The sequence below is a fragment of the Dysgonomonas sp. UBA7630 genome, assembly GCF_002483985.1.
In the GTDB taxonomy this organism is placed as follows: Bacteria; Bacteroidota; Bacteroidia; order Bacteroidales; family Dysgonomonadaceae; genus Dysgonomonas.
Genome location: NZ_DLIY01000020.1, coordinates 127,781 through 211,210, shown reverse-complemented (window position 1 = coordinate 211,210; position 83,430 = coordinate 127,781). Strand labels below are relative to the sequence as shown.

Here is an 83,430-nt window from a genome sequence, read left to right as displayed (position 1 = left end):
CAGGTTTTGAGTGTTAAGCGTATAAGTGCCGGGAGTAAAAGTATCAGCGATTTCGCCCTCATTTACAAATACGGCTATCTGTCCTTCGCGAACAATCAGTTTCGCATTGTTTTTTATTTCGTTGTTGTACCTCTCAAAACGATATACAATAGTATCTTGCGTATTATCTAAAAATTCGATAATATCTATTAATTCATTTCTTAGCTTATCAAAAAGTCCCATACCTGATATTTTTTGAGTTAATATTCTTTCTTCAAAAATATATTATTTTTATCATTAAAAAGCAGTTTTACAGCTTTTTATTTTTTTTCTTCAAGTTCGTATTACGATCTCATATTCAGCAACCAAAGTAATTTTCTCAACACAAAAAGTAACAAAAGTAACAGGTATCAGCATATTATTTATTGTCACTTTTTCCCTCAGATGAAGTTACTCTTAAAGGTGACTGCTTCTATATTAGACAATTTTTATATATAAAAATCACAAAGGAAAGATTGCTTTAGGGATATAAGCGATAAAAAGAGATTACTGTCGTGTTTCTTGTCATCCTTAACTCGAAGAATCGACGGAGTCAACACATAGTGAAGCATCTCTTGATGATAAGTCGAGACCCTTCGTTACAGCCAGAAACAACGATCGGTAGAGCCAATGACATGCAACCGTAAAGGTTTTATATTACACTCAGTATATTTTCTCACATCAAATCGCAGCTAGGTTTTTTAATAATGGGAGTGTAACCTTTTTTATATATGCTGTGTCCTATCATTATAAAGAATAAAAATATAACTAAAAAACACAGAAGATATGATTAATAAAAATACTATAATAAATTACTTTAAAAACATTGAAGGATTAAGCTATATACTATTTCTTAATCGAAGAGTTTTCATTCTGCTATCACTTTTAACCTCATTAAATCACATAAAAGCTCAATCGCAGGAAGTTACCACTGAGAACATCAGATTTGAGAGCGAGGGAATAACTCTAGCCGGCACGATCTACACACCTCAACATTCAGATGCTGCGGTAGTTTTAGTACATGGTTCGGGGCAGGAGCATAGAATGAATGAATTTGCATCCCTTTTAGCACAAAATGGAATTTCAGTATTAACCTACGATAAGCGAGGAGTAGGTGAATCGGGTGGAACTTATATGGGTCCGGAGGTGGGCACGAATAATGTTGACTCCTGCAATCTTACACTATTAGCTAAAGATGCAAATGCTGCCATAAATACACTTCTTGAGCGAAACAAGAACATACCAATTGGTTTAGTTGGCTTTAGTCAGGCAGGATGGATCATTCCTATTGCTGCAAGCAATAATTCATCTGTCGATTTGATGGTGCTGTTTAGTGGCCCTATAATTTCAACACTTGAGCAACTACGATTTCAGTTTTTCACAAATGGTAACCCTGATTTTTGGAATTTCCATACCGAAGCTGAGGCTCGTGAAAGTTTGCATCACAATAGTCGCTTTGATGAGCAGTATAAAATAGAATCTTACAAGTTTATCGACACAGACTCTTACGAAACTCTAAGCAGACTTTCAACTCCGGGGCTTTGGCTTTTCGGGGAGAAGGATATACAAATCCCTGCAAGATTATCAATAGAACGTCTAAATACACTCAAGGTTGAAGGCAAACCTTACGAGTACTGCCTATTTTCAAAATTGGGACATAATCTTACATTCTCGGACTCCAGCGAGTCTGTTCGCATCGCTATCCACTGGATTAAAAACAGAAAGTATTATATAAAAAATAAATGACAGACACTGTATAAAAACAAAAAAAGGTTGTCCATATCAGACAACCTTTCTTCTCTATGTATTTTCAATAAATTCTACTTTTCCAATTCGTTCAGGTTCTCATCAAGAGCCTCTATTTTCTTAACAAGCAATTCCATTTCTTCTTTCAGCTTTTCAATCTTATTATTTACATCCTTCAACAGTCCGCTTGCCCCTTTAGACGAAATAGACAGGAAGTTCATGTTGTTTTCATAAGTCTGAAGATCTGATTTTACTTTATTGTACTGATGCATCAAATGATCACGCTCTCTGTACAAAGCTCTCTTAGGGTTATCCTGTTTTGATATGTCTTTTATATTCGATTTGAAAGATTCGAAACGACGTTCTGTCTTATCCACTTTCAGACGATCATAATGAGCATCAACAGCCTGATGGAATTCTTTATAAATTTTATCCTTTTCTTTGAATGGAACAAAACCGATTTTATGCCATTCGTCAGCTAACTCACGCACCTTAGCGATAAGCTCGGATGGATCCAAAGACTGATCAACATTTTTGATCTTCTCTATTATTTCTTTTTTAGCAGCCAGATTATCCAATTCTTCGCTCTTCTGAGAAGACTCATTCTTCTTCTTTTGTTCGAAGAAATAATCGCAAGCCGTTACAAATTCTTTCCATATAGCATCCGAATATTTGCGAGGCACAGGCCCTATAGTCTTCCACTCTTTCTGTATAGCAATCAACTTATCTGTTGTGGATTTCCAGTCTGTACTGTCTTTTAGGGCTTTTGCTTGTTCTGTCAATGCACGTTTCTTGTCCAGATTTTCGTCCATTTCGCCTCTCACACCCTTAAAGAATTCACTCTTCTTTTCGAAAAATGCATCGCACAACGAACGGAACTCTTCAAATATCTGATTATTTACTTTTTTAGGAACAAAACCGATTGTCTTCCATTTAGCTTGAAGCTCTATCACTTCCTTGCTCTTTTCATCCCATTCTTTGAAAGAAGTCAAAGTAGAATAATCTATGTTTTTCAAGGCATCACAAATTGCAGTCTTTTCAACCAGATTTTCTTCTTCTCTACCTTTCAGTGACTCGAAATGAGTCTGATATTTTTTATTTATAGCTGTAGAAGCATTCTTAAATCGAGTCCAGATTTCTTCTCTTAGTTCTCTGGCAACAGGACCTATCTCGCGCCATTGCTGATGGAAATTCTGCAACTGATGAAAGGCTGAAACCGAATCAGTATCATCTATCAGTTTTTCTACCGACTCGCAAATCGCATTCTTAAGTTCAAGATTCTTCTTGAAGTCATAATCACGAAATTCATTGTTGATCTTTATCAGATCATAAAACTTCTCTGTATATATTTGGTAAGATTTCCACAAATCTTTCTCTTTCGACTGAGGAACCAAGGTTATATCATTCCATCCCTGCTGCAAGTCTTTAAACTCTTTATAAAGCTTATTGAAGTCATCAGAACTTTCAGTCAAGTTCTTAATTGACTCTATTATCTGAAGTTTTTTATTATAATTTTCTTCTTTAAGATTTTCTTCGGCTGCTGCCTGGCTTGCACGCTTTTCTTTCAATTCACTCAAGAAAGTTTTCAGCACATCTTCACTCGGATCAGGTGCAGGAACAAATGCTTCGGCATCGTTTCCGGCTTCAATAAATTCGGCCTTTTGCTCTTCTATAGCAGCAGAACGCAACTTATAAAAAGCTTGCTTAAGCGACTCTACTTCAGCTCTTGAAGGAATTTCAGTTTGTGCGGTCAAGTTTTTTAATTTTTCAATTATTTCATCTTTGGTCAAAGATACTTGCTTTGCCACCGAAGTCTCTGTAGATGTTTCCGATTGCTCTTTCGCTTCCTCTTCAACAGATTGGTTTGTAACTTCCTCTGGTAGATTATTTTCTGGCAATTCAGGATTTAGGTTCTCGTTCATATAGTTAGTTTTTAGGATGAAAGGCATAGCCTCTAGTAATTCATAAGGCAAATTAATGATTTTTTTTTGTTATTTCAACTATCAGAGCACACCTTTTTTAGTTTTTGATGCCAAAAGGTCATTTTTCACCTTTTTTCTTTCAAACGCTGCTTTCTTCTTTCTTCCGCTTCGCGCTCTTTTTGTTTGCGTTCCTGTTCTTTAACCTTCTCTTTTTCCTTCCGTTCTTTTTCGCGCTGGCGCAGGCGTTCTTTTTGTTCACGTTCCTTTTGCTTACGGTCTGCCTCTTTCTGTTTACGGGCATCTTCACGAGCCTTCACTGCAGCTTTGGCTGCATCTTCTTTTTGCTTCTCTTCCAGTCGTTTTTGTTCCTCAGCTTGCTTATTCGCAGACTTAATGGAATCTTCGAGTGCTTTTTCTACATTCGCTATCGAGTCTGTTCGGGCTTTCTCTACGTTGTTGATAGAATCTAAGCGGATTTTTTCTATTGCTTTTTGTTGTTTTTCTTGTTCTTTACGCAACATCTCTTCTTCCTTAAGTGCTTGTTTTTCCTCTTTTGTCAGTTTTTCCCGATTCTTGTATCGGTCAAACAAACTCTTAATACCATCAACAGGATTGCTGACAACATTAGATATATCATCTATAACGTTATTTATTTCTTCGGCTTTTTGTAATTGATCTTTCGACAACAAGTCATCCCCTGTTATCTGTTTATCATTTACTTTCGTTTCAGGTTGTTTTTGTGCAGGCTTTTCAGGCACGACAGGTCTTTGGGGTATAATAACTGGTTCTTTTGCTAGTTCTTCAAGCTCTTTAGCTTTACTCTCCTCTTTAGCCTCAACAGCTTCTGCTATTTCTACAGGCTGGGTAGATTCCATATATTCCTCACCTCTCCATGAAGCTATCAACTGAGGGAATTGTTCTGAATAATGCTCTCTAAAGTATGCCATGTATTGCTCTAAGCCAAGCCGAGGAAGCACATTGATATAATTATCTGTTGATATCGGCACTACAAGAATTGCCGTATCGAGATGCTGTATGAGCCCTTCTTTACTATATGCTTTTGAGAGATATGACCTTATAGCAGCAAAAGAATTAAACCCTTTCATCTGCAATACCTCATACGGCGGATCTGTATCGAAGCTCAGGTCGAATGTCTGAATAACATAATTGGTAAAGTTATAGTCGGCCACCTGATAGAGTAATTCGTTTCGGTCTATCGTCTTTGGTTTAAACATGAGCATCAACACATAAGGGACATCCAATGTATCGGAATATTGTAATATCTTCCCTTTAGAAGCCAATAAAGAATCTGCACCCTGATAAGCCTTGCTCCAGTCGAATCCGGTGACAGGAGAGCCATCCGACAGTAATATTTTTCCACTTTTCAGGCGTTCGAGAATATCACTCGCTAAAGGAGTAATATCAGACTTCGGATACTTCTTCACTAAACCCGTTAAGCTCGCTTCCAAGTTGCCTGCATCACGTACCTGAGCATAAGTCAATGCATTCAGTAAAGTAAAATTAGGCATCAGGTCAGTGAACGGATATTTGGTATTCATTGCCGCATAGTTGCGCCTTACAGTTTCCACATCTGCCTGTTGGTATGCTTTATAAGCTTCGTTGTAGAGCGAATCCTGCAAGCTAGCCATATGACGGAAATTCCATTCATAGTCGGGTTGAGAAACAGGACCTGCGTACTTACCCGATGCAAACTCATTCATCAGTCTAGATCGGTATGTAGCCATCATATTATTATCTCCCAAACGCATATAAATAAGGAACAGTTGATAGTAAATTTCTTCCAGATTAGGAGTATTGGGGAAGCGGTGTATATTTGTATTAAAGGCATCGATAGCCAAATCCATATCTCCCAGCTTATCTTTATATATCAGCCCCATCTTATATAAGGCATCCTCGATAAGAACATTCGATTCTTTTATTGCCTCAGGAGTAAGAGGTAATTGTTGCAGATAATACTCAACAGAATATTCATCATCAACGGCATTCTTTGGTTTGTTGAGTTCTTCATTCTGAGCTTGAAGCTCCTTTATCCGATGTGTTTCTGTATTCAGAGAATCGGTTTCTTGCGCTGTATCTACCTCATCAAAGATTCCTGTAGATCGCTTATTACGTCTGCGCCAATCATCTTCCAGCTTACGATTTCCCCATTGTTGTTGAAATGCTATCTTACCCTGATTTACTGCTTGTTCGTTATAGAAATAGAATGTAGCTGCACCTTGCTGTGTAATAACAGGGGGGGCTACTGGCGTCTTGTTAGATTGGTCAAACAGTTGTTCATTTATATCATCCCACGACGATATACGCTCCTGCCGTTCTTCGATCCGCCTTTGGGTATCCTCTTCTTTTTGTCTTTTTGCTTCTTCTTTTTTAAGATCTTCTATTTTTTCATTGATAATGCGAAAACGTTCCTCTTCGGGAAGTTGAGCTATATATTGCAAACTATCTTGTTCTTCTACTACTTTAACATGTACAACCAGCTCATCTAGCACACTCGACCTTAAAGCTACCTTCGGATAATCGTGATGAGATTTATTCAATTGAGGCAAAGCTTCTGAGTAACAAGGTTGAGCCAAGACAAATTTGCGCTTAAGAAAATATAGGTCTCCGAGTTTTATCTGGGCCATTGCCTTATCGTATCCGTTACGAACACTCTCTTTTACTCCTTTTTTATAGTTTTCAAGAGCCTTCAAGGTATCTGTTTTCTCAAGATATATATCTCCCAAAGTAGTATATATCTGATCGAGATATTCTTTGTTTCGCGTCTTCTTAGACATACCCGACAATATGGATAATGCCTTTGTCTTTGCCGGAGAGTCATCCAGCTCTATTTGTCTGAGTTGTGCATTGAATGTATACTTATAAGGTGTACTCATACCCTTAACAGACGCGAACGCCTTATCTGCTTTGGCTTTGTCTCCCTGCTGAGCATAAAGCTGCCCCAAAAGATATTTCATGCGGGTCTTTTGATGCTTGTTCTTTTCGCTCTTTATGGCTATCTCCAATTGAGATATGGCAGCATCATACTCATTATTATAAACCAGATAATTGGCTTTCACCAATGCATAAAAACCTTTATGCTTTTCGGGGGCTCCTCCCGCTATCTCTATTTTATGTAAGATATCTCCGGCTTCATACATCCATCCCATTTCGGTATATGCACGGGCTATCCACAACTGACATTCAGCTACAATCTCGGGATTGGTACTGTATATCTTAGTTATATACAGGAAGGTACTGACAGCTTGCAAATAGTCTCCATCCTGAAATTCAGCTTTCGCCAGCAACAGCCATACCTGATCCATAAATGGAGTATATTCTTTTTGACGAATCCACGCCTGATATTCGGCATCGTTGCGCCTATCGGGATCACGCTTAGGTTTTGCAGTTATCGAATGCAGCTTGATTGCTTTGGTTGTTTTGTCTATCGTGGTTGTAAAATTTCCGGATGACGTAGTAAGGGAGTCTGTACTTTTAGGGAAAATATAGACCAATTGCGAAAGATTGTCTTCCCTCCCCTTCTCTTTTGCTTCGAGGGCTTCTTTGTACGCAATATCAGCATTGTAGTGTATATTATAGCGTGTATTCACCGAATGGTAAAAACGTGTCAAGGCGGTGTTCTTCTTGTTAGAACATGACGATGTGATAAGGAGGATAAACAATACACCAAATCCTATGTATAGTGTACGTACTAGATTATTTTGTGACACGTATAAACCAACAGCTGATTAATCATATATAAAACACAAAAATAAGCATTTTATTGTTTTATATCCTATCATCACTTTTGAGCAAGTCTTCAATCGTCAAAATCTAGATTTAATCTTTTTCATTATACCCAAAAGTATATATACTATCCATATACGAATACAGAGATAGTGAAGCCCAAAAGAATGGTTACCAAGAGCTAAAAAATAGGCTTTCAACTATACAAACTTAACGTGTACAGATATAAACCAGTACGAGCACAAGGAAAAGTACAGCAGATACAATTAACATCGCTTTTCTCATATTCATTTATGGTATTAGGATTTCTACGAAGATATAAGATTTTAGATAAATAGAAACAAAAAGAGCCAAAATTTAACTTTCGGCTCTTTCTATATTAGAATAAAGGATATCTCCTTATTTTATCTTTTCTATTATTTCGTTCAAAGCCTTTGTCAAACCTTCGGTATTTTTACCACCGGCTGTAGCAAAGTGAGGTTGACCTCCACCTCCACCTTGGATCTGCTTAGCGGCATCACGTACCAGTTGGGATGCATTTAACCCATGATCCTTTACTAGGTCGTCACTTAGCATAACAGTAAGTAAAGGTTTTCCTTCGTATTCGGTAGCTCCTACAAAAGCTGTATTTTCAACAAATTGTCCTTTTATCTGGAAAGCTATATCTTTCACAACTTCAGCCGGAAAAGGACCATTTAATACATAGAAGTCAATGCCATTTATAACCTGCTTTTTCTTTATCAGAGCATCTTTAATCTGAACGGTCTTTTCCTTTACATATTCTTCAACGGTCTTCTTCATTTCGGCATTTTCCTCAAAGAATTTACGAAGAGCCTGAGTCAGGTTTGGTGTATTGTTAAACAGGGATTTCACCTCTGTCAATATATCTTGTTGAGCATAAAAGTAGTCTTCGCAAGCCTCAGCCGTAATTGCTTCTATACGGCGAATACCGGCAGCGATCGAGCTCTCGTTGATAATACGGAACGAACCGATACGTCCTGTAGAAGAGATATGAGTTCCCCCACAAAGTTCTACTGAATCGCCAAAGCGGATTACACGAACATCTTCCCCATACTTTTCGCCAAAGAGAGCCATCGCACCCATTTCTTTCGCTTCGGCAATAGGTACATGACGCATTTCCTCACGAATGATGTTCTCTCTGATCTTACCTGTCACATAACGTTCTACTTCACGAATCTCCTTGTCTGTCAACTTTTGGAAATGAGAGAAGTCGAAGCGAAGAACAGACGGAGAAACATACGACCCCTTTTGTTCTACGTGACTACCCAGTATTTCACGCAGGCCTTCGTGCAACAAGTGCGTTGCAGTATGGTTGCACTCTGTTGCAGTACGGTTCTTCAGATTGATACGGGCTATAAATGTAGCTGTCAGATCTTGAGGAAGCTTATTCGACAAATGTACTGCCAGATTGTTTTCACGCTTTGTATCCGATATTTCGATTGTTTCGTCATCGGTTGCCAGCCAGCCACTATCACCTACCTGCCCTCCCATTTCTGCATAGAATGGAGTGCGGCTCAATACAATCTGATAGAACTCGCTATTCTTTTGTTTTACCTTGCGGTAACGTAATATTTCGGTTTCACATTCAGTGAAATCATAACCTACAAAATCAGTATCTCCATCTTTCAATGTCACCCAGTCTTCTGTTTCTACTGCTGCGGCATTGCGGGCACGGTCTTTTTGTTTTTGCATCTCTGCCTTGAAGCCGGCTTCATCTACAGACAGACCATTCTCTTTCAGAATCAGCTCTGTAAGGTCGAGAGGAAATCCGTATGTATCATACAAGGTAAAGGCTTCAATACCGCTTAGTACTGTCAATCCTTTTGCTTTTGTATCAGCTATTTGCTTGTCGAGCAGCTTTATACCTGTCTCTAATGTACGCAAGAAAGACTCTTCTTCTTCCTTCATTACTTTTTCAATCAGCGTCTGCTGTTGGATAAGCTCAGGATAAGCATCTCCCATTGTTTCGATCAATGCAGGAAGCAGCTTATACATAAACGACTTGTGCTGATCAAGGAACGTATATCCATAACGAACGGCACGACGAAGGATACGACGAATCACATACCCCGCTTTGGCATTCGATGGCAACTGCCCGTCTGTTATAGAAAATGCGATAGTACGCACATGATCGGCTATCACACGCATCGCAATGTCATTCTTCGTATCGTCACCGTATGTAGTGTTAGCCAACTCGCCAAGAGCCTTTATTATAGTCTGGAATACATCCGTATCATAGTTCGATATCTTACCTTGAACAGCCATACACAAACGTTCGAATCCCATCCCTGTGTCAATCACTTTGGCAGGAAGCGGATCAAGCGACTTGTCGGCTTTACGGTTGTATTGCATAAACACGAGGTTCCAGATTTCCACAACCTGAGGGTCACTCTGATTCACCAAAGTAAGCCCATCTACTTTCGCACGTTCTTCATCCGAACGCAAATCTATATGTATTTCAGAGCAGGGACCACAAGGACCTGTGTCACCCATTTCCCAAAAGTTATCTTTCTTGTTGCCATTGATAATCCGGTCTACCGGTAAATACTTTTCCCAATAGGCTGCTGCTTCATCGTCACGAGACAAGCCTTCGGAAGGGCTGCCTTCGAAAACAGTAACATAGAGACGGTTTTTATCTAATGCCAAAACTTCTGTCAGATATTCCCACGCCCATTCGATCGCCTCTTTTTTGAAATAGTCTCCAAAAGACCAGTTTCCAAGCATTTCGAACATCGTGTGATGGTAAGTATCGTGTCCTACCTCTTCCAAATCGTTATGCTTCCCACTCACTCGAAGGCATTTTTGAGAATCGGCTACACGTGCATACTTGATTGGCGCATTACCCAGAATAACATCTTTAAACTGGTTCATACCCGCATTAGTAAACATCAGTGTAGGGTCACCCTTGATCACCATCGGTGCCGATGGTACAATTTTGTGCTCTTTAGATGCAAAGAAGGATTTAAACGATTCACGAATTTCTTTAGAAGTCATCATATTTTTAAAATTAGTAAATTAGCGAATTAGCAGACATCGGATACACTCCTAACTGTTTGCTAATTTTCACATTTTCATGTTGCCACATTAATTTCTGTTTCTTTATTATAATCAATTTGCAAAAATAGCGCAAAAACTTTACTTTTGTCGAACTCGCGAAAATAAAAATGACAGGAACCATAAAATGAAGCGAAAAGTATATTATAGATACAATCCGCAAACACTCACATATGACAGAATTTATCCTAGCCGCAAAGATAGGATAATTGTGGTTTTCCGTCACCTGATATCGGGTATTGTAGTTGGTATAGTCGGTCTGATAGCAGTTACCTATTTCTTCGATACGCCTTGGGATAAAGCTCAGAAGAAAGAAGATGAACTGATCCGTGCACAGTACGAAGTCTTGTCTAAGCGGATGGACGAAGTTATAAACGTGATCGGAGATATACAACAACGAGACGACAATCTCTACAGGGCAATATTCCATGCAGACCCTATCCCCTCCTCCATCCGAAGTTCGGGAGTCGGAGGTATCGGAAGGTACGATTACCTGATGGAGTTGAAAAGCCCCGATCTGATTATACAAACTACAAAGAAGATGGACTTCATCGAAAAGCAAATCTATATACAGTCTAACTCGTTTGATGAAGTGCTCAGCCTTGCCAAAAGCCAAAAAGATCGTCTGAAACATATACCAAGCATACAACCTGTACCCGACAGATACCTGAAACAAGTAGCCTCGGGATACGGCACGCGCATCGACCCTATTTATGGTACAGCCCGCTTCCACGCAGGAATGGACTTTGCCGCAAACATAGGAACACCCGTGTATGCTACCGGCGATGGTACAATAATAGAGGTAGGTTGGAAGCAGGGATATGGTAAATGTATTATGATCAGTCATGGCTATGGCTATGAAACGTTATATGCTCACCTCAACGAATACAAAGTACGCCCGGGACAAAAGGTTACCCGTGGCGAGCTGATCGGAGAAGTGGGCAACACCGGAAAATCGACAGGCCCGCACTTACACTACGAGGTACATGTAAAAGGTCAGCCCGACAATCCGGCCAAATACTACTTTATGGATCTCTCTCCTGCTGAGTATGATAAGATGTTACAAATTGCCGCTAACCACGGACAGGTAATGGACTGATGCTGCTATGAAAATCGATTTCGAAAATAGTAACCGCCTGTACTACTCCCTGCGAGAAGTTGCTTCGCACTTTAAAGTGAACGAATCGCTGCTCCGTTTTTGGGAAGGTGAGTTTGACATCATCAGACCAAGGAAAACAGAAGGAGGTACACGCCAGTACACAAAATCCGATATCGAAAACATTGCCATCGTTTATCATTTAGTAAGAGAAAAAGGTCTTACCCTCGAAGGTGCACGCCAGACCCTAAGACAGAAAAAAGACGAAGAAGCCCGCAAAATTCAGGTTATTCAAAAACTGGAACAAATAAAAAAAGAGTTGATAGATATGGAACGGGAGTTTGACGACTCTATCGATTGAAGTAATCTATATTTTCACCTCACTTTATCTTATTCCTCAAACTATTTCTATAAAAAGTAACAAAAGTAACACATATCCCCTTTTTTCAGTTGTCACCCTCTGTAACGGTATCCGGGAGGCAAGGGTCCTGTGTTCTGGTTGGGAATGGTAACGTGTTTTGGTTTTTTCTTTGGCTGAGGCTCTACCTCCGTATCAGCTTCCTTTATTGCTAAGGGTTTATCTGACGGCTTCATTGGCTGATTGTCTACAACCGCTTCCTCTTTTTTCTTTTGTTCTACCGATTGACTATTTCTAAGATTTTCACGCAAGAGATTTAAACTCTCTGCTGTGGTCGGATCGCGCACCACGATTGTTAAAGCAGGTTCATGCTTATACTCTGCCTCTTTCTCTTCTTTGGCTTCATTTTGCAGCAATACTAGTTTTATAGCATGGGTATCCGGAGCATATTCCTTTTGCCTGACAGTGCGGGATTTCAATACTAACTTTTCAGGATTACTCTTATCGGGAACATACACTGTCCGGGTTTCGGTGAGGGTATAGCCTTCCAGCCTCTTCTTCAACGAATTGCGTGCCAACATCAAGAGTTTGTCGTCTCGAGATTCCATCGCTCTTTCAACAGCCTCGTTAAATTCCGGTTTTGTTTTACGCCATTCATAGAATGTTTTTCGATTTATATTCAATGCATTACATATTTCCGAAATACTATATGTATCTTCTTCGATAAAAGAAATTATCCTTTCTACCAATCGCTCTGTGTACTTTGCCATATCTATTATAAATTAAGTGCTAAGAATAAATTTATTGTCGCCTTTTTTATCATCCTATGTTTTTAAAGGGTCGGTATACTTCGTTGCCTCACAATAATAAAAGACTATAAGACAATAATTATTCTTGATTACTATAATAGATAAAATTGGACAAAAATGATAAAGGGGAATTTTGAAAGGAAAACAGGGTTCTTGCTATTCTATATTGAAATCGTTCATACGAGATTGTTCGTTTTATTCAGGATAATAGGCTGTATTTCTGAAGTATGAACAGTGGCTTGTCCCTACCCATTTATATCCGGACAACGACAAGGGATTGCTTCTACATACGCATATAAGAAAAAGCACCTCCAAGTCTGATTTATAGACTTAGAGGTGCTTTATATTTATTCTTCAGGCAATTCTTATATGCCCAAATCTTTACATACTTGTTCTATTTTCTTTTCAGTAGCAGCATTCACTGCATCGTATTCTTCACGTGATTTCAATTTATCCTGAACTTCAATGTAGAACTTTATCTTCGGTTCTGTTCCCGAAGGACGGATTGACACCTTCGTTTTATCCTGTGTAAAGTATTGAAGTACGTTCGAAGTGGTAGGCATCTCGAGAGTATATTCTTCATTGATGCTAAAATCTTGTGCCTTCAATGTCACAAAGTCTTTGATCAATATCACTTTCGAGCTGGCTATTTCTTTGATCGGATTTTCTCTGAAATTCTTCATCATCGCTTCTATTTCTTCAGCACCGCTTCTACCTTCTTTCGTTACCGAAATACCTTTCTCTTTAGAGAAACCATATTCTACATAGATGTCCTGAAGCATTTCGTACAATGTTTTTCCGTTGTCTTTTGCCCATGCGGCGATTTCGCCAAACAAGATAGCAGCAGAAACAGAGTCCTTATCACGTACAAAGTCTTCGGCTAAGAATCCATAACTTTCTTCACCCCCACCTATATAATTACGCTTGCCTTCCAGTTCACGCATTACTGCAGCGATCCATTTAAAGCCGGTGTAACACTCAAACATCTCCACGCCATTCTTCTCAGATACAACCTGAGTCAAAGCACTGGTAACGATTGTACGCACTGTATAGTCTTTCTTTGAGAGCAATCCCAATTCCTTACGGCGTGTGATTATATAGTAGATAAGGATAAGCATTGTTTGGTTACCATTCAGCAAGATAAATTCTCCTTTATCGTTGCGAATACCTGCACCAAAACGGTCAGCATCAGGGTCGGTAGCAAATACCAACTCGGCATTTGTTTCTTCTGCCTTTTTCACGGCCAATGCCATAGCGGCAGGATCTTCAGGGTTTGGAGATATCACTGTAGGAAAATCGCCACTCAACACATCCTGTTCGGGTACGTTGATAATATTGGTAAACCCGCATTCTTTTAATGCTTTCGGGATAATTGTAAATCCTGTGCCATGCAGAGGCGTATAAACAATACCGATATTTGCATGACGCTTGATCGAATCGGGAGAAAGAAGCAATGTTTTCAAGTCCTGTATATAGGCATTGTCCATATCCTTGCCGAGTATTTCGATCAGCTTTTTATCACCGCCTTTAAATTTGATCTGATCCACTTTCACTCTGTTCACCTCAGCGATAATGCTCTTATCATGCGGAGGAATAACCTGCGCACCATCTTCCCAATATACCTTATAACCGTTATATACTTTCGGGTTGTGAGAAGCTGTAATCATTATACCACTCTGACAGCCTAGCTTGCGGATAGCATACGAAATTTCGGGAGTAGGCCGTAAGTCTTCGAACAGATATGCCTTGATTCCGTTTGCAGCAAAAATATCTGCCGAAATTTCGGCATACAAACGGCTATTGTTACGACAATCGTGGCCGATCACTACTTTTATTTCTTTTAATGAAGAAAACTCCTTCAATAGATAATTAGCCAGCCCTTGTGTTGCACCTCCGATTGTGTATATATTCACGCGGTTGGTACCCACACCCATAATTCCGCGAAGTCCTCCTGTTCCAAATTCAAGATCTTTGTAAAAAGATTCTATAAGCTCCGTTTTATCTTCTTGATCCAACAATGCCTGAACTTCTTTTCGTGTATCGGCATCGTATTTTTCCGACAACCATGTTTTTGCTTTAGCTGTTACCTGTGCCAGCAATTCACTGTTTTCCATGCTTTCTTCTTTATTTTAGTTTTATATTGATCTAAACAAAAATGCGAATAACAAAAATAACAATTTTTTGCTTTGAGGGGGTAAGAAGATATAAGAAATATAGTCTTTCTCCACACTCCGACCAATCATATCCTTTAACCTATTGATTATTCACACAAAACTAAATAGGTGAATACTAAAAACATAATAAAGTATAATAAAAGCTAATCACTCCGCATGGCATCCATTTAAGAAAAGTTCTTTTTGGCGGTTCTCGAAGAAAGTATTACTTTTGCAGCGGTTTTAACGCCCCCTACTCATTTGGGCTAGTATTCACTAAAAATTAAGAATCATGGACGAAGACCCGTATCCGAGTTACAGAAACAAAACTAAATTATTAACCTCTCTGTAAAGGGTCTTATTGTGATTTCCTTACAGAGATAAAGTAAGGAGATTACATCATGAGTGAAATAATAATCCGCCTCCAACAGCTTATTGAAGACAAAAGCTGGAAAATCGTAAAACAAGAACTTAACAACCTCGATTCTGTTCAGATAGCAGAAATCATTGCCGACATACCAAAGTCTGATCAGATCATTTTATTCCGCCTCTTGCCACAAGAATTGGCAAAGGAGACTTTCAAACGCCTTTCTCACGACGAAAAAGAAGATATAATCGAAGGACTGGCTGTTAACATCAATGTCGTAACATCTCTTCTTAATGATCTTGATCCGGACGACCGTACAGCCTTCTTTGAAGAACTGCCGGGCGAGGTAAGCCAGCGTCTGATGCAGATACTATCGGACGAAGAAAGAGAAATCACCACCAAGCTACTGGGCTTCCCAAAAGATAGTATCGGACGTCTGATGACACCCGAGTATGTTGCTGTAAGACCATACTACACAGTAGAACAGGCTATAAACCATATCCGTAAATTCGGAAGAGACTCCGAAACACTGAATGTAATATACATCGTAGATGATAATTGGAAGCTTATCGCCGATATCCGCATCAAGGAAATAATTTTGGCTTCTGCTAACCAGACCATCGGCGAGCTTAGCGACAATCGGCTTATCTCGCTTAACGCATACGACGACCAGGAGGTTGCCGTAAAAATATTCTCCGACCATGACCGTGTAGCTTTACCCGTAACCGACACCAACGGCACACTGCTGGGCATTGTTACCATCGACGACGTGATGGATGTGGCTGAAGAAGAAAGCACAGAAGACTTCCAAAAGTTTGGGGGTACAGAAGGACTAGACTTGTCATATACCAAAACCTCTCTGACTGAAATGGTCAGAAAACGTGCCGGATGGCTAGTTGTCCTCTTTTTAGGAGAGATGCTCACAGCATCAGCAATGGGGCACTTCGACGAAGAGATAGAGAAAGCCGTAGTGTTGGCCTTGTTTGTTCCACTAATCATTTCAAGCGGAGGTAACTCGGGTTCGCAAGCTGCCAGTCTTATTATCCGTGCATTGGCACTAGGCGAATTAAAGCTCAAGAACTGGTGGTATGTGATGAGAAAAGAGATTTTATCAGGTCTGCTTTTGGGTTCTATCCTCGGTGTAATAGGTTTTACCCGAATATTTATATGGCAAGAACTGGGCTTATACGACTATGGTGAATATTGGGTATGGGTTGCTTTGAGTGTGTCCGTTTCGCTCATATTCATTGTTTTGTGGGGAACGTTCTCCGGTTCGATGATCCCCCTCATGCTAAAGAAAATAGGATTAGACCCCGCTACTGCATCAGCTCCGTTTGTAGCAACGCTGGTGGATGTTACCGGACTTATCATCTATTTCTCTATTGCAGCTATGTTCTTAAGCGGAAAACTACTCTAACAAACTAATTATATTATAAAGTAAAAAGCGGCTGGCTTAAGTTTATCTCTTGTCATACTGAGCAAGATGAATAATTTAAGCCAGCCGATCTTTTTTTATATTATATTATTCAAAAACACCTTCAATCTATCCGACTCCGTATTTGATCTGATCGAATAAGAAAGGGAATATTTTTGCGTCTACGCCATGATTTAATAGACTTTCTCTGTCTGCATCAAACAACATTGCAAACAGCTCGAAGTCATTATCTTTGTATACAGCTTGTTTATAATGTTCGATAGCTTCTTTCATATTACCGGCGCAGAGGTCTACATGTCCGGCATTCAGAAAATCGTGTATCGTAGGTTTTCTTTCTAAAATTTGATTGTAATATTTTTGAGCTAACTCGTATTTCCTCAACAGGAATGCAGTCCACGCAATAGGACGCTGCGCTTTTGTGCCCTTAGAGTCTAATAGCTCTACCTTAAAATACGTATTCAAGGCCTGCTCATAATCGTTCATCTCCAGATAGCAATGTCCTATATTCAGCTCCGTGTTTATATTATCAGGATTCAGTTTTGCTGCCTTCTGATAGTAGTACAATGACATATCCGGCTTCTTCAATGTTCGGTATATCTGTGCTATACGTCTTATGATCCACGAATTATCGGGTCTCAGCACATCTGCCTGCAAGTAAGCAGCCAAAGCACCGTCCTGGTTGTTGAGCATTTGCTTGCAATACCCTATTTTTTGCCAGATATCATCATTCTGACTATCAATATCAATCAAACGATTGAAAACATCCAATGCCTCACTGAAATTATTTTTGTCGAAACAATACTGAGCAATCTTCCTCATACTTTCCTCATCGGATATCAATGGAGCAATAGACTTCTTGTCATAGAAATTCAAATTCAGCTTGAATACGTCAAAGAAGTTGTTGCGATATGGATGCAATTTAAAGAAACGATACAGATCTTGAATATATTGATTTGAGGTAACTTCGTCATCGATAGTAGGATTCATTGCCTGTGCCTCTTTTTGCAGCTGCTTTATCTCTTCCGATTCGGCACCCATACGCCCCATCATCATATCCCGTTGTGCAGGAGATATCTGTAACAGGCTCAAACAGAAAGAATACTTATCCGAGTTGCACATATGCCCCGAATCGAGAACGGCAGTCTTCAGCAGATTACTTCCGCTATCTTCGGGAAACAGGCTCATAAGCTCAGAGTACGAAGGATCGAAAGGCATAAACCAATTGCTCATTTCGGAAAAGAAAGAAAAGTGCTTTAATCCCGAAAATGTAGAATGAAACACATCAGCACCTTCCATTTGCAAATTGGAATATTCCTGTAACTTTTTACCAAGTCCCGATTCTTCAAGCTCCTTTTGCCATTCAGGATTTTTTTCCGAAAAGTCTGTATCACCGCCCATCAGCTCTTCCATATTCAGTTTGCGACCGGCCAGATTATTAAACTTCATCATCTCTGGCAAAATCTCCTCTCTGATTTTCTTGCTAATCTGTTCCGTCTCGCGCGAACGAATCAACTGAATGACAACACGGCGAACAGCCCTGCGGAATTCCTGATTTTCGGACATAATATCCAATTGGTTTTGCAACTCAGGATACAATGACCAACGCACATCGTACATCTGCATGACAATCACAAGACCTACAATAGCCCTTACACGCAGTTGCATATTGTCGGAAAAAGAAGTATACATCAACACCTGTACTTTTCTATAGTCGAAACGATGGAACAAGCTTAAAGACAATGCAGACAACAACAAGCTCTTTTCTCTTACAGGCATCACCTCGTTTTCGAGAAAAGAGATATAATCATTATAGTCGCTTTCTTCGGCTCGGGGAGAGACATATACTTTGGAGAATAAATCGGAAGCTACACGTTCACGCCTTACCGCCAAATCGAGCTTTCGCTGGTTCTTTTCTTCTCCCGCCTCTAGCAAATCGACTATAGACATAGAATCGGAGATATCCTTCAACTGCATCAAATAATCAGGCAGCGTATTTGTCTTTAATCTGTTTATCCGATACTTCTCATAAAATATATTGGTCGACTCTGTATTTAACAGTTCATCGGCAACATCGTCTGTCAACTCATATAGAGATCTTAGGAGATTACGATACACATTATCCCGTTCGGTATCTTCAACACCTTCAAACAGGTAATGAAGCATATATTTGTAGTTTGTCTCCAGTTCGCTCAATGTTTCAGACACTTTCCAATCCTGAAGGTTTACGACCAACTTTGTCAGTGACTCAAACACATCTTTCAACTGTCTTTTTGACAGGTTTTGAAGTATTTCTTTTTTAAGAGCTATTATATCGCGACTGTTCATTCTTTAATACTATGTATGGGTTATGCTCAATTAGTCATTATCAGTGTAGAAGGAGCATCACGAAGCAAGTTAGGTTTTTTCACATCCAGTTCTTTCCAACTATTGAGACTAATCAAGATCAAATCTTGTTTCATCAATATATCACTATCTACGGGTATATTGTTGTTCCACAGCTGAAACAGGTATGGGTTCACAGCTTTTATCGCCTTTACAGACTTTACAAATTCTATCGAGTTCTCGGCCAATCCTACACGATCCCATAATGTTATTCTCACGTATGAGTTCTCGGCCAGCCTTTCCATAAAGTCACCCATAAAAATATCATCCTCATCCAATATAGGAACAAAAATGTTACGGATAGTTATTAATCCTCTATCAATAAATATGCCAACCGGCATATTCGTCTTCGAAATAATAGAGCGGGTACGATCATCGAACGGAGCATTGAATGTTCCTTTTTTTCTGATCTTGTTCTGCACGATAGAAAAGATATAATCGGGAACATAACTCAGAGCATTGGAGAAACGCCCTAGAAACCTGTCGGAATATGTATATCCTTTATTCCCAATCAAAAGGAAATCGTATTCTCCTTTGTTTGCAATTTTTATAATACTGTTCTGAAAGTTGTTTGTAACCTCAAACATCGTGTTTACATCCTGTTGCAAAGAGTGAGCCTCCTCCTTAACGGGCTCAAAAACACGATCTTCTTCCTCATCTATATTGTATTGATGCATCGGACTACCTTCCGTCAAGTGCAACAATGTCAGATCAGACTGTGACTGTTTTCTTTTTATCAAACAGCTTGCCAAAAGCAACAGCTTGCGCCCTGTTTGAGGGCTTGAAAAAGGCACTAATACTTTAAATTTCTTTTGTGCCGATATTTCAGAATAATTTTCGTTTCGTTTAAATATCTTATCCAAAATATTTAAACTAGGCGATGTCATAAACGTGGTAACCAATGCCATAATCACCATCATGGCAAATAGTTCGGGCGTTAATATTCCTAAGTCGAGACCGATGTTTAAGACAACGAGCTCCATTAAACCTCTGGTATTCATCAATGCGCCTATCACCAAACTGTCTTTCCAGTTTTGTCCCACAAAGCGAGCAGCCAAGGCGCTACCCAAAAATTTACCGGTTACGGCAACCGCAATCACAATAAAACATACTAGCCACAAATGTCCGGTATTTAATAAACCGATTTCGGTTCTCAATCCGGTGAAAACAAAGAACAGAGGCAATAAGATTATTAGTGTTACATATTCTATCCTTTCGGTCAGAAGATTACGTAAACGGATATTCGATGGCATTATAACCCCTGTAAGGAAAGCCCCAAACAAAGCGTGAATACCGATAGCCTCGGTAGTATATGCCGATAAGAACAATATCAATATAAAGCCACCCATTATGGTTTTGGACATCCCTTTCGAATGGTGGTTATCTGCAATATTTTTTAAGATGGGGCGAACAACCTTAAACATAATAAGTACATATACCACAGCCATTAAGATCACATATAGCGAACTGGTGAAAGTTCCGGCTTTGGCTATCGCTATCACTGCGGCAAGCAAACACCAAGCTGTGATATCGTCTATGGCTGCACAGGTAATAACCATTGGCCCTACCGGCGACTTATTAATTCCCTTCTCATGTACAATACGTGCCAAAACGGGAAAGGCTGTTATACTCATCGCAATTCCCATAAATAGTGCAAACGAAACAAACCCGGAATGCGCATGCGTAAAGTCTTCATATATAAAATATGCCAGTAATGCTCCTAACGTAAATGGAAAGACAATGCTCGCATGACTTATGATTACGGCACTGTGAGCCCTGTTCTTCAACACATTCAGATTCAACTCCATACCCACAATAAACATAAAGAGTATCAGCCCTACCTGACTCAACAAGTTGATATTCACAAGCGAAGATACAGGAAACAGAAATTGGGAAATCTCAGGAAAATATAAGCCTAATAAAGATGGACCTAATACGATCCCTGCCGCTATTTCGCCAATCACAGAAGTTTGACCGATTTTTCGACATATCCAGCCAAAAATTTTCACCACCAGCATTATTACAATTATCTGCAACATCAGGATAGCGAAAGGAACACTTATATTATGCAATAAGCTTTTGCCAAATTCGCCCCATGCGGTTTCTCCTGTTGTTTGTTCAGAGATGGTACGTCCTACCTCCAGATTATTTTTACCAAGTTGAAGTATAATAAGTAATATGAGAGAGAATGACCCTATCGATATAATGTAAAAAAGTACATTCTTTAATTTTTTCATACCTGTTCTCCGTTAACAACCTTAATTAATTATAAGTACCATATAATAGTTTTGCCTAAGCGAAGACAAAATTATGGTTTATTTTCGATTCCTTTCCTACTTTACTTAAATAGCGTATATATAAGCATTATATATATTAATTTTTTTTAACTAGTATTTTATCTATACGAACGCCATCCATATCTACAATTTCGATTATAAAAACTTTCCATTTCAGAATCTCTCCGGTCTTCGGTATATGTCCCAGTTTATCCAGTATCAGACCACTTACTGTATTGTAGTCGTATTTGTTATACATATCTCCCATTCTGAAATAAACAAGAAAATCGTAGAATGAGCATTGCCCATCTATAAGACAACTTCCATCCTGACGCTGTACGATTGCCGGCTCTTCCTGCGGATCTAACAAAGTACCGACCAATGCTTCCAGAATATCTTTTAATGTAACAATTCCCCTCACCGCTCCAAATTCGTCGCAAACAAGAGCATAGGATATATGATTAGCCTTCATGTCAGCTAGGGCACTATACACTTCCATACTTTCAGAAAAGAACTGAACAGGACGTACAACAGTTTTCACATCAAAGTCGGGAGATTCGATCTTCCCAAACATATCCTTCAGATAAACAACTCCCAACACATGATCCAAATCTTTAGTTCCTACAGGATATTTATCAAAGGGGTATTTATGTATAAGCGTCACGATCTCATCATTTGTCATATCCGTATCTATCCATACAATATCTCCCCGATTGGTCATAATAGATTCCAAATCCCTATCGCCCAGATTAAAGACACGCTCTACGATTTCTTTTTCTACATCCTGTACTTCACCGTCTTCGGCTCCTTCAATTACCATCGACTTAATTTCTTCTTCTGTAACTTTAGACTCGGACAGAGAAATACCCAGCATGCGAAATATTAATGCCGAGCTTTTGGATAACAGCCATACAAAAGGAGATACAACGATAGACAAATAATGCATCGGGCGAGCTATAGCTTTAGCGACTTTCTCTGCCGAACTCATCCCAATACGTTTTGGCACCAATTCGCCAAGAACAATTGTGAAATAAGTAACTATTATAACAATACCAAACCGAGCTAGCGGATATGCATAGTTTGCAGAAAGCCCCAGATTGATAAATAATGCCGATACATCGCCGGCCAATACATCTCCCGAATAGAGCCCCGTGAGGATACCGATGAGTGTAATTCCCACCTGAACAGTAGATAAAAAACGATCGGGATTTTCGGACAGTTTTATTGCAGTCTGAGCAGATTTACTGCCTCGTTTTGCTTCCGTTTTGAGACTTGATTTACGTGCTGAGATAACAGCAATTTCGGACATTGAAAAAACACCATTCAATAATATCAAAAGAACTATGATTGCGATTTCCATATATTTTATTAATATTCGTCAAGCGAAGGTAAAGATATTACAAATGCAAAATACATTTATTTGATATTTATTAAGAAAGTTTGAAAATCCGTTCAATCTTAATTGCTTTGTTTGGGATCACTCCTAAAGGAATAAATACGTGAAACAGGATATAACCCACTTCTCAAATAAATGATTCGATAGACTATATTAACAACCGAATGAAATAAATTTTGTATTTTTGACGGACTTTTTCGAAAAAATAAAAACATTAATATATGAACATCTCGTACAACTGGTTAAAAGATTATCTTGACTTCGATTTATCCCCTCAGGAAACTGCCGATGCCCTGACATCTCTCGGTCTCGAAACCGGCGGTGTAGAAGAAGTAGAAACAGTAAAAGGAGGTCTCGAAGGCCTAGTGATAGGTGAAGTACTCACTTGTGTAGATCATCCCGACTCAGACCACCTGCACATCACAACGGTAAACGTTGGGCAAAGTGAGCCACTACAAATAGTGTGCGGAGCTGCAAATGTTGCCGCAGGACAAAAAGTGGTGGTTGCATTAGTAGGAACAAAACTATATTCGGGCGATGAGTCTTTTACGATAAAGANNAGGTGTGGAGTCGCTTGGCATGATATGCGCCGAAGACGAGATAGGAATAGGTACAAGCCATGCGGGAATCATCGTATTACCAGCCGATGCTAAGGTAGGTACTCCGGCAAAAGAATATTACAACATACAGAGCGAATATATTCTCGAAGTGGATATTACACCAAACCGTATAGACGGAGCTTCACACTTTGGAGTTGCCCGTGATTTGGCTGCATATCTGAAACAAAACAAACTAAAAGGGTCACTGAAAAGTCCATCAGTTGAAAGCTTTCAACTGGATGAACCAAACGGCGGTGTACCTGTAAAAGTAGAAAATACGGAAGCCTGCCCACGTTATGCAGGAGTAACAATAAAAGACGTAAAAGTTTCCGAAAGTCCCGAGTGGCTTAAGAACAGGCTTACTTCTGTAGGCTTGCGCCCAATCAATAATGTAGTAGATGTTACCAACTATGTATTGCAAGAACTGGGACATCCATTGCACGCATTCGATGTGGCTCATATCTCGGGAGGAACAGTAATTGTAAAAACCTTACCGGAAGGAACTAAGTTCGTTACACTAGATGAAGTAGAACGTACACTTAGCGAGAGAGACTTGATGATATGCAACGACAAAGAAGGCATGTGTATCGGTGGGGTATTTGGCGGATTAGATTCGGGGGTTACGGAAAAGACTAGCGATGTTTTCCTCGAATGTGCATACTTCAACCCTACATGGATACGCAAATCGGCACGTCGTCATGGATTAAATACCGACGCTTCGTTCCACTTCGAACGTGGCTGTGATCCGAACGACACGATTTATGTATTGAAACGTGCTGCGTTGTTGATACAAGAACTTGCAGGAGGTAAGATAGTAGGCCCGATACAAGATATATATCCTAACCCTGTAGCAAAACCTACAGTAGAGCTGTCGTACGATAAAGTTAATAGCCTGATAGGAAAGGTTATCGAAAAAGAAACTGTAAAATCTATCCTCGAAAGTTTAGAGATTACAATAGAGAAAGAAACGGAAGATACGCTTAGCCTGTCTATCCCTACCTATAGAGTAGATGTATTGCGTGATGTAGATGTGATCGAAGATATATTACGTGTCTACGGATATAACAACATCGAAATAGGCGACAGCCTAAAGTCGAACCTTTCGTACGAAACACCTACAGACAAAAGTTATGACTTACAAAATCTGATCTCCGAGCAATTGACAGGTAGCGGATTTAAAGAAATAATGAATAACTCGCTTACAAAAGAAGCTTATTATTCAGACTCTCAATTATACCCTGTGGCTAACAGCGTACGAGTTATCAATCCGCTCAGCAACGACCTTAATGTGATGCGTCAAACCTTGATTTACGGAGGTTTGGAGAGCATTGCATACAACCGTAATCATCAGAATCCTGACATCAAATTCTATGAGTTCGGGAACTGCTATTTCTATGATGCTTCTAAGAAGGTGGAGGGTGAAACTTTAAAAGAATACAACGAAGAGTTTCATCTTGGCTTGTGGCTTAGTGGAAACAACATAAGCAATAGTTGGGCAGCAGGCGATGAAAAGACATCCGTATATCAACTAAAAGCGTATGTTGAAAATATATTAGCCCGTTTGGGTATCGCAACCAACAGGTATGAATACGTACAGACATCGAACGAAATATTTACAGCAGCTTTAGATATACAAGCCAAGGGAAAAGGTAAATCTCTGGGCGTATTGGGTATAGTTAACAAGAAAGTGCTGAAATCGCAAGACATTAATGCAGAAGTGTTCTATGCCGAACTAAACTGGGATAGCCTGATGAAAGAGATCAAGAAGCATAGCATCACTTACACGGAAATATCAAAGTTCCCGGCTGTAAAACGTGACCTTGCTCTGTTATTGGATAAGAATATCCTTTTCGATCAGATAGAGAAGATAGCATACAAAGCCGAACGTAAGTTATTAAAGAACGTTTCTTTGTTTGACGTATACGAGGGCAAAAATTTACCCGAAGGCAAAAAGTCTTATGCAGTAAACTTCGTTATTCAGGACGATGAAAAGACTCTGAATGACAAACAGATTGATGGCATCATGCAAAAGATACAAAAATCGTTAGAAAGCGAATTAGGTGCACAGTTGAGATAAATCTCAAACTAAAATAGATGAAATAGGCTGCTTCGTAAAGCAGCCTATTTTTTTAATAATAATGTACAATATCTATTACCTCCGATCGTGACATTGCTCCGGGATTTATACCAAGCTCACCCTCGGGTACAGGAAGATGCAGTTTATTGAAATACTCCTTCCAACCCTCTGTTATTTCATCCGAACCGGGAGATTTGAATGTCATAACATTAAGAGGAAAAATCGCAGTCCCGTTATTTGCTCTTAATAATATCTCATAAATAAATTCGGAACAATAATATTTATCGTTATTCATCACAAAGCCATCGTCATATTCTTTCCCTACCAGCGTAAATCCTTCTTGTATTGCCCGGGATATACAATATTGATATTCTGCCTTTAACCTCCCCACAACAGATACTGGATAGCAACCTTTATTATTTTCGGGATAGAGATATTCATGCAAAGGAGTAACAGTAACTCTGGGATGAGTGGCTTCGATTATATAGATGCTGTCATTTTCATCTATATAGACCATACCCACATGGGTAAAATGATATTGATCGATACTCGATGTTACTTCCTTTATTGCTTTGCCCATATCTCCCGAGCAAGACTCCTGAAAAATAAGGTCTCCTGCTTGCAGCTTAAAGTTATCGGCTGAAATATGAAATGGAAGCAATAGGAATAAAATAAGAACAATTGTTTTCATATTATTGAGGTATGTAGAAGGATTGCCTGTTGCTATAAGAGATGTTTCACTCCTGTTTTCAGTATAACAAAACACTATGTCTATGACAACAGACAATCCCTATTAATTCTATCTAAAAGTATAACTAATACCACCCATCAACCAAAAACCCGGCTGAGGAATATTCCCTCTATCAAAATAATGAGTATTGTACAGATTATTCATACTCAAATTCAACTGTAGATCATTATACTTGTAATTAAGCTTTAGGTCGAGTGTAGAGAATGCCGGATAATGCTCATTACCAACCTTCACCAGATTTTCATACTTTTCATAAAATCCCATCCGTTTTTGAAAACGGAAATACCAACCTGCTGAAAATCCTTTATAAATTTGATGATGAAACTGTGCCGTAAACTTATCGCGCAAGTAATTCAAGCTATACAATGATATCATATTTTGCGCATCGCTGGTCTGATGCATACGTGCATAGTCAAGAGATATGGAAGATTGCTCGCCTAATACTGGGAACACATCTGCCAATCGAAATTTCACTCCCATTTCAACGCCTTTTGTATCTACTTTTGTAAGATTCCACGATGCCCATTTTGTATCATCCGCATTCACCTTTACCCAGTCTATCATATCTCGTCCCCAGAGAAGAAAGCCTGTGAGATATGCAGAGAAAAACGATTTATTGTATTTGAAGTTAAGATCGAGAGACTCTGACTTCTCTGGTTTCAATCCGCTGTTTCCGTTGTGGGTTTCTGTTGTATAATAAAGATCAGTAAAAGTAGGCATCCGTGTCGATTTGCTCCACGATGACGATATATTAAAGTCTTCTACAGGCCGATATGTAGCGCTCACCGAGGGGTAAAACCTATATTTACCACTCAACAATGTGTTATGATTCATCAAAACACCTGCAGACAACACAATTTTTTCGATACTTAAAGTATGCTCGAATGCCACACTAGCGTTGGTGCGGTCATCATACATTTTATATTTCCGGTGAGGCTCTACCATCGGTTTTCCTAATAGTGAACTCATTGTATCTTCTTTTCGCAAGTCTCCGCCCAAGCTGGTAATCCCCAATCGGGATTCATAGCTAAAGATAAGATTCGCTCCATAAGTGTCGTTCCGGTGATAGTTGCGCCCCTTGTCGGTATCCTTGATCAAGTCAAACTGATCGTGATGCCTGTCCCAATATACAATGGGAATTATTTTGAATTTAGAACCAAACTCTCCTTTCAGAGACCCCATATATGTGCTTGTACGCTCATACTGATTGGGATACTTCGCCGAATAGAAAGTATTAGCTCCATATTTTTTATCGTTATAACCTAATTGCAGGTCAATTTTAGACTCGTTAAGTCTGAAACGTGTTTGCCACAACACATTATACAGATCATAGTCGCTATTGGCTATATAACCCGAAGAAGAGTTATAGCCTACCGACAAACTATTTGTTGTTATGCCTGCTTTTGCCACACCACGTACTTCCATGCCACGCAACTTGTGCATGCCCGACTCTACACTGGCATAAGCTTTATAATCTGCACTTTTCTTTGTAATAATATTGATCCCCCCCGAAAATGCACTGGCTCCGTATATCAGGGCTGATGGGCCGTGAATGATTTCGATACGTTCGATGTCGGAAAGATTGATTGGAATGTCGAAACTGTAGTGTCCTGTGTGGGGGTTGGAGAGATTTACTCCGTTGAGAAGTACTGCGTTTTGATCGAATGTGCCACCTCTGATCGAGATATCGGCTTGTACACCATGTCCGCCTCGTTGAATCACATCTATGTTAGCGGCGTAAACTAACAAGTCTTGAATACTCCGGACGGGCGCCTGCTCTATTTGCTCTTTAGTGATTACTGTTACCAGCTTGGCTGTTTGGTTGATCGGCATCTCTACCCGCGATGCCGTCACCATCACTTCATCGAGCTCTTTCTCCATCACTTTTTGTTGTTGCTCGTTACTTGTAGTTTGTGCAGATGCGAGCGATACATGAAGACATGTAAGTGCACATCCTGTCACAACCCCAATGTTAACAAGCCTGTGCATACTGTTGAATGCACTGTAGGCTTTCCGCAAAAATCTTTTAAAGCGATAAGCCTGCTGTTTGTTTACTTGTTTTTGATTCATTTTGTTTAGTTAATTAATAATAAAATGTCGCTGCAAAAGTAAAGAAATTCTACACAACTTCACCTATGTATATCAGCTAGAATTATAGAAACAACAGTCTACAGCTTAAATAATTTAGAGCAAAGTAGTTTAAACATCAAACACTTAGAGAAAGGAATAGTCAAGAAGAAAATATTTTAAAAATCTATGAAATCAAACCATATTTTAAATAGAGTGCAAATTTGATAGACATCGTTCAAAAAGAATATAAGAAACTAATAATAAAACACATATAGAGAATGACTCTATTCACATTGTATCCAATAAATACTCAAACCTCCACTGCTCAGGAGAGGTTCTGTAATTGATAATTTTTATGCAGTTCAACATTCAAATAAAATATTTCTATTATATTTACTGTTTTGAACTAACATGAAATACGAAGGAAACAAAATAAATAATGAACAATACCATTATTTTCTACAGAATTAAGAGTTTATTATTCCAACCAAAAGTATCTTAATAAATACATAAAAATGAAGAAATCATACGAACAGTTCATTGCTCGTCAAGAGCTCTTGAAGAAACAATATGACGACACATATTACCAAAAACAACATCAGCGAGGCAAACTAACTGCACGCGAACGTATCCTTCTTCTATTCGACGAAGATACATTTGAAGAAACAGATGCTTACGCCCCTCCTGCAACATCCTCATTCGGAAAAACAGTAAAAGCTTTTGGAGACGGAGTGATTACAGGATTCGGAAAAGTTAACGGACGTTTGGTGTATGCATATTCACAAGACTTTAATGTACTTGGAGGCTCTCTTGGAGCAACCCATGCCGCAAAAATAGCCAAAATACAGGACATGGCTCTCAAAACAGGTTCGCCAATGGTGGGACTTATCGACTCGGGAGGCGCACGTATACAGGAAGGTATCAGCAGCTTGGATGGATATGCAAGTATATTCAAAAGAAATGTGCTTTCCTCTGGCGTTATACCTCAAATATCAGTAATAATGGGACCTGCTGCCGGAGGTGCAGTATACTCCCCTGCCCTCACCGATTTTATATTCATGACTGCCGACACAAGCTATATGTTTGTTACAGGCCCTAACGTGGTGAAAGAAGTACTCAACGAAACAGTATCCACCGAAGATTTGGGTGGAGCATCTGTACATGCTTCAAAATCGGGAGTAGCTGACTTTGTATATAGCGACGACGAAAATACAATATTGGGCGTCAAGAAATTACTTTCCTACCTCCCATCAAATAATATGGAGAATCCGCCGCTCACCGAACCGGCAGAAACGGCAACACGGGATGATGAGCAACTCCGAAATATTTTACCCGAAGATCCGGACAAGCCTTACGATGTAAAAGAAGTAGTGAGATTGATCGTAGACAATGGTGACTTTTTGGAAATATCGGAAAACCATGCGGCGAATATATTTACAGCATTTGCCCGTATCGATGGCCGTGTTGTGGGAATAGTAGCCAATCAGCCCAAAGTAATGGCAGGGACACTCGATACACACTCTTCGGTAAAAGGAGCACGTTTCATCAATATTTGCGACGCATTCAATATACCAATAGTAACACTGGTGGATGTTCCAGGATTCCTTCCGGGAACCGATCAGGAACATGAGGGCATTATCCGTCACGGAGCAAAGCTTTTGTATGCTTATACATTTGCCAATGTACCCAAGATAACAATCATCCTTCGAAAAGCATATGGTGGGGCATATATCGTAATGAACAGCAAAGGAATCGGAGGCGACTTTAGTTTTGCATGGCCAACTGCCGAAATTGCAGTAATGGGACCTGACGGAGCTATTGCCATTCTCTTCCGCAAGGAATTGAACGAAGCGGAAGATCCGGCTCTACTGAAAAAAGAACTTACCGACAAATATCGAGAAGAGGTTACAAATCCGTATATAGCAGACGAAAAAGGATATATAGATGAAGTGATAGACCCTGCTGTAACCAAACAGAAGATTGCTTCGAGCCTTAAAGCTCTTGAACGCAAAATTGAGTTACGTCCTAAGCGTAAGCATGGTAATCTACCTTTGTAATACTTAAAATTGTATCTGATGAAAAATAAAAATAAGATAAAATCAATTCTTATTGCCAACCGTGGAGAAATCGCTATCCGAATAGCGCAGACCGCCAAGAAAATGGGCATAGAATCTGTAGGTATACGCACAGTAAAAGAACCTGATGCATATTATCTGACTCAGGTAGACCGCATCGTCAATTTTCCGGATAGGGAGATAAACGAAACGCCTGAATTTTTGGATATAGAATGCCTGGTGCTATTAGCTAAAAGAAACAAAATAGACGCTATCCATCCCGGATACGGATATCTATCCGAAAATGCAGAGTTTGCGACCCGCTGTACAGAGGAAGGAATTATTTTCATAGGACCTTCGCCACGTATCATACAGAATATGGGTGACAAGATCACTGCAAAGAATATCGCAGCTAAAGGCAATGTACCCATGCTAGGGGGTAGCAACGGCAGTGTCAGCACACTGGACGAGGCTATCGAAATTTCAAAATCGATTGGTTTCCCTGTAATCATAAAAGCTTCTGCCGGAGGTGGAGGACGAGGGATGCGCATTGTACGCAAACAATCAGACCTCAAACAAATGTATCTGTCCGCTTCATCCGAAGCACTCGCTGCATTTAGCAACCCATCTGTATTTATAGAAAAGTATTTGGAGAATCCGAAGCACATTGAAATACAAATAGTAGCCGACACCCACGGTAATATTATCCACCTGGGAGAAAGAGAATGTTCGGTACAACGCAAACATCAGAAGTTGCTCGAAGAAGCCCCTTCTCCGGCTCTGGACGATGAGCTGCGGAAAAAGATGACCGATGCTGCTGTTTCACTTGCAAGAGAAGCGAAATACATAAGTTTGGGAACAGTAGAGTTCTTACTTGATAAGGACAAAAACTTCTACTTTATGGAGATGAATACCCGTGTACAAGTAGAACACCCTGTAACCGAAATGATAACAGGATTAGACCTTATAGAACTGCAAATACGAATTGCCAACGGAGAAAAACTCCCGATTACGCAAGACGATGTAAAACTCAACGGATGGGCTATCGAATGTCGTATCAATGCAGAAGATGTGCAAGCTAATTTCTCACCTTGTACAGGTATCATCAAGGCAATGAGCTTGCCAAAAGGAAGCAACACCAGAATAGATAAAGGCGTAGTGGTGGGCTCTGAAGTTACTCCTTTCTTCGACTCTATGATTGCCAAATTAATTATTCACGGAAAGGATCGGGATACCGCCATTGCAAGAACAATCAAGGCTCTCAATAGATTCCATATAAAGGGTATAAAGACAACAATACCGTTCGACAAAGCTGTATTGCATAACAAAACATTTCAAAAAGGTGATTACAATACATCCTTCATCGAAAAACAATTAGACTCACTCGTATATCGTGAGAAAGATGAAGACCTCTTTGCAGCACTGTTCTCTGCCAATCAGTTTAAGAAACAAAACGAGGCACTTACAGAGAAGAAAGAAGAAACAGACCCTTGGGCTATGAGAAACAGGATTAATAATATGTAATACATCGATTATGAAAAATAAACAACATAAACCAATCATAGCTTTAGATAAGAATTCGAACAAAACATTTGATTTCCTTATCGATGAAAATGGAAAATATACACACAATTCTAAAGAGCTGGACTTCAAAATAGAAACTACGCCTGATGGTTTTACCGCAATGACAGTGAATGGGCTTACCTATCCTGTAGAAGTAATAGCCCAGCACCAGAATGAATATGAATTGCTGGTGAATGGTGTCAGTTATGTATTTTCGATTGAGTCTCCTTTTTCGTTGGAGCGTAAGAAGCTATTGGCCAACTTACTAAGCGAATCTACTACGATACGGCTAAAAGCTCCTATGCCGGGTAAAATACTCGATGTATTGGTGAAGGCCGGCGATACGGTAAAGGTAGGCGATACTCTTTTGATCTTGGAGGCCATGAAAATGCAAAATGCGATCTTGGCAAGCACCAAAGGTATCATAAAAAAAGTATTGGTAAAGAAAGGCGATACGACAAGCAAAAGTGATTTATTGATAGAATTGGAGAAAGAAGTATAATAAAAAAATAGGTTCTCGCTTCTAGTATCAGCAACAATAAATTTCATTTCGACTACTTAATATCTTTTACGATATGTAGTATATAATATAACCTGCTTCGGCGGGTTATTTCCTTTTTATGGGTTAAATTTGTACTCAAACAATCTATAAATGTCCAAAATATGAAAAAAACACTTTTAGGGATTATCCTCCTTTGTTTATGCTCTTTTATTTTTGCCCAAACTCTTAATGTAGCCACGTACAATATCAGAAATGATAATCAAGGTGATGCCAACAAAGGCAACGGATGGGCAACCCGATGTCCTGTTATTGCCAACCTTATAGCCTATAACGATTTCGACATCTGGGGTTCACAAGAAGTAAAACACAATCAGCTGATAGACTTGCTCGATGCATTGCCACAATACAGCTATGTAGGTGTAGGTAGAGACGACGGGGAAACCGAAGGTGAGTATGCTCCCATCTTTTTCAAAAAAGATAAATACAAAGTATTAAAGTCGGGACATTTCTGGATGGCAGAAAAAACGGATGAGCCAAACAAAGGCTGGGATGCTGCACTTCCCCGTATTTGTACATGGGTACAACTGAAAGAAACAAAAGGCAAACTTAAGTTCTGGTTTTTCAACCTGCATATGGATCATGTAGGAGTAATAGCCCGTGAAGAAAGTGCTAAGCTGGTACTGACTAAGATAAAAGAAATGTGCGGCAATGATCCTGTAATCTTAACCGGCGACTTCAATGTAGATCAAACACACAAAAGCTATACATTACTAAGCACATCGGGAATCCTTACCGACTCATACGACCGTGCAGCAGTGAGATATGCACTGAACGGAACATTCAATGCTTTCAAGCCCGATCTGCTAACAAGTAGCCGTATCGATCATATCTTTGTAAGCCCAAGCATGTCTGTAGAACGCTATGGTGTATTAACCGATACCTATCGTACTCCAAGAGATGGTGAAAACAACATCAAAACGGGTGATTTCCCGAAGGAATATTCCTTCAATGGATGCGATATACGTTTGCCTTCAGACCATTTTCCGGTGTCTGTAAAACTCATATACAAGAAAAAGTAGGAATAAACCGCTATATTTCAATTTTTAATGTTAATCTCTAGTTGTTCAGTTAATAATTTTGTACTTTTGCAGCGCCAAAGAGAAGGTGTTAAAAATCAACTTTATACAATTTATTTAATCATACTTTTAGAAAAGACATGGCTTTAAAATTTATGACTGCTGATGAGGCAGCCGCACTTATCAAACACAATGACAATGTAGGATTTAGCGGATTTACTGCCGCAGGATGTCCTAAGGTAGTACCAGTAGCGTTAGCTAAAAGAGCTGAAGCAGAACATGCAAAAGGGAATCCATTCAAGATAGGAATGTTTACCGGAGCATCTACAGGCGATTCTATCGACGGGTCACTGGCTCGTGCTCATGCAGTTAAATTCCGTACACCGTACCAGTCTAGTAAAGATATGCGAAATGCTATCAACAGCGGGGAGGTTAAATATTTTGATATGCACCTTTCTCAGCTTGCTCAGGAAATACGTTATGGCTTTTTTGGACAAGTGGATTTTGCTATTATCGAAGCGTGTGACATTACCGAAGACGGTGAAATAGTACCAACATGCGGTGTAGGAATCACACCTACTGTAGCTCGCCTTGCTAAAACTGTAATTGTAGAGCTTAACAGATGGCATCCGAAAGAAATGCGTGGTATACACGATATTGCAGAGTTGCCAAACCCTCCACACCGTAGAGAGATCGGGGTATATTCTGTAAAAGACCGTATGGGTACCGACTGCGTAAAAGTAGATCCTAGCAAAATAATCGTTGTAGAAACAAATACGCCGAACGAAGGTGGTGGCTTTAGCCCTGTAGACGAAATAACAGCAAAAATCGGAGAAAACGTTGCTAACTTTTTCGTTAAAGAAATGGCTGAAGGCCGTATGCCTAAAACATTCCTTCCTGTTCAGTCGGGTGTAGGTAATATTGCAAATGCAGTATTGGCAGCAATGGGTCAAAGCAAAGAAATACCTGATTTTGAGGTTTACACAGAGGTTATTCAAGATGCAGTAATCAGCTTGATGGAAAGCGGACGTGTAAAATTTGCAAGCGGATGTTCGTTAACAGTAAGTAACCCTGTTATCGAAAAGATCTACAAGAATCTGGAATTCTTCAAAGAAAGACTTGTACTTCGTCCTTCTGAGTTTTCTAACAACCCGGGTATTGTGCGTCGCTTAGGTATTATCGCTATTAATACAGCTCTGGAAGCTGATATATATGGTAATATCAACTCTACTCACGTTACAGGCTCTAAAATGATGAATGGTATCGGTGGTTCGGGAGACTTTACCCGTAGTGCTTATGTATCTGTATTTGTAACTCCGTCAGTAGCTAAAGATGGCAAAATCAGTGCATTTGTTCCTATGGTATCACATCAGGATCATAGCGAGCACTCTGTTAAAATCATTATCAGTGAATATGGTATTGCAGACCTTCGCGGTAAATGCCCTAAAGAAAGAGCAGAAGCGATTATCGAAAACTGTGTTCATCCGGAATATCGTCCATTGTTAAGAGAATATCNNCCTGTTGACTTATATGACGGATTTGCTTTCCACGAAGCTTTCATGGAAACCGGCGATATGCGCAACGTGAAATGGACTAAAGAAAAGAAAGCTTGATCTCGATAGATTAAGTACTACAATATTATAGGAAATCCTGTGCTCAACTATTGAGTACAGGATTTTTTATTTATAAACATACATGATGTCCGTTTATGAACACAACAAGGCTTCCACGAATTAACATAAACAACTAATACACTGCACATTAAAAACAATGGCACAGTAATTGATTTTATAGTAGTAAAATAAAATGTTTTACTATAAAGCGTACAATTATGAAAACAATAAAACTTATCACATTAGCAATCATCTCATTTCTATCTATCGGAATATATGCACAGAGGAAAGTTGAGGTAACATTAAAAGAAAGACAACCACAAGAGAGAGAATCTTTAATATATAAGAATAATGAGATTACCTCCAAAATTGTATATGAATATGATTGCAATGGATACAGAACAAAACGCACATCTTATGAATGGAACAAAACCCTTGGATGGGTAGCCCTATCATTATACCAATTCGAGTATAACACCAACGATCAGATAGATAACATTTATTACACGAAATGGGACATCCGAAAAGAAAAATGGACTGATATTTCTGATCTGATAACATATAAATATGATTCGGATGGCAATCTGGCAACCATAGAGCGAACAAAAATAAGCGGTAAACCTTTAGAGTTGGTATCATTATATTAAGGAAGTGCTTGTAAGAAAATCCTGATTTGCTAGAAACAAGTCAGGATTTTTACATTTCTTATAATCTAGTTTTTATTTTAACCTTTTAAAATTAAGGTTTTATTATCTATCTCCTATCTTTGTTATTCAATAATAGAAAAGTATTCAATGGAACACGTAAAAAAACCAGATTGGTTAAAAATAAAACTTGGGGGAAATAATAATTTTTCACAAACCAAACATATAGTAGAATCACATAACCTACATACAATTTGCTCGAGCGGAAGATGTCCTAATATGGGAGAATGTTGGGGACGAGGAACGGCCACGTTCATGATCGGGGGCGATATATGTACCAGGTCATGTAAGTTTTGTAACACAAAAACCGGAAAGCCTCTGGCATTGAATCCAAAAGAGCCTCAAAATGTAGCAGAATCCATCCGATTGATGAATCTGAAACATGCCGTTATCACATCCGTAGACCGGGACGATCTGCCAGATCAGGGTGCTATGCACTGGGTAGAAACAATCACGAAGGTGAAGGAAGTAAATCCGAATACAACTCTGGAGGTTCTGATCCCCGATTTCCGAGGTAATACCGAGTTGATTGATATGGTTTGCAAAGCCGCACCGAATGTTATCTCTCATAACATGGAAACAGTACGAAGCCTGACACCACAAGTGAGAAGTGCAGCTAAATACGATGTAAGCCTGTCTGTATTGAAACGGATTGCAGAAAACGGATTAAAGGCAAAATCGGGTATGATGGTCGGACTTGGAGAAACAAGAGAAGAAATCTATCAGCTGATGGACGATCTTTTGGAGGCAAACTGCTCTGTACTTACTATCGGACAATATCTTCAACCAAGCAAAAAGCATTTGCCTGTAGTAGAGTATATTCACCCGGACGAGTTTAAGAGATTAAAGAGTATTGCTTTGGAGAAAGGATTTTCTTATGTAGAAAGCGGTCCACTCGTACGATCTTCTTATCATGCCGAAAATTGCCTGTAATATTCAAACCTTACGGCAAATAATAAGGACTTTTTTCTCATCAGATAGTGTGGTGGCGAATATATAAATATCTCCACCTTCACTTATTCTTGTCTTTTTTCTGATCTCTTGAACAGAAACAGGAAAATTGCGTGTAGTTATATTCGCTTGTTTTATAGCAGATAAGTGCTGTTTTATATCTTTCTTATTGAAAGAGCATACCGTTTCAACAACAAACTTGCGCCCCTGAAATTCAGAGATCAGATCAGTAGACGTATATAAATGGCTGCTTGGGTTCAACTTCTCTAATTTGTAAATATCCGCTACGGATTTGTACATCCCCGCTTTCAATATTGAAGCATTGGGCTCGTATAGGTATTGTCCAACAGATGAAGCATAATTAACATGAGCTAAATCTTCGTCCTCTTTACGAAATGACAGTATATCAGTCTTATCCTTTTGTATATTCACACAATGAATATGCTGATCTTTCTTATTCCTGTCTTTTATAAAAAGTAATTCCTTGCACTCGTTTGCTACGCTTACAATATAAATATCAGATACGTTCCTCAAAGACTTTAGAGCTAATGAAATATCAAGCATCGGTGATAGTTTTATCATTATCCTCTCGCCCTTTGCGTCCAATAAATCTTCTATTTCAATTATATTAGGGGTACAATCTTCTATACGGAATATCTTTCGCCCTTCACTACTACGTCTTGCCGGATCAATATATATGAGATCAACAGGTAATAATTTTTCAAGATATGCTATTCCATCGGTACTTTCTACTCGAACATTTTTGAGACCCAAAACATCTAAGTTATATTTTGCAACTTCAGCCAGCTCTTCCTGCTGCTCTATATAAATAGCCTCTTTAAATTTTGCAGCTATGAAAGAGAAATCGACACCAAAACCTCCTGTAAGGTCTATCATAGAATTTCCTTCCACCAAACCCGCCTTATATCGGGCGGTCTGCTCCGAAGAGCATTGTTCCATTGAGATATGCTTCGGATATAAAATGAAATCGATATGATACCACGAAGGAACTTTCTCTTTTGCAATCTTTCGCCCTGAAATCTGCTGTACTGCCAATTGGATATCTATATCTGGATATCGCTTTGCAGATAAAGCAAGCTCATGAATATCATCACACTCATGCTCTTTTATAAAATCTATTAGTGAAGGACTTAGCATTATTTTTTCATTCTGATAAATCGGCTCAACGAACTACCTCTTTTTGTGGAGTCAGGTAATATAGGAGTAACCGTATCTCGAACAGACTTTGTCTTTAATGTAGGGAATCCAAACAGGTCTCTGAGGTTATCAAAGTCTTTCTTATATATAAGACCTACCCCTTGAGACTGCGATGTTTTTCCGGTATAATAGAATTTCTCGTTATAGTGGTTGTATGCTTTTACGCGCCATGTTCCGGCATTATTGAGCAAATATTCGATATCAACATCACTAATCATGGCTTCTTTGCCGTTATTGATATTTACATCATTGCGATATCCAAAGTTACCATTTATCAATAGCCGGTCATTCATCAAACGACTAGACAATATGAGTTCTACTTCTGTACTTGTGAAATCTTTATCACTATAACGTATATTCGTTCCGAGCTCCCATCTACTATCTATCTGGCTGACAATTTTGGTCAACTGATTCGACAGTGTAGCCGAAGCCACGGCCGCAAAGTCTGAAGTTTCGTAAGGGGTATTTGATCCTTTAGGGCTATCAAACTTAGACAAGAGCAGCAAATATGCAACTTGCCAGTTGATCATATCAGGAGTATTTATAAGACTCTTCACCTGCCGTGCCACTTCTGGATCGGCAGCAGGGAATTGTATATCAAGCCCCACGGTAGGTTGTCTCAACGGCCCTGTGAGATCCAGAACACAGTTTACCGGAATAGTAGTCTGCCCGGTTGTTTCTATTAGAGTTTGATCGAGATCTCTTAAACTAGCTGTCAGCTTATAGATAGCTGTTACATCCAAAATGGCTTCGAACGGATCACCCTTGAATTGCACTGTACTTCCATCCTCTATTGTAAACCGCCTTTCCATCAATCGTTGGAAAGTAAAATTGTAACTTCCTCTATTTATAGTATATGTTCCAAACAAGCGAGGCGCAGATTTTGAACTCCATTGAAATTGCATCGCACCACTACCCGTTCCGCTAATTACATCACCGCCCACAGGGTCCATTAGAATTTCTACTGTAGCGTTAGGAGTGGCATCAATATAAAAATTCATATTTATTTCCATGCCGGAGCTGGCTTGTATCGGCGGAGCAACCTCCGCTATATTTGGAGTGGTTATAGAATCGGTCTTCTGCTTCGACTTATAATTGATAAACGAATATTCATTTATGATATTCTCCATAAAATTCATACGGACGAGTGTCTTGTCCTCAGTTCTCATGCTAATATCTATATCTACGGCTCGTTCGTCACCCCCAATAGTCCCTTTCCCGCTACCGAATACCTTTCCATAAAAGATTGGATTTTGTTTTTGGGTGGCATTATATACAAGGAAATGATCGGCTGAGAGATCGACTAAATACATGAAATCCTTAAAGTAGTCGTGAGCCACCTTCCCGCTGGCTAAAGACTTATTATTGTATTCATCGATGAGAGTGATGTTGGTAAAGTAGATAAGATCTTTTTTCATGTAGATCGTATCCGAAAACTTATAATTTGTATTCAGAAAGTTAATCCCTATATTCCCGTCCTTAATGTAAGCCTTGCCCTCAACGGTAACATCCGAAAAGTCTCCGAACAAATGAACTTTACCTGTACCTCTACCGCTTATATTCTGAAAAACAGCCTCTGCATACCTATTCAGGAAACTGATATCGAGACTATCCGCATCAAAATTTATAGAAAGCCCCTGATGTATCGGATCTATTTCTCCGTCTACCTTTGTTTTCTTATTCTCTTTGCTGACAATCATCCCATCCAACATTATTTTGTTGGTTTCGTCATCCAGCTCACTGAATATATTTAACCGCCCAAGCTCTGTTCCATTAAACTTAAAGTCAGTGATATCTAAACGTGTATTCAGATATGGCTTGTTCTCGATGCTAGACATAAACAAACTACCTGTAGCCGCTCCACCAAACCTCAACACATCGATTGCTAATGTCTGGAATACATATTCTAAGTTGATCTTCTTCAGCTCTACCTTCAATATATCCGAAGAACTGCTTGGCGAGTAACTGCCGTTTATCTTTATCTCTTGACTTTTGTCACTTGTATATACCGAAAAATTATTAACAGCATAATGCCCATCCTGTATTTTAATATGAGATTTTTCCATCTTCCAAGTCGTATTGTTCAGCATTAGCTCGCTTGGTAGTGTTTCAATATCAATCATCAAAGGCCTTCTGTCTTCTTTGGTAAATAACGTGGAAATAGAAAAATCACCTTTAGCCTTCTGCATTCCATCATTAAGAAGAGAAATATTGGTATTTATCTTGTTGTTGGCTAATGTAGATTTTACAGAAATTTCATTTGTCACTTCTTTTTTCCCAATTATAGAGGCATCTATGCGAGTGTTGACAACATTGTCTGAATTCTCATTTTCGGCAAGGATATAGCCTGATTTTATGTTCATTCCGGCAGCTTTGATCGCCGGAGTGAAAACTTCCACTTTAAATTTATCCAAATGATTATCGTACCGTCCTACGATTTTAGCCTGATTTATGACCGTAACAGGCAGTTTAAATACAGAGCTGAATGTCTCCGTATTATTGATAGCAAAATCGAATGTGAAATTATTATTAACTACGCTTTTCTCTACCTTCTTTCCATTTACTTTTATCAATGCAGGCAAATATGGATGTAGTGTTTCTAAAATACTATTCGCCATCGTAGAGAAAGAGTAGTCACCATTGACATGTCCGTTAAGTATATCAGAGTTTATGCTTAGTGTATGTCCCAAAGAATCTATTGTAGACTTAACAAGAAACTCGTCCATCTTGAAAACTTGATTTTCTCGAAGAAAGTCTACCGAATCGATACGTATATACCCTTGCGCATTATCTATATCCTTACCCACAAAGTCTGCATCTATATTAAACGATAAATAAGAATAAGGCATATTCTTTACCAAATGCAATTTATCTAATTGGATGTCTGTCGCCTTTGCCTTGAAAACGAGTTCGGGCATATTCTTATCTGTAAGATCAAACAAACCCGCTATATCAAGCTTTCCGTTCGGGTCGTCAACCACTAACTTACCATCAATGCGCAAGCCATCATATCCGGCATCAAGCTTTATATTTTTATATGAATATTCTTTATAATCGAAGTTTGGAATAATCCCTTCGGCTTTACCTCTCAGCTTACCATTTTTTGGTTTTTCAAGATCCACTGTTAAGCTTAAAGAAGCCTTATTGAGATCTTTATTATCCAAGAATGTTCCCAAACTGAAATCGGTAGTATATACTTTACCTTTTACGTATGTTTCGATGCCCGGCTTCGGATTATTAACTCCGAAAAGCACATCTGTTTTAACCACCCCCAAATCAGTTTCTACACTACCAAAAGCGACAAGTTGATCGAGATAGCCCGAAATATCTCCTCTGAAAGATATTGCCCCAAGTTTTTTTAATTGAGCAGGCAGTTGCCCCTTTTTTGACGAGAAGTTGTCAATAATACTCGACAATTCAGTATGGGTTAACGATAATTCATCGACACTACCTAGTACATACGTCTTCGATGGGTCTCTCATGTCTCTGATTTCTGCATTTGCAATCAAATGCATCTTTTTCCCGTAATCTAAAGATAAACCCGATACAGTAAGATCATCAATCTTACCCTTGACTTGCCCGCTGATAATGATCTTATCATCAAAGTCCTTCAAAATAGGTACTAATGCAGAAACATCCTTCGGTAATATATAAGATGTAGCAACAACACAATCGATACTGGCGTAGTCCATTATCTTAGCGGTATCACTGGTAGGTGTCAGATCTATTTCACAACGACTTAGCTCTAACGAGGATGAAGGCAAGTCGAGCTCAAAATTTCTTATAGAAACTTTCTTTCCTTGAGTGATTATACGAAAGGTAAGATCAGATATATCCAGTCCGCTTTTCTCCCTAAGAGCAAACTTTTTGACTTGAATGTTCAACGAATCCGAAGTTAGAGATTTCATCGCCAACTTTGCATTCAAGTCGGATACGGCTATGTGGTTTTTGTCAAAATGATGAACAACTAAAGGCTTATCTTTTATATCGTAATAGAATTGACCATTCGTAATATTTACAGCATTCAGCTTGACTTCTATTTTCGATTTGGGCTTATCATCCTTTGGTTTAAAAGCATCGATAATATACTGTATATTCAGAGGCGAATCATCAGATTTTTTAGAAAGGTGAACCTCGAAATCGGAAAGCCATGCAGAGGTTACCACTATTTTATTTTGCATCAAAGAGATGAGATCGACACTGGCTGATATCTTATCGGCCAACAGCACTTTCTCCTGAAACTGATCATACAAGTAAACACTGTCTAACTGAACAGTATTGAATGGCTGAAAATGCAATTTACCGATACCTAGTTCAGTTCCTATTTTTGCTTTTAGTTCATCTACAATAATACCTTTAGCATATTCCTGCACAGCAGGCATATTCAACAGTCCAAATAGCAGGGTTACGAGTCCAACTATTATACCTAATACAGTGAGAAATATTTGCTTAAACCGTTTAATATCGCTTCCTTTTTAGAGATACAAAATTACCAAAAAAAGTGATTCCCTCTTACTCCTAAAACAGTTATCTTGCACTTTTAGTGTACTATTAAGATTAATTATGGAAAACCTTTTGTAAACACACTTACAAGACAGAAAGCTTTCAGATACTACGCTATAATCTATCTCCGAAGCAAGTCGGTTATCATCAAAGGATTTGTTGTCTTTATTTCGTCTAAGACTTTCTTCACCTCATCATAAGCCGAGTTTGCCGATGTAATCCGATCCATTTCATTTGCAGTAAGCCCTACCATTTGCAAGAAGGACACTTCTCCGTGCGGAGTTTGTATCTTTCCCAATTCAGGATCGGAAACAAAAGCAACCCCTACAATATTAATTTCGTCTGTAGAGTTCAGGCGAATAGGGCCATTTGCGGGTATGACATGATATTCTTCAAACCACTTACCGCTCTTTATTACATAGCGAGCAAGATTATTCATGAGGTTGACTACCCAAGTAGGGTCGTCACCATCTTCGTCAAAAGGTTTGAGGCGGAATGTAAATTCAAATCCCCATTTACTGAATTCACCTCCGGCAGCCTCTTCATTATAATAAAGTTCTGACATGCCATAGCTTACTAAGTGGCGATGAAATATATCTTTTTGCGAATCGTATATACTCACACCATCTAACGGGTCTTCCCCACCCACCATGTAATGTAGAGGAGGAGCATAATGGCGAGGTTTTTGATCTCCATAGATACCTTCCACTACCTTATCTATCTCCAGCCATCCTACAGGATCATCTTCATCGAATAAATTCTTATATTCTTTTTGCGTCATTTATGTACTATTCTATTCTTCTAAATTACCTATTTTGTTCCGAGCACTTAGCTCATAACACTCCAATATCAGTACGATACATACAAATATAATCTTTTTAGCAAATAGGAGCTGACGATATGCATAAAAAAGTGCCGGCACATGAAGGTACCGGCACATCTCTTACATTATATATCTAGTTACTCTATTGTGTATTACTTAAAATAAGTCTCATCCATGTAACTGAATTCCGATTGATCTGCCTTACGGATACCTACATAGATATCTTCCCACTGGGTAGGCCATCCGCCAAATATAGCACCTAGTCTAATTAGCTTGAATGCATGCGCACCTTTGGCCAATGCAACCGACTTATCGCTACGTGAAAACCTACGCGCTGTTCCGTTGTTATCTTTTTCGTTAGATATCAACAATTTGCCATCAATCCACAATTCATAGTCTGTACTGAAGTAGTAAACACCATCTTCAGGAATATTCATGTATCCGGTAAGAATTGTAGAATAATAGTCGTCGGCATACGGTTCTGTATAATTCGGTATTCTATGCTTAGACTTCTGCGGAGCGGCTACATACTCGGTTTCGGCAGCAGTCTTGCCTTCCAATTCTGCCACTGTTCTTGTATATCCTTTGTAGTATTCCGCTTTAAGTCCCGGCTTAGCATCCTTTTCCTTCTCTACAGGGGGTGCATACGATTGCTTTTCGATAGTAATAGTACGCACATCACTCATCTTGTCAGACAAGAGTACCGAACGTATTTTCAATGTTGTATTTTCAGTAAATGTCAACGGTTTATCATAAACCTGTGACGTCAATGCAGGCTCGCTGCCATCGGTAGTATATACCATTTTTACAGGTTCTGTTGTTTTAAATTCGAGTGTAACCTGATCTGTGAATGCTACAAAGTTACATGACGGCGCTCCCTTTTGCTCAGGTAGCGGTATATAATAATTGATATTATGCATATCAAGTCGCACACGCTGATTGTCGATACGACGTTCAAAATCTTTATAGTTTTTCTTGTCTTTCGGAGTCCAATTCAGTTCAGCCAATGCAATAATACGGGGGTAAATATCATATTCCATACCATTGCCATTATACTTATATTCAGTCCAAACATTAGCCTGCGCTCCTAAGATATGATGTTTCTTATCTTCGGCAATCTTCTCCGGAACAGGCTCATAACCATACACTTTCTCTAAATCCAAGAAGCCACCTATCGTTACCGGAAGATTTTTAGCATCACCTTGGTATTTATCCAGATACATCCATGCCCCCGGTGTCATTATCACATCATGCCCCATATTTGCAGATGCAATACCGCCTTCTTCTCCTCGCCAACTCATTACAGTAGCTGTTGGAGCAAGTCCACCTTCAAGTATCTCGTCCCAACCGATCATCTTCTTATTGTGCTTCAACAAGAACTTTTCGATGCGTTGTACAAAGTAGCTTTGCAGTTTCTCTTCAGCAGAGTGAGTCTTATCTGCCTTCAAGCCAAGTTCTTTTATACGAGCCTGACACTTAGGGCATACTTTCCATCTGTCTTTCGGACACTCATCGCCACCAATATGGAAGTATTCGCTTTCGAACAAAGGAATCACTTCTTCTATTACATTTTCCAAGAACTGGAATACAGAATCGTTTCCGGCGCAATACACATCGTTTGCCACACCCCAGAAACAACGCACATCGATTGGCTTTCCTGTACAAGACAGCTCGGGATATGCAGCTATTGCAGCTACACCATGTCCGGGCAATTCTATTTCGGGTATAACTTCTATAAAACGTTCCTTAGCGTATGCCACAACCTCTTTCACTTGATCTTGTGTATAGAAATAAGGGCCATATTCGTTTCCTTCACCCTCTGTTCTCTTTGCTCCTATCTCAGTAAGCTTAGGGTATTTCTTTATTTCGATACGCCAACCTTGATCTTCTGTCAGGTGCCAGTGGAATGTATTGATCTTGAACATAGCCAACACATCCAATTGCTTCTTAATAAAGTCTACATCAACAAAGTGACGGCAAACATCTAGGTGCATTCCTCTGTATTTGAAGCGAGGTTCATCTTTTATTGCTACTCCGGACACCTTCCATGCAATATTTTTCACAAGTGTAGGACTTTCTATTTCGGCAGGAAGCAACTGCATTATAGTTTGCATTCCGTAAAACAAGCCATGCGGTGTTTTAGCCTGAATATCTATCCCCTTTTCGGTAACGTCGAGTAAGTAGCCTTCTTCGTTAACCGGAAGATCTGCGACAATAGACAAATTAATATAATCTGTTGCAGGTTTAGTTTTTTCTATACTCAAGTTGTATCCTGTAGATGCCTTGATTTTTGCAGCAAAATAAGCAGCAACTTTTTCCACATCTGCGTTGTCCGCTACAAATACAACACTTTTTCCAAGCTTAAAAGTATCTTCTTTTTGCGTCAACTCGAGTGGTAGCGGTGTAATATTTATACCTTCATTGTATGGTTTATGAACCGTGGGTTCACTTCCTCCGCATGAAAGCATTAAAATTGTCACCATAAATAAAATGATTGGCGTAAGTTTTTTCATTAGTTTTTACAGGTTTAAAGTTTAATGATTATGGTACTTTAAGTTGATTTTACAAATATAACCATCGTTTATTGCATATCACCCATCGAATAGTTAATTAACATTTAAAAAAGTAAGCTTCCCTTCCCTTTAAATAATACTGCAACGCAAGGATTCATTGCTAATAATAAATGACATGTATCTAAAACGAATCCGAGTTATTTTGTAAACTTTTGTTCAATACCTAAAGATTTTGCTTATGCTTATGAGGCGCTAAAAGCGTAAAAAGAAGAAAAAGTATCAATTAATTATTTCAAGATATTGTGTAAGACATAAATTATCTACCGTTACACTTCTTGTCTATTTGTCGAGGCGTATATATTTTAATATTCTCAGGTTTCTTTTATTGATCAAATCTAAAGTATGATTCTTGTATTGCCGATACTCGCCAATAGTCTGAGGCAATGAAGGTCTGTTGAAATTATCAAACGGCAAAGAAAATTCGACTTGCCCTTGCTGATCAATAAAGTCTTGTAAATGAAAGAAGTCAACATAACCTTTGAAGCTAACAAACAAGGAAAAAAAGTCTTTGTAATTTATCAAAATCTTATAAAGTGGACTTTCTTCATCTCTATAAAAACGCCTAATACATTCCAATGTCAAATCGAATCTGTCACAAATCATTATACTTACACCTCTTGCTTGATTAATTGTGAAACCATTCTTTTTGTGAGCTGGAAAAATTATATGTCCGCCAATTGTCCGTACTTTTTGTTTTAGCTCTTCCCGTTCCAAATCTGAAAGCCAACCAGCAAACTTATTGCTATATTTTCCGTCAAAATGTGGACACATTCTGTCACTTGAAAAGTTCATACACAAGTTGTTTTTTATAAGCAATCTACCATAACTATCGGCTTTAATTACCAAAACAAGCATTTTTCCATTAGGCAATTCTTTACTCCATAATAACTTGTGAGCTTCATATAATTTGAGACTGTCGGTATCAGGATCACCACATTTGGTATCTTGCCGAAAGTCAAAATCTATGTTAATTAAGTTCATTTTTTAACACTCAATTTATGCTTTACTATTTTGTATCGTATCTGTCTTTACCCTCGCCAGTAACTTGATTGCTGCTGTTATTTTTTTTTAAGCTGCTTGAGTACTACCAATGGCAACTACCAACATAGCTAAAAAACTAAAGGTAAATGCATTTTACAAGGATCAAGATTTAACAATACATATTTCAATGTCACTTTTTCTGCCATAATTTAACAAGCAAAACCCCTATTATATCAGATAAATTTAGAAAAGAAAAATACCCCTACAATATAATAATAAAGGGACACTTCATATACATGAAGCATCCCTTCTCTTTTAGTCAAACTTTGCAAATAAGCGTTAGATAGCGTTTATTTCTTTCAGAACAGCATTTGTTTTGTGAACAGCTGCTGCTGATGCTTCAAATTTTTCTTTTTCGTCTGCTGTAAGTTTAAGGTCGATAACTTTTTCCCATCCGTTTTTACCTAAAACTACAGGCACACCAATACAAATATCATTTTGTCCGTATTCTCCTTCAAGAGACACACAACAAGTAACTACCTTTTTCTGATCGTGAAGAATAGCTTCTACCACATAAGCTCCGGCAGCACCCGGTGCATACCATGCCGATGTACCAAGCAATCCGGTAAGAGTAGCACCTCCAACCATCGTATCGGCAACAACCTTATCCAATGTTTCTTTAGACAAAAGGTCTGTTACAGGAATACCTTTGTATGTCGCTAAACGAGTTACAGGGATCATTGTAGTATCTCCGTGTCCACCTATTACCATACCTTCTACTTCATTCGGATTGCATCCCAATGCTTCGCTTAGGTAATATTTGAAACGTGAGCTATCTAATGCACCACCCATACCTACAACACGGTGTTTAGGAAGACCTGTCACTTTAGATGCAAGATATGTCATTGTATCCATTGGGTTGGATATGATAACAAGAACAGCATTCGGTGAGTATTTAAGGATATTTTCTGCAACACTCTTCACAATACCGGCATTTACTCCGATTAGTTCTTCACGAGTCATACCCGGTTTGCGAGGAATACCCGAAGTAATAACAACTACATCAGAGTTAGCTGTTGCTGCATAGTCGTTAGTCACACCTTTTACACGTGTATCAAATCCCAACAATTGTACAGTCTGGTTCATATCGATAGCTTTACCTTCCGATACACCTTCTTTTACATCAAGCATCACTACTTCATCAGCCACTTCATTAAACGCAAGAACGTTTGCACATGTAGCACCTACATTTCCGGCACCTACTACTGTTACTTTAGACATAATAATTTGATTTAATATATTAATTAATAATTTGATTCTTTCATATTGCAACAAGACTGAAACAGATACTAAACAATCTCGCCTAAAAGCCTAACAAATGTACATGCTTATTCTGAAATAAAGAAGATTTTGCTCGTCAAAAATACCCCTATTTTATTAAAAAAAGCGAAAGGTTTTTAAATGCCTTTTGTTCAATCTGTATAAATCCGTTATATTTGTAGTCGCAGATTTTTAACATCATCATGGATACAGAAAAAAAGAGTAATTCGAAAATATTAATTGGAATAATAGCCCTGCTTATTCTGGGAATAGGCATAGCCAGTTACTTTATATTCAACCAGAAGACTCAAATCGACGAACTGCAACAGGAAAGCGTTCTGAACAAACAGCAGTTGGAAGACGAGTACGAGAGCCTGTCGATGCAATACGAAGGGTTTAAGTTGAATATAAAAAATGATTCTCTTCTACAAAAGCTAACAAATGAACAAACTAAAGTTCAACGGTTACTTGAAGAGTTGAAGACTGTGAAAGCTGAAAATAAAGCTGAAATTTCCCGCTTGAACAAAGAGCTGGCAACGCTGCGCCAAATATTAAAGTCGTACATCACACAAATCGACTCTCTGAACAGGGCAAATGCTCAGCTCAGACAAGAAAAGCAGGAGATAACAAATAAATATCAGGAAACATCAAAAACACTGAATCAGGTAACTCAGCAAAAGCAGGACTTGACCGAAAAAGTAACCAAAGCCGCCAAGCTGGATGCCACCAATATAAGCGTGCAAGCCACAAATAGCAAAGGAAAAGTACAAAAGAAAATAAATAAAGTAGAGCAGCTGATAATCAATTTTACAATAACAAAGAATATTACTGCCGAGCCGGGTGAACGTACTATATATGCACGTATCATGAAACCCGATGACGATGTATTGACCAAAAGTAGAGCGAATACATTCGCTTACGAGAATGGAAATATCAATTACTCCATCAAGCGAGTTATAGAATACGGAGGCGAAGAAGTAGGTGTTACCATGTACTGGAATGTAGAAGAATATCTGATGCCGGGAACATACCGTGTAGATATTTTTGCTGATGGTAATAGAATAGGCAGTAGATCTTTCTCATTAGAAAACTAAAACCTTATTGATATATAAATGCAAATAGTAGAAGCTACTACAGACCATATTTATAATATCCAGGTACTATCAAATGTTATTTGGCCCGCTACATTTAGCAACATTCTTTCGCAAGAGCAGATAAGCTACATGATGGATATGATGTATAGCACCAGTGCGTTGGAAAAACAGATGAATGAGTTAAATCATCACTATCTATTAGCTGAGGAAGACGGTGAATATCTAGGCTATTTATCATACGAGCTGAACTACAAAGGCACGCCAATAACCAAAATACACAAAATATATGTACTGCCTTCTATTCAAGGCAAAGGTGTAGGTCGCTTGTTTATAGATGCGGTGAGTAAACTTGCCCTGAAGAATAACAATACGCTTCTTTCGCTGAATGTAAACCGATACAACAAAGCGATTGATTTCTATAAACGAATGGGCTTCGATTTTTTCGCAAGTGAAAATATTGACATCGGAAACGGCTTCCTGATGGAAGACTATGTGATGAATAAAGACCTGTAGCTAGTCGATAATAATATCAAATTGGTTTAGCAACCCCGCCAATCCATCTTTAGAAAAACGTGCTTTTTTGATCTGGTTCTGAGTCAGGTCTATTGAGTAATTATATGCAGTGGTAAAATCTACTTCTTGAAGATTGGTATTATAAAAGATCGCCTCGTCCAAATCAGCTTCCAAAAACTTTGATTGTTTGAGGTCGGCACTTCCAAAGTCGACTCCCTTCAATGAAGTATCTTTAAAACGAGTCTTACTCATTTTTCGCTTTTCGAAAGAGGCATAATCGAGTATGCAATTTTCAAAGTCGACATGAAAAATAAAATCGTGGCAATGATTAAATTTCACACCAAGCATTTTACAATTCTTAAAATGGATATTATTCAGAGTAGACTGGTTGAATTCCACCATCGACAAATTACAATCTATAAACGAACAGTCGGTAAAAGTACAAGCTATAAGCTTAGAGTCTGAAAAATCGCATTTCGAAAAAGTACAATTATCAAACGACTTTTTATGTAACCCTTCTACATAAGATTTACCTTCAAAGATTATGTCTTCACTAACAATCATGGACTCTCCTACTCTCTGATTATTTTCACTTCTCCGGTCTTACCCAATTTTATGATACTCGATGCTTTCGATTTACTTGTATCATCCTGCCTGTATTTTACGATATAATCTACACCTTGCTTTATCTCTTCGCTTATATCATCAAAGTTAGCCGGTGCAGGCTCCCCGCTGATATTAGCAGATGTAGAAACCAAGGCTTTCCGAAAACGCTTACACAGCTCTTGAGAAAATTTTTCTTTTGTGACACGGATAGCGAGACTACCGTCTTCTGCCATCAAATTAGGTGCAACATTTCGTGCTCCATCATAAATTATGGTCAATGGTTTTTCGGATAACTCTATCAGGTCCCACGCCAAAGAAGGAACTTCATCGATATAATAATCGAGCTTGATAGGATTATCGAGCAGAGTAATAAGGGCTTTACTATCAACCCTTCGCTTTAGTTCATATACACGATGTACAGCTTCCTCGTTGGTAGCATCACAGCCTATTCCCCATATGGTATCAGTAGGATACAAAATCAATCCTCCGGACACAAGCACTTCAAAAGCCTTCTTTATATCTTCTTCCATAATTTATTTATTATTAAGCAACTGAGAAAGGTAAACATCTTCAAACTCTTCACCTCTTTGCAGCCAGTCTTTCAAAATCCCGACAGACTGATACCCTGCTTTCTCAAACAAGCTGATACTATTGGTATTGCTTTGGGCTATATATGCATAGATTTGATGAAGGTACAAAAAGTCGAAAGCATAGTTGCTCATCAGTTCCAAAGCTTGTTTGGCAAAGCCTCTTCTGCGATAGTCGTCATCAATGAGGATGCCAATACCAGCTCTGCGGTTGTGGGCGTCTATATCGTAAAGATCAATGGTTCCGATAGTGACTTTCTCTTCTACGAGGTCTATCATCAGACGCAATTGTTTGCTTTGATATATATCCATCTCCAAAGAATCATTGATGTACTGCCTCAGCACCAGCTTGGAATACGGGGCCAAAGTATTGCCATGATACCACAAGACTGTAGAATTCTCCCAACGATATAAGATTTCTAAATCTTCGGGTTCTACGGCTCGCAAAACGATATCTTTGTTTTTCAATAGCATTTTGTAAAAGACTTAGTAGTTAATAACTTCCTCTCTCAAACATTTCACCCAAGCGTATAAAGAAATTCTTCTTTCTTCTCCTTGCTCTTTGGCTTTCTCCCGAAGACATCATTATATTTTCGAAGGAAACTTCTCCTCTTTCCATCGCTTTTATCGCATGATATATCACTCCCCAATCAGGAAGTCCGCCCAAATTGCGGTCGTCAATAAACAAATCTGCTGTTAATTTCCGAGACGCAGTTAACGAATCTTCCTCGGGATAATTCTTATTAGCTGCATAAAAATGCAACCCTTTATTTTTACAATAATCTACTGCTTCCTGCAACAGGCTGCCGTCTCGCACTGTCCAAAGAATAAGGATATGCCCATCTTGCTGCAACTGCAAAAGTGTTTCGATTGCAAAAGGAATGGGACGTCCGATTTTGGGATACTCATGTTCAACGATTGTTCCGTCAAAGTCTACTGCAATAACCATTTTATTTAATCTTTTATTTCTGATGTAGTATCGTTAGCTTCTTCTAAGGTCTTTCGGTTAGGATAACAAAAAAACAATGCAAATATAATTATAATTGTCATATACACAGAGTTCTTTGAATTAAACAGATACAGCCCTGCTATGTTTAATATAGCCGCCGCATCTAGTACAAACATCCGCAGAATATAGGCAGGAAGGTACTTCTCGAGAAACTTCTTGTGCTCCAGCTCTGCGATCCTCCGATACTGAGTATGGAATAGTTTCAATGCGATTGGAATACTAGCCAACGATATTAGAATCGTATATTGTTCAAACACAACATTCGTATTTGTAGCGGTACCAAAAGTTAAACCTTTAGAGAATAATATAAATGTTAAAACAGTCAACAGCAAAAGAATGTTCGCCCAGAATAACAACATTAATGTTTTATATAGCTTTCGTTCTTTATTCTCCATTATGATTTTTACAATTTATATGACTCATTAAACAATGTCCTGTTCAGGATAGAGCGTCCCAATGTTACTTCATCGGCATATTCTATTTCATCTCCGATAGAAATCCCGCGTGCAATCATAGAAACCTTTATGTCGAAAGATGATAATTTCTTATAGATGTAGAAGTTGGTCGTATCGCCTTCCATCGTAGTACTCAATGCCAAAATAATTTCTTTCACATCACCCTTGGCTACACGTGCCACCAGGCTTTCTATTTCCAGATCGGAAGGGCCTATTCCATCTATCGGGGATATAATACCTCCCAACACATGATACAAGCCTTTGAACTGCATTGTATTCTCAATAGCCATGACCTCTTTTATATTCTCTACAACACAGATCGTAGCTGCATCACGAGATTTATCCAAACAGATAGGGCAAATATCGTCATCACATATATTATGACAAACATTGCAATACTTTACTTCATGCTTCAATGAAACCAATGCCTGAGCGAAACCCTCTACCATAGCATTGTCCTGCCTCAACAGATGCAAAATCAACCTCAAAGCCGTTTTACGCCCTATGCCGGGAAGCTTTGCGAATTCATTTACTGCATTTTCTAATAAAGCTGATGGATATTTTTGATTCATGATGCCTGAAAATTTTCGGATGCAAAGATAAGAATTATTTAAGGGATTTTCTCACTGATTCAAGACATCTTAAATCTATTTAAATATTATAAGAAGGTATTTTTAATGCAATTAGAGAACAAAGCAGGCTACTTTCACTCTTTCTGACAACTCGGACAAAAGTAGATTGTACCACCCAGATATGCCTCCTTTACAATATCGCTTCCACAGTTAGGGCATGGCTCTTTATATGTTTTTTTGGATAAAAGAGTTTTATATTTACCCCAATTACCATAAAAATCCTTTTCAGTGTCACGGCCTCCTTTATCGGTCATATTCCGCAAAGTAACCTTCAATGAATGGAACAGATCTCCTCTTTCGAGATCAGACATTGTAGATATTTTCCGTTTGGGATGTATTCCGGCTTTGAAAAAGATGTCTTGTAAAACGCCGTTTCCCAAACCGGGAATTCGTTGTTGAGTACCAAGCAAGGCCTTTACCGACATGTCTTTTTGTACACCGGCAAAGATTGAATCAAAATACGCCTCATCAAAAGCGTCGCTCAATGGAGAAATACTGTTCAAACTTCCGGCATGATATACATTTTGCAACTCTCCCTTATAGGCATATATGGCTCCATACATAGATACTGTAAAAGCAAGACATGTCATATCCTCGAACAGTATCAAGAGCTGGTGTTTCACCGGATACGTATCAGTTGCCGTATAATATTTCAGGTTTGTACCGTCACTTATCGAAATATAAGTATCCTTGTCGCAGATAATATCAACAAAGGCTCCATGCCCTCTTGCTGATTCTACTTCTCGCCCAACAAGTATATTACGATACAAAGCCGGGTTGCCATTGTACCATGTAAATTTGTGCGGACTGGTTGCCTGAATAACTTTTGCTATTCGTTTTCCTGTCAGGATGGTTTCAGCTTGTGAACTTATTGTTGCCGATTCGGGTATTTCTATCATACCTTCACTTATAGGTTAATAATATACTAGTCGTTTCAGGACGCAATCGATGATGCTTTTATATTTTCCTCAAACGAATTTAGTTTATTTTTCTCACCTGCCAACCATATTACGTCGCCTTCTTGGAACACAAAGCCGGAAGTGAAATTGATAATAGATTCATCTCCCCTATCGATACCGATCACCATACATTCTGTTTTTTCACGAATACCAGCATCTACAATAGATTTATCAATAAGCGGAGATCCGGGTTCTACAAGATACTGGGATAAGCATATATGATATTCGGCTTCTTCCTCCATGAGCAAATCCTGCTCTGTCTTTTCCTCCAAGTATTGAGACAGTTTTTGCATTTCCTCATCGGAGCCCGAAACAACTAATTTATCAAATGGATATATTCGTGTGTTCCCATCGGGTATATTGATCTTATTGCATCCTCTTACGATGGTTACAATATTTACACCCGTTCTTTGTCTAAAGTCTAACTCCCGCAAAGTTTTTCCAATATTTGAGAATGACTGAGAGATTTCAAATTCAGCGATATGTATATTCTTCGAACGGAGGTCATTCGCTACAGTTGGTAAAATAGCTGCATTTTTCTCTTTTAGTTTTTGTTTCAGGTTTAGATTTTCAAGAAATCGTGCCTCGATTCTACGAGACTGAGCCTTGAACCCTTGAGAGAATATAATCAACGTTACAACAACCAATGAGATAATAACCATCAATACTGTAAGCCTTGGGAATAGAGGAATCAATACCATTAACACTAATACAATACAAATAATAATACGGAACACAATCAACGAAACTAATGCACCTCTGTTGAGTCGGTTATCCTTCCACAGATTTTTGAACTCTTCGGAACGATTTTTCTTCATCATAATGGCACGTAAGAATGGAGCCATCAGAGTAAGTGTGATAATCGCTGCTAAAATCTGCCCCCAGATACTTCCGGGCACGTATTCTACAATATATGGCGTTATGAAATTTTGGAATACCAACAAGATAGCCAAAGATATAGTGAAATAAACAGCCACTAAAGTGAGTATACTTTTCAGTAGTTTCTTCCAGTCATTTTGCTTATTCACAGTATCGTATCCCGATGCGCCATATCCATCTTTAATCTTGGCGAATTTATCCGGAACCCTCTTTTCCAACCAGCCGTATGCCGTATCGGACAGCTTAATACAGTACGGAGTAGTGAATGTTGTAATCACCGACACTGCTACTATGATCGGATACAGTGTATCTGTAATAACACCAAGACTAACGCCCAAAGTAGCTATGATAAAGGAGAACTCCCCTATCTGTGCCAGACTGAATCCCGACTGCATCGCCACTTTCAAGCTCTCACCCGAAGCCATGACTCCTAATGTTGCAAAAATAATCCGTCCGATAAGCACAACCAAAGTAAGAATTATCACCAGCACGCCATATTCGGCAATAATAGCCGGATCGATCATCATACCCACAGATACGAAGAAGACAGCCCCAAACAGATTCTTCAAAGGTTCCATGAGGTGCTCGATATGTTTAGACTCGATTGTCTCTGCCAATATAGACCCCATTATAAAAGCACCTAAAGCAGCCGAGAAGCCAACAATAGAAGCAAAAAGAACCATACCAAGGCAAAGCCCGATTGCCACAATCAACAAGGTCTCATCATTCAAATACTTTTTCAGTTTTTTGAGTATTGTGGGTATCATATAAATACCTACAATAAACCAAATAAGCATAAAGAAAAACAGTTTTACAACACTATTTGCCAATTCACCGCTTTCTATATGCTGGCTCGATGCAAATGTTGTAAGCAAAACCATCATTATGATGGCTGCAATATCCTCAACAATAAGCATCCCGAACACGATTCCTGCAAACTTTTTCTTTTGCAGTCCCATATCATTAAAGGCCTTGATGATAATAGTAGTAGACGACATAGAGAGCATACAGCCGAGATAAATACTATCCATCCGAGTCCAATCATCTATTAGATTTACAATGAATAGCTGCCCCGCCAGGTAGCCAATTATTATCATAGAACCCAAGTTGATAAGAGTGGCAATAGAAGCTTTACCGCCAACGTCCATCAGTTTTTTGAAACTAAATTCGAGACCTAAAGCAAAAAGTAGAAAAATTACACCGATCTCTGCCCAGATGCCGACATTACTCATATCGGATATTTCAGGTAGGGTTTTGAATATAGATCTTACACTTTCATCCGATGCTCCCGATATATCTATAACGAGTTTCTCTATGAATTTTTTGAAGTGAAGACTTGCCAAAAATCCCGCAACAATGTATCCCAATACGACAGGTTGTTTTAGCCATTTGAATATAATAGTAACTATTCCGGCAGTTATTAATATAATTGCCAGATCACTTATAAAATCAGGAAGGTGAGCCATATAATTTTATTTTCTGCAATAAAAATTCAGTATAATTTGATATAAAAATATTCGTTCTTGTTAACAGAACGTACAAAAATGAGGTTTTTTCGATGTTTAAAATTATCAAAAAAAAATGATTCTCGAAAATAAATAACCAAAAAGTCATAAATTGCATCCTTCGCTACTTTTACTTATTTTATCATTTTTATTGCATCAATAATATATTTATGTTAGCTTTGGTGCTAGTTTTTTTAGGTTCGATGTAAAAAAAAACACTTACATAACATAATGATTCAAAACAATCCAGCTCTATTTTTACACTACAGACTGGAATTAAAACACAAAAAAAATGAAAAAGATTATTTTATTAATTGTTTCCGTCATTATAGCAGGAAGCTATAGTTTTGCACAAGAGAAGGCTTATGCCCCAACTTCTTTTTGGGATCATTGGTTTATACAAGGTCAGGTCGGAGGATCTTATACAGTAAGCGAATTCCATAGCAAAGCTAAGTTTGGAGATCTCATTACTCCTAATGTAGCTATATCGGCAGGGAAATATTTCTCACCTGTAGCCGGAGCGCGTTTACAAGTGGGTGGATGGCAATCGAAAAACTATCTTGAATATACGTTAAATAAACAAGCGAAAACCGGAACTTACAAAGTGGATTATATACAAACAAGCGTTGATGGTTTGCTTAATTTAACAAATCTATTCATGCCGTATAGCCCCGAGAGATGTTTCAACCTGATTGGTATTGCCGGTATCGGTTATGCTCATGGTTTTGGAAAAGATAATATCGAAGGACTGGGAAGCATAGGCAGGACGAACAGTATTATACCACGTGTCGGATTTCAAGGAGACTTCCGTATAAGCGAAGCGGTAAGCCTTAATCTGGAAGTAATAGGCAACCTATATCCTGATAACTTCAATGGCGTGGTAGCCGATAAAAAATATGATGGTATTGTAAGCGCTCTTATAGGTCTTACTTACAACTTCACCAAAGGCGGGTTTAAGATGGTTGACGAAGCAGACCCTGCTGCAATCAGGTCGATGAACGATAAGATCAACGAACTAAGAGGACAAATAGGAAGCAAAGATTCGGAAATCAGCAGATTAAAACAAGAGCTGGCCGTTAAACCTGAACCTCAGATTGTAATAGAAAAAACGAAAGAGATCAAGGAACAAACAGAAGTATTGATGAATGCTGTTGTTGTATTCCATATTGGTAGTGCTAAACTTGAAAAGAACCAAGACATCAACATTTACAATGCAGCTCGTTATCTAAAGGATAATCCACAGGTAAATGTTATAGTTACAGGATATGCCGACAAGAGCACAGGTACTGCTGCTATAAACCAAAGACTTTCTGAACAACGTGCTGAGGCTGTAGCCAACGTGCTTGTAGAAGAGTATGGTATCTCAAGAAGCAGAATAACAACCAAAGCCAGCGGAGATAAAGAACAACTATTCCCTACAGATCAGTGGAACCGTGTTGTCGTATTTACTGCCGTTACAAAGTAAAAAGTTCCTCCAAAAAATAAACAAGAGGCTGTCTCACTTTCGATGAGACAGCCTCTTGTCATATAAGAACATTCAATTATTTTTCTTTTTCTACAATCTCCGAATCAATAAGCTTTACAGGCTTTGATTTTTTGCGAAGCTTCATATTCAGAAACTCTACCAGCAAAGAGAATGCGATGGCAAAATAGATATATCCTTTAGGTATCTCTCCCACCACTGATCCAAATATAGAAAGGTTAGATAAATGTGCTGCTTCTACTATTAGCATAACCCCTATCAATATCAGAAATGAAAGACCCAACATCTGAATAGTGGGATGCTCATTTACAAATCGACTTACCGGCCCGGAGAATAACAGCATTACCATTACAGCCAAAACAACTGCCGTTACCATTATCGTCATAGCACCCACATAGCCAAACTCACTGAAGCTGACAAGTCCAACAGCAGTAAGTACACTATCGAAAGAGAAAACAATATCAAGTGCTACGATCTGAGCAATAACTCCCCAAAAATTAGTTTTTGATTTAGCTGTAACCGAATCACTTTCACCTTCTAGTTTATGATGTATCTCGGTCACACTTTTGTATAATAAGAAAAGCCCTCCTACTAATATAATGATACTCTGCCCCGATATAGACCCATCAAACCATTGTGTATCAAAACTAATAATGGGATTGGTGAGCTTCATCAGCCACGATATACAAAACAGCAAGGCAATGCGAAAAAGCATAGCCAAAATAAGCCCTACAGTACGTGCCTTAGGCTGCTCTTTGGCAGGAAGCTTAGCTGATACTATAGACAAAAATACAATATTGTCTATACCAAGTACAATTTCCAGAAAGGATAAAGTCAGAAGTGCAATCCACGCACTAGGCAAAAAGAACGTTTCCAGAATTTCCATCTTTATTTTTTTGTGTCAAAATTAATAAACATTTTGACACAAAAAAGAGTCAATGTTTTTTTTCGAGATAGTCTTTTATAACAGCATTTCCGTCTGTCTTTATCAAACCTAGCATATACTGAATCTTAAGCTGCAGTTTTTTTAGTTTTGTTTTTAGTTTTGTCTTCAATTTTGCTTTCTTAATACATTCTCAATAGACAAATATAAGATATAAAATATACATCCACAATTTATTAGGTTAAATATTAACTTCGTTTAGTTTTATTTTTATCACGTCTACATATTAAAAAACATATTTATAAAATATGATGTATCTTTGTTTAAATATCTATAAATACATATAATCTCACAATATACATGACCATAAAGAAAAAGATAATCAACGACCCTGTTTTTGGCTTTATTACGATACCGAACCTATTTTTATATAAATTGATTCAGCATCCTCTACTCCAGCGGCTAAACCGTATCAGGCAAATGGGATTAGCTTTTTTTGTATATCCCGGAGCACAACACACACGCCTACACCACTCTATAGGAGCTATGTATCTGATGGATGAGGCAATAAAGGTTTTACGGATAAAAGGGCACGAAATAACAGACGACGAGGCAAATGGAGCGTTAGCTTGTATATTGCTGCATGATGTAGGACATGGCCCGTTCTCTCATGCTTTGGAGCATACGTTGACAAATGGTATCCATCACGAAGATTTTTCTTTGGCACTTATGAATTACCTAAACAAAGAGCTAAAAGGAGAATTAAGCACATGTATATCAATATTCAAGAATGAATATCCAAAGAAATTCCTGCATCAGTTAGTTAGCGGGCAGCTCGATGTTGATCGCCTCGATTATCTTCGACGAGATAGCTTTTTTACAGGTGTAACGGAAGGAAATATCGGTTCGGCTCGTATCATAAAAATGCTTGATATAAAAAACGATAAACTGGTAGTAGAAGCAAAAGGTATTTACTCTATCGAAAACTTTTTGACCTCACGCCGATTGATGTATTGGCAGGTGTACCTTCACAAGACGGCCGTTGCCGCCGAAAAGATGTTAATAAAAGTTCTGATACGGGCTAAAGAATTAACAAACAATGGAGTTAACTTATTTGCATCTCCTGCTTTGCAGTATTTCTTGCAAAAAAACATAGATAAAGCCTATTTCGAAAAGAAAATGGATGAAGTACTGCTTCACTTTGTTAAGTTAGATGATAATGATATTTGGAGCGCACTCAAGGTGTGGGCTGATCACGATGATGTAGTATTATCAAAATTGAGTGATTGTCTTGTTAACAGAAAATTGTTCAAGATAGAAATTACGAATGAAGAGCTTCCGGCCTCTTATATACAGAAGTATATAGAGCGATATATGAGTGAATTTAATATTACAGAAAATGAAGCGGCCTATTTCTGTTCCTCAGATGTTATCTACACCAATATGTACAATGAAGTGGATGACAGCATTGATATTTTATATAATGATGGGACGATAAAAGACATTTCCGCTGCTTCGGATATGCTGAATATACAATTGCTATCAAAAAAAGTAGAAAAGCACTATTTTTCTTATCTTAAGATATTACCGACAAACAATTAAAATAAAGATATATTACTTTTGTACTTAATTATGAATATAGTACAGGTCGAACAATATATAGACGAGCACCAACTATTAGAAGACGGTAGCAAGGTTATTGTAGGGGTTAGCGGTGGAGCCGACTCTGTCGCTCTACTGGATATCCTGCACTCGTTGAAATATAAGTGTGTGGTGGCACATTGCAACTTTCATCTTCGGGGAGAAGAGTCTAATCGTGATGCTTTTTTCGTAGAAGAATTATGCCAGAAGTACAACCTTAAATACGAAAGGGTAGATTTTGATACAGAGGCCTATGCCGAGATTCATTCCATCTCGATAGAAATGGCAGCAAGAGAATTGCGATATAATTGGTTTGAACAAATAAGAACAATCCACCTGGCTGATAAGATTGCGGTCGCACATCATCGTGACGATTCGGTAGAAACCATACTTCTAAACCTCATAAGGGGAACAGGGATAAGAGGATTGACGGGAATAGCTGCCCAAAACAATAACATTATTCGCCCCCTTCTATGCCTCAGCAGAAAAGACATCTTAGAATATCTTAAAGACAGGGGATTGAAATATGTAGATGACAGTACCAATAATGAGGACTTGTATACACGAAATAAGATAAGGCTAAATATTATCCCATTGCTGGAGACAATCAACCCATCGGTAAAAGATTCTATTATCCGCACAGGCGAGCATTTATCGCAGGTGGAGAGTATCTATAATTTTTATATCCAACAGGTAAAGGCAGATGTGTTGAGTGACGATAGCATCAACATCAGAACGCTGATTAAATATTTAGAGCCGGAAGCGATACTCTATGAGTTGCTTGCTCCTTACAATTTTAATACAGCAACAGTAAGACAAATTTTTGAATCGATCATAAGTCAGTCCGGAAAGATATTTTACTCCGACACGCACAAGCTGATTAAGGATAGGGAATTCTTTATAATAAAAAAAAGAGAGAAGCTCTCAGTAGACAGCTTTCTGATAAGGGAAGAAGATCGCTTGATGAGCTATCCATTACAACTATCTATCGAAACAATCCAAATAGATAATGGCTTTGTAATAGAAAAAAATAAAAATATTCTCTATCTGGATAAAGATAAAATAAAATTTCCGTTAACACTCAGAAGGTGGCATCAAGGCGATTGGTTTATTCCATTCGGGATGAAGGGCAAGAAAAAGGTCAGCGATTATTTCACCGATCAGAAGTTTACTTTGTTCGAAAAAGAAGAAGCCTGGCTACTTTGCTCAGAAAATGATATTGTGTGGATTGTCGGCGAACGTTCCGACGATCGATTTAAAATAGACAAATCTACGACGCAAATCCTAAAGATACAGATAACAGATAATCCATTATAAAAAAAGCACCTCTATTATAAAAAATGACGAATATCTTTTATAAATCTACTTAATGGCAAAAGATTAAAAAATAAGGATATTATGTTCAAGTTAATATAAAAACTAAATATTTTTAGTCTTTTCTTTATATTTTGCCTTTAAATCATCAAGGGTTGTCTGATGCACGTGTATATATTTTTCACCTGATTTCAACTTAGCTTCAATCTCTTTTTTCAAGTCATTATCTATTATTGATAAAGCAATATATTTTGTAAAGAATGTTATTTGCTTTTTAATGTATCCATTCATAATATACCAAGACTCTTTTTCCCTTTTTTCGTCTATTATCTTTTGTTTTTCTATTTTTCTCAAAAACATCTCATTTTCTCTTTGAAACTTCGCATCTTCTCTGAGTAATTTTCTAGCCAAAGCTAAAGTTTCTCTTTCTTCTGCTTTTTTTCTCTTTTCAGCTTCTTTTTGCGCTGCTTTATGAGCTTTTGAAATACCAGATATTATGCCAATTCCTAGTTTAAATAGACTATTAGCGGCTTTACTAGAACTCTTTTTTCTACCAAAAGGATTTCTTGAATATCCTATACCCATAGTTTATAGAATTTAAGGTTTATTCTACAAACTTAAAAAAATCATTTATTATCCTCTTGTTTCTTCTAAGAATTTTTCAATATTATCGATTGATTTTATTTTTCTAATCCTCTCAATCTCTTTAATAAATCTACTATTTTATCAGAGGTGCTTTTTTATTTAGTTTGATATTTATTTCAATTCGTATCCGGCTCCCTTAGCGTATGCTTTTTGGGTATTTACCAACTGCTCAAAACTCGCATTATAAGCATCCATTTTAGCATCATATTCGTCCGAAATCTTATCAAACTCTTCGTCCGAAGATTCTTCTGTTAAAGTCGTAAATTTCCTTCCGGCTTCTACGATTGCTCTTAAATCTTGGTATGCTTTCAAAGCAGCATTTTTAAATTCCTCTGCACCTTTTGGAGCTTCTAAGGCCTTCACAATATTCAGTTCAGCGTCTATCTTTACCAATGCACTATCTGTTGCAGCAGCAATACTTTCATAAGAACCGGAAGCAATAGCCGCAGAAAGAGTCTCTGTATACGAATCGCTTACATGAGAAATCGTCTCATTCGCCTCAACAATCGTATCGTTAAATTTAACAGGAGATGTTCCACCACAAGAAGTTAAAATAAGACTTACTGTGAGTAATGATAATAATAATTTTTTCATTTCTAATTATGTTAAGATTTTTAATAAGAAATCAAAGATAGCTAAAACATATATTGAAGCCAATCTTTTAGGAAGATAAGGCTCTCTTCTTAGCCAAGAACTCTTTGATTCCTCCGATATGCTCACGCACTTTTTTATCCGAAAATTCATATACTTTTGTCACCAGCCCGTCCAAAAAATCACGGTCGTGGGAAACAAGGATAACTGTTCCATCATAATCTAGCAAAGCATTCTTCAGAACCTCTTTAGTCTTCAAGTCCAAGTGGTTTGTAGGCTCATCGAGAATAAGCAGATTTACAGGCTCAAGCAACAGCTTTATCATAGCTAAGCGTGTTCTCTCCCCTCCCGAAAGTACTTTTACTTTCTTCTCCGAATCGTCCCTGTTAAACATAAACGCTCCCAGAATATTACGAATTTGAGTACGTATATCCCCTTCGGCAACCCGATCAATGGTTTCAAAAACTGTCAGATCCTCATCTAACAAATCAGCCTGGTTCTGTGCAAAGTAACCAACCTGTACATTATGTCCTAAAAGTATACTGCCATCGTATGATGTTTCGCCCATCACGCATTTTACAAATGTAGATTTTCCTTCTCCGTTCTTTCCTGCCAAAGCAATTTTCTCGCCACGCTCTATCATTAGATTGGCATTTTCAAAAACCAGATAGTCATCATATTTTTTCGTTACCATATCTACCGTCAACGGATAATTACCCGAACGTGTAGCCGGCTGGAAGCGAATACGGATTTGCGATTTGTCTTCTTCATCTATTTCCACACGTTCCATCTTTTCCAATTGGCGGATACGGCTTTGCACAAGCACCGCTTTAGCCGCTTGCGCTCTAAAGCGTTCTATAAATTCTTCTATCTCGGCTATCTGTTTTTGCTGAGCCTCCCATGCATGTATTTGCTGTTGGCGACGCTCCTGTCTCAGTTCTACATATTTAGAATAGTTTACCTTATAGTCGTAAATACGCCCCATCGTCAACTCAATCGTACGTGTAGTTACCGCATCGATAAAAGCACGGTCGTGGGAAATAAGAACCACAGCTTTTGCCTGAGTATTTATAAAGTCTTCGAGCCAACCAATAGATTCTATATCAAGGTGATTTGTAGGCTCATCGAGCAACATCACATCGGGATTACTCAACAAGAGTTTAGCAAGCTCGATACGCATACGCCATCCTCCACTAAACTCATTGGTAGGACGATCGAGATCGGCACGCTTAAAGCCCAGACCAAGTAATGCTTTTTCTACTTCACCTTCAAAGTTGACATCTTCTACCATCGCCAAACGTTCGTGGGCATGAGTAAAATCATCAATCAGTTTGGCATAATCATCAGATTCATAGTCGGTACGTGTTTCCAACTGCTTATTCATATCCTCGATCTTTGCTTGCAAATCGAAGATATAAGAGAATGCTAAAGATGCTTCTTCACGGACAGTACGTTCATCGGTAATTTTCATTACCTGAGGAAGATACCCAACGGTAACGCCATCAGGCCCGGTTATTGTCCCTCTGAAGTGGGTATTGACACCTGCCAGAATTTTGAGCATAGTACTCTTCCCTGCCCCATTCTTACCAACAAGCGCAATTTTATCTTTATCATTAATTATATAGCTGATATTATCGAACAATACTCTATCCCCTAACTCAACTTTTAAGCTGTCAACAATTAACATCGAATCTGTATTTTATTTTTTGAAGGTGCAAAGGTAGAGAAAAATAAGACACGAAATATCAAAACGAATTACTGTTAATCGTTATCGTTGGAAATAGCAAAGAGAAGAGACGGCCATCTCCTCTCTTCTGAATAATAAAAAGATAAGTAATATTTTTTTAGCCTTACCTTACTTGAATGAAGTAAATTTCAGGCAAACAGGCATATCCAGTTCTATATCCTTATATGTATTTTCTAAAAGGCCAGTAACCCTGTCTATAAGAAATATTTGGATGACATCATTATCGCGACTTGCCACCAATAAGAATTTACCATTCGGAGTAATCACGAAATTACGTGGATGCACTCCTGTTTCCTGATAGCCAACTTTGGTTAACTTACCATCTACCTGATTTATAGAGAATATTGCGATACCATCTCCTTTCAGGCGGTTGGATGCATAAAGGAATTTGCCGTCAGGCGACACATGAATATCGGCACTACCCTTTGCGCTAAGCGTATCAGCTTGGATTGTTTGAATTTGAGTCAAATTACCGGCGTTAGCATCGTAGTTGAATGCGATAACAACGCCCGACAGTTCATTGATAAGGTATGCATACTTTCCATTCGGATGAAAATCAAGATGCCTTGGTCCCGATCCGGGTGCTACATCAAAAGCGGCAGGTGTTCCTACTTTGAGATAGTTCCCCTCATTACTTTCATTTATACCAAATTTATGTATTTTGTCTGTTCCCAAATCATCGGCGAACAAATATTTCCCATCAGGAGAATAGCGTACACAATGCAGGTGAGGAGCTTTCTGACGCTCTGCATCTGCCCCTTTTCCTGTAAAACGAATCAATTGAGTAGCCGTAGTCAGCGTTCCGTCACCATTAATATTAAAGGCTGTAATACTACCACCCGAATAATTAGCGGTAACAACATGCTTGCCGGTTTTGTCGAGCTCTATATAACAAGGATCAGCACCACCTGTCAATTGCGAATTTAGAAGTTTTAGAGTGCCATCTTTCTTATCGAAAACGAAAGCATTGGCCGCAGCTTTTGCGTCTCCAGTTTCGGAAACAGAATAAACATGCGTACCTTCTTTATTGATAGTAAGGTATGATGGATTGGTCACCTTAACCACACTTTTATATTTGGAAAAACCTGAAACGGTATCAAATTGATAAACATAAATACCTTCGCTCTCGCCTGTTGTATATGTACCCACCAGCAGGTACAAACTTGTTTCGTCTGAGATAGTTTCTGCACTCATATTTGTTGTATCCGACGGATCAATATTTGAATTATCCACATTTGTTTTTTGTTTGCAAGAAATAAGGGAAAGAACAGCGAAAGCTGTAAATAAAATATATTTACGCATAATACTCTATTTTATGTAAAAGATGAACCTGAAAATGTTTACTAGAACAAAAGAAGGCAAAAATTATCAGTTTACGGCATTTTTTCAATACAAAATTCAAAAGAAATATTTTGCTTTAATAAGATTAAAAAGCTATCTTTGTCGGCTGAAAAAGAAGAAACAATTTAAACTACTATAAAATGAAGAAAGATATTCATCCAGCAAACTATCGTCCGGTTGCTTTCAAGGATATGTCAAACGATGAGGTATTTATTTCACGTTCAACTATCAATGCTAAAGAAACTATCGACATAGATGGTGTTACTTATCCATTGGTGAAGCTTGAAATCACAAGTTCTTCTCACCCGTTCTATACAGGAAAACAAAAACTTGTAGATACAGCAGGACGTGTTGATAAGTTTATGAACCGTTACGCTAAGCGTACACAACCAAAGAAATAATTGTAATTTAATTACAAGTTTAACTAAAAAAGGCTATTCGAATGAATAGTCTTTTTTAGTATGTATATGTCAATTATTTTAACCAACTACCTTTTCTAATTTAGTTATAGTCTCGTTGCCTAATTTGGTCTTCGATTCGATATGCTTCAATACAGTTTCCACAAAAGGATTTTCCTCAAAAATACCACGCACTTGTTCAAAGTCTATTTTTTGCTGATGCTTGTCTCCATCGACCCCAAAACCCGTATGAGAAGATAAAGAGAATTCCTTCTTAGCATCATCGTAAATCATTCTATCCAGTTCTACAACAGCTTCTTTCCATTGACTAACAATATTAATAATATCCTGAGCCGTAATTGTATCCAAGGACAGATTATAATATTGCTGTATCTTATCCCATGCCCAAGTCCATTCCAATGAGTAATAGTTTTTATGCAGTTGCTCAAAAATAGCATTCATTTCACTCACATGTTTTATATTATCTGATTCTATATCATCTATAAGCTTATCTATCTCTGAACGAGGGACAAGCATACCGCCCACATCACTCCATTCATTCAGTCCCACTTCGGTGTCAGGTTTCAAACATTCCCTGATCTCCTCATTGCTAGTGTATGAACACTTCGATAAGCGTGAAATAATAGAGTTCCCAAGAAACTTGTTAATAGCCATATTGTACAATTTCAATCCTCTCTTCAGAGAAGTTCCTTTGATACGGCAACTCTGATATGTGTACGATCCCGATGTTTCGCCACAGGTCTCTTTCAGCCCTTCCAATATTTCGATCGCCTTAAACATTTTCTGTATTGTATAGGGACTCAATAGGTTGAAGTTTATCTGATCTAGTTTTTCAGGATCTTTTCGTCTATCTCTTTTCGGAAATTTCTGTGCATCACGAATCGTACCTACACTTCGCAAATTAATACCGGGAACCAATACCGACTCATCTTTATCCTCTATCAGATAAGAGAACGGCATATCGGAGGTATCTGCATTATAATAGTGGCGTCCCATAATAAGAGAAAAAGCTCCGATGCGTGAAGGCCATAAGATATACGAATTACTGGTTGTTTTTCCTCCACGCTCTACAATACCCTGATGGATAGGCCCCAGTTTGTACATGTGATTACTCTGGTTAGATCCCGAACCTGCATTCATAAAAGAAAACATTCCGGCAATCAAGAGTGTAGACTTGTGATGAGTCACAGTATAAGGCCCGGCAAATAAAGCACAGGCTTCACCATTCTCACCCTGACAATTGCTAAAGAATAAAGAATCGCTCGCCGAATAGGTATGCCCTAATTGGCATGATTGCCCTACAAAGCAGCGGGTAAGCATCGTCCCGTCTTCAACCCGTGAACCCGAACAAACAATAAAGTCGTTCGCCATTACGCTATATCCGATATGAACAGGATCATACTGATTACTGTTAATGCTTCCATTTTCCAGATGGCGTGCTCCTTCTATTGTGGCGTAATCCCCTATGTGTACATTTTTTATTGCTCCTGCATTTACAATCGTCACATTATCTCCTATGTAGCCAAAATCAGAGGTACGTTCTTTGGCATAATCAGCGACCATACCCTGAAGTTTTTTTATCAATACAGGTCGATGACGATAAAAAGAAAGAATATACGCAAAATGAGCACTCAGTTTATCATAGATCATAACCTCGCGCCCGCCCGTTTCGTTTAATACCGAAACCTCTATTCCATTTCCAAACGATGATTGTCCTTCTACATAGAGATGATGTATGTTTTGTATGCGCACATTGTTGCCAATACGATAATTGGCTATATAATTCTGTACATTTTCGATAAGCACATTATCACCTAATTCACAATTATGGAGGCAAGTATGTTTCAGACCTGAATGCTTTTTCAGCCCTCCCGGCAATGTGAATTCATCCTCAAAAACACCTAGCTTAACTTTGCCCGAAAAATTGGTATGTTTAACATAGTCCGGTTTGAAATTTTTATGTACCGAAATATTGTTCCAGTTATCGGCTAAGCAACCCTGACTCTCGAGTCTTGTTATTTCTTCCGGGGTTAGATTTCTGTAATCCATATATTATATTTAGATTAAAGCTTGAATAAAAAAACGATTTGTATACATCTTACAATAATACACACCGTATTTTTATCAACTGAGACAAATTTAATAATAATGTCTTTCAGTACTATCGAAATTCTATCTTTTTAATAAGAAACCCCGATTATAGTTTAATTTATAATCGGGGTTTCTTACTTTATATTAATTCGCATCCGCTACTTCAATATCCTCTATCGGTGTGGATAAGCCCTCTATCCGCCGCTGTAAGCTATATTTACTTATCAGATCGACAATTTCAGGGTCGAGAGGTGCGCGATAAACCTTCGACGGATCTAACTCGCAGGCACGCATCAAGTGATCGATTGCCTCATTATCCTTATTTGAACGAATCGACAGTATGGCTCTCAAATATTCTGTGTTTCCTGTTTCAGGCAAACCATCCAATACTTCTTTAGCCTTGGCATTATACCCCATACATATCAAGCACAATGCCGTATTGTAATCGGGATAATCGGACAAAATTTCCAAAGCCTTCCAATACTCTCTGTCTTGCAGTAGTTTCAATCCTTTTTCGTAGTTTGGTCTTTCCTGAACATCCAGCGCAGTTTCTTCGGTCATACCCGGACGATGCATATTAAACTCGAACGTCGCTTTATTTAGCAACGGATAGATAGAATCTCGAATCACCTTATAGTCGTCCGCAAAATCTTTCTTTATCTTGGCTTCCGTCTCATCGGGATCTATAGCCCCTTCGAGAAGTGCAAGAATCTGTGTCTTATTCATTATATCATTTCGCTGCTGAATCTGGTTTGCTAATGTATTCCAGTCTTCTCCTCCAAACTCGACCTTAATAACATTGTTGGCATCATTCACTTCGCCCGACAGTGACTTAACAAAGTACTCTTTTATCGCATCGGCTCGTTTTTCGGTTAATTTATAGTTTTTGTCGTATGATCCATCCAGCGCTGTAGTTACTCTAAGAACAATACTGTCGACAACAAACTTACCATCTTCAGTAAATGCACGGTATGTATTTAACACATTATTAATTTGGGCTTTATTATCCTTATAATTGATACCAAAAGCAGATTGCCCGGGCTGAAACTTCACATACGTAGTCAAACGATTGTATGCATCCCTATACAGTTTTGTTCTTTTATAGATCAGTGAAGTGTCTACCAACTGCGACAATGACGATATAAAATACGAAATCGTATCTCCGGGTGCCATCATATAACGGCTTCTATCCACAGCATCTACACGCCCATTCATTGTCAAGCTAAGTTTTTTAAGACCCACTGTTACCGGATGATCTTGCTTATATAGATATACAAAATCACGACCCGTATCTATGATTGTATCCAAACGAACACCTTCTTCGTAAGGAAATGGTATCATTTCTTTTGCCACCTCTCCTTTACGCTCTTTCTTCATCTCATTTTCGGCAATAGCCTCAAACAGATATCTGTTTTGAGCTATTTCGATAGAGTCACTTTCGGTGAGTACATTGTTTATTATATCATCCAACGAACGCCCTTCTTCGTACGCTTCACGAAATTTTGCCGGCATCTTCATATAGCTTACCTCAAAGTTCTTATCATCCAACACAAGAGCTTTTGCATTCTTATTGAACTTCTTCATGTATTGAGCAAACAAGCCCACGGTATCTTTACCATTAGCCATATCGCGGATCACCTGTTCGCGTGCCTTACGCACATATTCATTATAAAAGCGTTGACGATATCCTTTGAGTTTAGCTAGCTCGGCTGCGTCAAATTTACTTTTCTCTGTCTTCCATTTCTCATATTCCATCTGCTTGCTCCACTCCCTGTAATATTCTTCATAATACAAGTTCTGGCGATTTCTGATATCTTTTTCAGCTCCGTCTCTATCGAAGAATACCTCGTCATATTTATCATTTCCGACAATAGACTTCATATAATTATCATATTCGGCATAATCCTGCTTTTGCTTTGCAAGAAAAGCTTCACCTTTAAGTACTACATCTTTCAGTGGTATAATAGAATCGTTGTGGAACAGTTTAGGAGATAGTGTCATTCTGAAATTTTCAGACAAAAGCTCTTTAGGAACTCTTACTAAAAAATCTACTTTTACTCGTCCATTGCGCTCAGGCGTAAAGCGAGACTTAGCCGTAACCACAACTTCTGATAGTTGTTGCACCTCGTTAAGGCTGGTTGCTTTTTTACCTTCTCGGTCAACAGACTCTGTTATATTTTCAGCATTAGTAAATGTTACTTCTTCAGAAACAGTCCTTGTGCCTCTTACATCCACCCCCTTCTGAAATGGAAGTTCTATTGTTGCTCTTTTCAATTGCTGCATAAATAATGGCTTCACCATTGCTTCTTTGGGCTTATCTTTGGAATAAGAAAAGCCTCGCCCTGCAACATCCTCTCCACGGGAAGCTCTTATATTACGAACCGACTCCGAAGATTTACATGAGAGCATGATGAATGATGTTATTACCAGAAAAAGAATAGAAAAACATGTTGTCTGGACAACACGTGTAGTAATGTTTGTTTTCATAAGTTTGCTTTCGTGTATCATTAAACAATAATGATCTGTATATTGTATAGTTTTTGTAAAAACAGTGCAAAGATAGACAATGTCTACCAATATTTAAACAAATAAAATTTAATTTTTCGGAATAAAACAAAAGCCGACCATCTTTTCTATCAGAATAATAGTCATTTAGCTCTACGCACCTCTCCAAAACAGATATTAGATAAGTCTTTCAGCAATATGTTAAAAAACAAAGAATGCCGGATATTTATAACCCGACATTCTCTTTCTTATTCATCTTTATTATCGATAAGAGTTTCTTTCTTCTTTTTTATTCGTCCTGCCTTTCGCAGTGCCTGATCAAGTATATATTGAATTTGTCCGTTAGTACTACGAAACTCATCGGCAGCCCATTTTTCTATTGCTTCCATCATCTCCGGATCGACTCGCAAGACGAAACTTTTAACTGCTGATTCCTTTTCTTTCTTAGCCACAATTATATATTTATTGATGAAGCGTTCCGGCATTTACAATTGGTTGTGCTGCTTCGTCGGCACATAACACGACAAGCAGATTGCTAACCATTGCAGCCTTACGCTCTTCATCCAATTCCACAATTCCTTCTTTCAAAAGTTTATCCAATGCCAGTTGAACCATACTTACAGCACCTTCTACTATCTTTTCGCGAGCAGCAATAATCGCATCAGCTTGCTGACGACGAAGCATTACACTCGCAATTTCGGCGGCATACGCCAGATAATTGATGCGTGCTTCTATTACTTCTATACCCGCAATCGCCAAGCGGCTATTCAGCTCCTCTTCGAGCTTCTCACTGATTTCACCATTATCGGAACGTAATGTTACATCACCGTCTTTGCTTTCATTGTTGTCGTATGCATACATACCGGCTACCTGACGTAAAGCAGCATCGCTTTGTATCTTTACAAAGTTCTCGTAAGCCTGCATTCTGTTCGAAGATTGAATATAATTATTCACTGAACCCATAACTCCCGAGATAGAAGATGTATCGATATCAAACATCGCCTTATACGTATCTTTTACTTTCCAAACCAGCACAGAACCGATCATAATAGGATTACCAACTTTATCGTTCACCTTTATAGGCGGCACATCGAGATTACGTGCTCTGAGTGTCAGTTTCTTTTTATTATAAAAAGGGTTCACCCAAAGAAAACCGTTGTCGGTAATAGTCCCTTTATATTTCCCAAAGAAAATCATTATTCTGGCTTCGTTAGGCTCTACAACCATAAATCCTAAAACGGCAAAAGAGCATAAAAACATACAACATACAGCTATAAACACTAAGGGAATATAACCTAAGCTAAAAGACCAGATACTCGCTACCAATACTACAATAATGATAAATAAGGCTAGGAAGCCTGAAATCTTAGTGCCTTTAAAATCTTTCTCGAGTGTTTCCATATTTATTATGATATTAAAATGATATCATAAAAATAAATATAATTTTGAATAGCACAAAACAATTTACAAAAAAAGAGCCTTATTATTCAACAAGACTCTGAACGTATATATATAATATTAATCAATTCGATTCAAATTCGAGTATCTCACCATACTCTGCCAACTTATCGAAAGCTCCTTGCAAGTCTGTTTGTCCAAAGTAAACTCTAAAACAATTGATAACTCCACCATGAGCAAAAACAACAACAGAAGAATAATCCTTCTTTACCAATTCGTCGATGAAAGATGCAACACGTGCATACATCTGATCGAAAGATTCGCCATTGGGTGTGGGTGTCCTGATCCAGTCCTTGTCCCATTCTTCCATATCAATGCGATCCCATTCTTTCATCTCCCAATCACCAAAGTGCAATTCTTTCAGGCGATCGTACAATTGAATATCGGTAAAACCACAATATTCAGCAAGGCGCTTCGCTCGGCTTAGCGGGCTTGAAAAAACAGCATCAAACTCCAAGTCTTGCAACTTTTGCTTCACCACCTCAGCTTCGCTCTCAAAGGTCTCTTTTAGCGGTACATCCGTTTGTCCGTAACAAACACCATTAACTCCTACAGCCGTGTGGCGCACTATATATATTTTCATATTTAAACTTACGTATAGATAATAATTCTCCCTAGCATAATTTCAGGATAATACTTATCCCCAGAAAGAAAGACAATTCGCATAATAGAAACATTGCACCGCAACAATCTCCTGTATACCCTTGTATCTTTCTTCTCATGAGTAAAATCAATCCAAGGAAAACAAAGATAGGAAATATTATAGCCGCCCAAAAGTGAATATTTAATAATAAAACGAAAGGCAGCAAGCCAAACAAAGCCGAGATAAGAGCCGTGCGCAAAGACATTTTCTTATATACTGTTTTCGATTTACTAGTTTCCGCATTTCGGGCATAAGGAAGAAATAAGGTAATTTGTGAACTGATAAGCTTGCATAACGGATCGCCCACCAAAATTACAGTACAAGCCAAATACAGACCTAGATTTTCTAAAAAAAAATAAAAGAATAAGAAGTAAAATATCAAGCTGATTACTCCATAAGTACCGATGTGCGAATCTTTCATTATCTCCAATATGCGTTCGCGGGTAGTACCACCGCCAAAGCCATCGAAGAAATCGGCAAAACCGTCTTCATGCAATGCTCCTGTAATGAGCAAGCGGCTAAGAAGAGCCACAATAATGGCAATGGAGTAAGGTAAGATCTGAGCAGCGCACCACAGCACCCCTGCCATAACGCCGGCAGTAAGCCAGCCTACTACAGCCCAGTAGTTTATCACCTGCTTAAAATATTCGGCAGGGACATTAAATGCTTTTATACGCCAAAAAGGTAAGCGTGTAAAAAAGACGAGTGCTGCTGCTATTTGTTTCATCAGTTATAAGGATTACCTTTCGGAAAGGCAAGTTGCAATTTTAAAAATATTTCGTTACTTGGATTTCTTTAAATGAATTCATCTCATTTATCATACGCACGGCCGAATCGACGATAGGATATGCGCAAATAGCACCTGTTCCCTCTCCCAACCTAAGTCCTAAACTAAGAATAGGTTTTGCATTCAGATACTTCAACACTAGCTTATGTCCGGCCTCATCTCCCTGATGCCCAAAGACAGCATAGTACAGAACATTGTTATTCAACTTTGATGCCACCAACATACAGTTTGTCATAATAAAGCCATCGATAAGAATTATCATTTTCAGTTCGGCAGCCTTGAGCATAGCACCTACAGTCATCACCATTTCATAACCACCGAAATAACGCATAATATCTTCGACAGAAGCATCACCGTTGTAATTATCCATCGATTGCTTCAACACCTTATACTTATGGTTGATAATATTGCCTGTATGATCACAGCCTGCACCAATACACTGATCCAAAGGGATACCTGTGAGGTATGTCATCCATAGCGAAGACGAAGAGGTATTTGTAATCCCCATTTCGCCAAAGCTAATCACGTTACATCCCTCATCAAAGCAAGCTTGTACGCATTCTGCACCCGATTGTATGGCTTGTTCCATTTCCTCTTTAGTCATTGCAGCTTCATGCAGATAATTCCGTGTGCTTTTTCGGATCTTCTTGTGAATAATCGGATCTTCGGGCTTGAAGTCGAAATTAACACCGGCATCAACAACCTTTAGATTCAATCCGTGCTGACGTGCCAAAAAGTTGATTCCTGCTCCTCCATTCCAAAAATTTGCTATCATCTGATAGGTTACCTCTTGCGGCGATGGGCTCACCCCTTCTGCTGCAATACCGTGATCTCCTGCAAATACGATGTGACAAGGATTTGTCAACTTCGGATTCAAAGATTGTTGTATCCAACCGATTTGCATAGCCAACTCTTCGAGTTTACCCAAAGAACCTTTAGGCTTTGTGAGGTTATCAATTTTTTCTTGTAAGTAAGAGCGTACTTCGTCTTCCGGTTTTTCGATGTTAAATTGTTGCATTGTATATTTAGTTTCTTTTAGATTTTAATTTTACAGACGCTTTTCGTTGCTATGCTGTTGGCTCAAAATATCTGGTTTTGAAAGATTCGTCGTATTCGACAAAATGTTATGTTATTAAAAACAAAAACGACAGAATTTATGATCATTTCACTTTCAGGGGAATACCCGAAACCATCAGATAGACCTCATCAGCGTTTTCGGCAAGATATTGATTGAGCCAGCCTTGCAAATCGGCAAATTTACGTTGCAAGTCGTTTTGAGACATTTCGCCCATGCCTATTTCGTTTGTAACAAAAATAAACACAGCATCTTGAGCAACAAGCTTTCTGAATTCAGATTTCAGAGCGGTAAGAGCAGCTTCAACATCCGAATTCAGATCGAAGAAAAAATTCGTAGCCCATAGCGTAACACAATCTATAAGCACTACTTTATTGTCAAAGGAATGCTCACTCAAGAATTTCTCTTCTTCTACATTTATCCAATTATCTGCCCGCTCGGCTTTGTGCCTTTCTATCCGCTGACGATGTTCGTCATCCCATATTCGCGAAGTTGCCAGATACACTGGATTGGGAGACAAAGACAATGCTAACTGTTGTGCATAGCTGCTTTTACCCGAACGTTGCCCTCCTGTTATAAGGGTTATTTGCTTAGCCATTTATTTTCTCTTATACAAAAAATCTTTCCAGCGTTCTTCTACGTCACCTGCTTTATACATTTCGTAACGAGCCATTGTGAAGAACAAATCGGACAAACGATTTATAAATCGCATAACGGCTGCAGGAACTTCATCCTGCTTGTTTAAAGTCCACAAGCGACGTTCGGCACGACGAGCCACAGCACGAGCCAACTGCAAGTTTGCTGAAACAACTGTCCCCCCGGGTAAAACGAATGTTTCGCTGGGTCCCATTTCATCTGTCATTTTATCCATGCATTCTTCGCAAAATTTATCCAGATTTTCATCCAGAACATTTTGGTTTGTAGCTCTTATATCCGATGGTGTAGCCACCTGAGACATGACAACCATTATCTCTGTTTGTATCTTGAACAGAATAGGCTGCCACTCATGATCTGAAGATAAGTGAGCCCGAACGACACCTATTACAGAGTTCAGCTCATCGATTGTACCATTGGCTTCAATTCGTGGATGATCTTTACTCACACGTTTTCCTCCAAAGATTCCAGTTTTACCTTTATCTCCTCCTCGGGTATATATTTTCATTTTTTATGGTATGTATTATATTATATATTAAAGAATTTCCTTCTGTCATTCTGAAAGATATTAAAGAAGTCAACACGACAAGATTAACTCCCATATAAAGTCTAACAAAGATACAACAAGTAGAGATGAATCTATCCCATTTTTTAGGCTTTTTCATATAATTTATCTAATAGGATGAGTAGACAAAAGAATGGAAAGGGAAGAGAAAAGTAACAGCAATAAAATAGGAAAAGAGCTGTTACCTTTGTTACTTTTTAACAATTAATTCGTGCTTAACAATACATTCTCTATCTCACTTTTTAGTTTATCTTTGTCTGTAATTTAATTCGTTAACGTCAACCTCATGCGATTAAACATTTGCATCGTTTCAATTTTTATCTGTCTCTTACTGGCAACCTCATGTACCGAAAAGAAGGTAGTATTCAACCAACGGGAATTTATCTCTCTTTCGGGAAAATGGCACTGCGACCTTGGCGAAATAAATCTGCCCGGAAGTGTAGATGAAAGTCGTCTCGCACCCCGCAATAGTGACACTCTGAGTACAGGGCAGCTTACCCGGTTGAATCCTTATGTAGGAAAAATGAAATATACCAAAGAGATTGAAATACCGGCAGGTTCAGCTCAGAAAGAATGGCGACTGATCATGGAGCGAACAAAACCCTCTACGGTGTGGATAGACAAAGACAGCATAGGAACAAGCTCGCTGATATTATCACCTCAGATATACAATCTTGGAAAATTAGCCACAGGAAAGCACACTGTGACTATCGTAATAGACAACAGCCCTGCTTCTGTACCACAAGGAATACATGGCTCGCATGCTTGGACGGATGCGACACAAACAAATTGGAATGGCATAATCGGAAAATTCGGACTCGAAGCCAATGATGGCATTCTCATTAGCAACCTTCAGGTTTATCCAAATGTTTCTTCCAAAACAATACCAGTTGTAGCACAAATCAAATCGTCAGTAAGTGGAAAAGCCGAAATATCGGTTCAGGGATACCTATGGAATACAGCACAAAATATTGCTATACCCGAGCAAGTTATCAACATAAATCTAAAAGAGGGGTTGGAAACATATAAGTTTGATATCAACGTCGGCAACAAACACGTTTTGTGGAGTGAGTTTGATCCTGCCCTATACAAGGTTAATTTCGAAATAAAAAGTCAGAATATAAAAGACAGTTACACTATCGACTTTGGCATCAGAGACTTTTCAGCAAAAGGAACGCAGTTTGAAATCAATTCTCTAAAAACATTTCTACGGGGCAAACACGATGCCTGCGTATTTCCTCTCACCGGCTACCCGCCGATGAATAAAGAAGAATGGAAAAGACAAATGCGCATCGCCAAAGAATATGGGATAAACCATTACAGATTTCACTCGTGGACACCTCCGCAAGCGGCTTTTGATGCGGCAAACGAAGAAGGAATATATATGCAGGTGGAACTGCCATACTGGGGAGCAATGGATACGACAAATACCGACCTCAACAAATTCTTGATTAACGAAGGTGAGCATATCCTTGTCACTTATGGTAACAATCCTTCGTTCGTTATGATGGCTTTGGGCAATGAACTTGGAGGCGATGTAGAACTCACGCGTAACATTGTAACGAAATTCCGTGCATCCGACCAACGTCATCTCTATGCCTTTGGTGCAAATAATATGCTGGGTACTGCCGGACAACAACAAGGTGAAGATTTCTTTGTCACATGCCGTGTTGGCGGACAGGTAGGTTCCGACGATTACTCAACTCATACACGTGCGACCTTCTCTTTTGCCGATGCCAAAGACGGAGGGTATATGAACGCTACATACCCTTCTACCGCCATCACTTTCTCGAAAGCTGTAGAAAACTGTACTATACCGATTATAAGCCATGAGAATGGTCAATTCCAGGTATATCCCGATTATAACGAGATAAAAAAATATACCGGAGTACTGTATCCTTACAATATGGAAATATTCCGCAAACGCCTTCAGGAAAATGGACTTCAAGATCAGGCTGATGCCTTCCATAAGGCTACGGCACGTTTTGCTGCCCTCTGCTATAAGGCTGATATAGAAATGTGCCTTCGCACACCAGGATTTGGAGGATTCCAATTACTGGATTTACAGGATTATCCGGGGCAAGGAAGTGCCTATGTAGGTATACTGGATGCTTTTATGGATAATAAGGGCGGAATGGCGGCAGAAGAATTCGACGGTTTTTGTGACGAAATAGTCCCACTTTCGATTATGCCTAAATACTGCTGGAGCAATAACGAGATATTTACAGCCGAGATAAAACTAAGCAACTATTCGAAGGAAGCTCTCTCGAAAAAGAATTTGTCATGGACGCTAAGCAAAGCGCATAGCAATGTAAATGTAGCCAGAGGAGAATTTCCTATCAATATTTCTCAAGGTCATTTAGGCGAAGTAGGAAAAATAAAAGTACCTCTTCAAGATATAAATACGGCAACTCAACTCGTATTAACATTACAGACAGGCCCTCATGTAAATAAATACGATATATGGGTATATCCCGATAAGCAAGTATCTGTAAAATCGGATATAAAAGAAGCTTCGAGCCTGAAACAAGCTCTAGACTTGCTACAGCAGGGACATAAAGTATTATATATTCCCGATCATAAAGAAGTAGAAAAGCTTTCTGTGGGAGGATTGTTTACTCCCGACTATTGGAATTACGCTATGTTCAAGAATATTTCGGAATGGTTGAAAAGGGATGTGTCTCCGGGAACACTCTCTATATTGACAGACCCTTCCCATCAGCTATTCAAGGAGTTTCCGACTGAAACACATAGCAACTGGCAATGGTGGATTATATCAAAAAACTCAAGACCTTTTATTCTCGACAGAACCCCTAAAGATTACAAACCGTTGGTGCAAGTAATTGACAATATAGAGCGTAACCACAAACTTGGATTGATATTCGAAATGCAGGTTGGTAAAGGAAAATTGCTTGTTTGTATGTGCGATCTGAAAGCTATTAGCGACAAACCCGAAGGAAAACAGTTTGGGCAGGCTATAATCGATTATATGAGTTCTGCCGACTTTAACCCTGCAAGTGAATACACAGCAGAAGATATAAAAAGCCTGTTTAGCACTTCTATAAAAGAGAAGAAGATTGTAGGAGTAAAGAATATTACTACCTATAAGTAGACAGGACTTATCATTCTGAATGAAATCAAGCATCTCATATCCGATAGAGAACGTTCGTTACATTCAGAATGACAAGCTATAATAATTACTGATATAGCGTCTTAGCTATCCCCTGTTCCAAACCCCGAAGCTCAGCCAAGCCTCTGAGGCGACCAATACAGGAATACCCCGGATTGGTTTTCTTGTTCAGATCGTCAATCATCTGATGTCCGTGATCGGGGCGGAAAGGAATAGATATATTACGTTGCTGTTGTATTTCCAAGAGTCCTTTCATAACGCCATACATGTCCACATCGCCTTCGAGATGATTTGCCTCATAAAAATTGCCCTCCGCATCACGCTGAGTAGAACGTAAATGCACGAAGTTGACTCTGTCACCCAAGCGTTTGATCATATTAGGCAAGTCATTATCGGCACGCACACCGAATGAGCCCGTACAAAAACATAGTCCGTTTGAATTGTTAGGCACAGCTTCAACCAATTTATTAAAGTCTGATTCCGTGCTCAGAATACGTGGCAATCCGAGAATCGGATAAGGCGGATCATCGGGATGAATAGCCAGCTTCACACCGACCTCATCGGCAACGGGCGCAATCTCTTTTACAAACTCTATCAGGTTTTTTCTTAGCCTATCTGCATTTATATCTCTATAACGGTCGAGCTGCGCTTGGAACTCTTCAAGGGTAAAACTTTCTTCTGCACCCGGTAGTCCGGCAATCATATTACGGACTAATAGGTCTTTATCCTCCTGCGTCATTTCTTCGAAACGTTTCTTCGCTTTAGCAATATCTTCAGATGAGTATTCTTGCTCTGCACCGGGACGTTTTAGTATGAACAATTCGAACGCCATAAAAGCAGCACGCTCGAAGCGTAAGGCCTTCGACCCGTCGGGCATTGTATAAGCCAAGTCGGTACGTGTCCAATCCAGCACTGGCATAAAATTGTATGTCACAATCGTAATGTCGCATTTAGCTAGATTACGAATACTTTCTTTATAGTTATCAATGTACTTTCGGTAGTCTCCTTCCTGCGTTTTTATATGTTCATGCACAGGGATACTTTCCACAACAGACCACCTGAGACTGGCACTTTCAATTATATCTTTGCGCTTTTGTATTTCTTCCACTGTCCACACTTCACCATTCTTGATATGATGCAGTGCGGTTACAATTCCTGTTGCCCCTGCTTGCTTTATATCCGACAATGATACCGGGTCATTTGGCCCGTACCATCTCCACGTTTGTTCGCTAAGTATCATATATTATTTTTTTCTTATATTCAGTATATATCAAATAGTAAATGAATCGAATCCTCCGTCTACAAGAAGAATAGAACCATTTACAAAACCCGACGCATCGCTTACCAAATAGTGAATTGAGCCTAACAGTTCATCCGATTCTCCAAATCGACGAAATGGCGTATGTGCTATAATTGACTTTGCCCGATCGGTATACGAACCATCGGGATTAAGCAATAGCGAACGATTTTGCTCAGTAATGAAGAAGCCCGGAGCAATGGCGTTCACCCGAAAATTATCCCCAAATTTGAGAGACAGCTCTCCGGCCATATACTTTGTAAAATTGGCTACAGCAGCTTTTGCCACACCATAGCCCATTACACGAGTTAACGGGCGAAACGAAGACTCAGAAGCAATATTGATTATGTTGCCTTTGCCATTGTCTACCATCGCCTTTGCAAAAACCAAAGTAGGTAATACCGAACCAAAGAGATTGAGATCCATCACATCTCGAAATGCAGTAACATCGATATCGAAGATTGTTTTATCAGGTGGAATAGTAGCACCCGCCATATTCCCTCCGGCTGCATTTATGAGCACATCTATTTTGCCATATTTGCGGACTATCGCTTCTCTATTTTCTTCAAGGTTGGCTTTGTTCAGAACATCCGACACAAAGAAAGCCGCCTCATTGCCCGCTAGTCTTATTTTCTCAGCAAGGGCTTCTCCCTTTTCTTTAGAGCGTCCCAGAATAACAACTTTAGCACCCTGCTCTGCTAAGTATTCTGCCATCTGTGCACCTAATATACCATAGCCTCCTGTAATGGCTACAACCTTATCTTGGATATCGAATATGTTTTTTTTCATAGTTTATAATTACTGTAATAGTCAACGTTTTCTTTTATGAGTATATCTATCGGCATATAGTTTACTTTTTCGGGAACTTGCTTGAATAAGAAATAGTTCCCCATTGCTTTCAGAGCATCATATCCTTGCAGCTCGGGACGCTGCGAAAGGATGAAAGATATACGTCCATCCCTCAATCCTTTTATGTTTCGTTCGATGGCGTCATGCCCGACTAACCTAATCTTATTTTGCTGATCGGCATCAAGTTTTTCTAAGAGGGTAACCAGTTCATATATTCGTGAATTAAGAACGATCCCTCCAACCAAACCCTGACTATTATTGATAATATCTTTGACCTCAAGAAGAGTCATCGTATAATCATCGGGGTTAATTTCAATATGATGGATATTCCCCCTAAAGTTGTTATTCTCGAGATATTCCATAAATCCGTTTTCACGGGTTTTCATTTGTACAGATATCTCCTTATATCTGAAACGTATATGAGCTATTATGATATCAGCTGCTGTTCCTACCTCGTTCAATAAAAGCTTAGCAGCGATAACTCCTGTACCGAATGAGTCGCCGCCAAAGTAAGATAGGTCTTTTTGCCCCGATATACCCGAATCTATATAAATGTATGGCATGCCTTTAGCGTCCAGTTCTTTTGACAACTTGATAACATAATCGCCAAACAGAGTAGCAATCAACACGCCGTCAAACTCTTTCTCCTTAAATGAATTAACAGCATTGACAAAGGAAAAGCGATCATATTGATTGAAAAGGAAGTACTCTGTGCTTATATTGAATTTCTTCAATTCATCTGTAGCTTTATCGACGCCTTCACAGACCAACTGCCAATAATCGCCGAAAGAATAAGTGGGCGCAAGAATAGCAAACTTGTAACTCTTCTTTGATGCCAGAAAGCGGGCGACCATATTCGGCTCGTAGTTTATTTCTTTCAGAACCTTTTCAACTTTGGCTCTTTTCTCTTCTGATACCCTTCCCCTATTGTGCAGTACCCTGTCGACCGTACCGGTGGAAACACCAGCCATGCGGGCTATATCTATAATTCGTATATTCATATTTCGATAGAAACTGTATGTCTGTATACATATTACTTGATTGCAAAATTAATCTTTTAAGATTAGCAAACAATATGTGTGCGCACACATATTTAAACAATAAAATATAAACAATTGATTACGAACGGATAAATAATATCATTATGCTAAACAACATATTTTAGATGAAAGGTCAATTATTTAAAAGTACGACAGCAAAAACAGATCGACACATACCGCAAATACCATTAATATCTCCGTACGGATATTGACCCGAACAGCAATTTTAAGATCTGTGTAAGTCAGTTCTTTATCATTATATCCGATATAAGGCTTTTCGACCCGTTGTCCGAAATAGACATTCGATCCACCAAAGCGACAATTAAGAATACCGGCTAAAGCAGCCTCGGGATAGCCAGAGTTGGGGCTTGCATGCTGAGAGCCAAACTTTCGGACAAACGATAACAATGATATTTTTCCACTTACGACTATCATCAGTAAAGATGTTAAACGTGCAGGAATATAATTTGCAACATCATCTATCCGTGCAGCCCAACATCCAAATTGCTTATACCGATCGCTCTTATATCCAATCATAGAGTCTAACGTATTGACCATCTTATAGGCAAACATGCCGGGTACACCCAAAAGTATAAACCAAAATAATGGAGCAATAACTCCATCACTAAGATTTTCGGATAATGTTTCTAACGCAGCCGTACGTATCTGCTGCGGCGACAAAGCAGAAGTATCACGTCCTACGATACGGGCAACCTGTTTTCGTCCTTCTTCGACCGAAGAGTCGACAGCCACAAAGACATTTCGGACCTCATCTATCAAAGTCTTACCTGCAAGGCAAAAGAAAACCACGACAGAAGAAAAGGCTATAGACAGATATGGATTTACATAATCCAATCCTTTAATAATAAAGAAAAGAA

The 83,430-nt window shown here is 38.7% G+C and carries 61 protein-coding genes and 1 pseudogene; 19 read left to right on the top strand and 43 right to left on the bottom strand.

From position 1 onward, the window contains the following. Positions 1-222 (bottom strand): SPFH domain-containing protein (locus B3P17_RS09290; protein ID WP_291105242.1); only part of this gene is annotated, 222 nt, incomplete at its 3' end. 582 nt (positions 223-804) lie between these two features. Between B3P17_RS09290 and B3P17_RS09285 the strand changes: the two genes are divergently transcribed. Next, positions 805-1,764: an alpha/beta hydrolase family protein gene (locus B3P17_RS09285; RefSeq protein WP_252636751.1), complete on the top strand. Its 960-nt coding sequence runs from the start codon at positions 805-807 to the stop codon at positions 1,762-1,764. A gap of 74 nt (positions 1,765-1,838) precedes the next feature. On the opposite strand, the gene B3P17_RS09280 is transcribed toward B3P17_RS09285, so the two are convergent. The 3 genes from B3P17_RS09280 to alaS all read right to left on the bottom strand — a co-directional run bounded on the left by B3P17_RS09280 (position 1,839) and on the right by alaS (position 10,448). Then, complete coding sequence (locus tag B3P17_RS09280; RefSeq protein WP_252636753.1) at positions 1,839-3,686, bottom strand: DUF349 domain-containing protein; 1,848 nt, start codon at positions 3,684-3,686, stop codon at positions 1,839-1,841. A gap of 125 nt (positions 3,687-3,811) precedes the next feature. Beyond that, on the bottom strand, positions 3,812-7,414 hold the full coding sequence (locus B3P17_RS09275) for a tetratricopeptide repeat protein (protein WP_252636754.1): 3,603 nt from the start codon (positions 7,412-7,414) through the stop codon (positions 3,812-3,814). A 415-nt stretch (positions 7,415-7,829) separates the two neighbouring features. After that, positions 7,830-10,448 carry an alanine--tRNA ligase gene (gene alaS, locus B3P17_RS09270; RefSeq protein WP_291105236.1) on the bottom strand — a complete coding sequence of 873 codons (2,619 nt, stop codon included), beginning with the start codon at positions 10,446-10,448 and terminating at the stop codon, positions 7,830-7,832. A gap of 184 nt (positions 10,449-10,632) precedes the next feature. Here alaS and B3P17_RS09265 point away from each other — a divergent pair, with 184 nt between their 5' ends. After that, positions 10,633-11,604, top strand: coding sequence for a M23 family metallopeptidase (locus B3P17_RS09265; protein ID WP_252636758.1), 972 nt, complete (start codon positions 10,633-10,635; stop codon positions 11,602-11,604). Positions 11,605-11,611: 7 nt separating this feature from the next. After that, complete coding sequence (locus B3P17_RS09260; RefSeq protein ID WP_252636760.1) at positions 11,612-11,962, top strand: MerR family transcriptional regulator; 351 nt, start codon at positions 11,612-11,614, stop codon at positions 11,960-11,962. A gap of 92 nt (positions 11,963-12,054) precedes the next feature. On the opposite strand, the gene B3P17_RS09255 is transcribed toward B3P17_RS09260, so the two are convergent. Both B3P17_RS09255 and B3P17_RS09250 read right to left on the bottom strand, forming a co-directional pair. Further along, positions 12,055-12,729 (bottom strand): bacteriophage terminase small subunit, encoded by a 675-nt coding sequence (locus B3P17_RS09255; RefSeq protein WP_291105231.1) that lies wholly within the window; start codon positions 12,727-12,729, stop codon positions 12,055-12,057. A 404-nt stretch (positions 12,730-13,133) separates the two neighbouring features. Then, positions 13,134-14,882: a phospho-sugar mutase gene (locus B3P17_RS09250; protein ID WP_252636763.1), complete on the bottom strand. Its 1,749-nt coding sequence runs from the start codon at positions 14,880-14,882 to the stop codon at positions 13,134-13,136. A 440-nt stretch (positions 14,883-15,322) separates the two neighbouring features. Between B3P17_RS09250 and mgtE the strand changes: the two genes are divergently transcribed. Then, on the top strand, positions 15,323-16,705 hold the full coding sequence (mgtE, locus tag B3P17_RS09245; protein ID WP_252636764.1) for a magnesium transporter: 1,383 nt from the start codon (positions 15,323-15,325) through the stop codon (positions 16,703-16,705). Between the two features lie 126 nt (positions 16,706-16,831). On the opposite strand, the gene B3P17_RS09240 is transcribed toward mgtE, so the two are convergent. From B3P17_RS09240 to B3P17_RS09230, 3 genes are all read right to left on the bottom strand, one after another. Then, entirely contained in the window at positions 16,832-19,048 is a 2,217-nt protein-coding gene (locus tag B3P17_RS09240) for a tetratricopeptide repeat protein (RefSeq protein WP_252636766.1), read from the bottom strand. 26 nt (positions 19,049-19,074) lie between these two features. Further along, positions 19,075-21,342: a cation:proton antiporter gene (locus tag B3P17_RS09235; protein ID WP_291105226.1), complete on the bottom strand. Its 2,268-nt coding sequence runs from the start codon at positions 21,340-21,342 to the stop codon at positions 19,075-19,077. Between the two features lie 136 nt (positions 21,343-21,478). Then, complete coding sequence (locus B3P17_RS09230; RefSeq protein ID WP_252636769.1) at positions 21,479-22,741, bottom strand: hemolysin family protein; 1,263 nt, start codon at positions 22,739-22,741, stop codon at positions 21,479-21,481. A gap of 257 nt (positions 22,742-22,998) precedes the next feature. On the opposite strand from B3P17_RS09230, the pseudogene pheT reads away from it, so the two are divergent. Further along, positions 22,999-25,453 (top strand): annotated as a pseudogene (gene pheT, locus B3P17_RS09225) (phenylalanine--tRNA ligase subunit beta). Positions 25,454-25,505: 52 nt separating this feature from the next. Here the strand turns inward: pheT and B3P17_RS09220 are convergent. Both B3P17_RS09220 and B3P17_RS09215 read right to left on the bottom strand, forming a co-directional pair. Then, positions 25,506-26,144, bottom strand: a complete 639-nt coding sequence (locus B3P17_RS09220) for a YiiX/YebB-like N1pC/P60 family cysteine hydrolase (RefSeq protein WP_252636773.1) — start codon at positions 26,142-26,144, stop codon at positions 25,506-25,508. 108 nt (positions 26,145-26,252) lie between these two features. After that, the gene (locus tag B3P17_RS09215) at positions 26,253-28,274 is read right to left on the bottom strand and encodes a TonB-dependent receptor plug domain-containing protein (RefSeq protein WP_252636775.1); all 2,022 of its coding nucleotides are present in this window, start codon (positions 28,272-28,274) and stop codon (positions 26,253-26,255) included. A 515-nt stretch (positions 28,275-28,789) separates the two neighbouring features. Here B3P17_RS09215 and B3P17_RS09210 point away from each other — a divergent pair. The 7 genes from B3P17_RS09210 to lipA all read left to right on the top strand — a co-directional run bounded on the left by B3P17_RS09210 (position 28,790) and on the right by lipA (position 36,719). After that, complete coding sequence (locus B3P17_RS09210; protein ID WP_291105219.1) at positions 28,790-30,331, top strand: acyl-CoA carboxylase subunit beta; 1,542 nt, start codon at positions 28,790-28,792, stop codon at positions 30,329-30,331. A gap of 18 nt (positions 30,332-30,349) precedes the next feature. After that, on the top strand, positions 30,350-31,852 hold the full coding sequence (locus tag B3P17_RS09205; protein WP_252636777.1) for an acetyl-CoA carboxylase biotin carboxylase subunit: 1,503 nt from the start codon (positions 30,350-30,352) through the stop codon (positions 31,850-31,852). Positions 31,853-31,862: 10 nt separating this feature from the next. Next, on the top strand, positions 31,863-32,393 hold the full coding sequence (locus B3P17_RS09200) for a biotin/lipoyl-containing protein (RefSeq protein WP_252636778.1): 531 nt from the start codon (positions 31,863-31,865) through the stop codon (positions 32,391-32,393). Positions 32,394-32,554: 161 nt separating this feature from the next. After that, a complete protein-coding gene (locus B3P17_RS09195; protein WP_252636779.1) occupies positions 32,555-33,472 on the top strand; it encodes an endonuclease/exonuclease/phosphatase family protein in 918 nt (305 codons plus the stop codon). Between the two features lie 137 nt (positions 33,473-33,609). After that, on the top strand, positions 33,610-35,082 hold the full coding sequence (locus tag B3P17_RS09190) for an acetyl-CoA hydrolase/transferase family protein (protein ID WP_291105213.1): 1,473 nt from the start codon (positions 33,610-33,612) through the stop codon (positions 35,080-35,082). A gap of 218 nt (positions 35,083-35,300) precedes the next feature. Then, positions 35,301-35,729: a hypothetical protein gene (locus B3P17_RS09185; RefSeq protein ID WP_252636783.1), complete on the top strand. Its 429-nt coding sequence runs from the start codon at positions 35,301-35,303 to the stop codon at positions 35,727-35,729. Between the two features lie 147 nt (positions 35,730-35,876). Next, complete coding sequence (gene lipA, locus B3P17_RS09180; RefSeq protein WP_135105022.1) at positions 35,877-36,719, top strand: lipoyl synthase; 843 nt, start codon at positions 35,877-35,879, stop codon at positions 36,717-36,719. A gap of 3 nt (positions 36,720-36,722) precedes the next feature. Here lipA and B3P17_RS09175 read toward each other — a convergent pair whose 3' ends face one another. The 6 genes from B3P17_RS09175 to mdh form a co-directional block, all read right to left on the bottom strand. After that, positions 36,723-37,895 carry a THUMP-like domain-containing protein gene (locus B3P17_RS09175; RefSeq protein ID WP_252636784.1) on the bottom strand — a complete coding sequence of 391 codons (1,173 nt, stop codon included), beginning with the start codon at positions 37,893-37,895 and terminating at the stop codon, positions 36,723-36,725. Beyond that, positions 37,895-42,337 (bottom strand): translocation/assembly module TamB domain-containing protein, encoded by a 4,443-nt coding sequence (locus B3P17_RS09170; RefSeq protein ID WP_252636786.1) that lies wholly within the window; start codon positions 42,335-42,337, stop codon positions 37,895-37,897. Before B3P17_RS09170 ends, B3P17_RS09175 begins: the two co-directional genes overlap by 1 nt. A 242-nt stretch (positions 42,338-42,579) precedes the next feature. Continuing rightward, positions 42,580-43,239 carry a suppressor of fused domain protein gene (locus B3P17_RS09165; protein ID WP_252636788.1) on the bottom strand — a complete coding sequence of 220 codons (660 nt, stop codon included), beginning with the start codon at positions 43,237-43,239 and terminating at the stop codon, positions 42,580-42,582. A 194-nt stretch (positions 43,240-43,433) separates the two neighbouring features. Further along, positions 43,434-45,794 carry a family 20 glycosylhydrolase gene (locus B3P17_RS09160; protein WP_252636790.1) on the bottom strand — a complete coding sequence of 787 codons (2,361 nt, stop codon included), beginning with the start codon at positions 45,792-45,794 and terminating at the stop codon, positions 43,434-43,436. Positions 45,795-46,133: 339 nt separating this feature from the next. Continuing rightward, entirely contained in the window at positions 46,134-46,835 is a 702-nt protein-coding gene (locus B3P17_RS09155) for a DUF6994 family protein (RefSeq protein WP_252636791.1), read from the bottom strand. A gap of 339 nt (positions 46,836-47,174) precedes the next feature. Continuing rightward, positions 47,175-48,116 carry a malate dehydrogenase gene (mdh, locus tag B3P17_RS09150; RefSeq protein WP_252636793.1) on the bottom strand — a complete coding sequence of 314 codons (942 nt, stop codon included), beginning with the start codon at positions 48,114-48,116 and terminating at the stop codon, positions 47,175-47,177. Positions 48,117-48,358: 242 nt separating this feature from the next. Here mdh and B3P17_RS09145 point away from each other — a divergent pair, with 242 nt between their 5' ends. Continuing rightward, entirely contained in the window at positions 48,359-49,249 is an 891-nt protein-coding gene (locus B3P17_RS09145) for a hypothetical protein (protein WP_252636795.1), read from the top strand. Positions 49,250-49,267: 18 nt separating this feature from the next. Further along, on the top strand, positions 49,268-49,762 hold the full coding sequence (locus tag B3P17_RS09140) for a GNAT family N-acetyltransferase (protein ID WP_252636797.1): 495 nt from the start codon (positions 49,268-49,270) through the stop codon (positions 49,760-49,762). Here B3P17_RS09140 and B3P17_RS09135 read toward each other — a convergent pair whose 3' ends face one another. The 8 genes from B3P17_RS09135 to B3P17_RS09100 form a co-directional block, all read right to left on the bottom strand. Continuing rightward, positions 49,763-50,326 carry a pentapeptide repeat-containing protein gene (locus B3P17_RS09135; protein ID WP_252636799.1) on the bottom strand — a complete coding sequence of 188 codons (564 nt, stop codon included), beginning with the start codon at positions 50,324-50,326 and terminating at the stop codon, positions 49,763-49,765. A gap of 8 nt (positions 50,327-50,334) precedes the next feature. Further along, entirely contained in the window at positions 50,335-50,898 is a 564-nt protein-coding gene (locus B3P17_RS09130) for an L-threonylcarbamoyladenylate synthase (protein WP_252636800.1), read from the bottom strand. A gap of 3 nt (positions 50,899-50,901) precedes the next feature. Then, complete coding sequence (locus B3P17_RS09125; protein ID WP_252636801.1) at positions 50,902-51,429, bottom strand: GNAT family N-acetyltransferase; 528 nt, start codon at positions 51,427-51,429, stop codon at positions 50,902-50,904. Between the two features lie 19 nt (positions 51,430-51,448). Next, positions 51,449-51,904: a BT0820 family HAD-type phosphatase gene (locus tag B3P17_RS09120; protein WP_135105011.1), complete on the bottom strand. Its 456-nt coding sequence runs from the start codon at positions 51,902-51,904 to the stop codon at positions 51,449-51,451. A 5-nt stretch (positions 51,905-51,909) separates the two neighbouring features. Beyond that, positions 51,910-52,359: a hypothetical protein gene (locus B3P17_RS09115; RefSeq protein ID WP_252636803.1), complete on the bottom strand. Its 450-nt coding sequence runs from the start codon at positions 52,357-52,359 to the stop codon at positions 51,910-51,912. Positions 52,360-52,367: 8 nt separating this feature from the next. After that, a complete protein-coding gene (gene recR, locus B3P17_RS09110; protein ID WP_252636805.1) occupies positions 52,368-52,991 on the bottom strand; it encodes a recombination mediator RecR in 624 nt (207 codons plus the stop codon). 134 nt (positions 52,992-53,125) lie between these two features. Continuing rightward, complete coding sequence (locus B3P17_RS09105; protein ID WP_291105199.1) at positions 53,126-53,950, bottom strand: endonuclease VIII; 825 nt, start codon at positions 53,948-53,950, stop codon at positions 53,126-53,128. Positions 53,951-53,985: 35 nt separating this feature from the next. Continuing rightward, on the bottom strand, positions 53,986-56,355 hold the full coding sequence (locus B3P17_RS09100; RefSeq protein WP_252636809.1) for a cation:proton antiporter: 2,370 nt from the start codon (positions 56,353-56,355) through the stop codon (positions 53,986-53,988). A gap of 331 nt (positions 56,356-56,686) precedes the next feature. Here B3P17_RS09100 and B3P17_RS09095 point away from each other — a divergent pair, with 331 nt between their 5' ends. Further along, entirely contained in the window at positions 56,687-57,859 is a 1,173-nt protein-coding gene (locus B3P17_RS09095; protein WP_252636811.1) for an OmpA family protein, read from the top strand. Between the two features lie 76 nt (positions 57,860-57,935). Here the strand turns inward: B3P17_RS09095 and B3P17_RS09090 are convergent, their stop codons facing one another. Then, positions 57,936-58,763: a TerC family protein gene (locus B3P17_RS09090; protein ID WP_252636813.1), complete on the bottom strand. Its 828-nt coding sequence runs from the start codon at positions 58,761-58,763 to the stop codon at positions 57,936-57,938. A gap of 357 nt (positions 58,764-59,120) precedes the next feature. Between B3P17_RS09090 and B3P17_RS09085 the strand changes: the two genes are divergently transcribed. Together B3P17_RS09085 and tilS are read left to right on the top strand one after the other, a co-directional pair. Then, positions 59,121-60,362, top strand: a complete 1,242-nt coding sequence (locus B3P17_RS09085) for an HD domain-containing protein (protein WP_252636815.1) — start codon at positions 59,121-59,123, stop codon at positions 60,360-60,362. A 30-nt stretch (positions 60,363-60,392) separates the two neighbouring features. After that, positions 60,393-61,718, top strand: coding sequence for a tRNA lysidine(34) synthetase TilS (tilS, locus tag B3P17_RS09080; RefSeq protein WP_252636817.1), 1,326 nt, complete (start codon positions 60,393-60,395; stop codon positions 61,716-61,718). A gap of 102 nt (positions 61,719-61,820) precedes the next feature. Here the strand turns inward: tilS and B3P17_RS09075 are convergent, their stop codons facing one another. From B3P17_RS09075 to B3P17_RS09060, 4 genes are all read right to left on the bottom strand, one after another. Then, positions 61,821-62,300, bottom strand: coding sequence for a hypothetical protein (locus tag B3P17_RS09075; RefSeq protein WP_252636819.1), 480 nt, complete (start codon positions 62,298-62,300; stop codon positions 61,821-61,823). Positions 62,301-62,471: 171 nt separating this feature from the next. Then, on the bottom strand, positions 62,472-62,954 hold the full coding sequence (locus tag B3P17_RS09070; protein WP_252636820.1) for a hypothetical protein: 483 nt from the start codon (positions 62,952-62,954) through the stop codon (positions 62,472-62,474). Between the two features lie 67 nt (positions 62,955-63,021). After that, on the bottom strand, positions 63,022-64,638 hold the full coding sequence (locus B3P17_RS09065) for an ABC-F family ATP-binding cassette domain-containing protein (protein ID WP_006843088.1): 1,617 nt from the start codon (positions 64,636-64,638) through the stop codon (positions 63,022-63,024). A gap of 168 nt (positions 64,639-64,806) precedes the next feature. Beyond that, positions 64,807-66,000, bottom strand: a complete 1,194-nt coding sequence (locus B3P17_RS09060; RefSeq protein ID WP_252636822.1) for a lactonase family protein — start codon at positions 65,998-66,000, stop codon at positions 64,807-64,809. A 179-nt stretch (positions 66,001-66,179) separates the two neighbouring features. Between B3P17_RS09060 and B3P17_RS09055 the strand changes: the two genes are divergently transcribed. Then, positions 66,180-66,440: a type B 50S ribosomal protein L31 gene (locus tag B3P17_RS09055; RefSeq protein WP_006843090.1), complete on the top strand. Its 261-nt coding sequence runs from the start codon at positions 66,180-66,182 to the stop codon at positions 66,438-66,440. A 78-nt stretch (positions 66,441-66,518) separates the two neighbouring features. On the opposite strand, the gene B3P17_RS09050 is transcribed toward B3P17_RS09055, so the two are convergent. The 9 genes from B3P17_RS09050 to B3P17_RS09010 all read right to left on the bottom strand — a co-directional run bounded on the left by B3P17_RS09050 (position 66,519) and on the right by B3P17_RS09010 (position 76,179). After that, positions 66,519-68,507: a DUF4954 family protein gene (locus B3P17_RS09050; RefSeq protein ID WP_252636824.1), complete on the bottom strand. Its 1,989-nt coding sequence runs from the start codon at positions 68,505-68,507 to the stop codon at positions 66,519-66,521. A 186-nt stretch (positions 68,508-68,693) separates the two neighbouring features. Next, entirely contained in the window at positions 68,694-71,036 is a 2,343-nt protein-coding gene (locus B3P17_RS09045; RefSeq protein WP_252636825.1) for a hypothetical protein, read from the bottom strand. Between the two features lie 266 nt (positions 71,037-71,302). Further along, positions 71,303-71,539: an Arc family DNA-binding protein gene (locus tag B3P17_RS09040; RefSeq protein WP_252636826.1), complete on the bottom strand. Its 237-nt coding sequence runs from the start codon at positions 71,537-71,539 to the stop codon at positions 71,303-71,305. After that, a complete protein-coding gene (locus B3P17_RS09035) occupies positions 71,517-72,455 on the bottom strand; it encodes an SPFH domain-containing protein (protein WP_252636827.1) in 939 nt (312 codons plus the stop codon). The genes B3P17_RS09040 and B3P17_RS09035 overlap by 23 nt, the downstream gene beginning before the upstream one ends. Positions 72,456-72,576: 121 nt before the next feature. Next, the gene (gene cobC / locus B3P17_RS09030; protein ID WP_252636828.1) at positions 72,577-73,095 is read right to left on the bottom strand and encodes an alpha-ribazole phosphatase; all 519 of its coding nucleotides are present in this window, start codon (positions 73,093-73,095) and stop codon (positions 72,577-72,579) included. Between the two features lie 31 nt (positions 73,096-73,126). After that, positions 73,127-73,882, bottom strand: a complete 756-nt coding sequence (gene cobS, locus B3P17_RS09025; protein ID WP_252636829.1) for an adenosylcobinamide-GDP ribazoletransferase — start codon at positions 73,880-73,882, stop codon at positions 73,127-73,129. A 40-nt stretch (positions 73,883-73,922) separates the two neighbouring features. Further along, entirely contained in the window at positions 73,923-74,960 is a 1,038-nt protein-coding gene (gene cobT / locus B3P17_RS09020; RefSeq protein ID WP_252636830.1) for a nicotinate-nucleotide--dimethylbenzimidazole phosphoribosyltransferase, read from the bottom strand. Positions 74,961-75,102: 142 nt separating this feature from the next. Next, positions 75,103-75,615: a bifunctional adenosylcobinamide kinase/adenosylcobinamide-phosphate guanylyltransferase gene (gene cobU, locus B3P17_RS09015; protein WP_252636831.1), complete on the bottom strand. Its 513-nt coding sequence runs from the start codon at positions 75,613-75,615 to the stop codon at positions 75,103-75,105. Then, positions 75,616-76,179, bottom strand: a complete 564-nt coding sequence (locus tag B3P17_RS09010) for a cob(I)yrinic acid a,c-diamide adenosyltransferase (protein WP_135104991.1) — start codon at positions 76,177-76,179, stop codon at positions 75,616-75,618. Positions 76,180-76,522: 343 nt separating this feature from the next. Between B3P17_RS09010 and B3P17_RS09005 the strand changes: the two genes are divergently transcribed. Further along, positions 76,523-79,348, top strand: a complete 2,826-nt coding sequence (locus tag B3P17_RS09005) for a glycoside hydrolase (protein ID WP_252636833.1) — start codon at positions 76,523-76,525, stop codon at positions 79,346-79,348. Positions 79,349-79,433: 85 nt separating this feature from the next. On the opposite strand, the gene uxuA is transcribed toward B3P17_RS09005, so the two are convergent. From uxuA to cbiB, 4 genes are all read right to left on the bottom strand, one after another. Next, the gene (gene uxuA / locus B3P17_RS09000; RefSeq protein ID WP_252636834.1) at positions 79,434-80,606 is read right to left on the bottom strand and encodes a mannonate dehydratase; all 1,173 of its coding nucleotides are present in this window, start codon (positions 80,604-80,606) and stop codon (positions 79,434-79,436) included. Between the two features lie 30 nt (positions 80,607-80,636). After that, the gene (locus tag B3P17_RS08995) at positions 80,637-81,452 is read right to left on the bottom strand and encodes an SDR family oxidoreductase (RefSeq protein ID WP_252636836.1); all 816 of its coding nucleotides are present in this window, start codon (positions 81,450-81,452) and stop codon (positions 80,637-80,639) included. Continuing rightward, a complete protein-coding gene (locus B3P17_RS08990; RefSeq protein ID WP_252636838.1) occupies positions 81,449-82,513 on the bottom strand; it encodes a substrate-binding domain-containing protein in 1,065 nt (354 codons plus the stop codon). The genes B3P17_RS08995 and B3P17_RS08990 overlap by 4 nt, the downstream gene beginning before the upstream one ends. A gap of 180 nt (positions 82,514-82,693) precedes the next feature. Further along, positions 82,694-83,430: adenosylcobinamide-phosphate synthase CbiB (gene cbiB, locus B3P17_RS08985; protein WP_291105176.1), on the bottom strand; the 737-nt coding region annotated here is incomplete at its 5' end.

What these genes read in the sequence shown, in the direction of transcription:
- B3P17_RS09285 (WP_252636751.1), top strand. Translation starts at nt 805, where the DNA reads ATGATTAATAAAAATACTATAATAAATTACTTTAAAAACATTGAAGGA.
- B3P17_RS09280 (WP_252636753.1), bottom strand. Translation starts at nt 3,686, where the DNA reads ATGAACGAGAACCTAAATCCTGAATTGCCAGAAAATAATCTACCAGAG.
- alaS (WP_291105236.1), bottom strand. Translation starts at nt 10,448, where the DNA reads ATGATGACTTCTAAAGAAATTCGTGAATCGTTTAAATCCTTCTTTGCA.
- B3P17_RS09265 (WP_252636758.1), top strand. Translation starts at nt 10,633, where the DNA reads ATGAAGCGAAAAGTATATTATAGATACAATCCGCAAACACTCACATAT.
- B3P17_RS09260 (WP_252636760.1), top strand. Translation starts at nt 11,612, where the DNA reads ATGAAAATCGATTTCGAAAATAGTAACCGCCTGTACTACTCCCTGCGA.
- B3P17_RS09255 (WP_291105231.1), bottom strand. Translation starts at nt 12,729, where the DNA reads ATGGCAAAGTACACAGAGCGATTGGTAGAAAGGATAATTTCTTTTATC.
- B3P17_RS09250 (WP_252636763.1), bottom strand. Translation starts at nt 14,882, where the DNA reads ATGGAAAACAGTGAATTGCTGGCACAGGTAACAGCTAAAGCAAAAACA.
- mgtE (WP_252636764.1), top strand. Translation starts at nt 15,323, where the DNA reads ATGAGTGAAATAATAATCCGCCTCCAACAGCTTATTGAAGACAAAAGC.
- B3P17_RS09240 (WP_252636766.1), bottom strand. Translation starts at nt 19,048, where the DNA reads ATGAACAGTCGCGATATAATAGCTCTTAAAAAAGAAATACTTCAAAAC.
- B3P17_RS09235 (WP_291105226.1), bottom strand. Translation starts at nt 21,342, where the DNA reads ATGAAAAAATTAAAGAATGTACTTTTTTACATTATATCGATAGGGTCA.
- B3P17_RS09230 (WP_252636769.1), bottom strand. Translation starts at nt 22,741, where the DNA reads ATGGAAATCGCAATCATAGTTCTTTTGATATTATTGAATGGTGTTTTT.
- B3P17_RS09220 (WP_252636773.1), bottom strand. Translation starts at nt 26,144, where the DNA reads ATGAAAACAATTGTTCTTATTTTATTCCTATTGCTTCCATTTCATATT.
- B3P17_RS09215 (WP_252636775.1), bottom strand. Translation starts at nt 28,274, where the DNA reads ATGAATCAAAAACAAGTAAACAAACAGCAGGCTTATCGCTTTAAAAGA.
- B3P17_RS09210 (WP_291105219.1), top strand. Translation starts at nt 28,790, where the DNA reads ATGAAGAAATCATACGAACAGTTCATTGCTCGTCAAGAGCTCTTGAAG.
- B3P17_RS09205 (WP_252636777.1), top strand. Translation starts at nt 30,350, where the DNA reads ATGAAAAATAAAAATAAGATAAAATCAATTCTTATTGCCAACCGTGGA.
- B3P17_RS09200 (WP_252636778.1), top strand. Translation starts at nt 31,863, where the DNA reads ATGAAAAATAAACAACATAAACCAATCATAGCTTTAGATAAGAATTCG.
- B3P17_RS09195 (WP_252636779.1), top strand. Translation starts at nt 32,555, where the DNA reads ATGAAAAAAACACTTTTAGGGATTATCCTCCTTTGTTTATGCTCTTTT.
- B3P17_RS09185 (WP_252636783.1), top strand. Translation starts at nt 35,301, where the DNA reads ATGAAAACAATAAAACTTATCACATTAGCAATCATCTCATTTCTATCT.
- lipA (WP_135105022.1), top strand. Translation starts at nt 35,877, where the DNA reads ATGGAACACGTAAAAAAACCAGATTGGTTAAAAATAAAACTTGGGGGA.
- B3P17_RS09175 (WP_252636784.1), bottom strand. Translation starts at nt 37,895, where the DNA reads ATGCTAAGTCCTTCACTAATAGATTTTATAAAAGAGCATGAGTGTGAT.
- B3P17_RS09170 (WP_252636786.1), bottom strand. Translation starts at nt 42,337, where the DNA reads ATGCCTGCTGTGCAGGAATATGCTAAAGGTATTATTGTAGATGAACTA.
- B3P17_RS09165 (WP_252636788.1), bottom strand. Translation starts at nt 43,239, where the DNA reads ATGACGCAAAAAGAATATAAGAATTTATTCGATGAAGATGATCCTGTA.
- B3P17_RS09160 (WP_252636790.1), bottom strand. Translation starts at nt 45,794, where the DNA reads ATGAAAAAACTTACGCCAATCATTTTATTTATGGTGACAATTTTAATG.
- B3P17_RS09155 (WP_252636791.1), bottom strand. Translation starts at nt 46,835, where the DNA reads ATGAACTTAATTAACATAGATTTTGACTTTCGGCAAGATACCAAATGT.
- mdh (WP_252636793.1), bottom strand. Translation starts at nt 48,116, where the DNA reads ATGTCTAAAGTAACAGTAGTAGGTGCCGGAAATGTAGGTGCTACATGT.
- B3P17_RS09145 (WP_252636795.1), top strand. Translation starts at nt 48,359, where the DNA reads ATGGATACAGAAAAAAAGAGTAATTCGAAAATATTAATTGGAATAATA.
- B3P17_RS09140 (WP_252636797.1), top strand. Translation starts at nt 49,268, where the DNA reads ATGCAAATAGTAGAAGCTACTACAGACCATATTTATAATATCCAGGTA.
- B3P17_RS09135 (WP_252636799.1), bottom strand. Translation starts at nt 50,326, where the DNA reads ATGATTGTTAGTGAAGACATAATCTTTGAAGGTAAATCTTATGTAGAA.
- B3P17_RS09130 (WP_252636800.1), bottom strand. Translation starts at nt 50,898, where the DNA reads ATGGAAGAAGATATAAAGAAGGCTTTTGAAGTGCTTGTGTCCGGAGGA.
- B3P17_RS09125 (WP_252636801.1), bottom strand. Translation starts at nt 51,429, where the DNA reads ATGCTATTGAAAAACAAAGATATCGTTTTGCGAGCCGTAGAACCCGAA.
- B3P17_RS09120 (WP_135105011.1), bottom strand. Translation starts at nt 51,904, where the DNA reads ATGGTTATTGCAGTAGACTTTGACGGAACAATCGTTGAACATGAGTAT.
- B3P17_RS09115 (WP_252636803.1), bottom strand. Translation starts at nt 52,359, where the DNA reads ATGGAGAATAAAGAACGAAAGCTATATAAAACATTAATGTTGTTATTC.
- recR (WP_252636805.1), bottom strand. Translation starts at nt 52,991, where the DNA reads ATGAATCAAAAATATCCATCAGCTTTATTAGAAAATGCAGTAAATGAA.
- B3P17_RS09105 (WP_291105199.1), bottom strand. Translation starts at nt 53,950, where the DNA reads ATGATAGAAATACCCGAATCGGCAACAATAAGTTCACAAGCTGAAACC.
- B3P17_RS09100 (WP_252636809.1), bottom strand. Translation starts at nt 56,355, where the DNA reads ATGGCTCACCTTCCTGATTTTATAAGTGATCTGGCAATTATATTAATA.
- B3P17_RS09095 (WP_252636811.1), top strand. Translation starts at nt 56,687, where the DNA reads ATGAAAAAGATTATTTTATTAATTGTTTCCGTCATTATAGCAGGAAGC.
- B3P17_RS09090 (WP_252636813.1), bottom strand. Translation starts at nt 58,763, where the DNA reads ATGGAAATTCTGGAAACGTTCTTTTTGCCTAGTGCGTGGATTGCACTT.
- B3P17_RS09085 (WP_252636815.1), top strand. Translation starts at nt 59,121, where the DNA reads ATGACCATAAAGAAAAAGATAATCAACGACCCTGTTTTTGGCTTTATT.
- tilS (WP_252636817.1), top strand. Translation starts at nt 60,393, where the DNA reads ATGAATATAGTACAGGTCGAACAATATATAGACGAGCACCAACTATTA.
- B3P17_RS09075 (WP_252636819.1), bottom strand. Translation starts at nt 62,300, where the DNA reads ATGGGTATAGGATATTCAAGAAATCCTTTTGGTAGAAAAAAGAGTTCT.
- B3P17_RS09070 (WP_252636820.1), bottom strand. Translation starts at nt 62,954, where the DNA reads ATGAAAAAATTATTATTATCATTACTCACAGTAAGTCTTATTTTAACT.
- B3P17_RS09065 (WP_006843088.1), bottom strand. Translation starts at nt 64,638, where the DNA reads ATGTTAATTGTTGACAGCTTAAAAGTTGAGTTAGGGGATAGAGTATTG.
- B3P17_RS09060 (WP_252636822.1), bottom strand. Translation starts at nt 66,000, where the DNA reads ATGCGTAAATATATTTTATTTACAGCTTTCGCTGTTCTTTCCCTTATT.
- B3P17_RS09055 (WP_006843090.1), top strand. Translation starts at nt 66,180, where the DNA reads ATGAAGAAAGATATTCATCCAGCAAACTATCGTCCGGTTGCTTTCAAG.
- B3P17_RS09050 (WP_252636824.1), bottom strand. Translation starts at nt 68,507, where the DNA reads ATGGATTACAGAAATCTAACCCCGGAAGAAATAACAAGACTCGAGAGT.
- B3P17_RS09045 (WP_252636825.1), bottom strand. Translation starts at nt 71,036, where the DNA reads ATGAAAACAAACATTACTACACGTGTTGTCCAGACAACATGTTTTTCT.
- B3P17_RS09040 (WP_252636826.1), bottom strand. Translation starts at nt 71,539, where the DNA reads ATGCCGGAACGCTTCATCAATAAATATATAATTGTGGCTAAGAAAGAA.
- B3P17_RS09035 (WP_252636827.1), bottom strand. Translation starts at nt 72,455, where the DNA reads ATGGAAACACTCGAGAAAGATTTTAAAGGCACTAAGATTTCAGGCTTC.
- cobC (WP_252636828.1), bottom strand. Translation starts at nt 73,095, where the DNA reads ATGAAAATATATATAGTGCGCCACACGGCTGTAGGAGTTAATGGTGTT.
- cobS (WP_252636829.1), bottom strand. Translation starts at nt 73,882, where the DNA reads ATGAAACAAATAGCAGCAGCACTCGTCTTTTTTACACGCTTACCTTTT.
- cobT (WP_252636830.1), bottom strand. Translation starts at nt 74,960, where the DNA reads ATGCAACAATTTAACATCGAAAAACCGGAAGACGAAGTACGCTCTTAC.
- cobU (WP_252636831.1), bottom strand. Translation starts at nt 75,615, where the DNA reads ATGGCTAAGCAAATAACCCTTATAACAGGAGGGCAACGTTCGGGTAAA.
- B3P17_RS09010 (WP_135104991.1), bottom strand. Translation starts at nt 76,179, where the DNA reads ATGAAAATATATACCCGAGGAGGAGATAAAGGTAAAACTGGAATCTTT.
- B3P17_RS09005 (WP_252636833.1), top strand. Translation starts at nt 76,523, where the DNA reads ATGCGATTAAACATTTGCATCGTTTCAATTTTTATCTGTCTCTTACTG.
- uxuA (WP_252636834.1), bottom strand. Translation starts at nt 80,606, where the DNA reads ATGATACTTAGCGAACAAACGTGGAGATGGTACGGGCCAAATGACCCG.
- B3P17_RS08995 (WP_252636836.1), bottom strand. Translation starts at nt 81,452, where the DNA reads ATGAAAAAAAACATATTCGATATCCAAGATAAGGTTGTAGCCATTACA.
- B3P17_RS08990 (WP_252636838.1), bottom strand. Translation starts at nt 82,513, where the DNA reads ATGAATATACGAATTATAGATATAGCCCGCATGGCTGGTGTTTCCACC.